A 112,591-nucleotide genomic window follows, 5' to 3' on the forward strand; every position below is an offset into this window, starting at 1 on the left:
CGATGCGGCTCTTCAACGACAACAACCAGGACAAGACCGTCGAGCCGCCGCCGGAAATCGCCGATGCGGACGTATCGGTAGTCAGGCGCGACCTTGCCGCCCTTCCCATCGAGGCGAGCGCCCCGTCCCTCTCGGACGATGATGTGCTTGCGCTTCTCGAGGAGGAGCGGCGGGTGTCGTCCGAAGTCGGCCGACGGGCCTCGTTTCCCATCCCGGCCCAGCAGATGCTGTCGCGGACGCTCCGCCAGCCAGACGTGCTCGGCGAAGCCCTTGGCTACGCACGGATCGTGGACGCTCCCTTCAGCTCCATCGAGGTGCGGGTGGTCCCCGAGAACGTGACGAGCCTGCCCAAAGTCGACCTGCGCGGAACGAGCCCTCTCGTCGAGGAGCGGGAGGTTGCCCTGAAGAAGGGTGAAACACTGGAGACGGTCCTGCGTGCCTACGGCGCCGATCCCGATCAGATCCTTCGGATTACAACCGCTCTCTCGGCCCGCATCAAGACCGCCAACCTGGCGGAGGGCCAACATCTGCGTATTCTGATCGCGCCCGGCCCGCGCCTCGGCGATCCCCGACAGATCGTCCGCGTCATCGTGCTCGGCGAACGCGGCATCGACGCGATTGCGGCCACCAACGACCGAGGCGTCTTCGTCTCGGTGACGCCCGTGAATGAGGACGCCAACGCCCAGACAGCATCCGCAGCGGACGACGAAGAGGAGGAGGACGACGGCCGTGGCGTCCGGCTCTATGACAGCCTCTACGAGACGGCCCTGAAGAATGACCTTCCGCGGAAGACCGTCGACGAACTGGTGCGAATCTTCGGCTACGATGTCGACTTCCAGCGCCGGGTCTCCCCGGGGGATACCTTCGAGGTGTTCTTCGGGACTGACGAGGACGGCGGCGCGCCGGAAGTCCTTTACGCATCCCTGTCCGTCGGCGGCGAGGCGCGGCGGGTTTATCGCTATCAGGGAGACGACGGGGTCATCGACTTCTTCGACGAGAGCGGACGCTCCTTGAAGAAGTTCCTGCTTCGCAAGCCGATCGCGGAAGGCATTCTCCGCTCCGGCTTCGGCTCTCGCTACCATCCGATCCTCGGCTATACGCGGCCGCATACGGGCATCGACTGGGCGAACCGGATCGGAACCCCCATCATCGCAGCCGGCAATGGCACGGTCATCAAGGCCGGCTGGGAATCGGGCTATGGCCGCCGGGTCGAGATCCAGCATACGAATGGCTACGTGACCACTTACAACCATATGTCCGGCTTCGGAAAAGGCGTGGCGCCCGGGGTGAAGGTGCAACAGGGACAGGTCATCGGCTATCTCGGCAGCACCGGCCTTTCCACTGGCCCCCATCTCCACTACGAAGTGCTTATCAACGGCAGTTTCGTCGATCCCCTGAAGATCCGCCTGCCCAAGAGCCGGGAACTCGAAGGGCGCACCCTTGCCGAGTTCAAGAGGCAGCGCGAGCAGGTGGACGACCTCATGTCCCACGCCAACGTCTCGGCCAGCGTTGCCCAGCGTGCCGACCTGCGCTGAGGTTTCATGCTCGAGCTCCTCGCGATCGTCCTGCCGGTCTTCGGCCTGATCGGCATCGGCTACGCCGCGCGGCGGGTGAATTTCGTGTCCGAGAGAATGGGGGAAGGTCTCTCGGAGTTCGTCTTCTCCCTCTCCCTGCCCTGCCTGATCTTCCGGACCCTGGTCCGGGCCGAGATTCCGGCGGTTCAGCCTTGGGGATACTGGATTTCGTACTTTGCCGGCGTCGCCGTGGTCTGGGCTCTGGCCATGCTGGTCGGCCGTCGCTTCTTCGCACTCAAGGGGGTCTCTGCGGTGGTTGCCGGCTTTTCGGCGGGCCAGGCGAACACCGTGTTCGTTGGGGTCCCCATGATCCTGAAGGCGTATGGCGACGCCGGTGCCGTACCGCTCTTTCTATTGATCGCCGTTCATCTTCCGGTGACCATGACGCTGGCCACCATCATGGCCGAGGGTCGCCAGGCGTCGCCCTTTGTGATTGTCCGCCGGCTTCTGACCCATCCCATCGTCGTCGGGATCCTCGCCGGCTCCGCCTGCCGGCCACTGGCGCCATATCTGCCCGGACCCTTCTGGCAGGTGGTCGAACTTCTCGGCAGCGCCGCCGTCCCCTGCGCGCTGATCTCCATGGGCATCGCCCTGCGCCGCTACGGGCTCGACATGGGATGGAAGCTTCCGACCCTGATTTCCGCCCTCAAGCTTCTGCTGCACCCTTTGATCGTGCTGCTTCTCGCGACCTACGTTTTCGAGATTCCGCCCGTTTGGGCCGGCGTGGCGGTCCTCTTCGCCTCCTGCCCATCCGGAATTAACGCCTACCTCTTCGCCGAACGCTACGGGGAAGGCGTCGCCCTGGCCTCCAGCGCCGTGACCTTGTCAACGGTACTGGCGCTCGGGTCGACCCTTCTCTGGCTTTATGTGCTGGGAGTCGGTTGAGGGTCCGGAGCTGTTTCCAACCATGGAATAAGCCCTGAGCATCGCTGGCCGCAGTGTCGACGGTGAGCCGGGTCCACCTCGCCCAAATTGCTCTAGAATCCGAGCCGCTCCCTCACCTCGGCGGCTGTGACGCCCCGCGCCCGCAACTCCGCGAGCGTCTCCGATTGCCGGCTTTTGGACAGCTTCTCGCCGGCACCGTCCCGGATGAGGTCGTGATGATGGTAGAGAGGTGTCGGCATGCCGAGAAGCCGCTGGATCAGGACGTGAAGGTCGGTCGCCGCCTCGAGGTCCTTGCCGCGCACCACATGGGAGATCCCCTGAAGCGCATCGTCGACCACCACGGACAGGTGATAGCTCGTCGGGACATCCTTGCGAACGATCACCGCATCTCCCCAGCGCCCGGGCCGTGCCTCGACCCACTCGCCGGATCCGGTCCTGTCGATGCGCCGATAGGCGAACGACCCGCCCGCGAGCGCTTCGGCCTTCGGCATGTCGATTCGCCAGGCATGGGCCTCACCGGCCTCGATCCGGCGATGGGCTTCTGCAGCATTGAGAGTCTTGCAGGTCCCCGGATAAAGGAGGGCCCCGTCGGGATCACGCCGAGGGTTCCCGGTGGCCCCCTCCTGTCTGGCAACCGCCTCGGCGATGTCCTTGCGGGAGCAGAAGCAGGGATAGAGGATGCCCTTGTCCTTCAGGTCCAGCCCGGCGGCGCGGTAAAGATCGAAATGCTCCGATTGCCGGCGGACAGGCTCCTCCCACCGCAGGCCGAGCCAAGCCAGATCGTCATAGATCCCCTGCTCGAAGACAGGACGGCAGCGGGCGAGGTCGATATCCTCGATGCGAAGCAGCAGGCGGCCCGCGAAACGCTTGGCGAAATCCGCATTCAGGAGAGCCGAACAGGCATGCCCGAGATGCAGCCGCCCGTTCGGGCTCGGCGCGAAACGAAACACGGGCGCGCTCATGGGCGGATCCCTTCCCTCCACGGCGGAGGCGCACCTCCTTGCATCGTCCGCCCAGGATTCCTCGGCGTGGTCTCAGCCGCGTGCAGCCTGCAAAGCGTTCTGGGCTCCCGCCCGCAGCAGGGCCGTGTCGCTTGCGATGGAGACGAGCTGAAAGCCTTTGCGCGCCAAGTCGAAGGCCCGCTCGCCCGAAACGGCGTAGATTCCGGCAATCTTGCCGGCGGACCTGGCCGAGGCGAGCGCATGACCCAGGGCGGCCTCGACCGCCGCGCTTGCCGGATTCAATTCCTGGCCCTTCGATAGGCCGATGGAGAGATCGGACGGGCCGATAAAGATGCCATCGATGCCGGGCACAGCCAGGATATCGTCGATGATATCGAGGGCCTCTCGGGTTTCGATCATGGCAAGCGCGACGGACAGACCGTTGCCGGTCTTGAAATACTCGCCCGGCGGCAGACCTGTAAGGCTCAACGCGCCGTGAGGACCCCAGCTTCGTTCGCCGACCGGTGGGAACTTCATCACCGCAGCAAAGCGCCGAGCGTCGGCGACGGTGTTGATCATCGGCGCGATGATGCCGGCAGCCCCTGCATCGAGCAGGCGTGAGGCCGTGGCAAACTCCCCGACGGGAATCCGGACCATGGCCGGCTTGCCGGCGGCGGCGATCAGCGGGATCGCCCTCACCGTGGCCGCGAAATCGATCGCCCCGTGCTGCATGTCGATGACGACCGTATCGAAGGCTTCTCGTGCCAGAACGCCCGAAACGGTCGGATCGGGCAATCCGCACCAGGCGGCCAGGGCCGGAGTTGCGGCCTTGAGCCGGTCGGGCAGCGACGGTGGGATCGGCATGGGAATTTCTTTTCGGATAAGGAGAGATGGGAAGCCCCGGGCCCCTTCCGGACCCGAGGTTCAAGTTTAAAGGCCGGCTTGGATTTCGTCGACGGCGCGCGCCATCTGCGACTGCAGGACGCCGTTGAGCTCGCTTTCCTGGACCAGCTTGCCCGCCGCCTCGAGATCGGCGCGGACCTTTCGGATCACATCCGCGTCTCCCGCCTCCTGAAAATCGGCCAGGATGACACTCTTGGCATATTCCTCCGCCTCCGCCCCGGCCTTCCCGAGCTGGGCCGCGGCCCAGAGGCCAAACAGCTTGTTGCGGCGAGCGGTCGCCTTGAATCGAAGCTCCTCGTCGTGTGCAAACTTCTTCTCGAATGCGTTCTTGCGCTCGTCGAAAGCGGTCATAAGGCTCTTCTCCCGGTTTTTGCTTCCTGCGATATAAAGGCGCACAGTCGCCGCCGCCAGGGGTAATCCCATCCGAAAAGCATCATCGGAGGCGGCTCATATCAGCCGAACTCCTTCCGTTGTGCTTGGCAGATGGATCGGATAGGTTGCGCCCAAGCCGGGGACGGTCCCGATCGGACCCGCGCCAGCCGCGGATCTACATACTATATAAGGAGCCACGGCCTTGGATTTCCTCAAACCACGGTACACGCCTATGAATCGCCGCCGTCGCATCTATGAGGGCAAGGCGAAGGTCCTGTATGAAGGACCGGAGCCCGGAACGCTCATCCAGCACTTCAAGGATGATGCCACCGCCTTCAATGCCAAGAAGCATGAAGTCATCGACGGCAAGGGCGTCCTCAACAACCGGATCTCGGAATACATCTTCCAGAATCTGAACGATATCGGGGTGCCGACCCATTTCATCCGCCGCCTGAACATGCGCGAGCAGCTGATTCGCGAAGTGGAGATCATCCCGCTCGAGGTGGTGGTCCGAAACGTCGCCGCCGGTTCCCTTGCCCAGCGCCTGGGCTTGGAAGAGGGCACTCAGCTGCCTCGCTCGATCATCGAATTCTATTACAAGAACGACAAGCTCAACGACCCGATGGTGTCGGAGGAGCACATCACGGCCTTCGGCTGGGCGACGCCCCAGGAGATCGACGACATCATGGCGCTCGCCATTCGGGTCAATGATTTCCTCTCCGGGCTCTTCCTGGGAGTCGGCATTCGTCTGGTGGACTTCAAGATGGAAACCGGCCGCCTTTGGGAAGGCGAGATGATGCGCATCGTCGTCGCGGACGAGATTTCCCCGGATTCGTGCCGTCTCTGGGACATCAAGTCCAAGGACAAGCTGGACAAGGATCGGTTCCGCCGTGACATGGGCGGCCTCGTCGAGGCCTATTCGGAGGTCGCTCGCCGTCTCGGCATCATGTCCGAGAACGAAAACCCGACCATGAGCGGCCCGCGCCTCGTACAGTGAAGTCAGGCTATCTCGGCACCAAACCCGGCCCAGCGCCGGGTTTTTCTTTGTTCTCTGTCACCCCTGGGCGAGCGAAAGCGAGAGCCTGGAACACATGATCACGACGCGGCAGGATCAAAATCGACTGCGGCCGCCGCGCTTCCTCGTGAAGACCACCGTTTATGGGTTCCGACCCCGCGCCGAAGGCGCATCCCGGGATGACAACATTGGAGGCGCGACGCTCTTCCCGGCCCTTGTGGGAGGAAGCCGCGCCTGTCTCGACCGCCTCGCCGTTTCGTGCATAGAACAGGCCATGCGGCTCCGCTTCATCCTTCCACTCGTTCTTGGTCTCTGCCTTGGCTCCTGCGGGTATATCCCCCGTCCCGTCGAGGGCGTGCCACCCGGCGCGCCCTGGGAGGCTCTGCCCTTGCGGAAATGGCTTGCCGAGGATCGCGCCGAGCCTGTAGCCCTGTCCTTCTGTGCGCCACCCGAATGTGCCCCCGGCCTCGTTGTCGGTGTCGTCAGACTGACCGGCAAGGATGCCGCGGAGGCCGAGGCGGTCCTGAACGACCCTTCCGCTCTGGAACGCGCCCTGCGGATGCCTCGAAAGGCGGCTCCCGGCAGGACCAAGCCGGCCGGCGCCGTCGTGGCGGCCCGGCCGCTCCGGGAGGGCCCCCTGCGTGGATTCGCAATCAGCATTGCCCCGGCGGACGGCGGGAAGCACCCGGCTTACGGGGCCGCGCTTGGCCGAAGGTCGGAGGGGATTCTCCAGGCCGTGCTTGTGATCGGCGAGGACGAAGCGTCGGTTCTCGGCACGGTGCTGAATGTCGCGAGGCGTGAATTGCGGCAGTGAAGCCGTTGTTTCTTGGTCCCGTTCGCTTTATGGCGTTGGCTATCTTCATGAAACAGCCGAGGATTCCATGAAAGCCCGCGTCACCGTGACCCTCAAGAACGGCGTTCTCGATCCTCAAGGCAAGGCCATCGAAGGCGCCCTGAAGTCCCTCGGGGTCGACGGCATCGCCAGCGTGCGCCAGGGCAAGGTGTTCGAGATCGAGCTCGACACGGCGGACAAGGGGAAGGCCGAGGCTTCCCTCAAGGCCGCCTGCGAGAAGCTTCTGGCGAACACCGTGATCGAAAACTACCGCGTCGAGATCGCGTGAGGCTGCCATGAAATCCGCTGTTCTCGTCTTTCCCGGATCCAATCGCGAAGGCGACGTGATGCGGGCGCTCAAATCCGCCGGCTCCCAGGTGGTTAAGGTCTGGCACGCCGAAACGGAGCTGCCCGCCGGCACGGACCTCGTCGTCCTGCCGGGCGGCTTTTCTTATGGCGATTATCTCCGCTGCGGTGCCATCGCAGGCCGCGCGGCCATCATGGACGCAGTCCAGGCCCATGCGGCGCGGGGAGGCCTTGTGCTGGGTATCTGCAACGGCTTCCAGATCCTGTGCGAGTCAGGGCTCCTGCCGGGCATCCTGATGCGCAATGCCAACCTGAAATTCATCTGCCACCGCCAATTCCTGCGGGTGGAGCGCAACGACACCGCCTTCACACGGGCCTACGCCAAGGGCCAGGCGATCGATGTCTGCGTCGCCCATGGTGAGGGCAATTACACCGCCGATGGCGAGACCCTGAAGCGCCTCGAAGGCGAGGGCCTCGTCGCCTTCCGCTATTGCGATGCGAACGGGCACGTCACACCGGACGCCAACCGCAATGGCTCCATGAACTCCATCGCGGGCATCTATTCCGACAAGCTCAACGTGCTCGGCATGATGCCCCATCCGGAAAACCTGATCGAAGATCTGGTCGGCGGGACGGATGGGCGCGGTCTCTTCGAGAGTCTCGTGTCGTCCTTCGCCAAAGCTGCATAACTCCTTTCCCTGCCGGGACCGGTCAAGAAGCGAGACCCCGATGATCCGCAACGACGTCGCCATCACTCCGGAGCTGGTCAAGGAGCACGGGCTCAAGCCCGACGAATACGAGCGCTTCGTGAAGCTCATCGGCCGGACGCCGACGATTACGGAGCTCGGCATCGTCTCGGCCATGTGGAACGAGCACTGCTCCTACAAGTCCTCCCGCCTCCATCTGCGCGGCCTCCCCACGAAGGAGCCCTGGGTGATCCAGGGACCGGGCGAGAATGCCGGCGTGATCGATATCGGCGACGGGCTCGCGTGCATCTTCAAGATGGAAAGCCACAATCACCCGTCCTTCATAGAGCCCTATCAGGGCGCGGCGACCGGCGTGGGCGGAATCCTGCGCGATGTCTTCACCATGGGTGCGCGGCCCATCGCAGCCTTGAACTTCCTTCGCTTCGGCGAGCCGGACCATCCCAAGACACCCCATCTCGTCTCGGGTGTGGTGGCCGGTATCGGCGGCTACGGCAACTCCTTCGGCGTGCCGACGGTCGGCGGCAGCGTCGGCTTCGACCGGCGCTACAACGGCAACATTCTCGTAAACGCCATGGCGGTGGGCCTCGCCCGGACGGACGAGATCTTCTATGCGAAGGCGACCGGTGTCGGAAACCCGATCGTCTATCTCGGTTCGAAGACCGGACGCGACGGAATCCACGGCGCGACCATGGCTTCCGCCGAGTTCGACGATGCCTCGGAAGAGAAGCGCCCGACGGTCCAGGTCGGCGATCCCTTCTCGGAAAAACTGCTGCTGGAGGCCTGCCTCGAACTCATGAAGTCGGGAGCGGTCATCGCGATCCAGGACATGGGTGCGGCGGGGCTCACCAGTTCCGCGGTGGAGATGGGCGCGAAGGGCAATCTCGGCGTCGAGCTCGATCTCGACAAGGTCCCCTGCCGCGAAGAGGGCATGACGGCCTATGAGATGATGCTCTCCGAGAGCCAGGAGCGCATGCTCATGGTCCTCAAGCCCGGAATGGAGAAGCAGGCCGAGGCGATATTCCACAAATGGGGACTGGACTTCGCCATCATCGGCAAGACCACCGATACCCTGCGCTTCGTGATCAAGCACCAGGGCGAGGTGAAGGCCGATCTTCCGATCAAGGAGCTCGGCGATGAGGCCCCGGTTTATGATCGTCCCTACGTGGAGAGCCCCCGCCAGCCGGTGATTGCACCGGACAGCGTGAAGGCGCCGATGACGACGACGGAGGCTCTCCTGAAGCTCGTCGGCTCGCCCGACCAATGCTCGAAGCGCTGGGTCTGGGAGCAGTACGACCACCTGATCCTGGGCAACACGGTGCAGACGCCAGGTGGCGACGCCGCCATCGTGCGCATCGAGGACGGGCCGAAGGGCCTTGCACTCACCACCGATGTGACGCCGCGCTATTGCGAGGCCGATCCCTTCGAGGGCGGCAAGCAGGCGGTGGCGGAAGCCTGGCGCAACATTACCGCCGTCGGGGGCCTGCCCCTGGCGATCACCGACAACCTCAACTTCGCCAGCCCCGAGCGGCCGGATGCCATGGGCCAGTTCGTCGGCTGCCTGAAGGGCATTGCCGACGCCTGCCGGACGCTCGAATTTCCCGTCGTGTCCGGCAACGTCTCCCTCTACAACGAGACGAACGGCGAGGGTATCCTGCCGACCCCGGCGATCGGCGGTGTCGGGCTGCTCGACGACGTGACGGTGAATGCCTCTATCGCCATCAAGCGCGAGGAGGACGCTCTCATCCTGATCGGGCACACCGCGGGCTGGCTTGGTCAATCGATCTACCTGCGCGATGTCTGCGGCCGGGAGGAAGGTGCGCCGCCACCGGTCGACCTCGAGGTGGAAAAGCGCAATGGCGACTTCGTACGCCAGCTCATCCGCTCGGGTCAGGTCGACACGGTCCATGATCTCTCCGATGGCGGGCTCGCCCTCGCCTTGGCGGAAATGGTCATGGCCGGCAGGATCGGAGCCATGGTTGCCAGTGCGCCGGAAGACCTGCCGCTCCAGGCCTTCCTCTTCGGCGAAGATCAGGGCCGCTATGTGCTCGCGGTCAGCCCCGACGAGGCGGCCGATATTCTCTACGAAGCGTCCGAGCTCGGCATTCCGGCCATGGTGCTGGGCGTCACCGGCGGCGATTCGTTGATTCTCCCCGGCGGGGAGGCCATATCGGTGGACGAATTGAGGACCGCGCACGAATCCTGGCTGCCCAGCTACATGGCCGGCAAGGCCTGAGGAGCATGACACAATGGCGATGAATGCCCATGAGATTGAGACCATGATCAAGGCAGCGCTCCCTGACGCTCAGGTGGAGATCAGGGACCTTGCCGGCGATGGCGATCACTATGCCGCCACGGTCACGTCCCAGGCCTTCAAGGGCAAAACCCGGGTCCAGCAGCACCAGATGGTCTATGCAGCGCTGCAAGGCCGCATGGGCGGCGCGTTGCATGCTCTTGCGCTCACAACCCAGGCGCCCGACAATTGAAACGAATCCCGGCGCCTTGACCGCCGTGGAACAAGGAGACCTCCATGACTGACGCCCGCCAGGTGATCGACACCGAAGTGAAGTCCAACGACGTCGTGCTCTTCATGAAAGGCACGCCCCAATTTCCCATGTGCGGGTTCTCCGGCCAGGTGGTCCAGATCCTGAACTATCTCGGCGTCCCCTATAAGGGCGTCAACGTCCTCGAGGACGAGACCATCCGCCAGGGCATCAAGGATTATTCCAACTGGCCGACCATTCCGCAGCTCTACGTGAAGGGTGAGTTCGTCGGCGGCTGCGACATCACCCGGGAGATGTTCCAGGCCGGAGAGCTTCAGCAACTCTTCGCCGACAAGGGCATCGCGCTCCAGCAGAGCGCCTGAGGGCTTTCTTCCGATCGAAGCAGAAGCGGGGTGCATGGCTGCATCCCGCTTTTTGCTGCCTGTCAGCGACAATCTGCACCTTTGTCGCATATCGCATCCACCCCCATTTTCGGCACAGTAAGTATGCTCCTCACGGGAGCAGCAGCCGCCAGAACAAAACCAAGCGGCACCGCAATGGGGGTTTCCATGATCGATACAGCGACAAACGTGGTCGCGTTCAAGCCACGCACCTCACCCGTCCAGGCCCATCCCAGAAGCTTGCTCGAGCGGATCTACACGGCAGGGTCTCTCGCGCTCCCTGCAGACGACATCGCAACCAAGACCGCGGCCGTGATGCTTCAGGCCCTCGGCTTCGTCGTGATCGAAGAGGTCCTGGCGGACGGGACTTTGCGCCGGCTCGTCCGTGGACAGGCCCGAAAAGCGATGGATCGTCCATGGCGGCTATCGAAACCCGCCTATTCGGGCGAGATCGGCCTCCCGGATGGACAGGGCAGTTTTCAGCGGAAGGTCTGAGGCTCCGACGCCGCCTTCACGAAGGCCAGCGCCTGAGGGGAAGCCCACTCGGCAGGGCCCTTAAGGAGGGCGACCTCGCAACCGGATCCGTCGACGATCAGGGTCGTCGGCAACCCGACGACATGGCCGGATTTCTGAAGGACCTGCAGGACCTTGCCGGCCGGATCGGCATAGTAGGCAAGGTTGTGGATGCCATTCTCCTGGAGCCAGGCCTTGGGCTTTTCGGCGTTGCGCGTATCCACATTGACGGCCACGACCTCGAAGTCCCTGCCTCCGCGCTCGGCCTGGAGCTTGTCGAGCGCTGGCATCTCCTCGCGACACGGCACGCACCAGGTCGCCCAGAGATTGACCAGGATCGTCTTGCCCTGGAAATCCTTCAGGGTCTTCGTTTGACCGTCGGGGCCATTGAAGACGATCTCCGGCGGCGGCTTCGGTGCGTTGCTCACGCCAACCGCCGCCAGTTCGCCCTTCGCCAGGGGCCTCAGGCGCTCGGCGACGCTGCGGGACGCCTGGCACTCGGCGGTCGCTCCGCCGCCGCCGGAATCGCCGGCAGAGCGATACCAGACAGTCCCCGCCCCGATGAGTGCGAGCAGGGCCAAGCCGGCGAGCCAGGGCGGGAAACGGATGGAGCGGGTATCGGGCAACTTCGTCATACCGCCCGATGTGGCGCTTTTTTCATGCGCGCTCAAGCCCTTGATGATCGAGGGCGTGCCGACCTCCCATCACGATCCTGTGGCGTTCCGGGACTTCCCTGTGAACGGGAAACCTCTCCCGGCATTTCATGGGCGTCGGGATTCCAACTCCCTCTCGCATCCGGTCATGGTTCCCGTTATGGTGCGGCCACGTTTCGGAGCATCTGATGTCGTCTAGCCTTACCTTGTCCCGGATTGCGTTGATCGCCGGCCTTCTGGCCCTCGGCCTCTCGGCCTGTGGCCGTCGTGGCGCGCTGGAGCCGCCGCCGGACCCATCCGCGCCCCAGCAGCAGACTACGAGCCAGGCGGCCCCGGGTGGCGTCCTGCCTTCTCCGGTCGGCACGCAGTCCAAGAACACCAATCGCGGATTCACGATCCCGAAGGATCGCTTCATCCTCGATCCGATCCTCTGAGACGGGCAGCGATTCCACCGTCCCTCGACGATCCGGGTTTCCGCTCGATGGCGGGCCGGGTCGAGTCATGTTCCTTGAAACCATCTGGGCCGCCTCATGCATCATTTCAGCTACCGCCAGGGGAGCCTCCACGCTGAGGACATCGACCTGCGCCAACTGGCGGACGAGGTCGGGACCCCGTTCTATTGTTATTCATCGGCAACGCTGGAGCGGCACTACCATGTATTGGCCGAGGCGTTCGCCGATACGGATGCCCTCGTCTGCTATGCGATGAAGGCGAATTCCAACCAGGCGGTGCTGCGGACGTTGGGCCGCCTCGGCGCCGGAATGGACATCGTCTCGGAGGGCGAGCTACGCCGCGCCCTTGCCGCCGGCGTGCCGGGCCACCGCATCGTTTTTTCCGGCGTCGGCAAGACCCGCCAGGAAATGGCGTTCGCGCTCGATAGCGACATCCTGTGCTTCAACGTCGAATCGGAGCCGGAGCTCGAGGCCTTGTCCGAGGTCGCGGTCTCGAAGGGGATGCGCGCCCCCATCTCCATTCGCGTCAATCCGGACGTCGATGCGAGGACGCACAAGAAGATCTCGACCGGCAAATCCGAGAACAAGTTCGGCATCCCCATCGCCAGGGCCCGGGAGGTCTATGCCCGCGCGGCACAGTTGAAAGGCATCGACGTCAGGGGCGTCGACATGCACATCGGCAGCCAGATCACGGATCTGGAACCGTTCGACAATGCCAGCACGCTCCTCGCGGAACTCGCGCGCGATCTGATGGCCGACGGCCACAAGCTGCATCACATCGATCTCGGCGGCGGTCTCGGCGTTCCCTATCGCAGCGACAATGAGCCGCCGCCCGATCCGCGGGCCTATGCGCAGGTCATCAAGCGCCACACGAAGGATCTCGGTCTGAAGCTCGTCTTCGAGATGGGGCGCCTGATCGCCGGCAACGCGGGCGTCCTGGTGACGCGGGTGATCTATGTGAAGGAAGGCGCCGGCAAGACCTTCGTAATCGTCGATGCGGCCATGAACGACCTGATTCGCCCGACGCTCTACGATGCGCATCATGAGATCAGGCCCGTGGCCGAGCCGGGCCCGGACGCCGACCACGTCGTCGTCGATGTGGTCGGCCCGGTCTGTGAGACGGGTGATTATCTTGCCCTCTCCCGGGATATGCCGGCCGTGAAGGCGGGAGACCTGCTGGCCCTGATGACCGCGGGCGCCTACGGCGCAGTCACATCGAACACCTACAACACGCGCCTGCTCGTTCCCGAGGTGCTCGTACGTGGCGCGGATCACGCGGTGGTGCGGCCCCGGCCGAGCTACGAAGAGCTGATCGGGATGGATCGCGTGCCGGGCTGGCTGGAATAGGAGCCCTTCCGTCGCCCCGCAACGCTGTCATTCCGGGACATCGCGGAGCCCCGGGCCCGGCCTTGCAGGCCGTCCCGGAATGACAGGAACACCCAACGACGGACTCCGCGACATCCCATAGGTCAATCTTCCATGATCGCGAGCCTCACGACTCTGTGCCCATATGACCGCTGGTCAGGACGCGAAGCCGTGCTAGCTTGATGAAGGGGGCTTTGGCGCGGACACTGCGTAACGGGAGATCTATGGGATGAGCGGCGGCCCGAACCCATTGCCCGCCCAGGATCACATGAACCGGCGGTTTGGACGCCTCGTCGAGCGCGCCCGCTGGGTGATCTGGTCGGAGAGGGCTTGGCCCCGCCTCTGGCTCCCGCTGGCCATCGTTCTCGTTTTTCTGAGCCTGTCGTGGCTCGGCCTCTGGCTCGAGACGCCGCCTTTCTGGCGCAGCGGAGGTCTGCTGTTCTTCGCGTTGGCTTTCCTAATCTCCCTGTGGCCGCTTATCCGCCTGCCTTTACCAGGCCGGGGTTCGGCCCTCGACCGCCTCGACCGGGATACAGGCCTGCGGCACGGCCCGGCCCGGACCCTGGACGACACCCTCGCCCTTGGTGTCGAGGATCCCGGCTCCCGCGCTTTGTGGACGCTGCATCGCCGGCGTGCCGAGGACGCAATCTCGCATATGCGGGTGGCCGCGCCCGATCCCGACATGCCTCGCCACGATCGCTTCGCCCTGCGGGCCGCCGCCGTCCTCTCGATGATCGCGAGCGCCTTTGTCGCCGGACCCGAGATCGGCTCGCGCCTGGCTGCCGCCTTTGACCGCAATGCACCGGGAGCCACGGCGCCGGACTTTCGCATCGACGGATGGATCGATCCGCCGCTTTATACCCGCGCTCCTCCGCTCATGATCGATCTCGCCAGGGATCAGCACCTGAAGGCGCCCGCCCGCTCGACAGTTGTGATCCGCATCGCCGGCGAAGGAACTGCGGATGTCACCCCCGGGCAGGGTCTCACGCCGCTGCCGCCGAAGGGCGGGCAGCGCGGCGACCTTCGCGAGGAGCGATTCACGTTGGAGAGCACCGCGGATCTGACCGTCCGGACCGGCTTTGCCCGCAGCGTCACGCTGTCGCTCGAGGCCGTTCCCGACCGTCCTCCGGAGGTCGCCTTCTCGGCTCCGCCCGAAGTCAATGCGCGCGGCGTTTTCACACTGATCTACAAGGCCAAGGACGATTACGGCATCGCCGCTGCCGAGGGCCTCGTGGAGAAGAGCAAGGGCCCCAGGGACAGGTCCCTGGTTCCGGCTCCCCCCATCACCCTTGCGATTCCCGGCCACGAGGAGAACGCGCCCGAAACCCGCTCGCCCGTCGATCTGACCAACCACCCCTGGGCGGGCGCAACTGTGAAGCTGAAACTGCGCGTCAAGGATGAAGCCGGCCAGGAAGGCTCGAGCGAAGCCATCGACTTCACCCTTCCGCAGCGGCCTTTCAGCAACCCTCTGGCGAAGGCCCTGGTGGAGCAACGGCGAAACCTGGTGCTGGCGCCGGACGACCGCAAGCGGGTCCAGACGGCCCTCGACGCACTCCTGATCGCGCCCGAGAGCTTCACGCCGCAATGGGGCGTGTTCATGGGGCTGCGCCTCGCCGCGGATCGTCTCCGCCAGGCACGCAGCGACCAGGATCTCCTCGACGTTGCGGACTGGCTCTGGACCATGGCGCTCCAGATCGAGGACGGCAACCTGTCCGATGCTGAACGGGAGTTGCGGGCGGCTCAGGACCGCCTCAAGGAGGCCATGGACAGGGGAGCAACGGATGAGGAAATTCGGCGCCTGACGGAGGAACTGCGCCAGGCCATGGACAGGTTCCTGCGGGAATTTGCCGAGCGGATGCAGCAAAACCCGCAGAGCCAGGATCAGAACCAGCGCCAGGCCGACCGGACGATTACCCAGGACGACCTCAACCGCATGCTCCGCCAGATGGAGGACGCCATGCGCCGCGGCGACATGGCCGAAGCGCAGCGTCTCCTGGAAGAGTTGCGCAACATTCTCGACAACCTCCAGATGGCGCGGCCCAACAACCGGATGACGGATCCGCTCGGGCGCGAAATGAACCAGGCCATGCGCGACCTCGAGGACATGGCACGGGAGCAGCAGAGGCTGCGCGACGAGACTTTCCGCGACGGGCAGAACCGACGCATGCAGCAGGGCGAACGCGGCCAGCAGGGCCAGAGGCAAGGGCAGCGCCAGCGCCAGCGCGGTCAGAGAGGCCAACAAGGTCAGCAGGGCCAGCAGGGACAGCAGAACCAAGGCGACGAGGAAGCGGAGAACGGACAGGACGGAAGCGATCAGCAGGATCCCCTCGGCCAGCGGCAGCAGGCCCTTCGCGAGCGGTTGCAGGAATTGCAAAGGCGCATGCAGGGCATGGGCATGGAGAACGAACAGGGCCTCGGAGATGCCGAGCAGGCCATGCGCGAGGCGGAGAATTCCCTTGGGCAGGGCCAGAACGGGGATGCGGTCGACGCCCAGGGCCGCGCCCTCGAGGGCCTGCGCCGCGGCATGCAGGGCATGGCCCAGCAGATGCAGCAGGGTAACGGCAACGAGCAGGCCGGAGAGCAGGGGAGCCCTGGAGATCCACAGGGGCGTGGACAGGCCAACCAGCGCAACAACGATCCTCTCGGCCGGCCAACGCGCAGCCGCGACTTTTCCGATGGCAATGTACGCGTTCCCGGCATCGATGAATCGGCAGCAGCGCGAGCGGCGCGAATCTTGGAGGAATTGCGTCGAAAACTCGGCGATCCCAGCCGCTCCCAGGAGGAGCTCGATTATTTCGATCGCCTTTTGCGACGCAACTGAGTTGCCTCTCTAGGCCCTTGCCTTGGTGCAGGGTTCGGGCCACACCGTTCAGGCCCTGCCCGATGGAATCAGAATGAGCGATCTCTCCAACGTCATCGTTTTTGCGGCTGTTCTCGCGGTTGCGTTCGTCCTGCTGCTCGGCCTTGTGAACATGTTGCGGGGCGGCAGCGCCAATCGCTCGCAACAGCTCATGCGTCTGCGCGTCCTGCTGCAATTCGTAGCCATCGTCATCATCATGGGCATTATCTGGTGGAGGGCGGCCTAGCTTGCTCCATATTGACACTTTCTCGCCATCGTTCTTTATAAGACACCGTTAGGCATGACTGCTTCGGCCTGCCCCTCTTGATTGAACGATGGAATTCTTGATGCGAACCGGCATAGCTCTGGGCATTGGCCTTCTGGTCGTTTCTGCTCTCGGAGCGTCAGAGGCTGTTGCTGCTGATGCGAGGCGATCCGCCTCGGCACCCTACCCTGCCAGCAGCCAGCCCAGTCTTCTATCGGAGTTCCGAATCGGATTTTCCGCACAGGACCCTTGGGGTCCCGAGGGGCGTGATGGATCCGCGAACCTGACGGGCGAGATCCTCTTTGCAAAGCCGTTTACGGCGTCCGACCTCTTCACCAGCTATTTCATTCCCCGCCCCCATATCGGCGGCAGCGTGAATTTCGACGGACGCACGAGCTTCGCCTATGCCGGTCTGACCTGGACGGTCGATATCACTCCAAGTCTGTTCGTCGAAGGGTCGTTCGGCGGCGCGATTCACAATGGCGAGAAGGATCCCTTCGGCGTCTCCACCCACCATCAGGCCCTTGGATGCTCGCCCCTATTCCGCGAATCGGGCTCGGTCGGCGTGCGCCTCTCTGCCAATTGGAGCGTCATGGCGACCATCGAGCACCTGTCGAATGCCGGTGCCTGCTCCGAAAACCGCGGCTTGACCAATATCGGCGCCCGCGTCGGCTATACGTTCTGACTCTCACCCCCGAACCCTGGGGCGCGCCATGGTCGTCCTGAACCGCATCTATACCCGTACCGGGGATAAGGGCACGACCGCTCTCGCCGCCGGCGGCCGTCGGCCGAAATACGACCTTCGGGTCGAAGCCTATGGGACAGTGGACGAGACCAATGCCTGCATCGGTCTGGCGCGTCTTCATACGTCCGGGCATGAGATCGACCCGATGCTGGGACGCATCCAGAACGACCTGTTCGATCTCGGTTCAGATCTCGCCACCGTGGAGACCGGAAAGCCTCTGCCCTACGAGCCCCTCCGCATCACCCAAGGGCAGGTAGACCGCCTCGAAGGCGAGATCGATCAACTCAACGAGCATCTTTCCACGCTGCGCTCCTTCGTTCTGCCAGGCGGGTCGGCGGCGGCGGCCGCCCTGCATCTCGCGCGCACGGTCTGCCGGCGCGCCGAGCGCCGCGTCGTGGAACTGATGGACAGGCCGGACGAGGTCGTCTCCGCGGAAAGCGTGAAGTATCTCAACCGGCTGTCCGATTTTCTTTTCGTAGCGTCCCGCTACGTAAACGACAAGGGCGCCATAGACGTTCTCTGGGTTCCGGGTCAGAACCGCTGAGGGCGGACCATGTTTCTCCCGCTGCATGACGGCGTACCTCTGAAGAACATGAAGACGCCGGCGGGAACCCGAATCCTTCTCGTGGCCTGCATTGCCGCCTATCTCTTCACCTTCTACGGACCACTCGGCCCCGATGCCATGATCGCCGGCTTCGGCCTGATCCCGTCGGTTCTCTTCGGCACCGAGATCCTGCCGGAGGGCTATCCCTTCGTGCCTGCGCCGCTGACGCTGGTCACCAATATCCTTCTCCACGCGTCCCTGTTCCACCTTCTCGGGAACATGATTTTCCTCTGGGTCTTCGGAGACAACGTCGAAGATGCCATGGGGCACGGGCGATTTCTCGCATTCTTCCTCCTGTGCGGCGGCTTCGCGAGCCTCGTCCATGCCCTGATCGACGCCGGTTCCCACAGGCCTCTCATCGGGGCCTCGGGCGGGGTCTCGGGAGTCGTGGCGGCCTATCTCATTCTCTATCCGCGCGTCCGGATCTGGGGTCTTTTCCTGAAAGGCATTCCGCTGCGGCTGCCGGCTTATTGGGCGATCGGGTTCTGGTTCGTGCTGCAATTCGCCTCCGCCTTCCTGGGCACCGACGACGGCGTCGGCTGGTTCGCCCATCTCGGAGGCTTCGTGGCAGGAGCCCTGCTCATCCCTCTCATGCGCCATCGCTACGATCCGCTGCTGGCGCGTATCGAGACGCAGGAAATGAAAGCGCCGCGTTGACAATCGGATAGCGCCCGCTACGGTCCCGATCATCTTTCCTACCCGTCCGGAGAGCTGGCCCATGACCGCCTCCGGATCTGACCCTTCGATGAGGACAGGCGAATGAAGCTTCTGGTGTGTGTGAAGCGGGTTGTGGACTACAACGTGAAGATCCGGGTGAAGGGTGACGGCTCGGGGGTGGAGCTTGCCAACGTCAAGATGGCGATGAACCCGTTCGACGAGATCGCGGTCGAGGAGGCGATCCGGCTGAAGGAAGCCGGCCAGGCGAGCGAGATCGTCGCGGTCTCGATCGGCCCGGCCCAGGCTGCCGAGACCATCCGCACGGCGCTGGCGATGGGGGCGGATCGCGGCCTCCTGGTCAAGACCGAGGCGAGCGTCGAGCCGCTGTCCGTGGCCAAGCTGCTCAAGGCGGTGATCGCCCAGGAGAAGCCCGACCTCGTCATCCTCGGCAAGCAGGCCATCGACGACGATTGCAACCAGACCGGCCAGATGCTGGCGGCGCTGCTGGGCTGGCCGCAGGGCACGTTTGCCTTCAAGGTGAAGGTCGGCGAGGGCGCGATTGCCGTCACCCGCGAGGTCGATGGCGGCCTGCAGACGCTCAACCTCACCCTGCCGGCGATCGTGACCACGGACCTGCGCCTCAACGAGCCGCGCTATGCCTCCCTGCCCAACATCATGAAGGCCAAGAAGAAGCCCCTCGACGAGACCTCGCCCGAGGCGCTCGGCATCGATGTCAGCCCGCGCCTGAAGGTGCTCAAGACCGCCGAGCCCGGCGGCCGCAAGGCCGGGGTCAAGGTGGCGTCGGTGGCCGAACTGGTCGCCAAGCTCAAGACCGAAGCCGGCGTGCTCTAAGGGAGAACCAGAACCATGACCACGTTGCTGATTGCCGAGCACGACAACGCTCAGCTCAAGGACGCCACCGCCAAGGCGCTGACCGCCGCCGCGGCGCTGGGCGGTCCCGTCCATGTCCTGGTCGCCGGCGCGAATGCCCGCGCCGCGGCCGAAGCGGCGTCCAGGCTGGCGGGGGTGGAGAAGGTGCTGCTCGCCGATGCGGCGGCCTACGAGCACCGGCTGGCCGAGCCGCTGGCGGCGCTGATCGTGGCGCTGGCCGGCCCCTATGCGGCGCTGGTGGCGCCGGCGACCAGCACCGGCAAGAACGTGATGCCGCGCGTCGCGGCGCTGCTGGATGTGATGCAGGTCTCCGACATCACCCGGGTGGTGGCGCCCGACACCTTCGAGCGGCCGATCTACGCCGGCAACGCCATCCAGACGGTGCAGGCGACCGATGCCAAGACGGTGCTCACCGTGCGCACCGCCGCCTTTGCGGCGGCCGGTGAGGGCGGCGCGGCCGCCATCGAGACGGTCCCTGCCGCCGCGGATCCGGGAGTGTCGTCGTTCCAGGGCGAGGAGATCGCACAAAGCGACCGGCCGGAGCTGACCTCGGCCAGGATCATCATCTCGGGCGGGCGTTCGCTCGGCTCGGCGGAGAACTTCAAGACCTATATCGAGCCGATTGCCGACCGGCTCGGGGCGGCGATGGGGGCGAGCCGGGCGGCGGTGGATGCCGGCTATGCGCCGAACGACTGGCAGGTCGGGCAGACCGGCAAGGTGGTGGCGCCGGATCTCTACATTGCGGTGGGGATTTCCGGGGCGATCCAGCATCTGGCCGGGATGAAGGATTCCAAGGTGATCGTGGCGATCAACAAGGACGAGGAGGCGCCGATCTTCCAGGTCGCCGATTACGGCCTCGTCGGCGACCTCTTCACAATCCTCCCGCAACTCAAGGAAGAGTTGACCAAGGCCGGTCACTGAGTTCAGGAATGAGATGGAGCCGGGCGGCAACCCGCCCGGTCCCTTTTGAAGGCACGACAGGTGTCCGGGGCAGCAGGCAAATGGGTATCGAGATTAAAACCGTAGGCGTGATCGGCGCTGGTCAGATGGGCAATGGCATTGCCCATGTATGTTCGCTGGCGGGTTTCGCAGTCCGACTCCACGACATCTCCGAGGAGCGGATCAATGCGGGTCTCGCGACGATCAACGGCAACATGGCGCGCCAGGTCTCGAAGGACGCCATTACCGATAGCGAACGCCAGGCGGCGCTTTCGCGCATCGTTCCCGCCCGGACCTATGACGACCTGAGGGTCTGCGATCTCGTGATCGAAGCCGCGACGGAGAACGAGGAAGTCAAGCGCAAGATCTTCACCAATCTGTGCCCCTCCCTGCGTCCCGAGACCATGATCGCGACGAACACCTCGTCGATCTCGATCACGCGCCTCGCCGCCGCGACGGACAGGCCCGAGCGCTTCATCGGCATTCATTTCATGAACCCGGTCCCCGTCATGCAGCTCGTCGAGCTGATCCGGGGCATCGCCACCGAGGACCCGACCTACGAATCGGCCAAGGAATTCATCGGCAAGCTCGGGAAGACCGTGACGGTTTCGGAGGATTTCCCGGCCTTCATCGTCAATCGCATCCTTCTGCCGATGATCAACGAGGCGATTTACACGCTCTACGAAGGGGTCGGTTCCGTCGACGCCATCGACACCGCCATGCGGCTCGGCGCCAACCATCCGATGGGGCCTCTCCAGCTCGCTGATTTCATCGGCCTCGACACCTGCCTGTCCGTCATGCAGGTGCTCCATGAGGGCCTGGCCGATTCGAAATACCGCCCCTGCCCCCTTCTCGTGAAATATGTGGAGGCCGGCTGGCTCGGGCGGAAGGCCAAGCGCGGCTTCTACGATTACCGTGGCGAGAAGCCCGTCCCGACCCGCTGAATTCACTTCCTTTTCCGCTTTTCCCTTCCGTGCGGCCAAGCTTTCGTCTGGCGTGATGGGACGACCGCTGGCATCATGCGCCCGAAACTCAGGCGTGGCGGTCAGATGCAGGGCGGAACGAGGTCGATCATGAGGGTGGCGGTATGCGTCGCAACCCTGTTTTGCGGAGCGTCCACCCTCCAGGCGCAAACGCCGGCACCGGTGCCCGATCCGTTCTGGAACGTTCCCGACATCGGCTCGCTTCCCGATGACGACCACGGCAGGCTGGTGCGGCGGGGGCGTGACCTGATCACCGCGACCTATGCCCATCTCGGCCCCGAGGTTCCGGATCCCTCGAAGCGCTATGCGGGAAACAATCTCGCCTGCCGCAATTGCCATCTCGACGCCGGAACCAAGAAATTCGGGAATCCGCTCTGGGGATTGAAGGATCTCTTTCCGCAATACGATGCGGAGGCCGGGCATGCGATTTCGCTGGAGCAGCGGATCAATGCCTGCATGACGCGGAGCATGAATGGACGGCCCCTGCCCCTCGATGCTCCGGACATGCGAGCCATGGTGGCCTATGTCGATTTCCTGTCGCGCGGGGTGAAGCCCGGCGAGGAACTGACCGGGTACGGCAGCGATCGAATCGCGGAGCTCGACCGGCCGGGAGATCCGCGGCGCGGCGCGACCATTTTCCAGCAGACCTGCGCCATGTGCCACGGCACCGACGGGAGAGGGCTTCGCCGCAGCCTGCCGACGACCGATCTCGGCTATATGGTGCCGCCGCTCTGGGGGCCGGACAGCTTCAACGACGCCGCCGGCATGAACCGGCTTTCAACCCTCGCCGGGTTCGTCCACGCGAACATGCCGAACGGGACCACCTATCTGTATCCTCGCCTGTCGCCCGAGGACGCCTGGGATGTGGCCGCCTTCGTCGTGTCGCAGCCGCGCCCGCACAAGGCCGATTCGGACAGGGACTATCCCGACCTGCTCCAGAAGCCGGCGGACACCCCCTATGGCCCCTACGCCGACAGCTTCAGCCGCGAGCAGCATATTTATGGACCCTTCGCACCGATCCGGGCGGAGATCGCACGCCTGACGTCCGAGCGGGCCGGCAAGGGGCCATTGCCTAGAGGAAACGCCGGAACCAGTCCGTAAACAGGAACGGACCGAAGCTCCACAAGCCTGCCCACAGCGCCGCGCCGATGGCATTGGCCGTGACGAAATGCGGCCAGGGCATTCCGACCGATCCGGCGACGATGCCGTTGAGCTGCCGCAGGACGACAACGAAGCGCGCCGAGAGCACCACCATGAAGCCTTTCTCACGCGCGGTCTTTTCCAGCTGCGCCAGACGGTCGGGCGTCAGCTTCAGGAGCCCGCCGAACCGGTTCAGGACATAGCGGCCGCCCCATCGCCCGATGAGGTAGCCGGTGCTGTCGCCGAGCACCGCTCCCATCCAGGCGGCCAGGAATACGCCTGAAATCGAAAGATCGCCTCGAGCGGCCAGGAGCGAGGCCGCGATGAGGGCGCTTTCGCCGGGCAGCGGCAGACCGAAGGATTCTCCATAGAGAATGGCGAAGAGAGCCAGCGCGCCATAGGCGGCGATGGCCGGCTCGATCCAGGTCAGGGCCTGCTGAAGCATGGTCATTCGCTCCGTTTCGGGGCCGATGAGGCAAGAGCCGGCGAGGCGGGAACCTGCCGGATCGTTCCGTCGGCTCCATCTGCGTAACGGTGCAAGCTTTCCTGTGGGTGCGTCACAGACGCTCCCGCCGCATGCTTCACAACAGCGTCACACCCTCTATAGTCATAATGGAACGGGATGCGGCTTCTTCTTCATGAGGAGGTGATGTGACGATACACGTCCAACCTGTTGTACGACCTGAGGCCTGCCCGGCCTTGGTGCTCAACGCCGATTACCGGCCCTTGAGTTACTACCCCTTGTCCATCTGGTGTTGGCAGGATGCCATCAAGGCTGTCTTTCTCGACCGGGTGAACATCGTCTCCGAATATGACAAGGTCGTCCGAAGTCCGAGTTTCGAAATCCGCCTTCCCTCGGTGATCTCGCTCAAGACCTACGTCAAGCCTTCCCGAAATCCCGCCTTCACCCGCTTCAACGTCTTCCTCCGCGATCGTTTCACCTGCCAGTATTGCGGCACGCACGAGGACCTGACCTTCGATCACGTCATTCCCCGCTCGAAAGGGGGCCAGACGACCTGGGAGAACGTGGTCGCCGCCTGCGCCCCCTGTAATCTGCGAAAAGGCGACCGGATGCCACGCGACGTCGAGATGTGGCCGCGTCAGAGCCCCTTCGCCCCGACCCTGCACGACCTTCATTCCAACGGCCGCCTCTTCCCGCCCAACTATCTCCACGACAGCTGGCTCGATTATCTCTACTGGGACAGCGAACTCGAACCCTGATCCTGCGCGGGCTCTCAGGTCCTGCCCTTCCAGGCCGCGAAGCCCGCGAAAGCCGCGAGCGCCACCGAGATCAGCGCATTCCAACCCGCCAGCGACAGCCCCAGGAAACGCCAGGCCGCCTCCGTGCAGCTGACGACGCGGATATTGGAGAGCTGGCCGAGCAGGTCACCGACATTGCCCGAACTGGCGCCGGGACCGCCGCCGCAATCGCTCGGGCCGAGCCACAGGCCCCATTCCACACCGGAATGATAGGCACCCATGCCGGCGCTGACGACGAAGACCAGGGCGAGACACCAAAGGCCGATGCGCCCCCAGCGCGGGGGGAGGAGCGCCGTGACCAGGGCCAGCGGAATGCCGAGGTAATAGGGGTTGCGCTGCTCCAGGCAGAGCTTGCAGGGCTGGTAGCCCCACACATGCTGGAATACGAGCGCGCCGCCCACGGTCGCCGCTGCCGCAAGGGCGATCACAAGGGCTGCCTGCCGTATCGCAAAACGGGGCCGCATCGACATCTCCTTCAGAACAGGTAGCGGAATGCCACGAATCCGCCGACGACGGCGACAATGGCCAGGATGGCGACGAGATTGAAATGGCGGTCGATCACGGACTTGATCGCCGGTCCGAAGCGACTCATCAGAAGCGCGATCGCGAAGAAGCGCGCACCGCGGGTGAGGACGGACAGCAGGATGAACCAGCCGAGGCTGTAGCCGGCAAAGCCCGAGGTGATGGTGACGAGCTTGTAGGGGATGGGCGTGAGGCCCTTGAGCAGGATGACCCAGTGGCCGTATTGCGCGTAGCCGTGCCGGAATGCTTCCGCCCCATCCGCGAGCCCGTAGAACTGGAACAGCCAGGCGCCGACGGAATCATACAGCAGCAGGCCGATGAAATAGCCGAGGATGCCGCCGAGTACGGAGGCGACGGTGCAGATCAGGGCATAGGACCAGGCCCGGTCCGGCCGCGCCAGCATCATGGGCACCAGCATGATGTCCGGCGGGACGGGAAAGAACGAGCTCTCCGCGAACGAGACCGCCGCCAGGGCATAGGGGGCCGAAGGCTTGGCCGAAAGGGAAAGGGTCCATTCGTAGAGGCGTCTGAGCATGATGGTCCGCCGGCAGAAGAAATCGTGCCCGTGTTGAGGCCCGCCCCTTTGAGCACAAGCCGCGCCCGGTGGCGAGAGGCCCGCGATGCCGCGGGACCTTCCGCCAGCCGATTGACCGGCCTTCCCGGCCCGTGTTACTCGGCTGTCCGCGTTGCCCCTGTGGCGGAATTGGTAGACGCGCTCGACTCAAAATCGAGTTCCGCAAGGAGTGCTGGTTCGATCCCGGCCAGGGGCACCATTCTGATCTTGCAGCTTCCGTTTCGAACGCTACCAGCAGCATCGCGACTGATGGCTGGTCTGCGTTCCGAATCCGGGTGGTTCCGGATCCGACATGAAGACTCGGAGCTTAGTTGCTTTCGCCGAAGCGCCAGCTTTCCGACCCACTGAAAGTATAGTGCGTGCGAGCGGGACGTTCGTAGGCGGCCCGTTTGAACCAATACTCGCGGCGCTGAGCGGTTGATCGGCTGAAAACCCGTGCTCCTTCGCTGGACCTGAGCCACCAGCCTGCTATCTGTCCACCTTCCCTTACGTAAGGTGTGGTGACGGCAGTTGCGGCTTTCCCTGATTCTCGGTGTTCTCGGATTTCTTTTCGTCTCTTTCCCAGCCCGTGCGGAGGAAATCGCAGGCCAAGCCAGTGTGATCGATGGCGACACCATCGAGATCGTCGGAACCCGGATTCGCCTGCACGGAATCGATGCTCCAGAGAGCCGGCAGACCTGCCGGGATCAGGCAGGCAGGGATTACCGCTGCGGGCAGCGGGCCGCTTTCGCGCTGTCCGACTGGATCGGCAGGGCGACCGTTTCCTGCCGCCCAACCGACACCGACCGATATGGGCGCGTCGTCGCCATCTGCCGCGCCAGGGCGACGGACGTGAACCGATGGATGGTCCGCCAGGGGTGGGCCATTGCCTACCGGCAGTATGCGCTGGACTATGTCCCCGACGAGCAGGCCGCCCGGCAGGCCGGCGTCGGGATGTGGGCCGGGACCTTCGCTTCGCCTTCCGACTGGCGCAAGGGTCGGCGGTAGCTCCCAGGAGGGGCCTGTCGGAGCTTCAGCGCCACCCGACCGCGGACTGAAGGCCCAGCTCGGCCCTGCGCTCCGACGGGAGCCGGACACTGGGATCAGAATAGGGGCCCCTGGTGCGAAACCCGCTGAAGCCTGGCCGATGCGGCCCATTCCCACGTAGCCGATGTCTTTGCCTGCCAGTTCCACCGAGACCGGCCGCGGGCTGTTCGCATGCCAATGCCTACGCCGCAGTTCCGGATCGGCGAAGGCCAGCCGTCGTGCCGCAGCCAGGGCCAACATGACCGCATGGTCGGCCACCCGATCGTGCCGGCAGTGCTGACCGCAATCCTGATGCGGCGCTCGATGATGGCCCGCACATCGACGGTATCGTGGTAGCCGACGCCCCGGTGCTGGACCAGGCGCAGGCGGCGGGCCGCCTCGATGGTCCTCCGCGTCAGGGGCCCCGCGCCTGTGGCGCGTTGACAGCCGCCGCCACCGGCACGTGAAGGGCTTGCTTCATCGCATGGCGAAGAGTTCCTGGTGAAAGCGCTTGGCCACCTTCAGGCCATGCCGGGCGAAATCCTCCCGGAGCGCCGCGCCGAACCCGACCGGGCCGCAGAACCAGATGCTGGCTTCGCGCCAGCCGGGGACGGCGGCGCGGATGCGGTCGCCCGTCAATCGGCCATCACGGGCATCGTGGAGGACATGCAGGCGGACATTGGCCGCCTCCGCGTCCGCGCGCAACTTGGCGATGGCCTCCTCGCTATAATCGGCCGTTGTGTGAAACAGGTGAACGTCCTGAGGCGCGCCCTGCGGCCCCTGGGCGAGCTGTTTCATGCGTGCGATGAATGGGGTGACGCCGATCCCGCCCCCGATCCAGATCTGGCGCGGAGCGTCGTCCTCGAATGTGAGACAGCCATATGGCCCCTCGACCACCACAGGCTCGCCGACATACCGCGAGTCGCGAAGGGTGCGAGTGAAATCGCCCAGCTCTTTGGCGATGAACGTGAGCCGGTGCTCGGCCGGGTTCCAGCCCGAAGCGATGGTGTAGGGGTGCGGCCCCTCGGCGGGAGCTCCACTCAGGAATGCGAACTGTCCCGCCTTGTGCCCCGGCCAGCCTTCAGGGATATCGATCTCGCCCTCGAGGACACGGAGTTCTGGATAGTAGTGGAGGCTGGCGATCCGACCCGTAACCTTGCGACCGGCCCCGACGCGACGGAGAAGAACCAGCACGGCCGCGACGGTCCCCCAGGCCAGCAGCACGGCCATGAGCACGCCGAGTGGCGTCGTCCAAGTGCTGAACTGCACCAGCACGACGGTATGGAAGACCAGGGCCAGGTAGGCGATCGCAATCAAGCGGTGGGTCTTGTAGAAGATCCGGTAGGGAATCCAGCGGACGAGCGCCACGACGATAAGCAATACGGTGGCGTAGAAGGCCCATTCGCCAACGCCCTCCGCGAGGCCGCGCTGCGTCAGCAGGAGCTGTTCCAGCGCGTTGTCGACGGCTGGCCGCGCGCCTCGGGCCGGCCGCTCGAGCCAGCCGAACCCGACCGCCCATTTCGGCCCCTGCGCCCAGAGCCAATGTGCAATAGCAAGGACGAGCCCGCCGATGCCGAGCCACTTGTGCAGGCGGTACATCTTGTCGAGGCCGCCGAGCCACTGCTCCGGCCAGCGTGGGCGCAGGGCAAGGATCATCGCCAGGCTCATGCAGCCCATGGCGAGAACGCCGCTGAGCTGCACCATCGATCCGCGCAGGGCGAAGAAGCTGGCAGGCCGCAAGGCAAGAGGGTCCGCGAGCAGCCACAAGCCAGCCAGCAGGGCCAGCCCGCCCCAGAATGCGGTTTTGATATGCCCCATCGGTGCTCCTCCAGCTGCCTGTAGCAGCCGCTGTCTCAACATACATGCTTCCAAGCGGCGGGCATTCTCTAAGCCCCGCCGCTTCATGTCGTTGATTAGAGTCAACCTGGGGCGGTCGGCCTGATCGCCAACCGCCAACCCTTCGGTGGCCAATCAGCCTTCCAGGCGCAACCGCTGCCGCATGCTCCGGCCCGGCATCAATGCCCGAGCGGTTTCCACCCCGGGTGGTCGAAGTGCTCGCCATAGGCGTTCAGGGCCTGCACGATGGCAACGGCACCCTTGTCCTGGCCAGTGCTCTCCTGCATGGCGTTGACACCGTCCAGCACCTGCGTCAGCGCCACATGGAGCTGAAGGTCGGCCTCCTCCGGCAGCTTGCAGTTCGCCACCACGTAATCGACCTGCTCCTGGACCGTGCCGGCGAGCGCAGCGTAGTCCGCAGCAGAGTAGCGCCCTTCGTGGATCTGCGGCAGGGCGACGTCGAATGCCGCGCGGATCCGGCTCATCCCGCTTCGCAGGGCCTCGTCCGTCTGCCATTTCTGGCCGTTGTTGAGCCGCAGCTCCACGGCGGGAGCGGTGTGACCGTCGTGCCCGTGCGGCGCGGCCGCGAACACCGCCCCGGACAATCCCGCCGAGAGGCCCAGCACGACCATCGTGCCGGCAAGAAATCTGTTCATCGCCATCATCTCTTCTCCTGTCCTATGCTGAATAGCTCAACGATGGTTCGTCCCCGGTGGAAGCTCTTTGGCCGGGATCAACGAGCTGCCGGCCTTCTGCGGGAAATGCGCAGCCCTGTTCAGCGGAGCTTCGCCTGGAGGAGCTCGCCGGTCGTCCGGGCATAGACAGCCTTGATCGGAAAGCCGCTGTCATTCACCGCCTGGACCTCGTAGCAGCCGCGCCCGGCCTTGATCCGGTCCACCCGGTAGCCGAGGCTCTCGAGACCTCTGCTCACTTCGCTCACGGCGATGGTCCGGCCGTCCGGGCCGGCAGCGCAGCGGTTGTCCGATCCGCCGGCCATCGCAGGCCCGGCAAGACCTGTCATCACAAGGGCGGAAGCCATGATGATCGTACGCATGTCGATCTCCTGTCATTCTGAACCGAACGGCATGTCCGGCTCGATGAGGAGACATTAGCGAAAGACCGCTTCCGCGATGCTGTTGATCCGTGTCAGCGAATTGTCAGGCGCGCCGGGGCATCTTGGGCTCATGAGAAAGACCCGTTGCGATAGGATCGCCCTCGGCCCCGCCGCAGCCCGCAAGGCTGCAGCCGTCCTGTCGGAGACGGGCTACGCCGTCATCAATCGTGGTCGCTGTCATTCTCACCCTTGCGCCGGACGAGCTCCAGGCTTCCCGGATCGAACTTCGCCGCGAGGCGCTCGCCGCGCATGTTTGTGGCCTTCACCTTGTAGCAGCCGTCGTCGGAGCGGATCGACCGGACGATCCAGCCTTCCGCCGCGAGCTTCTTTTCGAGGGCCTCGCGGGGCTGCCAGTCGGCGAGTGGCACATTGCATCTCTCGCCAGCGAGGGCTGGCGCTGCGCTCATGCAAATCGACAGGATCGCCACACCCACCCAGCTTCTCACTGCAGACACTCCGATTTCGGCACGCGGATGTAAAAGATAACACCCTGACCTGACATCAGCCTGAACGCCAGTCGGATTTCTCTGGCTCCTTTCCACCGGCGGACGCGCTAACGTGGCGCTGGTTCAAAAGAGGTTCCTATGCGCATCTTGCTGGTCGAAGACGACCCCGTCCTGGGCATGGCGGTTCGCGACCAGATCGTGGCCGACGGGCACTCGGTCGATTGGATGAAGCGCCTTGACGAGGCCGGCGAGGCGATCCGTGCCGCGGTCTACGATCTGATCCTGCTCGACCTGATGTTGCCCGATGGGCGTGGACTCGACTTCCTGAAAGCGCGTCGCGCGGCCGGAGAGGTCACACCGGTTATCATCCTGACTGCCCGCGACCAGATTTCCGATCGCATCGCCGGGCTCAACGCCGGAGCAGACGACTATCTGGTGAAGCCCTTCGACCTGTCCGAACTCACGGCCCGCATCGGCGCGGTCGGCCGGCGCTATTCCGGCAATCCCAACCCGCTCGTGACCGTTGGCGACATCGAGGTCGACCTCGCAGCGCGTTCTGCCCGGCGGGGCGGCAAGGCAGTGCAACTGACGGCGCGGGAATGGGCGTTGTTCGAGGCTTTCGTCCAGCGGCCCAACATGCTCCTGTCGAAGGCACAACTCGAGGAGCGGCTCTACTCCTTCGACGCGCAGATTGAGAGCAACACGATCGAGGTCTACATCGCCCGGCTGCGCAAGAAGCTCGGCGCGGATGCCATCGAAACCGTGCGCGGCATGGGCTACCGTCTCGGCACTCAGGGAAGCCGGACATGAGGCTCCCGGCCGGCTTTGCGCGATCGAGCCTGCGTCGCCGCCTCGGCGTCGGTCTGGCGGCCGGTGTAGCCGTTTTGTGGCTCGCTGCATCGACGGTGGCAGGCCTCGTTCTGCGCCGCGAGGTCGACGAGGTCTTCGACAGTGCGCTGCAAGAGGTCGCTCAACGCATCCTGCCCCTCGCCTATGCCGAGGTGCTAGCGCGCGATACCGAGGACACGACGCAGCGCATGCCGCAGGTCGGCCCGCACCGGGAATACATCACCTATGTGGTCCGCGACGACCAAGGCAGAGAACTTCTCCAGTCCAGCGATGCCGATCCCTTGAAAATCCCGCGCGATCTGCCCCTGGGTTTTCACACGACCGATCGTCTCCGCACCTACACCGAGGCTGCGGTCCAGGGCACGATCGTCGTGACGACCGCGGAGGATCTTTCGCACCGCCGCGCAGCGGTCATGCGCGCCGTGAGCGCGCTGATCTGGCCTCTGGCGGCCCTCGTGCCGATTGCGCTGCTTGGCGTGTGGATGACGGTCCGGTTGTCGCTGAAACCCGTGGTCACGTTCCGGACCGCGATCGAGTCCCGGGGACGCGGGAATCTGAACCCCGTCGCCACCGAAGGATTGCCCGACGAAATCGCGCCGGTGGCCGCCGCGGTCAACGCGCTGATGGGCCGGCTGCGCGGCACGCTTGAGGCCGAACGCAGCTTCACCGCGAACAGCGCACACGAGTTGCGCACTCCGATCGCTGCCGCGCTGGCACAGACGCAGCGCCTGCTGGCCGAACTGCCTGACGACCCCCGGCGTGATCGCGCCCGCTCCATCGAGGCGGCGCTGCGCCGCCTGTCCCGCCTTTCGGAAAAGCTCATGCAGCTTGCCAAGGCAGAGGGCGGCGGGCTCCTCGCCCAGAATCCGGCACCTCTCGGGCCCGTGCTCGGCCACGTGATCGAAGACATCGATCGCCAGATCGTATGCCGTGACCGGCTCGACCTTTCGATCCCGCTCGATGGCGGCCCTCCGTCCGATGTCGACCCTGATGCCTTCGCGATCCTGGCACGCAATCTGATCGAGAACGCCCTCAAGCACGGAGATCCCGATCAGCCGATCACGGTGAGGCTCACCGACGGATTGCTCGAGGTCTGCAACCACGGCGAAGTGGTACCGGCCGAGCAACTGGCACGGCTGACACGCCCCTTCGAGCGCGGCCAGACTTCTGCGGAAGGGTCCGGCCTCGGGCTTGCGATTGCCGCCGCCATCTGCCGCGGCGCGGGCTTGGCTCTTGAGCTGGCCTCGCCGATCCCCGGGGATACCGACGGCTTTCGCGCGCTGGTTCGCTTAGGCATCGACGCGGCCGAGCAGGACGCCATTCCGGGGCGCTCAACATGAGGGCAGCTATGCTGACCGCACAGTTCTGACCCTGGCATTCCGCCTTGCGACCGCCACAAACCTGACGGGAAGCTGAAAGCAAATCGACAAACGGTTCAGGTCGCTGTCAGCCTTGGATGCGACGGTCGTCTCCGGGAAACAATCAACCCGGAGACAGCACCATGTACAAGCATTTCCTAGTGGGAGCAGCCCTGCTCCTCTCCGCTACGACAGCTGGTCTCGCGATCGCGGCCGCGGCCGGCGAAAGCGGATTCCTGACGAGCGACCGGCATGGGCGGAGCGTCGCTCAGCTGACGGTCGGCCAGGGTGTCCGGCCCATCCTCCTCGCAAGCGAAACCCGCGAGCACGGCCGCCACGCGGACCGCCTCGCCAAACGTGAGCGACATCACCACCACGACGACGACGATGACGACGAGGATGGTGGCCGCAGAATGATTCCGCAGAACGGCTCGACCAATCCTGGCACGCCGGTCCCCGGCAACGGCCTCTTCAACGGCAACAGCCGTCCCAAGGTTCAGGTTCAGTAACCGCCGGATCCTCGCTCATCCCGCAATTTCCAGGAGCAGAATGATGAAAGTGCTCATACCTACGCTCGCGACCGCGACCGCGCTCGTTGTTCCGACCCTCGCCGATGCCCGTCCTGTCACCTTCGAGGCCACGCTCAAGAACTACGGAGGCAACGGAGCCTATGTCGCCCTCTATGTCACCGATGCCTCCGGGAAGTACCGCGGCACGCTGTGGATGGCCGGAGGCAAGGCGAAGTACTACCGCCACCTTTCCGACTGGCAGCGCCTGTCGGGCGGCGCGGCCGCCGAGATCGACGGCATCACCGGCGCAAGCATCGGCTCGGGCAAGACGCTCAGGATAACGGCCGACATCGCCGATGCCATGATCGATGCGGGCTATCAGGTCCATGTCGATACCGCCGTCGAGGACGGGATGGACAACCCGTCAGAGGTCGTGGCGCCGCTGTCGACCGGCTCTCCCGCCAAGCCCACTGCCGGCAAGGGCTACGTCAAGTCTTTCCTGGTGTCGTTCTGAAGGGGCCCGGGTGCAACGCCATGCTTCGCCGCATTCATTCCTTGCCGGGCCTCTTGCTCGCGCTCGTGCTCACCGTCATCGCCGGCACCGGCACGGTGCTGTCGATCGATCCGGCATTTGACCGGGCAACGCTGCCGTCCATCGAACGGGGCACCAGCGTCGCGGCGCTGGCTGAAGCCGTCGTCGCACGCCACGGGAGCGTCGACAGGATTGTCCGTCGTCCAACCGGCGCCGTGACCGTCACCTATTCCGACGGCACCGCCAATGGCGTCGAGCTGGTGGATCCTGCTACGGGCGCCGGCCTCGGAGCGTACCGGCCCTCGGACTTCACCCGCATCATGACCAACCTGCACCGTTCGTTTCTGGCGGGTGATGCCGGCCGGGCAGCGGGCGGAGCCGGCGCGGCAGCAATGCTTGTGCTCACAGTCTCGGGTCTCCTGCTGCTCGTGCGCCGCCTCGGCGGCTGGCGAGCGTTGCTCGGGCCGATCCGCGGCACGGCAGCCCAGTGCTGGCATGGTGAACTCGGCCGTCTCGCAGCCGTCGGGCTGATGCTCTCATCGCTCACCGGCCTGTGGATGTCGGCCGGCACCTTCGGGTTCATCCCGCAGAGTGACGCACCCGAGCCCGCAATCACCGTGAGCGGCAGCACTCCTGCGCCGGTCGGGACCCTTGCGGCGCTCCGCGCCGTCGATGTCGCGGACCTGCGAGAACTGACCCTTCCCGCGCCGGATGACCGCACCGACACATACAACCTTCGGACAGCCACTGGCGAGGCCTGGATCGACGCGGCAACAGGCGAGACGGTCGCCTTCAGGCAGGCAGATGCCTTTGAGCGCATCCAGAATGTCGTCGTCATGCTCCACACCGGCCGTGGAGCATGGATGCTCGGGCTCCTGCTCGGCTTCTCTGCCGCCTCCGTTCCGGCGTTCGCCATCACCGGGGCCGCGATCTGGTGGCGCCGTCGCGCCGGCCGGCCGCGCATCGCCAACAACGTTCCGGCCCGCTCGGCCGACACGGTGGTTCTGGTCGGCAGCGAGGGCAACACGACCTGGGGCTTCGCGACGACGTTGCATGCCGCCCTGACGGCGGCCGGCCACCGTGTCCATATCGCAGCCATGAACGAGCTCGCGCCCGTCCATACGAGCGCTGAGCGAATGCTGATCCTGACCTCGACCTACGGCGATGGCGCCGCGCCGGCGTCGGCAAAGCACTTCCTGGCCCGGCTCGCGGCCCTCGACACCGCCGCGCCGGTCATGGTGCTCGGCTTCGGCGACCGTACCTTCCCGCATTTCTGCGGTTATGCCCAGGACGTGTCGGCCGCACTCGACCGGAAGGGCTGGCCGCGGCTCCTGCCGATGAAGCGGGTCGACCGGCAATCCGCCCAGGAGTTCGCCCAGTGGGGACGCGACCTTGGCGTCGTCCTCGGCCACGACCTCGTGCTCGAACACATCGCCGCGTATCCGAAGACGACGGAACTCGAACTCCTCGAGCGCGAGGATTACGGCGCCGCGGTCGGCGCGCCGATCGCCATCCTGCGGTTCCGCGCGCCCGTCGTCGGAGGCGCGGGCAGCTCCGGCCGGTTGCCGTCATTCGAACCTGGCGATCTCGTCGGCATCGTGCCGCCGGGGAGCGCAACGCCTCGGTTCTACTCGCTCGCATCGTCGTCGCGCGACGACGTGCTCGAGATCTGCGTCCGGCTCCGGGAGGACGGGCTCTGCTCGACATTCCTGCATGGCCTTGTGCCCGGCTGCCGCATTGACGCCTTCATCCGCGAGAACCCGAGCTTCCGCCCGGTCGTGGGCGGAACGCCGCTCATCCTGATCGGCGCCGGGGCCGGCATCGGCCCGCTCGCCGGCTTCGTTCGGGCGAACGCCGCCGGCCGGCCGGTGCATCTCTACTGGGGCGGCCGGAGTCCGTCCTCGGACTTCCTCTACGAACACGAACTCGCCATGCACCTCGCGGAGAAGCGGCTGACCACGCTGAACACGGCTTTCTCCCGCACGCCGGACGGAGGCGCGTATGTCCAGGATCGCATCGCGGCCGATGCGCCGCGTCTGCGTGAGCTGATCCGGCATGGAGCACAGGTGCTGGTCTGCGGCGGGCGCGACATGGCGCAGGCCGTGACCCATACCCTCGACGCGATCGTGCGCCCGCTCGGCCTCGATCTCGCAGCCCTCAAGTCCAGCGGGAGATATGTCGAAGATGTCTACTGAAGCTCTCCAACGGCCCCAGGCCCTCGACCGCCGCGTCCTGAACGGACCAACGATGGGCTCGCGCTGGTCGGCCGTATCCTACGGAGCGGATGACCTCGATATCGTAGCGCTCAATGCGGCACTCCAGGAGGCGGTCGACCGCGTCGACCGGCAAATGTCGACATGGAAGCCGGATTCAGACCTCAACCGCCTGAATGCAGCCCCGATCGGTGCATGGATCGCGATTCCCCGCGAGCTCACGGCGGTGCTCGCCGCGGCTCTCGAGATCGGCCGTGACTCCGGCGGAACGTTCAACATCGGCGTTGGGGATCTGGTCCAGGCCTGGGGCTTTGGCGGCGGATCACGGTCGCCGGATCCGAGGCGAATCGCGACGGGCGCTCTTCGGGCGTCGTTCGACCCGCCGAAGACGCTCCAGCTCGATCGGTTGGGGTCCCGCGCCCGGAAGCTTGCCCCCCTGGCGCTCGATCTGTCGGGCATCGCCAAAGGCTTCGGCGTCGACGAGCTGGCCCGGGTCATGAGCGCTTTCGGCATCCGATCATGGCTCGTTGGCATCGACGGCGAGATGCGTGCCCGCGGTTCCAAGCCCGACGGGCGTCCTTGGATTGTCGCCCGGGAAAAACCGGGGTTCGGAGTGCGGGAGATCGATGGCGTACTCGAACTGCAGGACATGGCCGTCGCGACCTCCGGCAACTATCGGCACGTGACGCAGGTCGACGGTCGCCCCGTCTCGCATACCATGGACCCCCGGACCGGCTTGCCGCTCGCGAACGATCTTGCCGCGGTTACGGTCCTGGCGGACAGGTGCATGGCCGCAGACGCCTGGGCCACCGCATTGATGGTCTCCGGGGCAGAGGCCGGACTGGAGCTCGCCCGACGGATCGGCTTGGCGGCACTGCTCGTTCGATCCGACGGCGAAGTCCTGTCGACCTTGTGACGAACGGCGCGGCAGGGACTTGCCGGAGCGCCGAAGGCCAGCGCGGCCATGATTCAGGAGGAGTTTGGGTGAGCGGCACCGGTTTGCATCGGCGCCGCTTCCTCCCCGTTCCCAGTTTAGATTGATTCCAATCAATGCTTTGGGGATGTCTCCAAAGTTACCTGTCCCACAATCCGAGGAGCCTTCGATGCCATCGCTTTCCGCCACGAACGAGGATTGTCGTGCATCGTCCACGGAGGCTGCGCTTCCTCCCGAAGCGAGGATCCACAACCATGTCCCTTTCGAGCCGTGGGCGCTGGTGCGTATTGCTGTAGCGGCCCTGGGAGCGGCTGCACTCTGGTTTCGCGTCTACGAGCCCTTTGCCCCGGTGAGTGCCATCGGGATCGCCGCCCTGGGCTTCGCTGGTTGGCCGATCTTCCGCGAGGCCGCCGAGAACCTGCTCGCCCGACGCATGACCATGGAGCTCTCCATGACCATCGCCATCGTCGCCGCGGCAGCGATATCCGAGTTCTTCACCGCGCTCGTGGTCACGCTCTTCGTCCTGGTCGCCGAAGAGCTTGAGCATCTGACCGTCGCACGGGGCCGCCTGGCAATCCGCGACCTCGTCGAGTTCGTGCCTCGGGAGGCGCGGGTTCGCCGCGACGGCCGCATCCTGACAGTGCCGGTCGATTCCGTCGCGGCGGGCGACCTGGTGCTCGTCAGCCCTGGGGAAAAGGTGCCGGTCGACGGCAAGGTCGCGAACGGCCACTCCTACGTCGACCAGTCGCGCATCACGGGCGAGTCCATGCCAGCCGAGAAATCGGATGGTGCGGCCGTCTATGCTGGCTCCATCAACCAGATGGGCGCCTTGGAAGTCAGGGTCGAGCGTGTCGGCCGCGACACCAGCTACGGACGAATCATCGAGGCGGTCGAGGCCGCCGAGCAGACCCGCGCGCCGGTGCAGAAGCTCGCCGACCGTCTCGCCGGATACCTCGTCTACCTTGCCATCGCCGCAGCGCTCGTCACCTATCTTCTCACTCGCGACATGCGGGATACGATCTCGGTCATCATTGTCGCCGGCGCCTGTGGCATCGCCGCCGGGACGCCGTTGGCGATTCTCGGCGGCATCGGCCGCGCCGCGCGGCTCGGCGCCATCATCAAGGGTGGCATCCACCTCGAAACGCTCGGGCGTGTGGACACAGTGGTGCTGGACAAGACCGGCACCCTGACCGTCGGCGAGCCCGCCGTCCAGGCGGTCATTCCCGCCCAGGATACCGACCCACTGGTCCTTCTGCGGCTCGCCGCGGCGGCCGAACTCCATTCGGAACATCCCCTTGCCCGCGCCGTCGTGGCTGAGGCGGTCCGGCACAATATCGCGGTTCCGGAGCCCGCCAATTTTCACTACACCATTGGCCGGGGCATCACGGCCACCGTCGACACGCTCAGCATCCGCGTAGGCAACAGGAAGCTCCTGACGGAGGCGGGCATCGACACACCGAGCCGGGCGGACGGCAGGATCGGCTCCGACATCGTCGTGGCAGCCGACGGACGCTATCTCGGCGAAATCGTCGTCGCGGACACGATCCGTCCCGAGGCCCATGCCGCCATCGAGGCCCTGCATGGTCTCGGCGTACGGACCCTCCTCCTCACCGGCGACACGGCGGCGGTCGCCCGAAGCGTGGCGCGCGAGCTCGGCATCGACGATGTCGTGGCGGAGATGCTGCCCGAGGATAAGCTTGCGAAGGTCCGCAAGCTCGTGGCCGGAGGGCATGCCGTCGCCATGGTGGGACGGCGTCAACGACGCACCTGCCCTTACCGCCGCAAATCTTGGTATCGCCATGGGCTCGGGGACCGACATCGCCAAGGAGAGCGCGGACATTGTGCTGATCGGCAATGACCTGTTCAAGCTTGTGGAAACCCTGCGGATCGCCCGCCGGACGCGCTCCATCATCTGGCAGAATTTCGTCGGTACTGTTGGGATTGACGTCCTTGGCATCGCGCTTGCCGCCTTCGGCTTCCTCAATCCGCTCCTCGCAGCGCTCATCCATGTCGGCTCGGAGCTTGCATTCATCCTCAACTCGGCGCGGCTCTTGCCGGTTGGAAGGAAATCAGCCACGCCGGATCACCCATGACTTTGCGTATTTCAAGGAGGACCCCATGCATCCGCTTCACCGCGAGACCCATCTGATCCAACGGATCGGCTGGCTGAGGGCGGCCGTCCTGGGCGCGAACGACGGCATCATCTCGACCGCGAGCCTGATCGTCGGGGTTGCTGCCGCCTCGACCTCTGCCAGCGAGGTATTCGTCGCCGGGGTCGCCGGGCTCGTGGCCGGAGCCATGTCGATGGCGGCGGGCGAGTATGTATCGGTGAGTTCCCAGGCTGATACGGAGAATGCCGACCTTGCCCGCGAGCGGCGGGAACTCGCGGAGCAGCCCGAGGCTGAGCTGGACGAACTGACGCGGATTTATGTCGAGCGTGGCGTCGAGCCCGCCCTCGCGCGGCAGATCGCCGGGCAGATGATGGCCAAAGATGCATTCGCCGCCCATGCGCGAGATGAGCTCGGGCTCTCGGAACACGTGGTCGCCCGCCCGATCCAGGCGGCGTTGACATCGGCTGCGACCTTCGCCGTGGGCGCGGCTCTGCCCCTTATGATGGCCGTTGCCGTTCCGGCAAACCAGATTGCATTCGCTGTCTCCGGCGGCTCGCTTGTGGGGCTGGCTGTTCTGGGCGCTCTCGGCGCTCGGGCGGGCGGCGCGTCCATTCTCAAGCCGACGGTTCGCGTCACGTTCTGGGGCGCATTCGCGATGGCTGCTACAGCCGTCATCGGCTCCCTGGTCGGACACGCGGTGTAGGAGCGAAGCCGCACTCGGCATGGAGAGAGACCTGACGGGTCACGTGGCCCGCTTCCAAGCCGTCGCATGGCCCGCAGCGGCAATATACGCGCGCAGATCCCCGCCTGGCACGGATCCGAGCATCGTTACAGCCTGGGGTAAGTCGGCGGCGCAAGACTTCTTGCAAACCAATCAATGAAACCGATGATATCGTAAACTGGCAGCCTCGTCGCCTTGGCGATGGCCGCGGAATGGGGCGGCAGGTTCGTGCATTCGCACAGGATGGCCCCGACAGTTGGATTGCGTGCCACAAGCCGCTGGGCCGCCGCGACCACTTCCTGCTCCAATATGTAGTCGTCGGATACACATCGATCTCCGCCATAGACTCTCCGGAACAGGCTGTCGGGCGGCAAGCCCTCGATCGGTGTGTCAGGTCTCACGCCGACTGCCGACAGGTGGCGGGCGGTCAATGCCTCCGCCGCATAGGTCAGGATGCCGACCTGCTTTCCGGCCGGAAGCATGGCTTCGATGATCGGAGCCTGGAGGAGGCTGCTCGTAGCCACAGGGACAGGCAGGGCAGATGCAAGCTCCCTCTGAAGCAAGGCGAGAAAGCCGCAGCTTGTCGTGATGCCGCGCACACCCGTTGCAACCATGTCCAGGGCGGCGTCGATGAAGGGCTGGAGAAGTCCCTCCGCCTGACCATGCACGACGCGTGCCGGATCAGCCCCCCGGACGACCCGGAATTGGACCGGAAACGACCAGGTCTTTCCATTCCCGATGTCACCTGGAAGCCGGGAGAAGCGCGTATCGAGCATAAGGACTCCGATACGAAGGTCGGCCACCACGCCCGCAAGAGGAAAGTGCTGGTTGTCAGTCATGATAGGTGTCTCTCGGTCGGTCATGAAGCTGTCGCATCGTCGGCGAAGAACCAACTCAGGAAGCGATTGTCGCGAAGGTTCGCGAGCGGGATATCTTCCTGGGCGACAAGGCCTTCCCTTGGCAGCTCCTCCTTGCGCAGCAGATCGAGAATGGCCGCCACATGGGATGCGGCCGTGCGTCGGATCGCGCTGATGGAGCAGCCCTCCCTGCTGTCCGGGAAGATCCGTCGCAACCAATTCAGCTCTGTGCCTCGACCATCGTGCACACCCCTGGCCGATACGAAGATCAGGAGTTGATCGTCGTCGATTTCGGGCAGAGCATTCAGAAGCAGATTTCTCAGGAGGTCGGGCCTGCGGCGGAGGCGAAGGTCATCGAGCAGGAAACTGATATGCTCCAAGTGTCCCGGATAGCGGATCGTCTTCGACACAACGGTCTCGATGCGGCCTTCCAGGCGCCTGCAGAGGCTTGCCGGCACGCTACCCGACACGAAGGCCTCATATGTGCATCCATCGATGCGCAGAATTTCCCGGTCGGACAAGGGTGGCAGCTTTACCGGCCGTCCGTCGAGCAGAGCCGTCGAAGGGCTTGTGTATTCCGCTATGAGCGCATTGACGTCCCAGGTGAGCCCATAGCCGAGCCGGTTGGTGGAATGTCGGGGAAGGATACCGACGCGGATCTGGATATCGTTGGGAGACGTGACCTTTGACATCAGGTCGAGCGTAACGGTCGAGACGAGGCCAGGTGAAATGCCGCATTGGGGCACGAAGCTGCGCGGTGCATCCCTCGCCAGCGCAGCAATCTCCGCAACGCTCGCTGAATCCTCGTTGAGATCAAGATAGTGGATGGCAGCACGTTTGGCGGCTGCAGCAATCGGTGGACATGCAGCCGCCGGCAATGCAGCCACGACCGCATCGTTCTCCCTCAAGAGTCGGTCCAGCTTTGCCTTGTCCGAAGGGTCCAGATCGACAAGCGGCAGTTTCAGAGTACGGGCCCGCTCGCGGGCAGGCTCTGTCGGATCGACAAGCGTCACTCTGAAGTCCGGCAGCCGGCACAACATCAGCGCAAGGGCGGAACCGATTCGGCCTCCGCCGATGATCACAACGCGAAACGGACTCACATCGCTACCTGAGGTCATAGTCGTTAGAACCTCAGGCGTTGAAACGCGCCAGAAACGCCTTCAGGCGTTCATGGGTCGGCTCGCGACAGATCTCCGTCGGGGTCCCCTCCGCAACGACCACGCCTCCTTCCATGAAGATCACGCGGTCGGACACTTCCGCCGCAAAGGAGATCTCATGTGTGACGATGGCCATGGTCATGCCCTGATCGGCCAGGCCGCGTACTACGCCGAGTACCTCGCCCACCAATTCGGGATCGAGCGCGCTCGTGACTTCGTCCAGCAGCAATGCATCAGGCTGCATTGCCAGCGCCCGAGCGATTGCGACGCGCTGCTTCTGGCCGCCCGACAACTGATTGGGCCAGGCATCACGTTTATCCGCAAGGCCGACCTTGCCGAGATAATCCATCGCGACACCTTCCGCTTCCTCTCCCGACTTACCAAGAACCACGGTCGGGCCCTCGGTCACGTTCTGAAGCACGGTCTTGTGAGGAAAGAGATTGAAGTGCTGGAATACCATGCCGACATGGCGCCTCAGGGTGCCCTGGCCGATTTCACTTCCGTTGTCTGCGAACCGACTTCCGACACGATGGCCCTTGAAACGGACCTCGCCGCTATTGGGCCGTTCCAACATGTTCAAGCAGCGGATGAAGGTCGACTTGCCGGAGCCGGACGGACCTATGATCGAAACCACCTCGCCCGGTTTGAGAGCGAGATCGATTCCTTTCAGGACCTGCAAGGCCCCGTAGCTCTTGGTGATGCCGCGTGCCTCGAGGATCGTTTCCCCAGACGCGACCAACGAAGAAGAGGACATAGGCGAACCCCGTTTAGTCGCTCACGCGCATTCTGCGCTCGATGTAGTCGGCAAGACGCGTCAGTGGGAACAAGATGATGAAGTACAATACTGCGACGACCGTGAATGATTCCAACGGGCGGTAGGTTTGGCCGTTCACGATGGACGCCATATACGCAAGGTCGGCAACCGAAATGACCGAGATGAGCGAGGTATTCTTGAATTGGGTGACGGATTGGTTGATGAAAGCAGGCATCATCCGTCGCATCGCCTGCGGCAGGATGATGCGGCGCATGATTTGCGCATTCGACATGCCGATGGCCGCACCTGCCTCGCTTTGCCCGCGATCAATGGACAGGATGCCGCCGCGGAAGATCTCTGCGTAGAAAGCGGCAGCATAGAGTGACAGAGTCGCCAGGGCAGCGACATAGTTCTGGATATCGATCCCCAGCAGCAGCGGCAGTGCGTAATAAAACCAGAGAAGCTGCACCAGAAGAGGTGTGCAGCGGAACAGTTCCTGGAACCCTTGCGCGGCCCAGTCGAGAACACGATGACCCGACAGCCGGGCAAAGCAGACGGCAAGTCCGAGGATGAGGCCCAGGACGATCGATCCGACGGTATAGGCGACCGTGATCCACAACCCCCACAGAAAGAGGTCGCTCGCCTGGAAGACGGGAAAGAAGCTCCAGGAATACATTCAACTGTCCTTTAAGAAGGACGGCCCTTATAGGGCCGCCCTTGGTCAGCCACCAAACCCGAAGCCTTCGGGCATATCGTCAAGCGTGATGCCGAACGGCTCAAGGCTCTTGACGATCCAGGTCTGATTATTGCCGATGCGCCGGTTGTACTCGGCCCAGGCCGAAATGAAGGCTTTCCACTTGTCATCGGTGGCGTAGCTCAGGGCGACAACGGAGGGCGTGGAGAGAACGGGTTGTGGGACGAGGACTTTGCCGATCGCGGCGGCCTTCTTCGACATGACGAGGCCGTTGAGCATCGTATTGACCAGCCCGTCTGCCTTGCCGCTGACGACAGCGACAATGGCCTCGTCCCGGGACTTGAAACGTAGCATCTTGGCCTTGGGCAAGTATTGCTGGGCGATCAGATCCTGCGACGAGCCGAGATCGACGGCAAAGGTGTATTTCGGATCGTTGAGCTCTGCCCAGCTGAGTTTCGACAGTTCGGGCTTCGGTGAGACGATGACGAAGCTGTTGAAGTAGGTCGGTTGGGAGAAGGCGACCGACAGAGCCCGCTGCGGCGTGGCCGTAATGCCGAAGGCCAGGTCGGCCTTTCCACTCTGGACGTCGAGAATCGAGTTCGGCCATGTGGATTCGACCACTTCGAGTTTGACGCCTATCGTCTTCGCAATGTCACGCGCCATCTCGATCGCGAAGCCGCGCCATTCCCCTGTCCTGGGATCCTTGTTGAAGTACGGGTCCTCGTTGAGGATTCCCGGGATACGCAGAACGCCTCTGGCCCGCACCGCATCGACCATTTCCTCGGCCTTCGCGGGTGCACTCGTCAGCGCGAGCGCAACGGCAAGCACGCTACCGATCTTTCCAAGCACAGTTTTCATTGTTTACTCCGCAGTTCCCCTGGCTAGTTTGTGATTAGCCTTGCGTCCAGCTATCTGGACAGTTTGAGCGTAGGCGAGTGACCTATTTGAACAATGCTAGAGAACTCTCGTCTCCTATGAGCTTTTTTATAGGTTGGCTCTTTCGAAACGCATCAGGCTCTGCTCGAGCGCGCGAAGACTTTCCGGCTGGAGCGAGGCGAGAGGCGCGCGCACATCGGCGTGCATCGATCCACGGCGCGCCAATGCCGCCTTCACGGGAACCGGGTTACTCTCGATGAACAGGTGCCCTACCACGTCGTAAAGTTTCTGGTGAAGCCGCCGGGCGGCCTGGACGTCGCCGGCAGCCCAAGCTTTATAAAGGGCGACGACATCTCCGGGCAGTAGGTTGGAGGCCACGCTCGTCACACCATCGGCACCTGATGCCATGAATGGCAAGGTCAGCGCATCATCGCCGGAATGAATCACGAAATCATCGCCGCAGGCGATTCTAAGCTCTGTAACCCGTTCGACCCGACCTCCAGCTTCCTTTATGCCGACGATATTCCCATGGTTTTTCGCGAGCCGGGAGCAGGTTCCGGCTCCGAGCTCAACCCCTGTGCGTCCAGGCACACTATAGAGCATGATCGGCAAATCTACGGCTTTGGCGATGGCCGAAAAATGATCGAACAGGCCCGCCTGCGAGGGCTTGTTGTAATACGGCGTGACGATCAGAAGGCCATCGACCCCTAAAGCAGCGGCACGCTGGGCCTTGGCGACAGCGACGCTGGTGGAGTTGGAGCCCGCGCCGGCCATCACGAAAGCGCGGCCACGTCCAGCGTTGACGGTCAGGCGAATGACCTCGTCCGTCTCATCATCCGTCAGGGTTGCGGCCTCTCCTGTCGTGCCAACCGGGACGAGGCCCGCGATGCCGGCCCCAAGCTGCTCGTCAATATGCTTTTCAAGCGCAGACAGATCGATCCGGCCATCCCGCATGGGCGTGACGAGAGCGGTGAACACGCCTGAAAGGCGCTGGCATAGAGCGGAGTTGCTCATATCGAAACCTCTTGGTTGGGGAGTCAAGCTCAATCGATCACAACTTTCAATTCACTCATTTCGCGCAGCGTGACGTGGATGCCTTCGCGTCCGAGCCCGCTGGATTTAATGCCGCCGAACGGCACGTTCTCGGCCCGGAAGTCAGGACCCTCGTTCACCATGACGCCGCCGACGCGCAACTCACGGGCGAAGCGCCGAACCAGCGCGTGATCATTGGTGAAGACGCCGGCTTGGAGCCCATAGGGACTGTCATCCACCTCGGCGATGACGGTTGCGGGAGACGTGAAGCGGCGCACGGCCAGCACTGGGCCGAACGTCTCAGAACGGATCAGGTCGGCACGATCCGAAACATTGTCCAGAAGGGTCGGCGCCACGAGAGTGCCTTTACGGGTGCCGCCCGCAACCACGCGCGCTCCATCCGCGACCGCGGCCTTGATGCGCCGCTCGACCTCGGCCGCAGCCGGCTCGTCGATCACGGGCCCCATTACGGTTGTTGGATCAGCCGGATCGGCAGTGCGGACGTTTGCGATCCGTAAAACGAGACGTTCCAGCATCGCCTCACGAATCTCGTCATGGAGATAGAGCTTCTTGACTGCAGCGCAACTTTGTCCAGCGATCTCGAACCGATGCCCGACTGCGGTGTCGGCAGCGCGGTCCAGATCGGCATCCGGCATCACGATGAGCGGATCATTGCCCCCAAGCTCCATGAGGCACCGCACGAGACCAGACGCATTCTTCAGGGCCAGTCCTGCCGCAGGACCACCGGTGAAGCTGAGGATATCGATGTCTCCGCTGGCGAGGCTTGCGGCGGCTTCCGCCCCACCATGGACAATCGTGAACAATCCTTCCGGGAATCCCGCATCCCGGGCGATCTCCGCAAGTCGCGCTGCGGCAAGTGGCGCTTTTGGCGAGGGCTTCGCAACCACGGCGTTGCCTGCTGCAATAGCCGGGCCGAGCTTGTGGCACAGGAGATTGAGCGGATAATTGAATGGCGTGATCGCCCCGACGACGCCGGCAGGCTGATATGTGACATAGGCGAGCCTGTCAGGCGCGCCGGGCACGATGGCGCAGGGGAGCACTTCGCCGTGCAGAACAGTAATCGCATCGGCTGACAGACGCAGCGTATTCTGTGCACGACGAACTTCATTGCGGGCTTCGGTAATTGTCTTGCCTACTTCCGCACAAATCACATCAGCCAATTCGGAGGCTTCCGCCGCAATGTGATCTGCAAGCTTTATGAGCAGGGCCTTGCGTTCAGCCGGAGTGGAATAGCGAAACTCACGCCACGCCGTTCTTGCGGCCCGTAAAGCTGCCGCGATCTGCACCTCGTCGGCGACCGCAACCTGCCCAACCTTGTCCCCGGAGTAGGGACTGAACACGTCAATCGAAGGTCGCACTCTGGCTGCCCTGTTGAACTCGGCAAAATGTGTTGTCATTTTTCCTATAGCTCCGAAGGATCGGATGAGACGTCGTGCAGCCGCGCAAGGGCAGCTACGGAAACAGGCCGCAAGGGCCACCGGAGAGGAGGAGGAGCGGACGGCGAGGTCAGGCCGCCGATGGTGAGATCGGAAACGCTCGCATTGCAGAACCGCCCCTGGCAGGCCCCCATGCCGAAGCGGCCGACGAGGCGAATTTCTCGCGATGAGGAGCCAGCAGAGAGTGCTTTCAGGTCACTGAGTCGGAGTGTTTCGCATCGGCACAGGATCGTTTCATCCGGCGGGACCGATCGCGATGCGCGGTAGAGTTGGGCGAGCGCGGACTGGAAGCGCCGGGCGCCATCGAGTGCTTCCTTCGCAATGGTAATCCTCCGGCCCAGATTGAGTTGCTCGGCCATTTCGGCAGCCGCGCGTCGTCCATCGACGATGGCCGCATCCGCGCCGAGAACTTCCCGAGCGTCGCCCGCGACTAGAACTGGCATGTTGCCGCTCGCACTTTCAGTGGGCACGCCGACATTATTCGGCAGCAATCCATCGTGAACGATCACATGCCGCACATGATAGACACGCTCGCCGTGCCGTTGCCGCACGCGGGCAGCAAGTCCTCCGTCCTTTTCCTGGACGGAAACGATTTCGGAGCTGGTAACATAAGGAATACGACTAGCCGCAAAGCGCATGCCGTAGGTCATTCCTTCCCATAGATGGGATGGAAATAAAGACGCCGCCATCAAGGCGCGTAACTCATGCCAAGGCTGGCCACGCTCGAGGACTGCGACCGGAGCATTTCCTGCCGATGCAAGTTGGGCAGCGAGGGCGAACGGCAGAGGCCCGCTTCCCGCGACGAGGATTGCGCCATCCGGCGGGCTGCCGGTTTCCTTGAGCAGGACTTGTGCACCGCCCGCTGTGACTACGCCAGGCAGTTCCCACCCGGGGAACGGATGCACGCGCTCGACAGCACCGAGGGCAATGATTGCTCCTCGTGGGCGAAGAGAAACGACGCGCCTCTTACGCCTCTCGTCAAGGAGGACGTTACCCGCGCCATCGATTCCTAAGAAAATCGTCGAGCCCTGGAACTCAATGCGGTCGCCAGCGGCCTCAAGGCGTTTCATGAGGCCGTTCCAATTGCGGACGTGACGAGCCAACCGAGGAAGGTTCGGGCCGCCAGAAGTCGCTGGTTGGCGATGAATGGCTCCGCCCAGCTTATCGCGCTGCTCGACGAGAAGGACCTGCTGGCCGATTTCAGCCAGCGCCAGAGCCGCGCTGACGCCGGCTGGGCCGCCGCCGACGACAAGGACAGGGGCATCACTCATGCTGGCCCCCGAACAATTTACCTTGTATCGGCCCTGCCCGCATGCCTTCCTCCGCCAATGTCAGACAGGCCTCGACCGGGACACCGCCCTCGATCGAAACGAGACACGCCTGGCATGCGCCGATTCCACAAAAGACCCTGCTGCGCACCGCTGCTCTGGCGGGTCCGAGGTCGATGATTGCGGACCGCCGCAAAGCCGCTGCGAGCGTTTCGCCCTGCTCGAACGGAATCGGCAGCTCCTGCCAGAAAATCACGCCGCTCATCCTGCAACCTCTGTCAAAGCAAAGCGTGAGGGCGTCAGCTTCGACAGATCGATCGGCGGCATTCTTCCCAGCGCGAACTGCGCCGCGGCAGCACCCATGAAGGGTCCGAGACAGATACCGTCGCCTTCGAAACCGGCAGCGATGACGACCCCATCGATATTCGGATGCGGGCCGATGATCGGGAGCCCGTCCCTGCATGCGGTCCGTATTCCCGCAAAGGTACGGATGACCCGCTGGCGTGTGAGCAACGGGTACACATCGAGGGCCTCGCGCAGAATGGCCGCGATGATGGGGGCTTCCGTTTCTCGATCGGCTCGATCCTCCTCGCGGCTTCCTCCGATAAGAAACTGTCCTGTGACAAGCGGATCGATGACAAGGCCGATATGCGGCTTGCAGAGCTGAACCCCACGCTTCGCCGCAAGATAAGTCGCAGCCATCAGGTGACCGGGGATGGCCGGGCCAGCGGCAACGGCGCGGTCCGTCACGATCATCTGGCCCTTGCGAGGGACGAGGACATCACCAAGCCCCAGAAGTCGCGCGGAGCCAATCCCGGCCGCGACGATCACGGCGTCGGCGGCAAGCATTTCCCGCTCCAGTACGACGCCGACAGCGCGACCATGCCGAACGGCCAGTGATCGCACCGGAGTCTGACGACGGACCTTGATCCCGCCTCGCTCGAGAAGCCGTGCCGTAATCTGGTAGCCGATGGCGTGGCCATCGTCCGGCACCTCCAGGCCCGCCTCGACGCTTGACCCAAGACCAGGAACAAGGCGCAGCAGGTCGGCCCGATCGCGCTCAATGACCCGCTCACCCGAGCGGGCAAGATCGGAACCATGTTGCAGAAGAAGTTCGGATTCAAGAGTATTGCGGGCCAGAAGGAATGTTGGACGGGGGTGGAACAGGCCATTGAGAGTCCCCTCATCCGCGAGCCTTCGGTAGAAGGCTCGCGCCTGCCGTGCCAGATCCATCATCGGCCCGGGACGCTTACTGGCGACCGAGACTGCACCATCGGAGGCGCCCGTCGCTCCGGCCGCAGGGGATTCCGCTTCGAGCAATGTTACGCGAGCGCCCGCCGCACTCAGAAAATATGCCGCGGCCGCACCGACGATACCGGCGCCGATAACGGCAATATGGACTGAGGAATTGCTGGGCATTGAGACCATGGCGGGGCGAAATCAGAGGCCCGGATCATCGTCGTGGCCCCATTGTTCGGTCGATACAAATGATGGGCCGCCACTTCCCTGTTTTCTTGAAACTGGCAAAGTGTCCCGGCTCGTGCAAAGGTTCGCCGCATCGAAATGACCCGAAAGCTGGGAACTTCAGAGGATGCGTGACGCCAACCTGACGCTCATCCAGACATTTTTTATTGTCGCGAGGGACGGATCCTACTCAGCCGCATCCCGCAAGCTGAACATGAGCTATCAGTCGGCTGCCAATCACGTTCGTCGGCTCGAGCAGATTCTTGGAGAGCGCTTGGTCGTCTCCGAGCAGGGCGCGAAAACCATTACACTGACCGCTCGCGGCAGAAGTCTCTACAAGCTCCTGCAGCCCGAGCTGGATACGATGCTGACCCGTCTCGGACGTATTCTCGACAAGGAGCGCCCGATCCTGCGGGTCGGTCTTCCACAGGCCATCTTCTATTATCTCCTGCCGCCGGTGCTTGCCGAGTTTCGCGAGAAGCATCCGACTGTAGAGATCATGGCCTATGAGCGCGATACCGTGCTGTCGGAAATGATCAAGGATGGCAGCTTGGACGTCTGCATCACCGAACGTTACTTCGGCGACCAAAGCGTTCCGCAGCACCTGATAGGAACATACCGTCTCTCGCTCATTTACCCGCGCGTCTGGGGTCCCCCACCCTCCCCGCAGAGCGTCCCGGATTGGGCCATCGGGAAGCCCTTTGTAACATATGAACCGGGGCAGCTCTTAAGGAATCTGGCGCTTGACTATTTGAGGCGCGACGAGCGCGAGATCGAGGTCGCCGTTTCGACGTCTGGCAGTTCAAGTGTAAAGCGATGCGTAGAAGCTGGCCTCGGCTTCGCAATTATTCCAAGCTGGTGTTGCACTTCGGAGGATAGCCATCTCAACTTGGTCGAGATCGATTTGCTTCCCGAAATTCCCGTTTACTTTGGTGAGGCTCGATTCCTGATTGATAACCCATACGTTGCAACGCTCAGGCATTTGTGCGGCGGGATCATCAGTTCACAACGGCAGGCGCCGAGATTTGTCCATTCAGCTGGCCCGGCTGCATCGTAATGAGGTTCGAAAATTAGGCGCCGAACACCATGTGGCGCAGGCCATCTTCCTGTCGTCCGCCTATGGCCCGCCTGAGTGAATGAGCGAGCGTGGAACACGACGTTCAAAGGCCGTCGTTTCGATGGTCAGGCAATGTCTCGTCTACGATATCGGCCTGTGGAGCCCCGAGGGGCCGACGTTTCACGGGCAGCGGCATGAGTCGCCCGAAACTCTCATGATTCTCAACACAAACCTTGCCTTGTGCGACGGAGATTGATTTTCTGCAAAGAGGATCAGGCAGCGCTGTGCCATAGGTTGCGTCATCGAATACGTGATTGGCAACTGTTAGGTGCAACCTATGCGCCGGGCATCACAGCAGACCATGGTCTCCCGCCGGGCAATCCCCGCACTCCTGGCCTGCTGTATCGTCATGCAAGCCCTTCTTGGGAGCCTTGTCCTGGCGATCCGGACAGCGGCGGTCGGAGAAGCGGAGCCTTCACTTCACGCCCATTGCCTGTCCCCGGCGGAAGGAGACGATGCATCCAGCAATGCGGATGACGACGGAGGCCAGTGCTGCATCCTAGCCTGCGCCGCGCCGGTCGCGACTCTCCCTCATACCTCCGTCTTGACCGCTGTCCTCTCCTGCGCCGGTAAACCAGTTTCCGCTTGGGGTGTCGCGCAACAGCTTCCAAGAGTCGCTCTGACCGGCAGCCACAGGCCACGTGCTCCCCCTATCCGGAATACCTGACCGTCAGGCTCCCGCCGCTGTGGCGGAAGGAGACGGTTGCTTGCATTACGGATGCGATCAGCGCCGCTGAAATCCGTTCAATTACCTGTTTCCCATGCGCCGTATCCTGCCTCGGCTGAGGTGCGGCGCCGCTTCGGATGGGGTTGCCCATGTCCTACCGCTTTGCGGCCGTCGCCGCCACACTCTTCCTGCTGCTTACTGCACGGGCCATGGCCGAGATCCGGGTCACGGATCTGGCAGGCCGCACTGTCACCCTCCAGAAGCCCGCCGCGCGCGTACTTCTGGGCTTCAACTACGAGGACTTTCTTGCCATCGTTGGGCCGGGCGCCCTTGACCGGGTCGTTGCGATCTCCCGCTTGCCCTGGCGCGATTGGCGGCCAGGCCAGTGGAAGGCCTATGCTGATGCTCTGCCCCGCCTCGAGACCCTGCCGGATGTAGGGGACGTCGAGACCGGGACCTTCTCAGTCGAAGCTGCCGTGGCCGCTCGTCCGGATCTTGCTATCCTGGCGGCCTGGCAATACCAGGCGCTCGGCCCGCTTGCAGCCAAGCTGGAGCAAGCTGGCGTCCCGATCGTCGTTATCGACTACAATGCTCAGACGGTCGAGAACCATGTCGCCTCGACGAAGCTGATCGGCGCTGTGATGGGCGCGGAGGAACGCGCGAAGCGGCTCGCCGATGCCTACGCGGCTGCCGTGAACGATGTGGTCGAGCGCCTCGCCAAGGCAGGTCCCGCCACGCGCAAGGTTTATGTCGAGCTCGGGCAGAAGGGCCCGGCAGAGTACGGAAACAGCTATGGCAAGGGCATGTGGGCGGGCGTCATCGCCACTGCCAGGGGGGTCAATATCGCGACGGGCCAGATCGGCAACTGGGGTCCGCTCAATCCGGAATACGTGCTGTCGGCCAAGCCGGATGTGGTCCTGATCGCCGGATCGGAATGGATGAAATCGCCCAATGCCGTCCTGATGGGCTTCGGCATCGACCCCATGCTGACCCGGACGCGCCTCAGCGCTTATGCCGGACGGCCGGGATGGGCTGACTTGCCGGCCGTAAGGAGCGGCCAAGTTCACGCGATCTATCACGGCGGCGCCCGGACCCTCTATGACACCGTCTTCCTGCGCTACATCGCCAAGGTCCTGCACCCAGAAGCCTTCGTTGACATAGACCCGCAGGCGGAACTGGAGCGGTACTACGCCGAGTATCTTCCCGTCAGGCCGGAGGGTGTGTTCGTCCTCGGTCTCGGATCGGTGAAGCCATGACCACGATCGCAACCTATGCCACTCTCCGCGTCGCTTATCGCCGCGGAGAAGTGCGCCGCCGGCTCTGCGTCCGCCTGGCGGCTATCACGCTCGGGCTTCTCGCCCTGGCTGACCTGTCCCTTGGCCCGTCGCAGCTCACCCTGCAGGAGGTCATCGATGGCCTGCTCGCCGGCCCGAACGGTGTCGACCGGATGGCTGCAACGATCATCTGGAGCTTCCGGCTGCCGATGACACTCATGGCGATTCTCGTTGGCGCTGCCCTCGGGATGGCAGGCCTCCAGATGCAGACCATCCTGGCCAATCCGTTGGCCAGTCCTTTCACCCTCGGCTTCTCCGCCGCCGCCGGCTTCGGTGCGGCACTTGCGATCCTGTTCGGAGGTGCCCTGCCCGTCGCCCTGTGGGTCCTGACACCGCTCTCAGCGTTCGCCGCGACCCTCCTCGCCTGTGCCCTCGTTTATCTCGTGGCGCGTCTGCGTGGGGCGAGCGCGGATATCCTCGTCCTGGCCGGCATCGCCGTCCTGTTTCTCTTTCAGTCGCTGCAATCGCTGCTTCAGTTCCTGGCCGCGCCGGAGGTGCTCCAGCAGATCGTGTTCTGGCTTTTCGGCAGCCTACTCAAGGCCACTTGGACATCGGTTGGCGTCATCCTGGTCATCCTCACAGCCTGCATCCCCTTCCTGCTTGTCGACACGTGGCGCCTCACGGCGCTGCGCCTGGGCGAGGCGCAGGCTGCCAGTCTCGGCGTCAACGTCCCCGCCCTGCGCCGGCGGACCTTCGTGCTCGTCGCTCTCATGACAGCCGGTGCCGTCGCCTTCGTGGGCACGATCGGGTTCATCGGTCTGATCGCGCCGCACGTGGCCCGCGCGGTAGCGGGCGAGGACCAGCGCGGGACGCTACCGCTGTCCGCCCTGGCTGGCGCACTCCTGCTCGTGTCCGCCTCGCTGGTCGCCAAGATCATTTCGCCCGGCGCAGCCCTGCCTGTCGGAATCGTGACGGCGGTGACGGGCGTCCCCCTTCTCTTCCTCTTGATCCTGCGCCGTGGCGCTGGGAGGCGTGCATGATCGACGAACTGTGCTTCAGCAATATCGTCCTGTCTCGCGGCGGTCACCCCATCATTATGGATTTCAACGCCACCATCGCGGCCGGGTCCGTCGCGGTTCTCGTCGGACCGAATGGCGCGGGAAAATCGACCCTGTTGAGCGCCATTGCGGGCCTGTTGCCGTGTGAGGGGCAGATCAGACGGCCGCCCCGGCGCGGCAGCGGCGCCGCCATCAGCTTTCTTCCGCAATCGGTCGGTGCTGAAACCAGCCTGACGGTGTTCGAGACCGTTCTCTTGGGCCGTCTTGATCGACTGCGCTGGTGTCCGACGGATGAGGATATCGCTGCGGCGGCTCGAGCGCTCAGGATTCTTGATCTCGTTCCCCTGGCTGAGCGCCGTCTCGACCACCTCTCAGGCGGACAGCAGCAGATGGTGTTCCTGGCCCAGCGCTTGGTGTGCGAACCGCGCCTGCTGCTGCTCGACGAACCGACCAGCGCCCTCGACCTGCGGCGCCAGCTCGTCGTGCTCGAGCGGGTGAAGGCGCATGCCCGGAATAATGATGCCATCGTGGTGGCAGCCCTGCACGACCTGACTCTTGCGGCCCGCATTGCCGATGTCGTTCTGCTCGTCGCGGACAGGCGCCTCCTGGCGTCTGGCACGCCGGAGGAGGTATTCACCGAGGACAATCTCCGGCGCGCCTATGGAATCGAGGCCGAGATCCTGCACAGCCGCGACGGGCGCCTCATCATCGCGCCGATGGAAGCGACGACGCTCTCCCTGCTGCACTAGGACCTGAGAAGAAAGAGACGTTGGTGCGCGCACCACGGCACGCCGCCTGTGACTGTGTCGGAAATCGGTTGTGATGTCCGGTCTCCGATACCGCTATGTTGGAGGAGACAAAATGACCCGGCGCTCGCGGACGTCAACTCCCGGGCCGATCTCGACAGGCGAAGCGACACCGGCCTGCCTTTGGCCGGTGTGCTTCCGTTAGACGACCTCTTCGGCGCCACCCTTCAGCTTCACCGGGATCATCAGGTACCGCACGCCATTGGCTTCGGCGGGCGGAAACTTGCCGGCGCGGATGTTGGTCTGGATCGAGGGCAGAAGGAGTCGGGGCGCAGCCAGCTTGGCGTCGCGCGCCTGGCGCATGGCCACGAACTCATCCTCCGTTACGCCGCCCTTCACGTGCACGTTCCTCGCACGCTGGTCTGCCACCGTGGTCTCCCAGGCATAGGTATCGCGCCCTGGAGCCTTGTAGTCGTGGCACATGAACAGCCGCGTCTCCGGCGGCAAGGCCAGCAGTCGCTGGATGGAACGATAGAGCCTGTGCGCATCCCCACCGGGGAAGTCGGCACGCGCAGTTCCGTAGTCGGGCATGAATATGGTGTCCCCCACGAACACCGCATCCTCGACCCTGTAGGATATGTCGGCCGGGGTGTGCCCAGGGGTGTGCAGGACCTCCACGTCGAGCTCACCGATCCTGAAGCGCTCGCCGTCCCTGAACAGGTGGTCGAAGTCGCTGCCGTCCGGATTGAGGTCGGTGGCATTGAAAATCGGGCGGAAGATTTTTTGCACGTCCTTGATGTGCTCGCCGATCCCGATCTTCGCTCCCGTCCTGGCCTTGATGTAGGGCGCACCTGAGAGGTGGTCGGCGTGGGCGTGTGTCTCCAGCGCCCACTCGACGGTGTAGCCCCCCTCCCGAGCCGCTTTCAACATCGCCTCGACAGACCGGGTGTCGACCGTCCCCGAATGGTGATCGTAGTCGAAGACAGGGTCGATGATGGCTGCCTTCTTGGTAGCCGGATCCGCGACCAGATAGCTCACTGTATTGGTGGGCTCATCGAAGAATGGCCGGATCATTGGTTGGCCTGACATGATTTGAACCTCCTGGTGGCTTGGTTCGATGGGTATTGACAATATATAAGAAATATCTAAATAAGCAATATCTAATTTACTGGCCTGCCCGAGACCTGACCCTACATTTGGAGACGATCATGACGCTTCCTACCCTCACCCCTGTTGAAGCCAAGCGCCTGGTCGACCAGGGCGCCGTCCTCATCGATGTCCGCGAGGCCGACGAGCATGCCCGGGAACGGATCCCCGGCGCCAAGCTGATGTCCCTGTCGAAGCTCGATCAGACCACTCTCGCCCTGCAGGAGGGGAAGCCAGTGATTTTTCACTGCAGGAGTGGCGCCCGCACCAGGAGCAATGCGCACCGCCTCGCCAGCAAGGTTGGCGGCTCCTGCGAGGCCTTCATCGTCGAGGGCGGCCTCGATGCCTGGAAGAAAGCTGGTCTGCCAGTCGCGGTTGACCGCCGCCAGCCGCTCGAACTGCAGCGCCAGGTCCAGATCGGGGCTGGCGGCATGGCTCTCTTCGGCACTCTGCTGGGCTTGCTAGCTTCGCCCTTGTTCTTCGTGGTCCCGGCTTTCGTAGGCGCCGGCCTGCTGGTCGCGGGCCTCACCGGCTTCTGCGGCATGGCGCGTATCCTAGTGAGGGCTCCCTGGAACCGGGCCGCCTACGCGCAGCCCAGGCAGGCCTGAAGTCGACCTTGCCTTCTCTGGATCCCGGTGCGCTCAATACGGCGTTGACCGGCCTGATCTTCGACGGAGTGATCGATATGCTGGTCAAAAGCCTTCGCATCTTCTGAAGTGGAGACATCCCATGAAAGCCGTCAGCCTAACACCCAACCTTTCGGTCGCTCATCAATTGACGGAGCGGGATCTCGAGGAGGCCGCAGCAGCAGGTTTCAAGACCGTCATCAACAACCGCCCCGACGGCGAGGCCCCGGACCAGCCCCGAAGCGACGATCTCGCGGCCGTTGCCGAGCGTCTGGGATTGGACTACCGGCACATACCGGTCGTATCGGGACAACTGTCAGGCGAACAGGTCGAGGCGTTCAGGGCGGCGATCACGGAGGGACGGAAGCCTTCCCTCGCCTTCTGTCGCACCGGCACACGCTCAGCCACCCTGTGGGCGCTTGCCGCCAGCGACCGCCTTTCGCCGAACGAGATTCTGCAGACCACTTCGGAGGCAGGCTACAATCTCGAGGCCCTGCGGCCCCGGCTGGAGATCTCTGCGAACGAGCGACCGGCTACTCCCTGACGGTCTCCGCCGGACCGAGTGAACCTTCTGTCGTCGGCGGCTCCCTCGCGCCGCCGCTGGCGGGCCGTGCTCTCCAAGAGCATTTCATGAGCCGTCCGACCGATGATGTTCGCGTCCGCTTCCCGGCTTTGCCCCGGCGTCCTTGAGATTGCAACCCGGCGCACCATTTGCCTTTTGAATCCAGAGACTCACTTCGTAACCTTGCGGAGTCAGCCAATGTCAAAAGCATCGAAGGGCGATACGGAACGAGACGCTCTCGACAGAGAGCTTGATCGAGAACTTGCAGGAACATTTCCCGCGAGCGATCCGCCCAAGATCACCCGTTCATCGCCAAGTTCTCAAATCACTCCCAAAAGGCATCCTGGTGATGAGCCGGTCGGCAACATCACGGCCGAGAAACAAAGGGATGAACCCCACCCTAGGCAAAGGCCAGCACGAGGCCCGCGAGGGTAAGGGCGGCTCCGAGCGAGCGAGCGGCAACCCTATGGCGCAATACCATGCGGCTGAGAGCGATACCGAGAGAATGCAAGGCCGCACTCGCCAGAGCGAAGCCTACACCGTATGGAAGGGCGGTGGCCTCGGACGGCATTTCGGCGCCGTGTGCATAGCCATGAAAGAGAGCAAAGAAGCCGACAAGCATCGCAGCAGCGCTCATGGGCCAAGTCCGGCCTAATGCCACCACGCCTCCCACGGCAACAACCGAAGCAGCAATTGCAGTTTCGGCAGCGGGAACGGCAAATCCCCGCCATGCCGATGGCTCCGCCCAACACCATCATGAGTACAAAGCTACCGGGCACCACGACAAGGGCGCCCCCGCCAAGCAATGTGGCGAGCAGACCGACGCCAACCATGGCAAGCGCGTGGTCGGGCCCGCCGAAAGGATGTAGGAACCCGGCAGCGAAGCCGGAACCCAGGTGCATTCCGGTGTGCGCCAGTGCCGGCGTTGCGACCGTTGCCAATACCGCGGCAAGGATGGAATATTTGATTCGCATGGATTTCCTCCTCAGGCGGCTGTGGTCAATCCACCAGCCTGCTCAATAAACTTCGCGATGGAATCCACGCCCAAACCAGCTCGGATATTACTAAAGACGTATGGGCGCTGGCTTCGCATGCGCTTCGTATCCTCTTCCATGATGGCGAGGCTGGCGCCCACAAAGGGCGCGAGGTCGATCTTGTTGATCACCAAGAGGTCCGAGCGAGTGATGCCTGGGCCACCCTTGCGTGGAATCTTCTCGCCCCCTGCGACATCGATGACGTAGATCGTCAGATCCGCAAGTTCGGGCGAGAAGGTGGCGGACAGGTTGTCGCCGCCGGACTCCACCAGCACGATGTCGAGCGCCGGGAAGCGTTTGCGCATGGTGGCAATGGCCGCCAGGTTGATCGACGCATCCTCGCGAATGGCCGTGTGCGGGCATCCGCCGGTCTCGACTCCCATGATGCGCTCCACCGGCAGGGCTCCGGCTACGGTGAGGAGGCGGGCGTCCTCCTTCGTGTAGATGTCGTTGGTGATGGCGCAGATGTCATAGCGGTCGCGGAAGACCTTGCAGAGTGCCTCCATCAGAGCGGTTTTGCCTGAGCCGACCGGCCCGCCGATGCCGACACGAAGAGGTCCAGCCTGGGTGATCATGAACGGAAAAGCCTCGTATATTGGTTTTCATGTTGGAAGGAGCCGAGGTCGGCACGGAAGGTCGCGCTGCCGAGATCATCCAGGGATAAGCCGATGGCTTCACACGCGACTTTCTGCACGGTCGCAGCCAGGGCAGCACAGACACGGATACCAGCCGTCTGCCCGATGGGAGCCAGCCTGATCGCCGACGAGACGAGCGTTTGCACAAGTCCGAAGAGATAGGCGCTCGAGGTGAGTGGCAGAGGAAGCCGGTGCGCCGCAGCCGCCATGCCGACGGCGACCGGGAAGGCCACCTCTCCTTCCCATGCGGGCAGATTTGGCGCGGGCCACGCGGCAAGCGTCGCATCGAGGAAGCTGCGCCCCTGCTGGCTCGTCTCAAGATACAATTCGGTGGATGGGGAGAGCGCGAGGGTCAATTCGTTGATCGCTGCCAGAGCGGCCTCATCGCCAATCTCCACCGCCTTGTAGGCTTGGCTCAATGAGATCGCATCGTTGCGGCCGAACCCGACCAACATCTGATCAGTCAACCAAGCCATGAGCGTTTCCGCGCTTGTTACGTCCCCTGCGTCGACTGCCCATTCCAGGGTATGGGAATAGGCATAGCAACCGACAGGATAGGAGGGAGACAACCAAGCGAAGAGCGGCAGGATATTCTGCCCCCGCTCTGCGGCCCGCAACGGGATTGCGTCATCCATGGCCGTGTCCAGGGCGGTCAGAATGCTCGCCAACCGCGTGATGGTGATAGGCGCCCCGCACCGGACGGAACGGACGCCCGACGATCTCTACCCTGGCTCCAAGCCCCTGCAGCATGCCCAGCAGCACATGATCATAGGCGATATAGATCGCATTCTTCGTGATCTCTGCGGGAATGTGCCGGTTCCCGATGTGCCAGACAACGGTCAGGAGATTGAGCGCATCCTGCGCGGAGACTTCGATCAGCGTTTCGGAGGCTGCCCTCACCTCTACGAGCCAACCGCCATCGAGGCGAATGGCGTCCCCGTCCTCCAGCACCTCGGCCCTGTCGAGATCGAGCAGGAAGGCGGTGCCGCCGTCGGCGCTCAACATGATCCGGCGACGGTAACGGTCACCATGGTCGAGGGTGATGATGTCGACGATGCGGTCGGCATCGACTGCGTCGCGGCGGATGATGGATGTGGCGCGGATCATGTTCAGAACAGAAAGTAACGTTGAGCCATGGGGAGGACCTGGGCCGGTTCGCAGACCAGCAGCTCGCCGTCGGCGCGCACGTCATAGGTCTCAGGGTCAACCTCGATGACGGGCGTAGCGCCGTTCAGCACCATATCCTTCTTGCTGATGCCGCCACGAACGTTCTCGACGGCGACGAGCTGCTTCTGGACTCCAAGTCTGCGTGCTAGCCCGTTGTCGGCTGCGGCCTTGGACACGAAGGTGAGCGAGGTTGTCGCCAACGCCCGGCCATAGGCCGCAAACATCGGGCGGTAATGCACGGGCTGCGGTGTCGGGATCGAGGCATTCGGGTCGCCCATACGCGCCGCCGCGATCGCTCCTCCCTTCATGACAAGGTCGGGCTTCACGCCAAAGAAAGCAGGCGTCCAAACCACGAGGTCCGCGAGCTTTCCAGGCTCGACAGAGCCAATATGTCGGGATATCCCATGCGCGATGGCAGGGTTGATCGTGTACTTCGCCACGTAACGCCGGACACGCAGGTTGTCGTTGTCGCCGGTCTCGCCGGGCAGTGGCCCACGCTGCACCTTCATCTTATGCGCAGTCTGCCAGGTGCGGATAATGACCTCGCCGACCCGGCCCATTGCCTGACTGTCGGAAGACATCATCGAGAGTGCGCCGATATCGTGTAGAATATCCTCCGCTGCGATGGTCTCCTTGCGAATGCGACTCTCGGCGAAGGCCAGATCCTCGGGGATAGACGGATCAAGGTGGTGACAGACCATGAGCATGTCGAGGTGCTCGTCAATGGTGTTCACCGTATAAGGTCGCGTCGGATTCGTGGAGGATGGCAGCACATTGGGCAACCCTGCCACCTTGATGATGTCCGGTGCATGTCCACCACCGGCTCCTTCCGTATGGAAGGCATGGATCGCTCGGCCCTTGAAGGCCGCAATCGTGTCCTCGACGAAACCCGATTCGTTCAGCGTGTCGGTATGGATCATCACCTGTACGTCATAGGTATCGGCAACCGAGAGGCAGCAATCGATGGCGGCAGGCGTCGTGCCCCAGTCTTCGTGGAGCTTGAGAGCGCAGGCGCCCGCCTCGATCATCTCCTCCAGCGCGCCGGGTTGTGAGGCGTTGCCTTTGCCGGCGAAGGCGAGATTCATGGGAAAGGCGTCTGCTGCTTCGATCATGCGGGCGATATGCCACGGCCCGGGCGTGCAGGTGGTGGCAAAGGTGCCCGTGGCAGGCCCTGTGCCACCGCCTAGCATTGTCGTGATGCCCGACATCAGGGCCTCTTCAATCTGCTGCGGGCAGATGAAGTGGATGTGAGAATCGAAGCCACCGGCCGTGACGATCTTGCCTTCGCCCGCGATGATCTCCGTACCTGGGCCGATGATGATGTCGACATTGGGTTGCACGTCCGGATTTCCGGCCTTGCCGATCCTGGTGATTCTTCCGCCCCTGACGCCGATATCACCCTTCACGATGCCCCAATGATCGAGAATGACCGCGTTGGTGATGACTGTATCCACGGCACCCGCGGCTCGGCTTGCCTGTCCCTGCCCCATTCCGTCGCGGATAACCTTGCCGCCGCCGAACTTTACTTCCTCGCCATAGGTCGTGAAGTCCTTTTCGACCTCGATCACGATCGAAGTATCGGCGAGCCTGATCCTGTCCCCCGTCGTGGGGCCGAACATGTCGACATAGGCTGCGCGCGGGAGAGAGGCCGGCTGTCGTGCATCCGTCATCACAGTGCCCCCATCACGCATTGGCGGAAACCGTAGACCTCGCGCTTGCCCGACAGGGCCACCAGAACGACCTCACGCGTGGATCCGGGCTCGAAGCGCACCGCCGTCCCCGGCGCGATGTCGAGGCGCATGCCGCGTGCCTTCTCGCGATCGAAAGACAGAGCCGGGTTGGCTTCGAAGAAGTGGTAGTGGCTGCCGACCTGGATAGGCCGGTCGCCTGTGTTCGCCACGGTCAGAACGTATCGCTCCGCGCCTTCGTTGAAGGCGATATCGCCATCCCGGGTCATGATCTCGCCGGGCGCATCCTTGGAAGTGGCGCCCCGGATCGGGTGGTGCACGGTCACGAGCTTTGTGCCATCGGGGAACGTAGCTTCCACCTGGACGTCGTGAACCATCTCGGCCACACCATCCATCACCTGATCGGCGGTGATGACATGCGCGCCTGCCTCCATCAGCTCGGAGACGGATCGCCCGTCGCGCGCACCCTCCACGACCGTGTCAGTGATGAGAGCAATGGCCTCCGGGTGATTGAGTTTCAACCCGCGCTCGAGGCGACGGCGGGCCACGGTGGCGGCCATGGCGATGAGGAGTTTGTCTTTTTCACGAGGTGTGAGCTGCATTGTTCAACCCTAGCTGAGCCAGACACGAGGCAGGGGCTCGCCACGAAACGTGAGAAGAAACGGACAGATGGCCGCACGCAATGCCTCGACAGTGATGGCGCAGAAGCGTACGGCGAGGAGACCGTTCCAAGCGCTCGCCGCCGCATCGCAGCCATTTCCGCAACGCAGCCGGGCACGCACGGATTCCAGGCGAGCCTCGACATCGGGAGCGACATGAATGAAGGTTGCGAGGGCGCGCGCGCCGTTGCCGACACTCGGCTTCTGCAGCAGGTCGGCGATGGCCCCACCAAGCCGCAGCGTGTCCGCGTAGATGAGGCGCGATCCACGACGAATGCGCCATCGGTCGACGAAGAGACCATCCAGGACGCGTTCCCCCATCGCCTCCCTCCCGAACACAACCGCTTCGAGAACGGTGAGGCGCGCATCCTCGGCGATGGTCGCCTCAAGGCTCCTACTGAGCCTCGCCCCGTCGAACAGGATTGTCTCCTGAGGGAGCCAATCGATTCGGGCCCTTGCCTCCGCGGCAAGCGTCACCGTCAGTTCGGACACCGGCCCATCCGAGCGATAGACCTTCTCCGCGGCCGGCGTCACGACTGTCACAGAGGCATCGGCCTGAGCCTCAATTCCCACCGCGAATCGATCTCCGCAGGCGATGCCGCCTGCTGTATTGACGAGAGCCGCGTCGAGTCCTGCGCCCTCTCCCTTCGGGAGACGAATTCGCAAGGAGCCGCTTTCCTCGATGCGCATCGGCCGGGTCTGTCCGCTGAAAGCGGCTGCAGCAAAAGAGATACGGCCGACGGCCCTTTGGCGTAGGGCTGGAGCGCCGTCAAATGGCAAGGCGCTGACGAACATCATCACCCTCCAGCGCTGCGCGGTCGCCATGCTGGACAATCTCGCCGCGCTCCATGACCACGAAGTGGTCTGCCAGATCGCGAGCGAAGTCGAAGTACTGCTCAACCAGCAGGATCGCCATGTTCCCATGCCTGCGCAGATGGGAAATGGCGCGGCCGATGTCCTTGATGATCGAGGGCTGGATGCCTTCGGTCGGCTCATCGAGCACGAGGAGGCGGGGACGCATCACCAGCGCTCGGCCGATCGCCAGCTGCTGTTGCTGGCCGCCGGAGAGATCCCCGCCACGACGCCCCAGCATGGATTCGAGGACCGGAAACAGCTCGAACACCTCCCCGGGAATGTGCCGCAGGCCGCGCTTCAAGGGAGCGAAGCCGGTCTCGAGGTTCTCCTTCACTGTCAGGAGCGGAAAGATCTCGCGCCCTTGGGGCACATAGGCGATGCCGCGCGCTGCGCGCTCAAAGGGCTTTAAGCGCGCGATGTGCTGTCCGTCGAACACGATGCTGCCGCCCGAGATCGGCCGTTGGCCCGCGATGGCGCGGAGCAGAGATGTCTTGCCCACGCCATTGCGCCCGAGGACGCATGTGATCTCACCAATGGCGGCTGCGACGGAAACGCCGCGCAAAGCCTGAGCGGCGCCGTAGTGGAGAGACAGGTTCTCGACTGCAAGCATCCTTATCGACCCAAATAAACTTCAATGACACGCTCGCTCGCGCTCACGGCGTCGATCGATCCCTCGGCCAGCACAGAGCCCTCATGCAGGCACGTGACCTTCACGTCGAGATCGCGCACGAAGGTCATGTCGTGCTCCACCACAATCACAGCCCTGCTTCTGGCAATATCACGAAGAAGTTTGGCGGTATCGGCGGTCTCCTGGTCGGTCATGCCTGCGGCAGGTTCGTCGATCAGCAGGAGCTTTGGCTCCTGCGCCAGCAGCATCCCGATTTCGAGCCATTGCTTCTGCCCATGAGACAGCTCCCCTGCCTTGCGGTGGCGCTGAGCCGTCAGGCGCACGCGTTCCAGGAGAGCGTCAATTCTCTCCCGCTCTCGAACTGTGCGACGCGAGAACAAAGCTGCGAGAGGCCCGCGCTCGTTCTTCAGCGCAAGAAGCAGGTTGTCTTCGACCGTATGCATCTCGAACACGGTCGGAGTCTGGAATTTTCGGCCAATGCCAAGCTCCGCGATGGCCGTCTCATCAAGAGCCGTCAGATCGTGGGCGCCTTCGAAAAGGACTGTGCCCTCGCTGGCTCGTGTCTTGCCGGTAATGACGTCCATCATGGTCGTCTTGCCTGCCCCGTTAGGGCCGATGATGGCGCGCATCTCCGCGTGATCGATGGCAAGCGAGAGAGCGTTCAACGCGCGGAAGCCGTCGAATGAAACGGTGACGTTGTCGAGGTATAGCAGTGTCGGCGTAACTGGCGCTGTCATGAGCTACTCCGCCGCATGAGTGACGGGTTCGGGCGAGCGGCCCGCCCGCAGCCGTTGGATGGAGCGTCCCCACATGTCCCCGGCTGCGCCGAGGATGCCGCGGGGCGTGAAGAGCGTGACGAAGACGAACAGGCCGCCCAGGGCGAACAGCCAGAACTCCGGCAGAGCAGCGGTGAACCAGGTCTTACCGGCATTGACCAGCAACGCGCCGAGGATGGCCCCGGCCAGAGTTCCGCGCCCGCCAACCGCGACCCAGATCACGACCTCGATGGAATTCGCAGGAGCGAACTCGCCCGGGTTAATGATGCCGATCTGCGGCACGTAAAGAGCGCCCGCGACGCCCGCCAGCATGGCGGAAAGCGTGAATACCGCGAGCTTGTAGTGCTCGACGCGGTACCCGAGAAAGCGCGTTCGGCTTTCCGCATCGCGCACGGCCACGAGCACCTTGCCGAAGGTGGACCACGTGACCCAACGGCACAGCAGATAGCCGCCGGCGAGCGCCAGGATCGAGAGCACGAACAGGATGATCCGCGTCGAGCCGGACTGGATTGGGAAGCCGACGACTTCCTTGAAGTCGGTCAGCCCATTGTTACCGCCCAATCCCATATCATTGCGAAAGAACGCCAACATCAACGCGAAGGTCATGGCTTGGCTGATGATGGAAAAATAGACGCCCGTAACGCGCGAGCGAAATGCAAACCAGCCGAATACGAAGGCAAGCGCTCCCGGTACCAGCAACACCATCAGCGCGGCAAAGGGGAACCAGTCGAAGCCGTTCCAGAACCACGGCAGCTCCTTCCAGTTCAGGAACACCATGAAATCGGGAAGGATCGGATCCGCATAGACACCTCGCGGCCCGATCTGCCGCATGAGGTACATTCCCATGGCGTAGCCGCCCAGCGCGAAGAAGGCCCCGTGCCCGAGGGAGAGTATGCCACAGAAGCCCCAGACCAGATCGACTGAGAGCGCCAGCAGGGCAAAGCAGACATACTTGCCGAACAACGGCACCAAATGGTCCGAGAGGTGCAACGCCGATCCGGGCGTGGCCAGTCCATTCGCGGCTGTCACCAGAACGGCGGCGCCTGCCAGGAACGACAGAACGAGGATGGTGCGCCCGTCGAACAAGGATTCGGTTCTCATGCCTCGATTGCCCTGCCTTTGAGTGCAAAGAGCCCGCGCGGGCGCCTTTGGATGAAGAGGATGATTGCGATGAGTAGAGCAATCTTACCGAGGACCGCCCCCGCATAAGGTTCGAGCAGCTTGTTGGCGATGCCGAGCGTCATCGCGCCCACCAGTGTGCCCCACAGGTTCCCGACCCCGCCGAACACGACCACCATGAAGCTGTCGATGATGTAGCCTTGCCCAAGATTGGGGCCGACATTGTCGATTTGGGAGAGCGCTACGCCGGCGACGCCCGCCACCCCCGATCCGAGTCCGAATGCCAACGCGTCGATGCGGCTGGTCCGGATGCCCATGGATCCCGCCATACGGCGATTCTGGGTCACGGCCCGGACGTAGAGCCCGAGAGACGTGTATCGCAGCACGAGTAGAAGGATTGCAAAGACCGAGAAGGCGAAGACCACGATGGCGATGCGATTGCACGTCAGGCTCATCGCTCCGAGGTCCAGCGCGCCACTCATCCAGGCCGGTGTTCCGACCTCGCGGTTGGTGGGGCCAAAGATTGTGCGCACCCCCTGCTGCAGGATCAGAGAGATTCCCCACGTTGCGAGCAGGGTTTCCAGAGGACGCCCATACAGGAAGCGGATGATCGTCCTCTCAAGGAGAACCCCGATCGAGCCTGCGACCAGAAAGGCAAGCGGCAGGGCGATCAGAAGCGAGGCCTCGAGCAGGCCGGGCGCATAGGAGCGGATGAGTTCCTGCACCATGAATGTGGTATAGGCCCCCAGCATCACCATCTCGCCATGGGCCATGTTGATGACCCCCATCGTTCCGAAGGTGATGGCGAGTCCGATGGCAGCCAGCAGCAGGACGGACCCAAGGGAGATGCCGTACCAGACGTTCTGGAGCGCCTCCCAGAAAGCAAGGCGCGTCCTGATGCTATCGGATGCCTTTCCCGCGGCGGCTTTCAGGTCAGGCGATGCGTTGGACGGAAGGTTGGACAGGAGGGCAAGTGCCTCCTGATCACCACGAACCTTCAGGGTTTCGATGGCAGCGAGCCTCTGCATGGGCAGGGCATCCGACTTGATCAAGAGGATGGCGGCACGCGCGCTCTCCAGCGCAGTCCTGACCTGGATCTGATCCTCCTGCGCAATGGCTGCCTCCAGGGTCGGCAGGGCTCCCACGTCCCGAGAGCGAAATACGGCGCGTGCAGCCTCCAGGCGCTTTCCAGCGTCGGGGCTGAGCAATGTCAGGTTGCCGAGCGCTGCCTCGATAGCGCGGCGCACGCGATTGTTGATCCGGACCGGCTTCAGCTCGCCGGTCGCATTGCCCCATGCCTGGCCTGTAGCTGCATTGATCAGCTCTCCGGAGGTCACGCGAATGAAGACCTGGCCGGACCCAACCAGAAGCCGCCCGTCGCGCAGGGCTTCGATCACATCTGCCGACAGGCGACTTCCACTGCCCGCAATGGCGCCGATTGCGGCCTCCGTATCCGCATAGCTGTCATGGGTGATTTTAGGCAGCGCCTCTTCGTAAGGCCCTGCCAAGGCAGCGGAGACCATGCCAAGCAGCAGGACGAAGACCCACAGGATGTTGCGCGAGCAAGACATGGAGCGAACTTTGAACGAGAGGGGATGTGAGGGCGCTGTGACCGCCGCCCTCATCTTGAGACGGCTAGGAACCGCACTTCTTCGTGACGGTGTTGTAATTGCCGCACTTGAGGGTCTTCCAGTCGGCAATCAGGTCTTTCGACCCTTCCAGGTGTTTCGACCAGGCATCGCCCGGCACGAGACCATCGGTCTGCCATACGGTATCGAACTGGCCGTTGTCCTTGATCTCGCCGATCAGCACCGGCTTGGTGATGTGGTGGTTCGGGAGCATCTCCGAGACACCGCCTGTGAGGTTCGGGACCTGAACGCCGACGATAGCGTCGATGACCTTGTCCGGATCCGTCGTCCCCGCCTTTTCGACGGCCTTCACCCACATGTTGAAGCCGATCACGTGGGCTTCCATCGGATCATTGGAGACGCGCTTTTCGTTCTTGGTAAAAGCCTTCCATTTCTCGATGAAGGCCTTGTTCTCGGGCGTTTCAACCGATTGGAAATAGTTCCAGGCCGCAAGATGTCCGACGAGAGGCTTCGTATCGATGCCTGCAAGTTCCTCTTCTCCGACCGAGAAGGCCACGACGGGAATGTCCGTCGCCTTGATGCCCTGGTTTGCGAGTTCCTTGTAGAACGGCACGTTGGCATCGCCGTTGATGGTGGAGACGACCGCAGTCTTCTTGCCGGAGGAGCCGAACTTCTTGATATCGGCGACGATCGTCTGCCAGTCGGAATGCCCGAAGGGCGTGTAGCTGATCATGATGTCCTCGGCCTTCACGCCCTTGGACTTCAAGTACGATTCGAGAATCTTGTTCGTCGTGCGCGGATAGACATAGTCGGTGCCAGCCAGAACCCAGCGCTCCACGCCCTCTTCCTTGGCGAGATAGTCGACAGCCGGGATTGCCTGCTGATTGGGGGCCGCGCCCGTGTAGAACACGTTCCGCTCGCTTTCCTCTCCCTCATACTGGACCGGGTAGAACAGTATGTTGTTGAGCTCCTTGAAGACCGGCAGCACGGACTTGCGCGAAACGGAGGTCCAGGCACCAAAAACGGCGGAAACCTTGTCCTTGCTGATGAGCTCACGGGCCTTCTCGGCAAAGAGCGGCCAGTTGGACGCTGGATCGACGACGACTGCCTCGAGCTTCTTGCCGAGCAGTCCGCCCTTTTTGTTCTGCTCTTCGACAAGCATCAGCATGACGTCCTTCAGCGTCGTCTCGCTGATTGCCATCGTGCCCGACAACGAGTGGAGAACCCCTACCTTGATCGTTTCCTCTGCGTTTGCGGCTTCCGCCGTGGCGCTCGAGACCAGAGCCGCTGCCGTCAGCGCGATCAGGTTTCTCCGCGTCATGTTGAATATCGACATAGGTTCTTCTCCCCTGTCTGCCCTGCTTCAGGTGCAGCATGGGGAGGTAAGCAAGAACCGTGCCAGCGCCCTCGACAAGGCTGCTGCCAAGCGACAGGACAAGCGTGGTGCCGAACGCACGGTCTGGATCTCGGCTCAGAAAAGCGGCGAAAGCTCAAATCTGAGGCGGAGGAGCAGCGATGGGTGAGCACTTCGCGTGCCATCGGGCCCCGAGGATTCCTCCCCTTCACGAAGGTCCTGGCCCGGCCGAACAGATCAACGCGTTTCTTCAGCGCCGCGGCATGGGCGATGGCCATGGTGCGTTCGAATCGACCATCGCCTATTGAGGCCAGGCCAGAGCAGCGGGAAGACCGGAAGCGAGATTGTTGCCGGCCCGCCCACTCTTGCTGCCCCTGACCAGTGACGCCACGATGCTGCGCTTCAATACGGTCATACGATCGAGGAAAGGGCGCTGGGGCCGTGCGACAGAACCGTCGCCAGCAGACTGAGCCCCCGCTCCAGCACGGCCCGGTTCTGTGCCGCACCGAGGGAAACCCGAATGGCGTCCGGCGCTGCGCCGACCGCAAAAGCCTCGCTTGGAACCAAGGCAAGTCCCAACTGTCGCGCATGGATATTGAGGTCGACCCGCCGCCATCGCTCCGGCAGGGTCAGCCACAGGTGATGTCCCTGCGGATGGGCCTGGAATTCCAGGCCCTGCAAAGCCCGACATGCAATGGCCTGCCGGGCAGCGCTCTCCGTGCGGATTGCCGCCGTGATGGAGTCCAGCGAGCCGTCGAGAATCCATTTTGAGGCCAGTGCCGCCATGAGAGGCGGCGTCATCAGCACCATGGCGCGGATCTCTGCTGCGAGCCGCAGGGTGTCGCTCAGTCCCGGCGTGACCACGTAGGCCGTCCGCAAGGCGGGCGTTGCGCATTTCGATAGGGTGGCAATGTGCCAAGTGATCTCCGGCGCCAGTGCCGCGATCGGCACAGGGGGCTGAAGCGGCAACGCCCCATAGGCATCGTCCTCGATGATCGCGATGCCGTGGCGACGCGCCACGTCGGCGATCGCTTCGCGCCGCTCGGCGGACATGGTCGCAGTCGTAGGATTGTGAATGGTCGGAACGCAGTAGACCGCTTTCGGCCGTTCCCGCCGGCAGACCTCCTCGAGCGCGGCCGGATCAAGACCCTCCCAGTCCATGGGGATTGGGACCAGCCGTACCTTGAGCTGCTCGGCGATCGCTCGCAGCCCCGGATAGGTGAGATCAGGAACGCAGATGGTATCTCCTGGAAGGGCCAAAATCCGCACGACGGCATAGAGCGCCGTCTGAGCTCCCCCGGTCACCACCACGCGGTCTGTTGAAACCGGACCCAGGCGCGGCTCAAGCCAACGGGCACCCGCCGCGCGGTCCGGCCCGGCACCAGCACTCTCCTGATAGTGCAGGTGCATCAGGCCCTGGGGGGATGCGAGAACCCCTGCGATCCCTTCCTGGATGCGCTCCCGCAGCTTCGCGTCCGGTGGCTGGGGGGGCATGTTCATGCTCAGGTCGATGACCGGCGGTCCGCCTAGCGCGGCACTGTCGCGCTCCGTTGCCCTGCCGCGAACGAAGCTTCCCCGGCCCGTATTGGCCGCGATCAACCCCATCTGGCGGGCCTCGTTGAAGGCTCGGGTCACTGTGGTCAGATCAATCCCGAGCTCTTTCGCGAGCTGCCGCTGCGGCGGCAGGCGATGCCCCGGCTTGAGCCGACCGGACTCGATGTCAGCCAAGAGAGCCCCGGCGATGGCCAGGTATTTCGGCCCGCTTACGTTCTCAATCCGCGGCAACCAGGACAACACGCTTCCTTGACCTTCATATCTTGCAAATGTATGGCTCTGTCGTGACATACATAATGAGCCCGAGGCAGGAAAAATCCCGAAATTCTTGGATTTTCTGCTGCATTTGAGAGATTAGTCTATCGCTATTTGTATGGAAAATCAATCCATACACATGTCGTCCCCAGGAGTCCGGGGCGCCATCGGAAGGATCCGACATGAACACAAGTCTCTCCGCGAAGGATGCCATTCTTAAGCACGGCCTGATGTGCCGCTGCCCCCGATGTGGGAAGGGCCGTCTATTCGACGGCTTCCTGACCCTCGCCCCCCGTTGCGAAGCCTGTGGTCTCGACTTCTCCTTCGCCAACCCGGCTGACGGGCCCGCCTTCTTCGTCATGATCATCATGGGCATTCCAGCAGCGGCGTTCGGCGTATGGGTCGAAATCACCTGGGAGCCTTCCTTCTGGGTACACGTGCTCACGTCTCTGCCGTTCCTGCTACTGACCTGCATTCCGCCGATCCGTCCCACCAAGGGCATGCTGGTTGCGAGCCAGTACTTCTACAAGGCAGAGGAGAGTCGCTTCGTGAACCCGCGACAGGCAGAGAGCGGAACCGGTTCATCCGGATCCGCCGCGTCCGGCTGAGCCTGCAGTCCCCTTCTCTTTCCCAAGGTCGCCATGGCCGACATCCACGAGACCACGCCACAACCCATCGCGCGGCAATCGGCACATCTCCTGTCTTTGCCCGTCGTGCCGGCCACCTACTTCGGAATGGTTCTCGGCCTTGGTGGGCTCGGCAGCGGATGGCGTGTCGCCGCCCGAGCCTGGGGAGCGTCCGCGCTGGTTGGCGAGGCCCTGTCCCTCGCCGCGGCGCTCGTCTGGCTCGTCTGGCTGGTGCTGTACGTCCTGAAATGGACAACCGCCCGCGGGGAGGCCCTTGCCGAGCTCCGGCACCCGGTCCAGGCCTTTTTCATCGCGCTGGTTCCAGTGGCGACCCTCATCGCCGCCATCGCGGTCGCTCCCTACCTGCCTGCCGCCGCACGGGCAATGTTCCTGACGGGCGTTGCAAGCCAGGTCATCTTCAGTGCTTGGGTTGTCGGCGAATTGTGGCAGGGCGGCCGCCACATCGGCGCGACCACCCCGACCCTATACATGCCCACGGTCGGCGGATGCTTCGTCAGCGCCATCGCCTGCGGGTCCTTCGGCTATCCCGAAGCCGGATTGCTTTTCTTCGGGGCGGGGTTGCTATCGCTCGTCGTTCTGGAATCGATCGTGCTGCACCGCCTGATGACCCATGCGCTCCCCGTTGCATGGCGCTCGACGATGGGCCTTCACCTTGCGACCCCTGCCGTCGGATCCGTTGCATACCTAGCCATTACCGATGGCCCTCCGGACCGATTTGTCCAGATGCTGTACGGATACGCCCTGCTCCAGGCGCTCACCATGCTGCGTCTCGTGCCCTGGCTGCGACAGCAGCCGTTCTCGCCGGCGGCGTGGGCCTATACGTTCGGCGTTTCCGCCCTACCGCTCGCGGCCCTTGGCTTTGTCGAGCGGGGTCAGACGGGGCCGATCGGCTTCCTGGCCCTTCCGCTCTTCGCCGGCGCCAACCTCGTCATCGGCTGGATCGCTCTGCGAACCGCGCTGCTCATGATCAGGGGACAGCTCCTGCCCCGGAGATGATCTCGCCCGGCTCGAGGCTTGCAGGATGGGTCGAGAAAAGTTCGCCGCGAGGCGAGCCCGGACACCTTCCATCCCTTCAGAAACGTCCGACGCTTCCACTCGGATCGGACAGGCGGCCTGGCTCCGGGCTGTAAGAGGAAGAGGCGTTTGCGACAGATCCCGCATGCACCACGCGGCTCAGCGCACGGGCATAATCGAGCACCAGGCCCGGCGTCCAGGTCATGGCCTCCGCCCGTTCCCGCAGGATCGCCGCGAGCCAGAGGTCGGGATTGACCAGGAGCCGCAGGAAGCGGCGCCAGACCTTCTCGGTGCTGAGGACTCCTTCCAGAGCCGTCTCGAGGGCCACCGCGACAGCGACCGAGCAGTTGCGGTTGGTCAGGTTATAGGTGTCGTCGGAGCGATAGGCCGCCCAGAGCGCGCGCAGCTTCGCCTCATTGAAGCGCCGGAATTTCACCAGCGCATCGGCTTCGACCCAGTGGGAGACCTCGTGGTCGTAAGAAGGCTGGAACAGGCCGGGCACATCGTTCGCCGCATCCGCGCGGACGATCCGGGAGAACTCGTTCAGGCGGCGGTCCATCTCCACGCCGGGGTAATGGCTGATATAGACGTCCGTCCCGCATTCCAGCGCCGCATGCCCGGTCGAGACGACGCCGTTGCGATCGATGGCTGCGATATAGCGATCGAACATCGGCCGATGCCGAACCGAGCCGGCAGCGCCGACAGGCGTCCAGACGCGCACGAGAAGCAGTCCCTTCCCGTGCCCGCCGAACGATACGGGGCCATGAGGCGGTGGAAGCCATCGGGAGCGGGCGAAGAGCGGCCAGGACCCCGGCTCGGGCGGCAGCGCTCTCAGGCTGAGGGCCAGCCTGACAAAGGTGAAGCCGGAGAGGAACAGGGCGACGCCGATGCAGAAAGGCACCGTCTTGGTGTAGGAAATCGGCCAGCTCGAGAAGGCAAGTCCCGCCAGACCGATTTCGACCACGGCAAGAGCGGCGATGCCCCGCCAGCGCGGATAGCGCACGAAGAAGGCCGCCACCAGACGGATCGCGCCGTCGAGCAGAAACGCGATACCGAAGAGAAGACTGTTGGCAATGTCGTTGCGCCACGGAAGATCGATGATGAGCAGGCCGAGCGCCATCATCACGAGGGCACGCGCCAGGAAGAACCGCCCGCGCCTTCGGCCCAGTCCTACGGTCACGATCAGCGCGACGAATCCTTCCGCGACGAGGAGATAGCCGAAGGTCTCGGTGATGACGACAGTGACGCCGTCCGCAGCGTCCGCCATGACGGCAAGGCCGAGCGCGAACCACAGGCAGCCCAGGATGGCGAGAGAGCGCCACTGACGCCTCATGGTCTCGAACCCCATGAGCAGGATGGCGAGCCGGATCATGCAAGCCCTTCACAGCAAAGCTTGGAATGGGCCAGGGATACCATTCAAGCCTGAGAGGCAACAAGCGGTCCCTTGAATTTGTTCTCTCGTCTTGGGATTGAAACCCGGAAGAAGAGTTCATTCAGGGTTGTGGGCCGCTCGCCTGCAGATGGCCGAACACACCGACGACGCTTTCATAGACCGGTCTCTTGAACGGGATGATCAGCTCGGGCAGCCGGCGCATCTCCTCCCAGCGCCATTCGTCGAATTCCGGCCTGTGGTGTCCCCCGCCGGGCCGGAGGATATTGATCTCGCTCTCGTCACCCTCGAAACGGAAGGCGAACCATTTTTGAGTCTGACCACGATAGCGCCCGCGCCAGGCACGGCCGGCGACCATCGAGGGGAGATCATAGGAATACCAGTCCGGAGCCTCGGCCAGCAACTTCACTGAACGGACGCTCGTCTCCTCGTAAAGCTCGCGCAGAGCCGCCTGGTAGGGCTCCTCGCCAGGATCGATGCCGCCCTGCGGCATCTGCCAGGCATAACCGTCGGAGACCTGATCTCCGCCGCCTTCCGACCGGCGACGGCCGATGAAGACCTGGTTCTGCGTGTTCAGGAGCATGACGCCGACGCAGGCTCTGTAGGGAAGATCGCTTCTGGCCTGCTGTCCCTTGGCGCCTCTCATCCGACCTGTCCCTCCCGTTCGCGCTGCCGATGCCTCATGCGCCCGGCCATCCTTTGAAGATCGCTCGACGCAGGCTCTTGGTTCCGAAGCAGGTGACAAGAGTGCCGTGGCGTATCGCCATGCACAAGCCTTTCCGCATCGCGTTGCGCGAACCAAATGCAAAAAGGCCCGGCGGTCGGAGCCGCCGGGCCTGGACTGACGAAATTCAGGAGGTTGAATTTCAGTTCGGTACGTTGGTGGTATTGGCCGCGCCCTTGCGCACGCCGTGAAGGAAATCGTAGGCCGCGATGAGCTGCTTGTCCTTTGCCGGGTCCGGCGGAACATAGGCGGAGGAACCACCGCGCTCTTCCTTATCGGCGCCGTTGACGAGATGTCCGCGCAGGCCGGCTTCGCCCTTGGTCTCGTCCTTGCCCTTCAGCTCGTCCGGCACGTCCTGCAGGACTTCCTGGTCCGGATCGATGCCCTTGGCCTGAATCGAGCGTCCCGACGGCGTATAGTAGCGCGCCGTCGTCAGACGCACGGCACCATTGCCGCCAAGCGGGATGATGGTCTGGACGGAGCCCTTGCCGAAGGAGCGGGTTCCGAGCACAGTCGCGCGCTTGTGATCCTGAAGTGCGCCGGCGACGATCTCCGAGGCGGAGGCGGAGCCACCGTTCACGAGAACCACGAGGGGCTTACCTTTGGTCAGGTCGCCACCCTTGGCGGTGAAGCGCTGCGTGTCCTCCGGATTGCGGCTGCGGGTCGAGACGATCTCGCCGCGGTCGAGGAACGCATCGGAGACCATGATGGCCTGATCGAGCAGACCGCCGGGGTTATTGCGCAGGTCGATCACGAAGCCGGCGACTTTGTCAGCCCCGATTTCGCTCGTCAGCTTGTCAATGCCGCTTCGCAGGCCCTCATAGGTCTGCTCGTTGAACTGCGTGATGCGCAGGACGCCGATGTCGCCCTCGGCACGCGCCCGCACGGGACGGACCTTGATGGTCTCACGGGTGAGCTTCACCTCGATCGGGTCCTTGGCTTCCTTGCGCTGGATCTTGAGCGTGACCGAGGAGTTGATCGGCCCGCGCATCTTGTCCACGGCCTGGTTCAGGTTGAGGCCTTGGACCTGCTCGCCATTGATCTGGGTGATGATGTCGTTGGCAAGAATGCCGGCCCGGGAGGCGGGAGTATCGTCGATGGGGGCAACGACCTTGACCAGGCCATCCTCCATCGTGACCTCGATGCCGAGACCGCCGAACTCGCCACGGGTCTGGACCTGCATGTCGCGGAAGCTCTTCGCGTCCATGTAGCTCGAATGCGGATCGAGCGAGGTCAGCATGCCATTGATGGCGGACTCGACCAGCTTCGACTCGTCCGGCTTCTCGACATAGTCGGTCCGGATCTTCTCGAAGACGTCACCGAAGAGACTCAGCTGCCGATACGTGTCCGCGGAGGCGGCAATCGCGCTCGTCGAGGACAGCAAACTGGTCTGCGACACCACTGACATGCCGCCGGCGCCAATGACCGCGCCAAGAATTAAAAGGGACACCTTGCGCATTATCCGCGAACCTTTTCGCCTTGCGATTTCGCCCACCATGGACCTGGATCGATCGAACCGCCGTCTTTCCTGAACTCTACATAGAGAATCGGATTGTTCTTTTCTATGGCATCGCCGGCCAAAGAAATGAGAGACGTATCTCCCATCGTGGCAACCGGTTCTCCGGCGAGCACGAATTGCCCGACGTCGACATTGATTTGGTCCATTCCGGCCAGGAGCAAATAATACCCCCCGCCGGCATTGATGATCAAGAGTCGGCCATAAGACCGGAACGGGCCGGCAAAGGCAACCCAGCCATCGGCCGGGGATACGATGGACGCCTTCGGTCGGGTGGTGATCGAAATGCCGCGCGTCGTTCCGCCATAGCCATCGGACGATCCGAATTCCTGGACGATCTCGCCACTGACGGGCTTTGGAAGCAGGCCTTTCGCCTCGACAAACGGGATTTTCGGAGCAAGGCGCGCCGGATCCTGGAAAGCGGCCTGGGCGAAGCGGGCGCGTGCCTCCTTCTCCTGGGCCTCCGCGGCCTTTCGCGCCTCCTCGGCGGCCTTCTGAGCGCCGGCAATCTCCTTCTCCATGCGGTCGATCAACTCTTTGAGAGTGCCGGCCTGACGGGCGAGATTGGCGGCCTTTTCCTTCTCGGCCCCCATGGTCCGCTCTGCCTCGGCAATTCGTTTCTGCCGGGCGTCGATAAGGGCGGTGAGGCGCTGCTGCTCGCCATTGAGAGCCGTAAGTTCCCCGCCAAGGGTCGAGCGATCGGCGGCAATGGCGGTCTTGAGCCGCACCAGTTCGGCAAGGTCGGTTGCCAGAGTCTCGGCCTCCGCGCGCAGTTCCGGGAGCACCGCCCCCAGCAGAATCGATGCCCGGACGGCCTCGAGCATGTCCTCCGGACGGACCAGGACAGCCGGGGGCGGCCGACGGCCCATCCGTTGTAGGGCGGCAAAGACCTCGACAATGACGCCGCGACGGCCCTCCAGGGACCGCCTGATCGCCGTTTCGCTCGCGGTCAGGGTTTGCAGGCGCTGTTCGAGGTCCCGAATGCGGTCTTCGGTCGATCGGACCCGGCCTGCAGTCTCGATCAGGGCGGCATTGAGCTTTGCCCGGTCGGCACCGATCTCGGTGACCTCGGCCTCCAGCCTCCTCCGGGCCTCGGCACTCGCCGCCATGGCCTCTTCGAGAACCCTGAGGTCCTTCTCCCGCTGGGCTTTCTGCTCGACCGTCTCCGGCGGCACGGCTGGTGCGGTCGCGGCAGGCGCCTGTACCTGCTGGGCCTGCACCGCCCCCAGGCTCAGAATCGCCAAGCATGCGCCAAGGCTCAAAGCCTCGCGGGAGAGAAAGGACGGAATGGGCACACCCTCAGGAATCGTCGTGACCGGCCCGATGATAAGGGTGACCGGCGATGATTGTCAGCGCCCTATAGAGCTGTTCGGCGACGAGGGCCCGTACGATCTGGTGCGGCATGGTCAAAGCACCGAATGAAATCACGGCCTTTGCCTTCTTGAGAATCTGGGGATCGAGCCCGTCGGGCCCGCCGATGACGCAGGCGATTCCCTGGCTGCCCTCGTCCCGCCACTGCCGGATTCGACCGGCAAAGGCCTCGCTCGAGGGACTCTTGCCGCGCTCGTCGAAGGCGATCAGGAGGGCAGAACCGGCCTTCTCGAGGAGGGCGGCAGCCTCCTCGGCCCGGCGGTCGTCGTCCCGGCGCGCTCGGCTCTCCGGCAGCTCGACCATGTCGAGCCCAGCCATGCCGAGGCTGCGGCCGATTGCCTCGATCCGCTGCCTGTAGCGTTCGACCAGCTCCCGTTCGGGACCGTTCTTGAGACGGCCCACGGCCAGCAAGCTCAATCGCAACGCTCGTGCTTCCCGTCAGCTCGCCCGGTCTTGCGGGCGGTCGGCGCCCCACATCTTCTCGAGGTTATAGAAGCCACGGACCTCGGGACGGAAAATGTGCACCAGGATGTCGCCGGCGTCGATCAGCACCCAGTCGCAGGCAGGTAGGCCTTCGACGCGGGCGTTTCCGAAGCCCTTGTCCTTGAGATCCTTGATCAGGCGATCGGCGATGGCACCCACGTGACGGTGGGAGCGGCCCGATGTGATGATCATGGTGTCTGCAAGCGAGGTTTTGCCGGCAAGGTCGATCTCGACCGTATTCTCGGCTTTCATATCCTCGAGGCTAGCCAGAGCGGCGGCCCGGATGTCCTCATCGTGCGGAGCCTCCGCTCCGGAGAGAGGGGGAAGCGGATTCCGTTCCGCTTCAATCGAAGATAGTCGGTTCAGGTTCAGTCCCTTTCCACCAGCGCCCCATATTGCGCCGTGACCCTAAGATAAGGTCGAACGGCACTATATTTCAACGCCCGCCAACAAGAGAAGTTCGTCGCAAACGGCGTAGGTCCGTGGAGGAGAGGAATGAGCGCGGGCCGTGCAGGAAGACCCAGGCCGGGGGCGAAAGCCCCGCCAGCCCCGAAGCCGCGCTCTCAGGGAGCCGTGCGTTGGCCAGGGCGATGGCGGCCCGGGAATTCATCGCCCTCAAGGTCCAGCAGGGCCGGTCGATGACGGCAATCGGCATCAGCGCGGCGATCCGTCGCCAGCCCCGCCAGCGATGGAAGCCCGCCAGATTGTCCGCCCCCATGATCCAGACGAAGTGGACTCCCGGATGCCGTCGCTTGAGATAGGCCAGGGTGTCGATCGTGTAGCGGGCCCCGATCGCTTCCTCGAAGACCGTGACGTCGATCCGAGGATGGGCTGCGACTTTCCTGGCCTCGCACGCGCGCTGGGCCGTCGAGGTGAGTTCCCCAGGATCCTTCAGCGGATTGCCGGGCGTGACGATCCACCAGATCCGGTCGAGCCCCAAGCGCTTGAGGGCGAGCAGGCTCACCAGCCGATGCCCGCCGTGGGCCGGATTGAAGGAGCCGCCATAAAGGCCGATCCGCATGCCGGGCGCAGCATAGGGCAGGCGGGCAAGCCCGGAAGGCCTCAGGCGGAACTTCGATGGCGGCAATATCACGGACGTGTCTGACCTGAGCCCCGGATGCGGTATTTGAACGAGGTCAGTTGCTCGACTCCCACGGGGCCGCGCGCATGCATGCGGCCGGTGGCAATGCCGATCTCGGCGCCGAAGCCGAATTCCCCGCCATCGGCGAATTGAGTGGAGGCATTATGAAGCACGATGGCAGAATCGACCTCCGCCAGGAAGCGCTCCGCGGCGGCCGCATCATCCGTGACGATCGCCTCCGTATGATGCGAACCGTAGCTCTCGATATGGTCGATCGCCGCCTCGAGGCCGTCGACGACACGCACGGAAATCACCGCATCGAGGTATTCCGTGCGCCAATCCTCTTCGGTGGCGGGAGTCACCCGCCTGTCCACGGCCTGGACGGACATATCGCCGCGAACGGCGCAGCCAGCGTCGAGAAGCATGGTCACGAGCGGCTTCAGGTGGGTCCCGGCGCAGGCCCTATCCACGAGCAATGTTTCGGCGGAACCACAAATGCCCGTGCGGCGCATCTTGGCGTTCAGCACGATCTGCTTCGCCATGGCGAGATCCGCCTTGGCATGGACGAAGACATGGCAGATGCCCTCGAGATGGGCGAAGACAGGGACTCGTGCCTCGCTTTGCACCCGGGCGACGAGGCTCTTGCCTCCGCGTGGCACGATGACGTCGAGATTGCCATCAAGGCCGGCCAGCATGGCACCGACCGCGGCGCGGTCCCTGGTCGGGACGAGACGAATGGCATCGGCGGGCAGCCCGGCCTCTTCGAGGCCCGCGCCCATGGCGTCGGCGATCGCAAGCGCTGTCCGGAAGCTGTCCGATCCCGTACGCAGGATCGCGGCATTCCCGGCCTTGAGGCAGAGCGCCCCGGCATCGGCAGTCACATTCGGACGGCTTTCGAAGATCACGCCGATGACGCCGAGGGGGGTCGCGACACGCTCGATCAGAAGACCGTTCGGCCGCTCGAACGACGCCAGGACCCTCCCGACCGGGTCAGGCAGGGCGGCGATGCTCTCGACCGCCGACGCGATGTCCTCGAGCCGCTTCCCATCGAGGACGAGGCGGTCGAGGAAGGCCGGCGCCTGCCCCTTGGCGCGGGCGTCCGCGACATCCTGCGCATTGGCAGCGAGAATGACCTCCGCGCGGGCCCGAATCCGGCCCGCCATGGATTTCAGGGCCGTTTCCTTTTCCAGGGCGGTTGCGGTCGCAAGCCGTCGCGCCGCTTGCCGCGCCCGGCGCCCGAGGTCGTTCATGAGAGCCGGGATGTTCTGGACTCCAACCGAATCCGCATCGGCGGCGTTGAGTCGGTCGGCGGGACCGATCCCGCTCACGGTCAGAGTGTCATCCATGTCAAAGCCTCGCGGACGATCCGCATCCCACACCAAGTCTGTCGCTCGCTCGGCAAGCCGAGGTCCCAGCCCTACCCTGTCGTCCCGGAGGATCGATCGCGCCGGCTGGCCCGAACACCGCATCGGCACATCCGGATGGCATTACAGGAGCTGGAGCGGCCCCTTCTACCCACCCGACCTGAAGCCGAAGGATTTCCTGTCCTTTTACGTTGAACATTTCAATACCACCGAAATCAACAATTCCTTTTACCGGCTGCCGACGGAAAAGGCCGTCGCGGCCTGGCGGGACGGCGTTCCGCAAGATTTTCTCTTCGCCTGGAAGGTGTCCCGCTTCATCACCCATCTCAAGCGGCTGAACGATGTGGAGGACAGCATCGATCTGGTTTTCGGCCGTATGGCAGGGCTTGGGCCCACGTTTGGGCCGGTGCTCTTCCAGTTGCCGCCAACCTTCAGGGCCGAGCCTGAGAACCTCGTCAGGCTCGTTCACTGTCTGAAGCATATCCCGGCACGGCGCAGATGCGCCTTCGAGTTCCGCCACCCGACCTGGTACGAGGATCCCGTGCTCGACCTGCTGCGCGACCACAATGCGGCACTCTGCATCTCGGACCATGAGGCGGCGCCTGCACCGTGGGTCGCAACGGCCGATTTCGTCTATGTCCGCGCCCACGGAACCGAGGGCCGCTATGCTGGACATTATAGTCCCGATATCTTGAGCACTTGGGCAAAAAAGCTCGATCACTGGCGCCTCGAGAGCCGCGACGTCTATGTCTATTTCGACAACGACGTGAAGAGTGCGGCGCCCAAGGATGCGCGAAAGCTCACAGAGCTCATGCGGACATGACTACTCGGCGTGCAGCGCCATGTCGTCCCTGTGGACCATCTCGGTACGCCCTGGATAGCCGAGGATCGCTTCGATCTCGCGGCTCGGACGTCCGATGATGCGGGAGGCATCCTCCGCGTCATAGGCGACGAGGCCACGCCCCAGAATTCGCTGCTCATCCCGGATGGTCACGGCGTCGCCCCGGGCGAAGACCCCTTCGATGCGCCGCACGCCCACGGGGAGCAGACTGGCGCCGCTTTGGAGCGCCCGCACCGCTCCTTCGTCCACATAAAGGGTGCCGCGCGGCTCGAGCGCTCCCGCAATCCACGTCTTCCGTGCAGTCGCAGGGTTGGACGGCGTCAGGAACCAGGTGCAGCGGCCGCCCTCGGCCACCCGCTTCAGAGGGTTCTTGGCTCGCCCGTCGGCGATGATCATATGGGTCCCGCCGGCCGTGGCGATCTTGCCGGCTTCAATCTTGGTCCGCATGCCGCCGCGGGACAACTCCGATGCCGCGCCACCGGCCATAGCCTCGATGGCCGGCGTGATGCGGTCGACGAGGGCGATATGTTGAGCGTCCGGGTCGGATGCCGGGGGAGCGGTGTAGAGGCCATCGATGTCGGAGAACAGAACCAGCAGATCGGCACCGATCATCGTGGCGACGCGGGCCGCGAGGCGGTCGTTGTCTCCGTAACGGATTTCGCTCGTCGCCACGGTATCATTCTCATTGACGACAGGCACGGCCCGCATTTCGAGCAGTTTTAGGGTCGTCGCCCGGGCATTGAGATAGCGGCGGCGCTGCTCCGTGTCCGCAAGCGTCACCAGGATCTGTCCGGCCGTGAGGCCGTGATGGGCGAGCATTTCGGCCCAGGTCCGTGCCAGGGCGATCTGCCCGACGGCAGCCGCAGCCTGGCTCTCCTCGAGCCGCAGGGGCCCCGGAGGAAGCCCCAGCACCGTGCGTCCCATGGCAATGGCGCCGGACGACACGACCAGAACGTCCGCCCCCAGGGCGTGGAGATCGGCGATATCCTCGGCCAGGGCCGCGAGCCAGGCATGGTTGAGGCGTCCCCGCGCCCGATCGACCAGGAGCGCTGAGCCGACTTTCAGGACGACACGGCGAAACTGACGCAGGTCGGGAGTCACGGGTGCCATTCCTCCCCGGCCTCGACGACCTTCTCCTCGGCCCGGGCATCGTCGATGATCCGCAGGAGCGCCTGAAGCACCTCCTGCACGCCCTGACCGGAGGCAGCGGAGACCACGTGGGGTGTCCGTCCGACCGCCCGTTTCAGGCGAGCCAACTGCTCCTTCAGCGTCCCCTCGTCGAGAGCATCGGTCTTGGAAAGAGCCACGATCTCGGGCTTATCGGCCAGTCCATGGCCATAGGCCTCGATCTCGTGTCGGACCGTCTTGTAGGCCTTGCCAGCATGCTCGCTCGTCCCATCGACGAGATGGAGAAGCACGCGGCAGCGCTCAACATGGCTCAGGAACCGGTCTCCCAGGCCAATGCCCTCCGACGCTCCTTCGATCAGGCCTGGAATATCGGCGAGCACGAATTCACGATTATAGGCGCGAACGACGCCCAGGCCCGGATGCAGCGTAGTGAAGGGATAGTCGGCAATCTTCGGCTTTGCCGCAGTAACCGTAGCGAGAAAGGTCGACTTCCCCGCATTGGGCAATCCCACGAGGCCCGCGTCGGCGATCAGCTTGAGGCGCAGGATGATCCAGCGTTCCTCCCCCTCGAGGCCCGGATTCGCCCGGCGCGGAGCCCGATTGGTCGACGTGGTGAAATAGGCGTTGCCGAAGCCGCCATTGCCGCCCTTGGCCAGAAGGATCTTCTGCCCGACCTCCGTCATGTCGGCGATCACCGTCTCCCCGTCCTCGTCCAGGATTTCCGTCCCGGCCGGAACCTTGAGGACAATATCGGCACCCTTGCCGCCGGCACGGTTCTTACCCATGCCGTGCTCGCCCTTCTTGGCCTTGAAGTGCTGCTGGTAGCGATAATCGATGAGGGTGTTCAGGCCGTCGACGCATTCGGCCCAGACGTCACCGCCGCGTCCGCCGTCGCCCCCGTCGGGTCCGCCGAACTCGATGAACTTTTCGCGGCGGAACGAGACGCACCCGGCACCCCCGTCACCGGAGCGAATGTAAATTTTGGCTTGGTCGAGAAATTTCATAACCCGCTTCCTTTACGGGACAAGGAGTGCGGGAGCAACGCGGACGATACGTCAGGGGCTCCCGAATCTCCGGGAGTCCCTGACAAGCCTCAGCATGCGAGGGAGAACTCAGGCCCTGCCACGCTCTCGGCCGGCTCTCTGACGAGACCCGTCTGTCCCCAGGTCTTCAGGCTCTCCCAGGCCCGCCGGTCGAGGCGGAACTGGTCGGCCGGATAGAATCCCCCGCGGGCTGGCAGTTCCGTGAGGCCCGAGCCCTGATAGGCAAAGCCGCACTTCTCCAGGACCCGGCGGGAGGCCGGATTGATGACCCTTGCCGAGGAGGTGAGTGCCTCCCCGTCGCCATAGGCGAAGAATGCATCGATCAGGGCCCGCGCCGCTTCGGTGGCATAGCCCTGTCCCCAGAAGGGGATGCCGAGCCAATAGCCGAGATGCGGATGCCCATCCTCTGGACTTGGACTGATGCCCACAATTCCGATCAGGCTGTTCGGCTTTCCCTTCGGCGTGATGGCGAGCTGGAGGCTCCGGCCATCCGCATTGGACTGCCGGGCTTGGAAGATGAACCGCTCCCCGACTTCCGGTGGATACGGATGTGGAATGAAGGCCGTCATCTCCGCGACAGCTTTCTCACCGGCGAGGCGTACGATGGCCTGGGCGTCCGCAAGGCGGGGCCAGCGCAGCCACAGGCGGCGGGTTTCCAGGCGGAAAACGTCGTCACGGGTGAGGTCGGGAAACATAGTCCTGCTCCGATCCGGTCGGGCCTGTTCGCGGGCCCTGAAATGACGAAGGGGAGGTGGACATCCCACCTCCCCTGTCGATCTCGGATCTTGAGCTCGGCCTTTTTGGGGCCATTTTCAGGAGCTGCCTGATCCGCCGGGTCGGTGTGATGCCGGCGGGAGCTCCTTCGTTTTGCTCTCGCCGTTTACTCTGCGGCCTCTTGGGCCGGTACGACCGATACAAAAGCTCGGCCTTGTTTCGTAAGGAATCGGACTCGGCCATTGGCCGTGGCAAAGAGGGTATGATCCTTGCCCATGCCGACATTCGCGCCGGCATGCCACTTCGTGCCGCGCTGACGAATAATGATGTTGCCCGACACGACCTGTTGATCGCCGAACTTCTTGACGCCCAGACGACGACCGTCGGAGTCGCGACCGTTGCGAGACGAGCCGCCTGCTTTTTTGTGAGCCATGGGTTACTCCCGTGTTCCTGTCAGTTGGCCTGAGCGCTTACTCAGCGGTGGCCGGCACAGCCTCTTCAGCCGCAGCCTTGGTGGTCTTCTTCTTTGCCGCAGCCTTCTTGGGCTTCTCGCCTTGACCGAGGATCTCGGTGATCCGGATCACGGTATAGTCCTGGCGATGCCCGCGCTTGCGGCGCGAATTCTGGCGGCGGCGCTTCTTGAAGGCGATAACCTTCTCGCCGCGGGTCTGCTCGACGACCTCACCCGCCACAGTGGCGCCCTCGATCAGGGGCGCGCCGACCTGGGTGCCGTTGTCGTTCGTGACCATGAGAACCTGGTCGAACGTGACGGCGGCGCCCGGCTCGCCTGCGAGCTTGGCGACGGTAATGACGTCATTGGCGGCAACGCGATACTGCTTGCCGCCGGTCTTGATCACTGCGAACATCTTTCGATCCTTGTGTTCAAACCCAGCTCTCCGCAGGGGGAACCCGCAGGGCCGGCTTTTTGGCAGTTCCGGCTTCAAACCACGGCAGGCGCAAGCCCGCCGCAACGAAAAAGCGCGGGCAGAGACCCCCACGCTCAAGAATGCCTTTCCCTACGGGACGAAGACGTCCCTGTCAACCAAATCCCCCGATTTAAGTGCTTGTGAAGACAAAAAACGCATGATATCCACCCCGCCTCAACCAGAGGGCCCAAAGGCCTTCGCGACCCGGAGAGGTGGCAGAGTGGTTGAATGCACCGCACTCGAAATGCGGCATACGGGCAACCGTATCGGGAGTTCGAATCTCCCCCTCTCCGCCATTCTTCCTCGCTAAGTCTCGGGAATATAAAGGCAATTTACGCCAGAGATGGCGTTACCCTACATTACAGCCCACATTTCCGCGTCTGTACTGAAGCAACCCGACTCAGCGAACACCGCACCGACAGGTCGGACGCGCCCGGGAATCCGCACCCATTACGTAGTAGGACCAATACCCTATTCCGCTGTGTAGGAAAGGGGCTTAGAGCCTTGGCTACCTAAAGGCATTCTTTATGTTCTGTTAATGTTCAACGAATTCTGAAGCTGCCAAAGTTAACCCAGATACGAAGGCACTACGCTGCTCGATGCTGGCCTATGGGAGAGATTCGAGATTGGACGCTCCTCGCGTCCAAGTGGTTGGGAGTGAGACGATGGCATCTGCCAAACAATTTGAAGCGCTCCTGGCCAGCCACATCGAGGGTGACGAGGAGCAGCTCCTCTCGGTTGCCCTTCCACCCATCGACGGACGCACCGACGCCGCTTCGCCGAACCCGCATCAGCGCTCCTCCGGCGGCTTGATCGCCGAGAACTGCCGCAGCAGCATGAGGTCATAGATCACCTTCAGGGCTCCCGCGAGGACAAGCGGCCAGCCGAACATCGAGACGGTCAGGAGCCATCCGGACAGCAGCGGCGCGACGGCCGATGCGAGACTGCGGGGCACGGCGGTGACGCTCGCGGCGGCAGGCCTCTCATCCGGCGTGACTATTGCCATGACGTAGGACGACCGGGTCGGTACATCCATCTGCGAGAGAAGGCTCCGCAGGATCAGCAGCCCGAACGCAGTCCAGACGGTCGGGGCGAAGGCGGTCAGAATGAGGAAAAGGCTCGACGGCATGTGTGTGAACACCATGGTGTTGATCAGCCCGAACCGCTTGGCCAGAGGCACCGCCGCAAAGTACGAAGCCGCCGAGCACAGACTGGTCACGAAGAAGATCGCCCCGATGGTGGCAACGCCGATGCCGAACCGCTCGCCGAGCCAGATCGTGAGCAGGGCGTTGATGACCAGCCCGCCGCCGAAGGCGTCAACAGAGAACAGGGCGGCCAGACGGTAGACGATCCCGCGCGACGGCCCGAGCGGAACCGGCGTGGCATCCGTGCCTGCTTCCACCCGGAGCGATAGATGCCGGTAGAGGAGAAACGTGAGCAGCCCGAGCACACCGTAGAGGCCGAACAGAACGGCCGTCGTGGTCGATGGCGACACGACCGGTGCAAGCCAGTCGATCACGCCGACGGAAAGCGCCCCGAGGGCACCGAAGAAGGCGCCGACGAAGCTGTACCGGGCGAACGCCGCCGTCCGATCCTCGTCGGCGACGACATGCGAGAGGACGGTGTGCTCGAGGGGTAGGAAGACGCTGACGTCGCCGCCGGACGGATTGAGCGTGCCGACGAAGGCGATCACGAGCAGCGGCCAGAAACCGTCGACCCCGGCGAAACCCAGCCCGGTTGCCGACATGAGAAGGGCTGCGGCGAGCAGGGCCGGGCGTCGCGGGATCCGGTACGCGAGGAGCCCGAGGACAAGCGTCAGCAGAGCCGAGCCGAGCAATGACGCGGTCGAGATGAGGCCGACGCCGAAGGCATCGTAGCCGAGGTGCGCGAGATGCACGGGCAACAGGATCGCCACATAGCCGTCACCGAAGGCGCGCAGCGACCGCGCCACGAGAACCCGCCGGACGTCCCGGGAAAAACGCACGCTGGCGCTGGGCCCATCGACCCTGTCCTGACGCTCTGTGCCGTGGACTACGCTGGTCATGTGCTCCTGACCTCCCAGGGATCCGGCCGATGGAGTCAGCTCCTCCTAATCCTTCGCGGTCTTCACCTGATCGAGGGCGGTATACAGTCCTCGGGCAACTTTCGCGGCGTCGTCGTTAGTCCAGAAGTGCATTCGGCAGGCCTCCCCGCTCACGTCGCCGCGAACGCCTGGATGCAGCCGTCCCAGTGGAACTCAGGTGGATGCGAGGGACAAGCTGGCCGATGGAAATAGTTCTGGTTGATGACATGACGCGTCCTCGCTGGAGTGAGCTGGACGCGATGCTTGGGCATGTCGCCTCATGAGGGGATCGCAGCCCCCATGGGCCAAAATAAGTGCCAGCGAACGTCTTTTGTCAACGGCTTCAAACCGGGTCGCAGAGCAAGCGGATTGCCCGGACGTACAGGTTCCTGAACGTCAGGAATGAGTCGATGTCCATCTCGGAAGCACCGGCCAGTCACGAGATAAATTCTCTCCGCCGCTGCGATCCGTCAGTCCGTCCTCGAACAGACCTGGCGGCGTTACTGCCTTCCTCCACCGCCGCCGTTGCCGCCGCCGTTTCCGTTGCCACCTCCGGCGTTTCCGCCGCCATTTCCTCCCGCGTTGCCGCCCCCGTTTCCATTGCCGCCACCACCATGTCCGCCACCGGCCCCTCCAGCATTGCCACTTCCGCCCGCGCCGGAACCGCCACGCGAGTTGCCCGGATTGCCCGATGGATCATTGCCATCATTGCGCCGCCCGCGGGCCATCCCGGAGTTCGAGCCGTCTTGCGGGGACTGAGCAGGGCCGAGGTTCTGGCCACTCGGCGAAGCCTTGCCGCTCTGCGCGCCCGCAGGTGGGCTGGCTGAGTTGCCGGAATCGGAACGCTGACGGGCTCCCCCTGCCCGAACCGGCGGACCCTGGATCGCGACACCCTCAATGCCCAGACGCCCGCTTCGGTCGGAGAAGGCCGTCACCACAGCCGGGGCATAAGAGCCAGCCGGCAATGACACGGCGATTTGTCCGGCCACCTCAAGCCCTGAACCGAGGCGCAGCCCAGACTTTGTCCGCTCAACATAAGCCTCGATGGACACCTGCCGGACCGGACCCAGAAGATCGCGCTCTCGGGCGGCCCTGGTGACCTCCAGAGCGCCTCTGATGTACGCCCCCTCGAGAACAGCCCGGGTGCCGACGATGGCTCGATCCGCCCCGACGAGCCGCAACGATCCGATCCTGAGGCTTCCGTCCCGCAGCTTGTTCACTCTGCCGGCGACCCTCTCGGGACCTACGGCCCTGCGCTCGATCAGACTCGCAACGATGGTTCCGTCCGGCCGTCGCAGGCCAAACACCGCAACATGCTCGCCTGGACGCCACTGTTGCGCTCCATCAAGCTTCTCGGTCGAGACCGCTTGGCCAAGCACTCTAAGCGTCTTCTTTCCTGTCGCCTCAATGGTACCGACAACCTCACTGGTTACATTGATCTGTCGTGTCATCAGAACACCATCGCGGTTCGCAGCTACAACCCGCACCACATGGCCAATCTTGAGGTCGGAGACTGTCCGGGGCTGCCCGTCGATCCATACGGGCACATCCGGTGCATAGGTCACGTGCAAGCCGTTCACGATGATGCTGCCGAACCCTCGAATAGTGCCCATCACACCCGTGCCGCCGATGCCACGATCGCCATCCAGATCGCTCATAATCACGCCGGTGCCGCCGATGCCGCGGTCCTGTGGATCCTGGCTCCACGCCATCTGCAACGGGACCAGGAGCAGGGCCAGCGCGGCCAGCCCAAACGCGGCGGTTCGCACGATTGAAGCTGCGCAGTCCTTCACGTCCTACTTTCCTTGATGTTGGCCCCGGTGTGCTCGTCGGTCGCGGGCAGTGCGACCTCTTCGGCATAGACGTAGACGCCGAAGTTCCACCGCCACTGTCCGGGCGGTGCTCCGTCACTGGCGGTATGGGCCTCGAGATTGAGCTTCTGGAGCGCCTGCATCGCGACCTCCCGGGACCGATGCTGAAGCTGCTCAGCCAGTTCCCTTGTCAGGCCATCGTAATGGACGGCCCGCTCTAGGAATTGCGGCGACGGCGCCTCAACATTGGCCACCGCAGCGGCGATATGGTCATGCAGGTTGCGCCCGAGATAGTAGAGCTGCTGGTCGTCGCCGCCGCGCGGTACGTACGCCGCCTCGACCAGAACGGCCCGGTCCTGATCATCGATGATGACGAGCCTGCGGTCGAGCCACTCATCAAGCACCGCGCGGGGCCGCACGTCGCGCGTGACCGAGGCCACGAGCCGTTCGAACGACGGCTGAGCCGGCTCCGCCATGCGAGGCAGCGGCAGGGGCTGTCCGTTGCCATTGCTGAACTCTGGATCCGCAAGCCAGCGGGCCAGGATGCGGCTCGTCTGCGAGATGGTCGCCGGAACGGCGTTCACCGGCGCCCCTGCCCCGCGCAGTCGGCGAATCTCTTTGCGGTGAATGCCGGTCAGGAGACTAACGCGGCTGTCCGTCTGCTCCTTGCCGGGCAGCTCAAAGTCGTATTCGGCAACGTTTACATAAAGCTCGCGCAAGAGCTCCGTGAGCATAGGAAACGTAATCCCACTCCGGATTAACAGGCGCACGAGCGGCCGCAGCAGGCGCGCCAGGGGCGCGTGCAACTTGGCTGGTTCAAGGGTCCGGGGGACGTCGCCGAGCATGCCACCACCTAGCAGATTTCGCGTGGGAAGCAATCCCACGTCTGAGTTGACGTGGGAAAATTTCTCACATACGTCATATGCACGAGGCTTACTGGATCTCTCAGTTCACCGGAAGGAAACCTTATGACGCGACGTTTTTCTCTCACAGTTTCGGCTTTGACTTTGGGCCTCGCGATCAGCCTGCAACCGCTGTCGCTCGATCTCACATCGCTCAAGCTCGAGCAGTCTCAGGCCAAGGCCAAAGGTGGTGACGGCGGCGGGAATGGCGGTGGAAACGGTGGTGGAAACGGCGGTGGAAACGGCGGCAACGGCGGCGGCAATTCCGGCGGCAGCAATGGAGGCGGCAACTCCGGTGGGAACTCCGCTGGCGGGAACGGCGGTGGCAGCTCCAGCCATGGGGGTAATGGGGGGAGTCCCGGCGGCGGAAACGGGGGCAGCGGGTCTCGCGGCGGCAGCGAGAATGCCCGCAGTGGCTCCAGTGAGCGCAGCGGCCGCGGCTCCGACGTTGGCAAAGGCTCTGCACATGGCCAGGCCCTGGCCGGGCAGACGCGAAGCAGCACCAGCAATGCCGCAGCAAGAGGAGAGCAGGTCTCCTCTGAAGCAAGAAGGGCTGCATCTAACGCGAAGAGCATCGGCCTGGACACGGCCAAGCTCGGGCGCATGAACGCAGTCAATGCCTCCGCGACGGCCCGGCAGCACGCCGCGCCGAACTCTACGGTTGGCCTGATCTCCGCCTATGAGAAAGCCCTGAGCGTCGGTGAGAACACCGAGGACCAGATTACCGATGCGGAGATCACCGAAGCCGCCAAGGCTCTGGCCGCGCTGTCGAAGACGGGGGTGCCGGAGCAGCCCGTGAAGGCGCTCAATGAGAGGCTCGGGCTCGACATCGATCCTGAGTCCGACCTGTTCGACCGTGTCATCGACGAGGCCCGGGACCTCCAAACCTCACGTCGGTAATCCCAGGGAGGTCCTGCCGCTTACCGGCGGCAGGATCCTTTCCGACCGAGCAGACGATCCGCAGCGAGGATCCCTTGAGCTTAGCGAGAGAAGCGGCGTCCGTTCGGGACATGAGGGCGCACATGCAGAGATCCGTTCAGAAGCTCCGGGCCCATCGGGAGAGCGTCCATGCAGAGTGACCGTAAGCCTCGCGTCCTTGTCGTCGAAGACGAGACCATGATCTCGATGCTGATCGAAGACATGGTGTGCGATCTCGGAGGCCATGTGGTTGGCCCGGCCGCCAAATTCGAGCGGGCCATGATGTTGGCACTCGAGGCAGACCTCGACCTTGCGGTTCTCGACGTCAATCTGGCTGGAGCGGCGGTCTATCCCATTGCGGACGTTCTGCATTGTCGCGGCATCCCGTTCATCTTCATGACAGGATACGATTCCAGTGTCGTTCCCCAGCGCTACGAGCACAATCGCGTGCTCTCAAAGCCGTTCTCACTCCAGACCTTTGGCGAGGCCCTGGAGGAGGAATTTGCTGGAGCGCATGTCGCCCAGCCGCAAGTCAGGTCCCGGGGTGGAACCTGAGCTACCGCCCCTCCCAACCGATGAAAGCCCGATCTGAATGCCCTCTGCGGGCCAGGGACCGGGATTCCCTACGCTTTCGGGACGTCCGCTTCGATGAGGATTGCTGCCTTCGAGCGCAGGTCTCAGGCGTGCCAAAAGCGGCCCTTTAGAAATGACCAGATGGCTGTGGCCCGCAGGCGTGGGTCGCCCTTGATCACGATACGAGATGATCCATACAGTGCGGCCTCAACGGAACGCAACTCGGGCGGATAAGATTGCGACTCGACATGCGTAGAGATGTTATGGCTCGATAAACTCGGCCGTCGACGGACGCCTAACGGGCTTTTTCTCGGGCGCCCGTGCCAGGGGAGGCAGTTCCAAGATCGCTTCGGCCGCTGAAACATCCGTTATCAGGACGGAAGCCTTCGTTGCAGCCACACCCGCACGGATAATTCGGGCCTTACTTCGCCCTCCGGACGATATGATGACTTTAGCGACATCTCTGATAGCCGTCGGAGGGATAGCCATCAGTCTTTGGTTCACCGGATGGTCTACGATTTCCCCATCGTCATCGACGAAGTGGCATAAGACGTCGCCAACCGCCCCAGCTTTCCGGAGGCTTGACATGTCGGAAAACTCAAGGATGCCGCGGCGAAAGATCGATGCCTCTTCGCTCACGTTGCCGACACTCAACAAGGCAATATCAACGTCCCGAGCGCGTACGCTCAATTCCCGGAAATCCTTCAATTGCCAGAGGGCGCGCGCCATCTCCGGCTCAGGCACAAAAACCGGTGCGGTGATCTGGTAGAGATCTGTTCCATAGAAATCCGCCAGCCGCCAGGCCACAGCAGATGGATTATCCATTGTTGCATGGGTCAACCCACCCAAAAGCGACACAACCGTAAGCTTCTCGATATCCAGTCGCGCGAGGGACTGCATGCAAACTTTGAGCGTGGCACCCCAGCCGACGCCAACGGACATCCCGTTCGATAATTCGCCTGAGAGATACCGGCCAGTCGCATGCCCGACCACGGCTGCGACGCTGGCCTCCGTCTGATCGCTCGTTGGGACGACGATTGCGTCCGAGAGACCCAGGTGGCTCACCAGAGCCCTTTGGAGACGAATGATCGAATCGACCTCCGTATCGATGGAGATCTGCACGGTTCCGTCCTCCCGAGCCGCCGCAAGCAGCCGAAGGACCTTGAGCCGGCTGACGCCGATTTGCTGTGCTACCTGCTCCTGGGTCAGGCCTTCGATGAAGTAATGCCACGCAGCCCGTACCTTGAGCTCTTGCTGGTCGGCCTGGAACTTGCTCAGCTTTGCACGCCTGCTGTTATCTGCCATTCTTCTGGTTACAGCCACTTGCTTCGTGATCCTTATTAGAGCGACTGAGGAGTGCCCGCAAATTTCGCTTCATCCGAAGGCAGGCTCCATATCTTCCATAATGAACATTATTATCATTTCTGCCATGAATGTTCAATAACGACACTTGTTCTAGCCGCGTGAGGCCCACCAGCACTCTGGCAAGGCCTTAAGAAAATCAACGAAGGAGTTGCAATGCAGATTCCTATATCGAATGACGATGGCGTCGATACGTATGGCATTGCAGCATTCACGAAGGTAATCACGCTCATCTCCGTTTTACCTGCCTGACGAGGACGTTTCGCTGTCGCCTCTCTGCTACCCGAAACCTTCTCGCTTTAATTTGCAGTGATAGGAATTACCACTGAATGCTTGTTAAGCTGTAGGGTTGGACCAGAGCTAAAGCGGATCTCCAGTCGCTAGCAATAAGCGCTCCATTGAAGTCTATTTATCCATGTTCATCAGTCATTTATGTGGGTCTCTTCGACTTTTCGACGATCCGCATTTGAAGCTTGACAAACCGCCATTTTTGAACAAATTTTCTATTAGAAATATAAAAGTTACATAAATGGGAGAGATATAACATGGCGATATTCACACGTCGGCAGTTTGTGGGCGGTCTTGTTGGGGCATCTCTCCTGCCTTCGTTTGGTGCCTTGGCGCAGTCCAAGAAGCTCACTCTGTATATGGGCCCTCCGGATCCCACCTGTGCGGCACTGACGAGTGCTTTCGAAAAGCAGTCAGGCATCACGCCGACCTTCTTGCGCCTCTCGGCTGGTGAAGCTATCAATCGCATCCGCGCAGAGAAAAACAGGCCTCAAGCAAGCGTCCTGTATGGCATCGGCCTTCCCTCGATGATGACGCTTAAAGCGGATGGCTTGTTGCAGCCCTATAAGCCTAAAGGGGCTGAAGACATTCCAGCCAAATACGTCGATCCGGAAGGATACTGGACTGGGATCGACGTCGACTTCATCGGTTTTGCTTCGAACAAGAAGTTTCTGGAAGAGAAAGGGCTCAAGGCGCCGACAAGTTGGGAAGACCTGACGCGTCCGGAATATGCAGGCCAGATCTGCATCGGAAGCCCGGCCACCTCAGGTACCGGCTACACCTTTCTCACAACTGTTCTGCAGGTGATGGGCGAGGAGAAGGGCTGGGATTACCTGAAGCGCTTCAATGCCAACGTCTCGCAATATACCCGCTCTGGCATCGGCCCGACGCAGCTTGTGGGGCGCGGAGAGGTCGGGATCGGCATTCTCTTCGCCCATGACATCCTCGGCAGCATCCACAAGGGCTTCCCACTTGAGATGACCCTGCCCGAAGAAGGTACGGGATATGATTTGTTCTGCGCAGTTATGCTGAAAGACGCTCCCGAACCGGACGCCGCGAAGAGCTTCCTCGACTGGGCCGTCACGCCGCAATCCCAAGAGATCTTGGCGGCTTCTGAGTACTTCGACGTTCCGACGAATAAGAATGCGAAGATTCACGATCTTGTGAAGCCGTTCCAGAACGCAAAGCTCATCGACTTTGACTTCGCGTGGGCAGGAAGCTCCGCCACTCGCCAGGCGATCATCGCCCGGTTCCAAAACGAGATCCTGGCAGGAAGGAAATAAGCGGAATGACTTCGATCACGCTCACGAGCGTGACGAAAAGCGGCCACGGCCGGGATTGGACACTCTATGTGATCTATCCCGTCGTGGCTCTGTTCGTCTTGATTTTCACAGCTTATCCCATGGTCGACTTGCTCACACGGGCATTCATCGTCGACGGCCGTTTGTCATTGGCCACCATTGGGGCGATTGTAGCCGACCCCTTCAATCGCACAATTTTCTGGAACACTCTTTTGCTCGGCGCGACCGTGGCGGTGCTCGGGACGATTCTGGCAACGTTGTATGCCTATGCCATCGCGCGGGTCGCAATCCCGGGTAAATCAATCTGGCACTTCTTTGCTCTCCTGCCTACAATCTCGCCGCCAATTCTCATGGCGTTGGGCCTGATCCTGCTCTACGGGCGCAGAGGACTGATTACGCACGAGCTGTTCGGCATTCAGAGCACCGGTCTATACGGGTTCAAAGGGCTCGTCATCGCTCAGCTCATCTCCTACTTCCCGTTCGCCTATCTCCTCATGCTCAATCTTTTTCGAGGCCTCGACGCTTCCCTTGAGGAGGCTGCGGCCACGATGGGAGCGAATGGATGGCGGGTTCTTAAGACCGTAAGCCTGCCGCTTCTGGTGCCCGGCCTTGCTGGCTCGGCGCTTCTGATGTTCAGCTACTCGTTCGCGGATCTCGGAAATCCGCTTCTGCTGGGCGGAGACTTTCCCGTCTTGTCCTCGCAGATCTACCAGATGATCATCGGCATGTACGACATTCCCCGGGGAGCAGCACTTGCCGTGCTGCTGTTGATTCCCGCAGTGCTTATGTTCTTTGCCCATAAGATGCTGACGGCACGCATGTCCTTTGCGTCGGTGGGCGCGAAGGGTTCAAGCCGTCACCGGGAGGTCCGCCATCGTGGGGTTCAGGCTGCGGCGCTTCTGCTCGTCGGCTCGATCACCTTCATCATTTGCCTTCAGTACGGAACGGTCATAGCCGGCGCGACGACCCAATTGTTCGGGATTGACTATACGTTCACGTCCAAACACTTCGTCGCTGCACTGACCAAATCAGGCGGGACGCTTCTCGATACCCTCACATTGGGCGTCATTGCATCGTTTATCTCTGTGGTGCTGGGCCTGCTGATTGCCTGGATTGTGGCACGGAGCAAGGCATCGGGGCGTTCCGTCCTAGATTTCGTCGCGAATCTTCCGCTCGCAATTCCGGGAACCGTTATTGGCCTCGCCTTCGGCTTGGCATTCAATGGTCCGCCGCTGATGCTGACCGGAACTGCGGTCATCATCGTCGCCGCATTTGCGGTACGTTCCCTGCCCTATGGCATCCGCTCCGGTGTCGCAGCGCTCAACCAGGTCAATCGTACGCTTGATGAAGCCTCAACGACCATGGGGGCGACGTCAGGACAGACGTTGTGGCGGGTCCTGCTGCCACTCGTGCGGCCTGCCTTGCTCGCCGGCATGGTGTTCTCATTTACCCGAAGCGTGACGACGCTAAGCGCGGTCATCTTCGTCGTTTCACCGCATTGGTCCCTCGTCACGCCAACCATCCTGTCGCAGATGGATCGTGGAGATGTCGGAGAAGCTGCCGCCCTAAGCGTTATCGTCGTGCTCATGGTTCTGCTCATCATCCACGGCGTGCCGCGGCTCTTCGGTCGCGATTGGCGCGAGGCCCACTAGGAAGAGCATTCATGGATATGCAAATCGCACCGCCTAAGTCCCTCTCGATTCAGGGGCTCAACAAGTCGTATCCTATCGGACGCGGCCGCCGTCTCCCCGTTGTCACGGACTTCAACCTTTCCCTTGCACCGAGCGAGTTCGTCACGCTGCTCGGACCGTCTGGTTGCGGCAAGACAACCGTTCTGCGAACGCTCGCGGGGCTTGAAGAGTTCGAAGAAGGCGAAATCCTTCTTGATGCCCGCTCGATTGCACGCCTTCCACCTCATCACCGGCGCATTGGACTGGTCTTCCAGAACTACGCGCTCTTCCCGCATATGAGCGTCTTCGAGAACGTAGCTTATTCACTGCGCCTACGCCGTATTCCCGAGCCGCAGATCAAGACGAATGTTGCGACGGCCTTGGCAGCGGTAGGGCTTGAGGATTACGGTCTTCGTCTTCCCGGCCAGTTGTCGGGAGGCCAGCAGCAGCGCGTCGCCGTGGCCCGCGCACTGGTCATGAACCCGGACCTTCTCCTGTTTGATGAGCCCTTATCGAATCTCGACGCAAAGCTGCGTGTTCAGGTCCGGTCCGAACTTCGTCGCCTGCAGCGGCGTTTGGGAACGACGGCGCTGTTCGTGACGCACGATCAGGATGAGGCCATGAGCCTTTCGGACCGGATCGCTGTCATGAGAGCCGGGAAGATCGAGCAGATCGGACCTCCGGAAGAGATCTATGCGCGACCGGCCACGCTGTTCGTTGCCCAATTTGTCGGCAAAGTGAATGCTCTTCAGGGGCTAGTGACCGGCCACGAGGGCGGCACCGCTTACGTAGATGTTCATGGCCAGACGCTGCGCGTTCAGGCTCCGGCCACTCTGGACAGTTCCGATGTGCTGGCACTCATCCGTCCCGAGGCCGTCATCCTTCAACCACCCGGCGATGGTCATGCCGGCCTCGTGGAAGAGGTAGAGTATCTTGGCGACCAGACGGAATATCGCGTCCGCATCGGCACTACGCTTGTAACGACGGTCCGCTCCACACTCGGCCAATCCTGGAAGATCAGGGAAGGCGACCGCGTTGGTGTCACGTTCCATGAAGATGCGATTCATCTTCTGCCACGTGAAGGCAACTCGCCGACCTAATCTGTCCTGGCAAGCACAAGGCGCTACGAAGTATGCATTCTCCTCAACCGCAGTTTGATCGTGTGATCATTCTTGTTCTTGACGCACTGGGTCTGGGTGCAATGCCGGATGTCCATCTGGTAAGGCCGAGCGATGTAGGATCGAACACTCTAAAGCACGTCGTACAGGCAGTGGGCGGGTTGTCGCTTCCGAATCTGGAGCGTCTTGGCCTTGGAACCGTCGCTCCCACCTCCGGATTGCGCGTTGAGGCCGATCCGATTGGCGTCCATGGTGTCTTTTCGCTGGGATATAAGGGAGCAGACACTTACCTGGGCCATCAGGTGATCATGGGATCTCGTGTTCCTGACGTACCTGAGGAACTGTTTGAGGTTGTCAGGGACGATGTCGCGGCAGCTCTGCGTCGCCATGGGCACCACGTGGAGCCTGCCGGAGATGGGCTTGCCGCCCTGTTCGTTGATGGGCGCATGATCTGCGGCGACAATCTGGAGAGCGATCCTCTGCAAACCTATCATTGCGTCGGTTCGATTGAGGACCAACCTTACGAGGAGATTGTTGCTGTCGGTGAGATCCTGAGATCTGTGGCTCGTGTCCGCCGTGTTGTCGCGATGGGCGGATATGGTTTCCACGCGGCGGATATCCGCCGCTGCACCGAACGCAGAAGTACGGGGCAGTGCGGCGTCAACAACGTCGCTCTTGGCCTCTATACCAGCAATTATGTCGTCCGGCACCTGACGAGCGGCACCAAGCCCCATGTGCAAGTCCCCACCATTCTGAAGAAGGCAGGCTTTGAGGTCGAACTTATCGGCAAGGTTGCAGACGTAATCACCTGCGAAGGGGCGCATAAGGAGCCCCATGTTTTGACCCAGCCCGTCCTGGACGCAACCTATCAATCGCTTGCCCGGGTTAAGCGCGGCCTCATCGCGATCAATATCCAGGAGACAGACCTTGCAGGACACGACGAAAGTGCGGAACGCTATGCTGCCTGTCTACGGCTGTCAGACGAGGGCATCGGCAGGATCATGGGTATGCTTGGCCCGCGTGATCTCCTGATCATTACGGGGGATCACGGGAACGACCCCACCATTGGTCATGACAAGCATACACGCGAATTTACGCCGCTTTTAGTCTGGAACCCGCGCATCAAGCCGCGAGGAATCTTCTTGCGTGAGACGTTGGCAGATATTGCGGCAACAGTTGCCAATGTCTTCAATGTCGATGATCCTGAAATTGGAACAAGCTTTCTGGATGAAATTCAATTGCAGTAGCGAAATTCCACGAATCTAATCCAATGCGCGTTTAAATAGAATTGTTTGCTGTGCCTTGCTCGACGCGATGCTTGAAGTCGCTGCTCTGCCTAACTCGGATTAGCTTGGAATTTTCATCATAATTGGACCAACGGTCGCCTTGTCATCACACTCGTTACCATAGTTTCTTTTCATCATCTGACAGACAGTGCCCTAGGAAGACCCATGCTCCCAATGCCATAACGCCGGACGCAAGCTACGTTGCCTCAGAGAAGGTCCGCTCAGGGTGAATTCAGGACGGTCTTAAATGGACACGCTTCTAAGGTCAGCTTGGGGTCAAAGTGTAATGTTCAGCGCACCAAATGAAGGTCCGGTTGCGTCACCGATCCAGAAATCCGAGTAAGGTCAGCCTGGTGCCATTAGAAGACATTCTGAATTGCCAGAAGAGTGTAACCTGTATGGATTCCCTAAGAAGTCATGTGACGGCAAGCCTCGCACTGCTGCATCGTGTTTCTCGGTTGATCCATCAGCGGCCAGGACATGCTGCTGATGAATGAACCGTTCGAGTTCGGTCCGATGTAGGCAGCCAGGAGCGGGACTGCCGCTCCTGGCCGTGCGGATTTAGGCCTTAGCAGCTGGCTTCAGGCGAAAGCTGATGCCCATCCGGTTGAATGCGTTCATAGCGGCAATGGTGATCGTGAGATCGACCAAGTCCCTTGGCTCAAAGGCCGCCGCTGCCGCGGCATAGGCCTCGTCGGAAGCGTGCGTTTCGCTGACCCGGGTGACTTCCTCGGCCCAAGCCAGAGCAGCGCGCTCCTGATCGGAGAACAGGTACACGGCCTCGTGCCACGCGGGTACCAGCATCACCTTATCGACCGACATCGTCTTGAGGAGATCGCGGGCATGCAGGTCGATGCAGTGGGCACAGCCGTTGATCTGCGAGACCCGGAGGAACACGAGGTGGATGAGTTCCGCCGGCAGGTTCGTGCCAGTCGTGACGTAGTGGTGGATGCCGCCCAGCGCCTTAGCGCCGTCGGGGGCAGTCCCAAACCAGTTCAAGCGGTTCATAGCAGTTACCTTTCTTCGCGTTAAGTGGCCGCAGCTCTCCCGTCACCGGCACCCGGCCGATGTTGGGAATTCCTGGGTTGTCGATGCGCGCCTCAGCGCGGCGGGCGCCGCCTGTCCTTCAGGGCCGAGAGGCGCGCCGCCTCGCGGGCCGTCGTCCGATCACGGAACCAGTCCGTGACCAAGGCCTCGAATTCGGCGGGTCTTCCGCCGCGCGCGAGATCCGCCAGGCTCGTTTTGGCCAATTCCGCTCGCATGCGCCTTTCCGCACGAAGCATGACGGCGTGGATGCGGCAAACACCAGCGATCGACCAAGCGGGCGGTGTTCCTCCGAACAGGACGCATCCCCGACGCACTTCCTTGCAGTCGAACAGCTTACGGTCGCCCTCGATCGCATCGATGACGTTGAGGACAGATACCTCCGCCGCCGGCTTCGCCAGTTCGTATCCACCACTGATGCCATCGCTCGAGTTGACGATTCCGGCCTTCTCGAGCTTCGGCATGATCTTCGCCAACATCGCTGCCGGCACGCCCTGGATCTCGGCAAGATCGCGGCTGCTGGCGCGCTTGGGATGTTTGGAGAGCAGCCATAGCAGCGTGTGCAGTCCGTACTCGACGGAGGCCCCATACAGGCTCATGGCCCCCTTCGGTCGGCCGGGTGGAGCGTGGCCGCCCATCGCCTCCGGGGCCTCCTGCTCGACATGGTCGGTTTTGCTTGTCATAACGCTACCATTACTGCTCCGCGTTAAAGCGCGAAAGGCCCAAGAGGTTGCAGCATGACTGGTCCAAGGACAGCCCCTACCCTCCTCCTCAATTTCGACCGGACGGTCGCGGCACCTATCGGTGAACAGATTTACGCGAGCCTCCGGCGTGCGATCCTCGATGGTGTCCTGGAGCCTGGAGGGCGCTTGCCCTCGGGGCGGGATCTGGCCGCACAGTTGGGCGTTGCGCGCGGGACAATCCGTGCCGCCTATGACAGGCTGGCTGACGAGAACCTGATCTTCGGCGCCGGGTCCGCCGGCACCCGCGTCCGCTCACAGCTCCCGCCACATCCATCGGAGCGCGAGCTCCGGTCCGATCGGCCTCTGCTGCCTTTCGGGCAGCCGATTTCAGGCAAGCCGCTTCCGTTCAAGATGGGGGTACCTGCGCACGATGCATTTCCGGCCAAGGTTTGGGCGCGGATGCGAACGAACGCCGTCCGGGCGGACGCATTTGATTACACGGGCTATTCGGATCCTTGCGGTGAGCCCGAGTTGCGTGCTCAGATCGCAGGCCACTTGGCCATCTGCCGACAAATCCAGTGTCACCCGGATCAGATCATCGTCACCGGCGGATATCGGCAGGGCTTGGCGCTGACCCTCACCGCGCTTGAGGCGCATGGGCGTTCTGCTTGGATGGAGAACCCGGGTTATCCTCTAGGCCGGCGGGCGTTGGAACTCGCCGGGGTCAAGGTTGAAGCAATCACCGTCGATCAGGAGGGGCTCTGCGTCCACGACGGACTGACCAAGGCCCCGGATGCCACTCTGGCCTTGGTCACACCGGGGCAGCAAGCTCCGCTCGGGATCACCATGTCTTCAGCGAGGAGGCGAGCCCTTCTCGGCTGGGCTGACGCGAACGACGCGTGGGTCATCGAAGATGACTATCTCAGCGAGTTGCAGATCGACGGTCGGGCGGCTCCCGCCCTTGGCTCAGGGGAAGGGGCCAAGAGGGTGATTCATCTGGGCAGCTTCAGCAAGACGATGAGCCCAGCGCTCGGCCTAGGATTCGTTGTTGCGCCGCGAAACATAGCGGACCGGCTCGTTGAGGTCGCTTCCGTGATGGCACCTGCTCCCAACAGAACCACCCAACTGGCGATTGCGGAGTTTCTCGCCGAGGGGCATTACCTACGCCACCTACGTCGCATGAAAGCTCTCTACTCCGAACGGCGGGCCATCGCCTTCGAAAATCTGTGTGAGGTGATCGGCAATATAGGAATGTCGGGCCTAGCCCTCATTGCCTACCTTCCCGAAGATGTCGATGACATTGCGATGGCGCAAAGCGCGCTGGATTGCGGGATCGCTCCCACTCCGCTTTCCCCTTGGTATGCCTGCCGCGGCTCCGCACCGCGCGGTCTCCTTCTGAGCGTCACGAACCTCCGGCCCGACATTGTTCAAACTGCATGCAGTACGCTTGCTGGCTTGGCCACATCGCAAGAGTAAGACCCGCCCGTAACGAGCACGTCTTTAACGTCATGACCGACGAGAGCAGACAATCGGCGCGGACGGAAGCTCCACCTGTTCCCTAGGTCCGAAATGTGTCACGAGCAGGAGATCGGCGCAAAGTAAGGGACGTCTCGTTTACCCTGGCAAGCTGACGAAAGCTTGGGACGAATGCTCGGCCGGGTTCTGCTATCGGAAGAGACGGCCAAGGTTCATTGCCGGGGCTTCGCTTCGGGAGAACTGCAACGCAAGACAGTACCTCTGACCATACTTGCCGAACCACCAAACCTTAACTGGGGCAAGCTGATTGGCCCCAAGCCGCCTCTCAAGGCGAAGGAGATCTGGTGCATTCGGGTCAGTCTCCAGGTTGCCCATCGCATCTGGGATCCGGCCCTGTTCAACTTGGCTCTCGACAGCAAGTTACGAGCTTGTGACCTGGTTGCGCTCCGGGTCGACGATGTGGCCCTCAATGGGCGGGTGCGATCCCGAGCCAGCATCATGCAGCGGAAGGCCGGCCGGTTCAGTTCGAAATTACGAAGCAAACCCGGGAGGCTGTGGGACGCTGGCTGGAGAAGAAGGACCTGCACAAAGGCGAGCCGCTGTTCCCGAGCAGAATCAACCGAATGAGACCCATGACCACGCGCCAGTACGCTCGCCTGCTGGCATCCTGGCTTCGCTCAATCGGGCTCGATCCCTCGGCATACGGCACCCACTCACTCCGGCGCACCAAGGCCTCGATGATCTACCGAAGGACAGGCAATCTCCGGGCTGTCCAACTCCTGCTCGGCCACTCTATGATCGAGAGCACGGTTCGGTATCTTGGGATCGACGTCGACGGCGCCCTTCTGATTGCAGAACAGGTTGAAATCTAAACGCAGAGGCGGCTCATCGACGAGCCGCCTCAGAGCTCACCAAGCATACCGGAGCAACGTCCGGACTCGAGGCTTAAGCAGCCACGATACACCGGGCGTGCCAGATCCGGACCTTCCGATCCGGTGCCCGGCATGGTTCTCAATCCTTACTGACATCAACATGTCGGAGATTGATCAGCCGATCCAGGCTCATTTCTCCTAGTGAGTTGATGCCGAGAAGACCCATGTTGCGATTGATTTCCATGGAAAGGATGCTGATCGCATGGCTGACACCCGCTGCGCCTGCAATGGCGGCCGCATACAAGAAAGGGCGGCCGACGAAGACGAACTTCGCTCCAAGGGCGATGGCCTTCAGCACGTCCGAACCTCGCCGGACACCGCCGTCCATCATGACGGGGATCGTCGCTCCGACGGCATCCGCAATGGCAGGCAGAACACGTAACGGTGAGACCGTTCCATCGAGTTGCCGGCCGCCGTGGTTCGAGACGACGATGCCATCGACGCCACTATCTCGGGCAATGCAGGCATCCTCCCTGGCCATGATGCCCTTCAGGACTAAATGCCCCTTCCACCGTTCCCGGATCAACTCCAGATGACGCCAGTTGAGGTGATCCTTGGCGCCGAAGTCCCGCATCACGCTCTTGGCGAGGATCGGCGCGCCACGTGTCGCATACGAATTCTCGAAGTGGGGCATGCCATGCTTCAGGAGCGTCCGAAGAAATGTGTTCACCGTCCAGTTCGGTCGTATCATTCCGTCCCAGGCTAAGCGCAGACTCGGGCGAAGCGGCGTCGAGAAGCCGCTGCGGACGTTGTTCTCGCGGTTGGCCAGCACTGCCGTGTCCACGGTCAACACGAGTGTCTGGAACCCCGCCCGCTCCACTCGCTCCAGCAGTCCGAGGATCCGATCAGGCTCGCCCGGCAGATAGGCCTGAAACCAAGCCGCCGGATTCGCCTTGGCGACGTCTTCCAGGGGAATGAGGGAAGACCCGCTCATCACCATTGGAACGTTCGCCTCCCCGGCCGCCTGCGCAAGCACCAGATCGCCACGATAGGCGGACAGGGCACTGATCCCCATCGGAGCGATACCAAACGGGGCGGCATACGTACGCCCGAGCAGTTCGACCTGCTGCGTTCGTTGGGACACACCGGCGAGCACCCGGGGAACGAAGCCGAACTCCGCGAAAGCCGATCGATTGTCGCGAAGTGTGGCATTGGTCTCGGCAGCCCCCGACACGTACCCGAAGATCGGCCGTGGCAGGTGGCGGCGGGCCGCGATCTCGAAATCATCGAGAGCCAGGATCCGACGAAGACGCCGTGGAAGGGCAGCGGGCGGCGTTGGCACGATGCTCTTGGCAGGTGCCGATTCCAGATCCGTCGAGGAACGCTCCAGGCCAAGCGGCGTGTCAGAAGTTTCCATACGAGTGTTCCTCTCTCCTACCATCGCCCGCTCAGAGTTCGCTTTTCATAGTTCGAGGCTCTTCAGGATGACCTTGCGCCGAGTGTAGACGACTGCGCTGAAGGCGAACGTCACGATCGCTCCCACTGTCAGGGGACCTCTCAGGCCCATCACGTCCGACAGCGCTCCGACGACCAGGGCACCAAGGGCCGGCGCGCCACGAAAGATCATGCTGTGCAGCGCGAGAAGCCTGCCACGCAGGTGATCGGGCCCGGCAAGCTGGATCACGGTCTGACTGGCGATCCCGCTCACGACCATGCCGAAGCCCACGATGAACAAGGCAACGACGCCCAGCCATTCCAGTTGTGCGACCGCCGCGATGAATAAGGCTGCGCCCATGAGGAGGCCGTTAGACAGGGCCATCGTGGCCACGGATGCAGGATCGGTTCGACGACTGAGCCAGACTGCGCCGACCAGGGCGCCGAGGCCGATCACCGAGGTCATGAAGGCAAACCTTGCAGCGTCCGATCCGAACAGCGCCGCGTAGCTCGGCATGAGCTCCAGGATGGGACGAATGCAGAGCGAGACGACCGTCAGCGTCAGGAACATGGCGCCGAGGCCGACGTGGCAGGCAGCGAAGCGCCAGCCTTCTATGATCGACGTGATCAGCCCCGTCCCCTTCGAGGAGCCGACCTCGGGGCTCACAAGGCGGATGCGGGCGAGCGTCCACGAGAAGACCGCGAAGGTAATGAAGGTGATGGCGAATGCGAGCGTGAGACTGCCTTTCGTGATGACGAGACCGGCAACGGCAGGGCCAATGAAACGGGCGACGTTGAACACGACGGAGTTGACCGCAACCGCGCTCACCAGGTTCGGACGCTCGACGAGACTCGGAAGGAGTGCCATGCGGAAGGGCTGGTTGAAGGCCGTGACGATGCCGCCGACCAATGCCATCAATAGGATAGGCATCGGGGTGAGCAGGCCGAGAGCACTGAGAACGATGAGCAGTCCCGCATGCACCATGAGCAGGGCTTGGCTGATGCGCGTGACCCGCAACCGATCGGATCGGTCGGCCATGGCACCTGCCAGAGGGGTCACGAGGACCATCGGGAACAGGTCTGCGAATGCGACCGCACCCAACCATGCCCCTGAGCCTGTCAGCTCCCAGATCAGCCAGCCGAGCGCGACCCGCTGAACCCAGGTCCCGACGAGCGAGAACACGTTTCCGATGGTGAAGATGCGATAGTTAGCCTCGCGCAACGCCGCGCGGACTCCATGCCACCCGTTCCTCATCGCATCACGCATGCCACCTGGACTCGTCAGGCAGCCTATCGCGACCGGGCACGATGATGCGCGCAGGGTTCTTGAGGCTGTCGGACATGGACAATGGACTTGTTCGTGGATGAGGGACAGGGTGCGCGAGGTGCAACACCCTGCCCCGTTGTTCGCATTCCTGGTGCTATGCCTCTTCCTCCTGGAAGGCTTCCTCGCGGGTCTTGCGGAAGGACGGCAGGACCATGAGGACGAGCATCGCGGCGGTCGCCAGCAGCAGGACGAGACTGATCGGCCGCTCGACGAATACGCTCGGGCTTCCCTGCGAGATCACCAAGGCACGACGGATGTTCGTCTCGAGCAAGGGACCGAGCACGAAGCCGAGCAGCAGGGGCCCCGGTTCGCACTTCGCCTTCCGGAAGAGGTATCCGAGAAGGCCGAAGCCTGCGGCGAGCACCACGTCGAAGATCCGGTTGTTGATGCTGTAGACGCCGACGCAGCAGAACAACAGGATGGCCGGGTAAAGCAGTCGATATGGAACGGTCAGCAGCTTCACCCAGACACCGATCAGCGGCAGGTTGATGACGACCAGCATCAGGTTGCCTACCCACATGCTCGCCACGAGGCCCCAGAAGATCTCCGGCTGGGTTTGCAGGACGGTCGGACCGGGGGTAATCCCGTGGATGATGAAGGCGCTCAGCATCATCGCCATCATGTTGTTGGACGGAATGCCGAGCGTGAGCAGGGGAATGAACGACGACTGCGCGCCGGCATTGTTGGCAGCCTCGGGCCCTGCCACGCCCTGGACAGCCCCGTTCCCGAATTCCCCGGGAGTTTTCGAGACCTTCTTTTCCAGGGAGTAGGCGCAGAATGACGCGAGCGTAGCGCCACCACCCGGCAGGATTCCGAGAAACGTTCCGACGCCTGTCCCGCGCAGGACGGCCGGCCAGGCCTTGTGGAAGTCCTCCCGCGTCGGCCAGAGCCGGCTGAGCTTGCGGACCAGGACGCCGCGCGCTTCCACGTTCTCGAGGTTCTCGATGATCTCCGTGAACCCGAAAACACCGATGGCGATCACGACGAAGTCGATGCCGTCGAAGAGTTCGATCGCACTGAAGGTCAAGCGCTCCTCGCCGGATGCCGCATCGATGCCGACCATGCCCAGGACTAGGCCGAACAGGATCATGCCGATCGCCTTCAGGACGGACCCTCGGGCCAGGACGGTGGCGGCCAGAAGGCCGAACAGCATCAGCGCCACATATTCGGCGGGACCGAACGAGAGTGCGAAGGACGACAGCGTCGGGCCCGCGATGGCAATGCCGAACGTCGCGACGGTTCCGGCAAAGAACGATCCGAGCGCCGCAACTGCCAAGGCTGACCCGGCCTTCCCGTTCTGGGCCATCTTGTAGCCGTCGATCGCCGTCACAACGGACGACGCTTCGCCCGGCAAGTTGACCAGGATGGCGGTGGTCGATCCACCGTATTGCGCCCCATAATAGATGCCGGAGAGCATGATGATGCCCGCCAGAGGGGGGAGATAGAAGGTGATCGGGAGGAGAACGGCGATCGTGGCGGTAGGGCCGATGCCCGGCAGCACGCCGATCAGCGTTCCGAGTAGCGCTCCTAATAGGCAAAAGGCGAGATTGGTCGGGTTCAGCGCTTCACCGAACCCGAGCATGAGAAGGTCAAGGAATTCCATGTTCCGCTCCTCAGAAGGGCCAGATCGGCATCTGGACGCCAAGACCGACGATGAAGACCAGGGCGCCGAAGGCGGTCAGTCCGACCGTAAGCAGAATCACCTCGCGCCATCTGGACTCGCGGTCCGCGAGGCTCCCGACCAGGAGCAGCCAGACCGAGGCGGCTACGAAGCCGAAGTACTCGGCAATAAACGCAAAGCCCACGACCGAGAGCAGGATGATGGCAAGAGGACGGAGGTTTGGGATCGTGATGTCCTCGCGGGCCCGGAAGAGTCCCATCCCGCCGACGGTCAGCCCCACGACGATCAGGAGCCAGCAGACGATCCTCGGCAGGTAGCCCGGCCCCATCGCGGCGGCAGTGCCCATGGTCAGGTCGCGCCCGGCCCAGAGGCCGAGCGCGCCAAAACCCACGAACAGGATGGCCGTCAGGAGGTCCGGCCGATCGCCGGTGCTGCCAGCCCTGCGTGGACCTGCCATTATTTCTGTTCCTTGACCAACTTCCAGATTTCGCCGAGACGCTCCGCCCTTGCCGGGAGTTCCTTGCCCCACTCTTCCGACGACCGATAGGAGAGTGCAAGAGACTGCTGTTTGGCCTGGGCCTGGAACTCAGGATTGTCGAGAGCCTTCCTGACGGCATCCGAGTACTTCGTCCTGATCGCCTCGGGAACCTCGCATCCCATGGCGATGCCGCGCTCCGAACTCATGATGACGTCAAAGCCCTGCTCCTTGGCCGTCGGCAGGTCGGGTGCGATGACGGCGCGCTGATCGGCGAACTGGCCGAGGGCCTTGAACGCGGCCTTCTCACCACCTTGGAATTCACCGACGTTGATTCCCGTTGCCATGATGTGCCCACCGAGCAGCGCCGTCCTCGCCTCATTCGCACCGTTGAAGGTGACCGGGGTCAGATCGATGCCAGCGGATTTTTCCAGTTGCAGCAGGGCGAGGTGCTCGTCCGTTCCGAGGCCGGTCGTGCCAATGGTCACTTTACCGGGGTTGGCCTTGGCGTAGGCGACCAAGTCTTTGAGCGAGTTGAACGGGGAGTTCGCCTGCACGATGAACGCGCCGGGATCCTCGACGATGCGGGCGACCAGGCAGACTTTCTTGGGGTCGAAACGGACCTTCCGGTCCATCTGCATCGTCAGGTAGCCCGGCGTGTTGAGAGAGGACAACGTATAGCCATCAGGCTTGGCTTGCGTAAGTGCAGTATACGCGATCTCACCGGATGCACCGGGCCGGTTCAGGATGGTGATCTTCGCACCGAGTTCCTTCTCGATGTAAGGCGCAAGCGTCCGGTTCATCACGTCCGTGCCGCCCCCCGGCGCGAAGGCGACGATCATTTCGATCGGCCGGTCGTTCGGCCATTCGGCATGAGCGGTTCCGATGCCGATCAGCATCGACGTGACAAGTGCGGTAGTCGAGATCAGTTGCTTCATTCGTTCCTCCCATGGACAACGGTCACCGTGACCGCTCAAGCGTTTCGGAGTTCACCTCCGAAATCATTTGGATTCCATCGCGTGAGCGACGGTGACTTGACCTTCCCCGGCGCTCGCCCGTGCATAGCGAGTGCCGGGACAGCCTTATGCCGGCAATTCGCAGCCCAGTTTGACGAGCGTTTCGTTGAACCAGGTCGGCTTGTGCGTCCCTGCGTTGATGGCGTCCATCTGCTTGTTCTCGGCGGCATGCTTGGCCACGGTCTTCTCATAGACGTCCGCGACGTCATCGATTGGCACGACGACCACGCCGTCGGCATCCCCGAGGACCAGGTCGCCCGGCATGACGACCATGCTGCCGATGGCGATCGGGCAATTCACCTCGCCGGGACCGTTCTTGTACGGGCCGCGGTGCGTCACCCCAACCGCGTACGCCGGAACATTCATTTCCAGGAAGGCATCGGCGTCGCGAATGGCACCGTTCAGGACAAAGCCGACAACCCCGCGCCTGCGGGCGTAGTCGAGCATCATCTCACCCATGAGGGAATTGGTGACGTCCCCACCCGCATCCACGACGATGACATCGCCCTGCTCGGCCATATCGATGGCCTTGTGCAGCATCAGGTTATCGCCAGGCGGCGCCTTCACGGTCAGTGCGCGGCCGGCGAGCTTGCCCTCGCGGTGCATCGGGCGGAGTTGCGCTCCCGCGGCGCTCATCCGGTGCATGCTGTCGCTGACGTTGGCAACGGGCAATTCCTTGAACTTCTCGACCCATTCCAGGTCGACCGCGCGTTCCCGGTTCCGGACCCTAAATCCTATGCTCAATACCTTCTCCTCTCAGATTTCCGCCACTGCAAGTCCGATGCACCGATGGCTCAGGTCGATGCCTTCGCGAGAGCGCGATAGTTCACGATCCTCTCCCGACCCGGGTCGCGGCCCTGGATGACGGCCAGGATCCCCTCGACTGCATCAACCCCGACCCGGGCGTTGGCCTGCTTGGTCACGCCGCCGATGTGCGGGGTCACGACGATCTGCTGCCGGCCCCAGAAGGGGTGATCCTGGGCGGGAGGCTCGGTCGCGAAGGTGTCGAGGCCGGCACCCGCGATGTGTCCGCTGTCGATGGCCATGACCAAGGCGTCCTCGTCGATCAGGCCGCCGCGGGCGGTGTTGACGACATAGGATCCGGGTTTCATCAGGCCGATCGCCCTGTCGTCGAGGAGGTTGCGCGTCTGCGGGGTCAGGGGGCAGTGCAGACTGACGATGTCGGACGCGGCGAGAAGATCCTCGATGGCAACGTCCCGGGTGACGCCGGCTTCGGCGAAGACGGCGCCATCGGCAAAGGGGTCGAAGGCGCGGACATGGATTCCAAGGGCTTTCGCATACACTGCCGTATGCCTCGCGATGGCGCCGAAGCCGACCAGGCCCATTGTCATGCCATTGACCTCGATGCCCGCAAATCCGGCCTTCTCCCATCGGCCGGCGCGCAGGCTGTCGTCGAGTGGCACGATGCGCTTGACTGTCGTCAGCATGAGGGCAATGGCGTGCTCAGCGACCGAGCGGGCGTTGGCACCTGCTGCTACGACAACAGGGATTTCACGACGGGTCGCGGCATCGACGTCGATGTTGTCGACTCCGACACCGTGCTTGGAGAGGACGCGCAACGAAGGGGCCGCATCGATCGCGGACGCACCAAAGCGCCCCATCCGGACAACGACCCCGACCGGGTCGACATCGGCGACAATCCGGACCAGATCGTCCTCGTTCGTATAGGGAGGGACATAAGCGACGCTGTAGCCGTTGTCGGCTATGAGCTTGACGGCCTGCTCATTGATGGCGGGGCCAGTGACCAGGATGTTGCGGCTGACCATGCGCTCCTCTCGATCGGGACGAGCGAGGACGCGGAGCGAGGCTATCGCACCTTGGGTCACATCCTCCCCAGCCCCGAAGCTTTTCCTTCGGTGTTTTGTTGGCGAAGATTCGTAGCATGAGACCTCCTTGAAAAAAGCAAATAATTCTGACAATCATATCCAGATTTTCTGAAGATGTTTTAGGTCGGCCAAGTGGATATCCGTCAATTGAAGACATTCATCGCAATTGCGGAGCATGGAACGCTTGCCAAGGCAGCCCATGCCATCGGACTGACTCCATCTGCTGTCAGCCAGCAGATCCAGGCCTTGGAGAGTGAGGTTCGGGCTGAACTGTTCGATCGCTCCACTAGGCCCATGACGCTCAACAGTCATGGCCTCCAAATGCTGGAAGCCGCGCACAACCTTGTGCGATCCGCTGACGACGTAATCGACGCCATCTCCGGCAAGGCGATCACCGGAACGTTCACGATCGGATCCGTCCGGTCCAGTGCATTGTCACTACTGCCTCGGGCGCTCGTCGCATTGAAGGCGGACTACCCCGAACTCAAGAGCAAGCTCCATGTCGCCAACAGCGACGAACTCCTGAACGACGTCGTGTCGGGACGGCTTGATTTGGCAATGGTGGCCGAGCACTCCGGGGTTCCCCCGGCGCTGAGATGGAGTCCCTTCATCAATGAACCCTTGTTCGTGATCGCCCCACCGGGCACGCTGCAGATGCCTGCGGCGGAAATGCTCTCGGCGCTCCCGTACGTGAGGTTCAACAGCAGGTTCCGCCTTGCCCAGTTGATCGATACCGAGATGGCAAGAAGCGGCATCGCTACGAACCCAATCGCGGAGATCGACACCATGACCGCGGTCGTCGCCTGCGTGGTCCACGGCCTCGGTGTCTCGGTCGCACCTTACAGCGCCCTGAAGGAGGCCCTTGGGGAGGTCGTATCCGCCCCGTTCGGAAACCCGCAGGTCTATCGGCGGATCGGGCTGATCGAGCGCCGCACGAGCACGCGGACGATCGTGATCGACCGACTGCACCAGCATCTCGTTGGCTTCAGCGGGGAGTATGGGGTAGCGCGCTAATGCCCATCCTGGGAATGGTTGCGGCGGTTCCGAGCCCAGGGAACATTGGGCTTGGTAACGAAGGTCCGGTTAGGGTCAAACTGAGCCGGTGGGCGTGGCCTTATGAAGGTCAGCTTACCCTATGGCTACGGAAGTTCGGCTTTCGTCTGCCTTGTGCCATAACGCCACGTTCGCCCTTTGGCATTGGTATGAGTTCCATTGCTCCAAGGACTACTCAGCGATAGCGGCCTCAACCGACGTCGGCGCCGTCATGTTTGTAATCCGCCGGACCGTACTCGTCGGCGTCAGGATATGCACTGGACGCTTGGCCCCAAGCAGAACAGGCCCGACCGCGACTCCCTGCCCCGTAACGGCCTTGAGAAAGTTGAAGGTGATGTTGGCTGCATCCAGGTTCGGCATCACCAGCAGGTTTTCTGCCCCGGTCAGGCGCGAGTTGGGGAACATGTGATCAAGAACACCCTTGTTGAGGGCCGCATCCCCGTGCATTTCACCCTCGACCCCAAGATCCGGGGCTTGGCCCTGGATCGGCTTCAGGGCTTCCCGCATCGTCACGGCCGAGGCCGTCTGGGGCGCTGCCGAGGCTCGAATGCGACAGCAGAGCGACCCGCGGCGTGACGCCGGCCATCGTCGCGGCTGCTGGCAATGGTCGGCGACCTCTGGCAACCAACCCTTGGTGATGCTGTGCCCGCCGAACTGTCCCGACCCCGGACAAGTGCGAACATTTCGTGACAGCCACCCACCTAAGTGAGGACACCGACAGCGGCGGCCCAAGCGTGCCCCCTTATTTCCCCAAGAAGAGGTATTGCGGCCAAACGGCTATGCGCGGGGTCACAATGATGCCCCCGGTCTGGATGATCAGCGACTGACAGTCCTTTGTCGTGCAGAAGTTGCTTGTGGCCACCATGATCCTTGGCAAAGCCATTCCTGGGAAGAGCTGGTTCAGGATATTGGCCACGTAGAGCGTGGTCCGTTCGGCATGCGCTCCAGGCAGTTTTGCGGCCACTTCGAGTTCGTTCGACAGCATGGCATTGCGTATGGCGGGAGAGATATCCCTCGTGCCACCTCCGATGATGTCGAACCGTGTGGTCCGGAGATTGGCGAGAGTCTGCCCACCATAAGCCTGAGCGCGGTGAAGCATGCTTTGGAAGAAACTCAGGCGCGAAGCCATCGCTTGTGCTTCGGCGGCCAACTGTGGCCCGATCTCCTCAGTTTCCTCTTTCAGCGCCTCGATCGCGCCGGGGTTTTGCGAAAGAACTGCCGCGCCCAGTGACGCTGCCGCAGGGCCCGACCTGGCAAACAATGCCCCCCCCTGGGGCATTGCCCTGAGGATCGCGCCGCGCGTGCCCAGGATCACCGCCGTGGTGGCGGCAATGGCCGTAACGGCCGTGTAGTAGTTCTGAACTCCCTTCAAAACCCGATCGGACGTTACGACGTCGTGGAATGTCCCGGACCCGCCCCAAACCCAGTGTTGGAGAACGCCCATGTCGGAGCCAGGGTTATAAGGCGCAACTCCCTCAGTGTACGAGCCCGGCGGAGCCGCCTGCGGCGGTGGAGGTGGAGGTTGGAAGGGTGGCGCAAGGCCGCTCCAGACACTGCCTCCACCTCCACCTCCACCGCCGCCGCGGTCGTCGCCGCCAATGTCGATCGGGATCTGGATGATGTCCCCACCACCCGCGCCATCGGGGCCGGAGGGGGCAGGACAAAGCTCGGGCCCGAGGCATCCGCCGTCGAGACCGAGAGGATCGACCCTGTCGACGACTCGCCCGCCGACATAGGCATAAGGGTTCGCGTCGCCGCCCCAGCCGTGGACCGTCAGCGGATCGGCGCTGACAAAGCGCTGGAGGTGGGGGCTGTAGTGCCGTGCGCCGAAGTAGATCAGCCCAGTCGCGACATCCTCCTCCTTTCCGGTGAAGTGGATGTCCTCGCGATGGGACTGCCATCGCGCTGGGCGGTAGTCGTAGTCGGTCGCGCCATAGGGCTGGTAGCCACGGTACTCGACGAGTTCGCTGGTATCCTTGTCGACCACGGCGCTCGTGGATCCGAGATGATCGTTGAACAGGAAGAAGACGTGGCGGTCGGATGAAGCCTGGGGCAGTCCCGCGGCATGCACGACCTTGCCGAAGCCTGCCAGGTACACATGCTGATGTTCGGCCGAGCCATCGTAATCGTTCGTGACCGCGTCATACGTGGTTCGGTCGAGCCGCAACGAGCCGAAGACGTCAACCACGTGGCGGTCGCCCGCCGCCGAACTCACGGTCCTGATAACGCGTTCGCCCCGTGAGTAGGCATTGCGCGTCCCGGCCGCCATGGATCCGGCGGGCGGGTTGGGATATCGCGGCATGCCCAGGAGGGACGCATAGTCCCAGCGCTGCACGCGCGCGAGCTGGTTCACCTCGTCCCAGTCGTAGAGGAACCGCTGCGAGCACCCCTGACCTGGCCCGAGGCATGGTGCCGTCCGTTCGAGATCGAGGGCGACGAGGTTGCCGGCGGCGTCGTGGAAGGCCGCGATCTCGCCCCCTCCGTTGGCCGCCGTGACGAGCTGGTTGGGCTTGCCCGAGGCATGCCCGACCGTCACGTTGCTCAGTCCCCGGTCGTAGATCGCCTGCGGCAGCTCGCTGTTCCCGAGGAGGTTGCCGAAGCCGTCGTAGGTATAGCTCAGGGTACCGGGGCGAGATGGCAGCGCTAGCTGCGGAACCGGAAGGGTGCTTCCGACCGCGATCTCGGAGTTGAAGGGGGAGACGAACGCATCGTTGCCATGGGACGCGATCGTCTGCGTGACGCGGTACTGTGCGTCACGCTTGATGTCGCCCAACTCCGTCGGCTTAGCGCCCGCCGGCCAGAACTGCGGATCGCGCAGGTCCTCGACCTGGGTGATGTTGCCGGCAAGGTCGTAATGGAACTTCTGGTTCACGAGCTCCGCCTGGAGCGTCGAGCCATCGCCCGGCGGAACGTAGCTACCCCCGGCTGCCCAGGGTCCCGCCGTCCGGGAGAGCTTGTAGGTCTCGAGGCGGCGGTACACGTCCGGGGTCATCTCGGCCAGCGTGCCGGCGACATCACCGAAGCGCAGGCGCGTGACGAATCCGTCCGCGTCCGCGCGGGCCTCGGTCAGCAGCGGCCCGTACGAGCTCTCGATCTTCGTGACCAAGCCGCGGGCCGAGTAGTGGGGCTGGAACTCGCTGACGCCGTTCACCAGCAGCTCGGGGGCGTCCGCGCCCGTGGATTGCTTCGTGCTCCGATCGAAGCCGTCGAAAGCCGTCCGGATCGCATATAGGTGGGCGGCGTAGCGGCTCGCCAGCAACGGCGAGGACGCACCGGGCTTCGCCATGCGGCGGGTCGCGGCAGCCGCGCGGCCGCGGCCGTCGAAGGCGAACCGCATCTCGCTGCCGCGATCCTGCACGGCGACCAGACGTCCCTTGGAAGCGAGGTCATAGGGCTGGTCGGGCAACTGCTTCGCATCGTAGATGTTGAAGACTTCCGTGCCGTCGCCGGTGGCGGGGTTTGGGGCGGTGTAGGACTCATGGGAGGTTTGGCAGGGGCTGTAATCCTCGTAGAGCAGCCGGCCCGCACGATCGTAGACCAGGTTCTTGCCGCACCCCCGCGCGTCCCGCGTTCCGACCAGGCGGCCGCTCTTATCGTAGGCATAGCGCCATGCCCGCATGGTCCCGACGGCGACCGTGTCGGCCGGGTCGTCCGTAAAAGCTGACGTCGTGTTCGGCTCCGCGTTCTCGACCATCC

The 112,591-nt window shown here is 63.3% G+C and carries 113 protein-coding genes, 2 tRNA genes and 3 pseudogenes (2 of these 118 only partly in view); 53 read left to right on the plus strand and 65 right to left on the minus strand.

Translation table 11 applies throughout. The features are described from left to right. Together AC522E_RS17425 and AC522E_RS17430 are read left to right on the plus strand one after the other, a co-directional pair. On the plus strand, window positions 1-1,535 hold the 3' portion of the coding sequence (locus tag AC522E_RS17425; RefSeq protein WP_500747497.1) for a peptidoglycan DD-metalloendopeptidase family protein. The gene continues 496 nt to the left of window position 1, outside the view; the window shows 1,535 of its 2,031 coding nt (coding positions 497-2,031); its start codon lies off the left edge, out of view; it ends in the stop codon at window positions 1,533-1,535. A gap of 6 nt (window positions 1,536-1,541) precedes the next feature. Beyond that, a complete protein-coding gene (locus AC522E_RS17430) occupies window positions 1,542-2,459 on the plus strand; it encodes an AEC family transporter (RefSeq protein ID WP_500747498.1) in 918 nt (305 codons plus the stop codon). A gap of 92 nt (window positions 2,460-2,551) precedes the next feature. Here AC522E_RS17430 and gluQRS read toward each other — a convergent pair whose 3' ends face one another. The 3 genes from gluQRS to AC522E_RS17445 all read right to left on the minus strand — a co-directional run bounded on the left by gluQRS (window position 2,552) and on the right by AC522E_RS17445 (window position 4,654). Continuing rightward, window positions 2,552-3,421: a tRNA glutamyl-Q(34) synthetase GluQRS gene (gene gluQRS, locus AC522E_RS17435; protein WP_500747499.1), complete on the minus strand. Its 870-nt coding sequence runs from the start codon at window positions 3,419-3,421 to the stop codon at window positions 2,552-2,554. 72 nt (window positions 3,422-3,493) lie between these two features. Then, the gene (locus AC522E_RS17440) at window positions 3,494-4,264 is read right to left on the minus strand and encodes an HpcH/HpaI aldolase family protein (RefSeq protein ID WP_500747500.1); all 771 of its coding nucleotides are present in this window, start codon (window positions 4,262-4,264) and stop codon (window positions 3,494-3,496) included. Window positions 4,265-4,330: 66 nt separating this feature from the next. Further along, window positions 4,331-4,654 (minus strand): DUF1476 domain-containing protein, encoded by a 324-nt coding sequence (locus AC522E_RS17445; RefSeq protein ID WP_500747501.1) that lies wholly within the window; start codon window positions 4,652-4,654, stop codon window positions 4,331-4,333. Window positions 4,655-4,877: 223 nt separating this feature from the next. Between AC522E_RS17445 and purC the strand changes: the two genes are divergently transcribed. The 8 genes from purC (at window position 4,878) to AC522E_RS17485 (ending at window position 10,911) form a co-directional block, all read left to right on the plus strand. After that, window positions 4,878-5,672, plus strand: a complete 795-nt coding sequence (gene purC, locus AC522E_RS17450) for a phosphoribosylaminoimidazolesuccinocarboxamide synthase (RefSeq protein ID WP_500747502.1) — start codon at window positions 4,878-4,880, stop codon at window positions 5,670-5,672. Between the two features lie 94 nt (window positions 5,673-5,766). After that, entirely contained in the window at window positions 5,767-6,504 is a 738-nt protein-coding gene (locus tag AC522E_RS17455; protein WP_500747503.1) for a hypothetical protein, read from the plus strand. A gap of 67 nt (window positions 6,505-6,571) precedes the next feature. After that, the gene (gene purS, locus AC522E_RS17460) at window positions 6,572-6,811 is read left to right on the plus strand and encodes a phosphoribosylformylglycinamidine synthase subunit PurS (RefSeq protein ID WP_500747504.1); all 240 of its coding nucleotides are present in this window, start codon (window positions 6,572-6,574) and stop codon (window positions 6,809-6,811) included. A gap of 7 nt (window positions 6,812-6,818) precedes the next feature. Further along, entirely contained in the window at window positions 6,819-7,517 is a 699-nt protein-coding gene (gene purQ / locus AC522E_RS17465; protein WP_500747505.1) for a phosphoribosylformylglycinamidine synthase subunit PurQ, read from the plus strand. Window positions 7,518-7,557: 40 nt separating this feature from the next. Next, window positions 7,558-9,768 carry a phosphoribosylformylglycinamidine synthase subunit PurL gene (purL, locus tag AC522E_RS17470; RefSeq protein WP_500747506.1) on the plus strand — a complete coding sequence of 737 codons (2,211 nt, stop codon included), beginning with the start codon at window positions 7,558-7,560 and terminating at the stop codon, window positions 9,766-9,768. Window positions 9,769-9,781: 13 nt separating this feature from the next. Next, entirely contained in the window at window positions 9,782-10,018 is a 237-nt protein-coding gene (locus tag AC522E_RS17475) for a BolA family protein (protein WP_500747507.1), read from the plus strand. 44 nt (window positions 10,019-10,062) lie between these two features. Next, window positions 10,063-10,398, plus strand: coding sequence for a Grx4 family monothiol glutaredoxin (gene grxD, locus AC522E_RS17480; RefSeq protein ID WP_500747508.1), 336 nt, complete (start codon window positions 10,063-10,065; stop codon window positions 10,396-10,398). A gap of 186 nt (window positions 10,399-10,584) precedes the next feature. Beyond that, window positions 10,585-10,911 (plus strand): hypothetical protein, encoded by a 327-nt coding sequence (locus AC522E_RS17485; RefSeq protein WP_500747509.1) that lies wholly within the window; start codon window positions 10,585-10,587, stop codon window positions 10,909-10,911. Here AC522E_RS17485 and tlpA read toward each other — a convergent pair. Continuing rightward, window positions 10,896-11,564, minus strand: a complete 669-nt coding sequence (gene tlpA, locus AC522E_RS17490) for a thiol:disulfide interchange protein TlpA (protein ID WP_500747510.1) — start codon at window positions 11,562-11,564, stop codon at window positions 10,896-10,898. The genes AC522E_RS17485 and tlpA overlap by 16 nt on opposite strands. Window positions 11,565-11,770: 206 nt before the next feature. Here tlpA and lptM point away from each other — a divergent pair, with 206 nt between their 5' ends. The 11 genes from lptM to AC522E_RS17545 all read left to right on the plus strand — a co-directional run bounded on the left by lptM (window position 11,771) and on the right by AC522E_RS17545 (window position 22,423). Beyond that, complete coding sequence (gene lptM, locus AC522E_RS17495; RefSeq protein ID WP_500747511.1) at window positions 11,771-12,016, plus strand: LPS translocon maturation chaperone LptM; 246 nt, start codon at window positions 11,771-11,773, stop codon at window positions 12,014-12,016. Window positions 12,017-12,112: 96 nt separating this feature from the next. Next, window positions 12,113-13,381, plus strand: coding sequence for a diaminopimelate decarboxylase (lysA, locus tag AC522E_RS17500; RefSeq protein ID WP_500747512.1), 1,269 nt, complete (start codon window positions 12,113-12,115; stop codon window positions 13,379-13,381). Between the two features lie 247 nt (window positions 13,382-13,628). Continuing rightward, window positions 13,629-16,220: a TIGR02302 family protein gene (locus AC522E_RS17505; RefSeq protein ID WP_500747513.1), complete on the plus strand. Its 2,592-nt coding sequence runs from the start codon at window positions 13,629-13,631 to the stop codon at window positions 16,218-16,220. A gap of 73 nt (window positions 16,221-16,293) precedes the next feature. Beyond that, window positions 16,294-16,485, plus strand: a complete 192-nt coding sequence (locus tag AC522E_RS17510) for a twin transmembrane helix small protein (protein WP_500747514.1) — start codon at window positions 16,294-16,296, stop codon at window positions 16,483-16,485. A gap of 100 nt (window positions 16,486-16,585) precedes the next feature. Continuing rightward, window positions 16,586-17,188 carry an acyloxyacyl hydrolase gene (locus AC522E_RS17515; RefSeq protein ID WP_500747515.1) on the plus strand — a complete coding sequence of 201 codons (603 nt, stop codon included), beginning with the start codon at window positions 16,586-16,588 and terminating at the stop codon, window positions 17,186-17,188. A 28-nt stretch (window positions 17,189-17,216) separates the two neighbouring features. Continuing rightward, a complete protein-coding gene (locus tag AC522E_RS17520; protein ID WP_500747516.1) occupies window positions 17,217-17,792 on the plus strand; it encodes a cob(I)yrinic acid a,c-diamide adenosyltransferase in 576 nt (191 codons plus the stop codon). Between the two features lie 9 nt (window positions 17,793-17,801). Continuing rightward, window positions 17,802-18,509 (plus strand): rhomboid family intramembrane serine protease, encoded by a 708-nt coding sequence (locus AC522E_RS17525; RefSeq protein WP_500747517.1) that lies wholly within the window; start codon window positions 17,802-17,804, stop codon window positions 18,507-18,509. Between the two features lie 102 nt (window positions 18,510-18,611). After that, window positions 18,612-19,361: an electron transfer flavoprotein subunit beta/FixA family protein gene (locus AC522E_RS17530; RefSeq protein WP_500747518.1), complete on the plus strand. Its 750-nt coding sequence runs from the start codon at window positions 18,612-18,614 to the stop codon at window positions 19,359-19,361. Window positions 19,362-19,376: 15 nt separating this feature from the next. After that, the gene (locus AC522E_RS17535) at window positions 19,377-20,321 is read left to right on the plus strand and encodes an electron transfer flavoprotein subunit alpha/FixB family protein (protein ID WP_500747519.1); all 945 of its coding nucleotides are present in this window, start codon (window positions 19,377-19,379) and stop codon (window positions 20,319-20,321) included. An 80-nt stretch (window positions 20,322-20,401) separates the two neighbouring features. Beyond that, complete coding sequence (locus AC522E_RS17540; RefSeq protein ID WP_500747520.1) at window positions 20,402-21,283, plus strand: 3-hydroxybutyryl-CoA dehydrogenase; 882 nt, start codon at window positions 20,402-20,404, stop codon at window positions 21,281-21,283. A gap of 129 nt (window positions 21,284-21,412) precedes the next feature. Beyond that, a complete protein-coding gene (locus AC522E_RS17545; RefSeq protein WP_500747521.1) occupies window positions 21,413-22,423 on the plus strand; it encodes a c-type cytochrome in 1,011 nt (336 codons plus the stop codon). Here the strand turns inward: AC522E_RS17545 and AC522E_RS17550 are convergent. After that, on the minus strand, window positions 22,395-22,892 hold the full coding sequence (locus AC522E_RS17550) for a DedA family protein (RefSeq protein ID WP_500750745.1): 498 nt from the start codon (window positions 22,890-22,892) through the stop codon (window positions 22,395-22,397). The two genes, AC522E_RS17545 and AC522E_RS17550, sit on opposite strands and share 29 nt — an antisense overlap. 221 nt (window positions 22,893-23,113) lie before the next feature. Here AC522E_RS17550 and AC522E_RS17555 point away from each other — a divergent pair, with 221 nt between their 5' ends. After that, window positions 23,114-23,683: an HNH endonuclease gene (locus AC522E_RS17555; protein WP_500747522.1), complete on the plus strand. Its 570-nt coding sequence runs from the start codon at window positions 23,114-23,116 to the stop codon at window positions 23,681-23,683. Between the two features lie 14 nt (window positions 23,684-23,697). Here AC522E_RS17555 and AC522E_RS17560 read toward each other — a convergent pair whose 3' ends face one another. Further along, window positions 23,698-24,186, minus strand: coding sequence for a disulfide bond formation protein B (locus AC522E_RS17560; protein WP_500747523.1), 489 nt, complete (start codon window positions 24,184-24,186; stop codon window positions 23,698-23,700). Window positions 24,187-24,197: 11 nt separating this feature from the next. Continuing rightward, a complete protein-coding gene (locus AC522E_RS17565; protein WP_500747524.1) occupies window positions 24,198-24,779 on the minus strand; it encodes a YqaA family protein in 582 nt (193 codons plus the stop codon). A gap of 153 nt (window positions 24,780-24,932) precedes the next feature. Here AC522E_RS17565 and AC522E_RS17570 point away from each other — a divergent pair. Both AC522E_RS17570 and AC522E_RS17575 read left to right on the plus strand, forming a co-directional pair. Further along, window positions 24,933-25,017, plus strand: a tRNA-Leu gene (locus AC522E_RS17570). 311 nt (window positions 25,018-25,328) lie between these two features. Next, a complete protein-coding gene (locus AC522E_RS17575; RefSeq protein WP_500747525.1) occupies window positions 25,329-25,805 on the plus strand; it encodes a thermonuclease family protein in 477 nt (158 codons plus the stop codon). Window positions 25,806-25,979: 174 nt separating this feature from the next. Here AC522E_RS17575 and AC522E_RS17580 read toward each other — a convergent pair. Further along, a pseudogene (locus AC522E_RS17580) lies at window positions 25,980-26,036 on the minus strand (hypothetical protein); the annotation flags it as partial. On the opposite strand from AC522E_RS17580, the gene AC522E_RS17585 reads away from it, so the two are divergent. Further along, the gene (locus tag AC522E_RS17585) at window positions 26,016-26,180 is read left to right on the plus strand and encodes a hypothetical protein (RefSeq protein WP_500747526.1); all 165 of its coding nucleotides are present in this window, start codon (window positions 26,016-26,018) and stop codon (window positions 26,178-26,180) included. The pseudogene AC522E_RS17580 and the gene AC522E_RS17585 overlap by 21 nt on opposite strands. A gap of 120 nt (window positions 26,181-26,300) precedes the next feature. Here AC522E_RS17585 and AC522E_RS17590 read toward each other — a convergent pair whose 3' ends face one another. From AC522E_RS17590 to AC522E_RS17605, 4 genes are all read right to left on the minus strand, one after another. Next, window positions 26,301-27,641, minus strand: coding sequence for a ferredoxin reductase family protein (locus tag AC522E_RS17590; RefSeq protein WP_500747527.1), 1,341 nt, complete (start codon window positions 27,639-27,641; stop codon window positions 26,301-26,303). Window positions 27,642-27,838: 197 nt separating this feature from the next. Then, entirely contained in the window at window positions 27,839-28,315 is a 477-nt protein-coding gene (locus tag AC522E_RS17595; RefSeq protein WP_500747528.1) for a hypothetical protein, read from the minus strand. A gap of 119 nt (window positions 28,316-28,434) precedes the next feature. Continuing rightward, a complete protein-coding gene (locus tag AC522E_RS17600) occupies window positions 28,435-28,713 on the minus strand; it encodes a PepSY domain-containing protein (protein WP_500747529.1) in 279 nt (92 codons plus the stop codon). 221 nt (window positions 28,714-28,934) lie between these two features. Continuing rightward, window positions 28,935-29,219 (minus strand): PepSY domain-containing protein, encoded by a 285-nt coding sequence (locus AC522E_RS17605; protein ID WP_500747530.1) that lies wholly within the window; start codon window positions 29,217-29,219, stop codon window positions 28,935-28,937. Between the two features lie 138 nt (window positions 29,220-29,357). Between AC522E_RS17605 and AC522E_RS17610 the strand changes: the two genes are divergently transcribed. The 9 genes from AC522E_RS17610 (at window position 29,358) to AC522E_RS17650 (ending at window position 38,428) form a co-directional block, all read left to right on the plus strand. Beyond that, window positions 29,358-30,029: a response regulator transcription factor gene (locus tag AC522E_RS17610; protein ID WP_500747531.1), complete on the plus strand. Its 672-nt coding sequence runs from the start codon at window positions 29,358-29,360 to the stop codon at window positions 30,027-30,029. Next, complete coding sequence (locus AC522E_RS17615) at window positions 30,026-31,408, plus strand: sensor histidine kinase (protein WP_500747532.1); 1,383 nt, start codon at window positions 30,026-30,028, stop codon at window positions 31,406-31,408. The genes AC522E_RS17610 and AC522E_RS17615 overlap by 4 nt, the downstream gene beginning before the upstream one ends. A gap of 161 nt (window positions 31,409-31,569) precedes the next feature. After that, window positions 31,570-31,935, plus strand: a complete 366-nt coding sequence (locus tag AC522E_RS17620; RefSeq protein WP_500747533.1) for a hypothetical protein — start codon at window positions 31,570-31,572, stop codon at window positions 31,933-31,935. Window positions 31,936-31,978: 43 nt separating this feature from the next. Next, window positions 31,979-32,449 (plus strand): DUF2271 domain-containing protein, encoded by a 471-nt coding sequence (locus AC522E_RS17625; protein WP_500750747.1) that lies wholly within the window; start codon window positions 31,979-31,981, stop codon window positions 32,447-32,449. Between the two features lie 20 nt (window positions 32,450-32,469). Next, window positions 32,470-34,662, plus strand: a complete 2,193-nt coding sequence (locus AC522E_RS17630) for a PepSY domain-containing protein (RefSeq protein ID WP_500747534.1) — start codon at window positions 32,470-32,472, stop codon at window positions 34,660-34,662. Then, on the plus strand, window positions 34,652-35,596 hold the full coding sequence (locus AC522E_RS17635) for an FAD:protein FMN transferase (protein WP_500747535.1): 945 nt from the start codon (window positions 34,652-34,654) through the stop codon (window positions 35,594-35,596). The genes AC522E_RS17630 and AC522E_RS17635 overlap by 11 nt, the downstream gene beginning before the upstream one ends. 187 nt (window positions 35,597-35,783) lie before the next feature. Further along, window positions 35,784-37,472, plus strand: coding sequence for a heavy metal translocating P-type ATPase (locus tag AC522E_RS17640; RefSeq protein WP_500747536.1), 1,689 nt, complete (start codon window positions 35,784-35,786; stop codon window positions 37,470-37,472). Beyond that, window positions 37,456-37,707 (plus strand): hypothetical protein, encoded by a 252-nt coding sequence (locus tag AC522E_RS17645; protein ID WP_500747537.1) that lies wholly within the window; start codon window positions 37,456-37,458, stop codon window positions 37,705-37,707. Before AC522E_RS17640 ends, AC522E_RS17645 begins: the two co-directional genes overlap by 17 nt. 25 nt (window positions 37,708-37,732) lie before the next feature. Next, window positions 37,733-38,428 (plus strand): VIT1/CCC1 transporter family protein, encoded by a 696-nt coding sequence (locus tag AC522E_RS17650; protein WP_500747538.1) that lies wholly within the window; start codon window positions 37,733-37,735, stop codon window positions 38,426-38,428. Window positions 38,429-38,553: 125 nt separating this feature from the next. Here AC522E_RS17650 and AC522E_RS17655 read toward each other — a convergent pair whose 3' ends face one another. From AC522E_RS17655 to AC522E_RS17700, 10 genes are all read right to left on the minus strand, one after another. After that, on the minus strand, window positions 38,554-39,285 hold the full coding sequence (locus AC522E_RS17655) for an aspartate/glutamate racemase family protein (protein WP_500747539.1): 732 nt from the start codon (window positions 39,283-39,285) through the stop codon (window positions 38,554-38,556). Window positions 39,286-39,305: 20 nt separating this feature from the next. Further along, window positions 39,306-40,421: a saccharopine dehydrogenase family protein gene (locus AC522E_RS17660; RefSeq protein ID WP_500747540.1), complete on the minus strand. Its 1,116-nt coding sequence runs from the start codon at window positions 40,419-40,421 to the stop codon at window positions 39,306-39,308. A 13-nt stretch (window positions 40,422-40,434) separates the two neighbouring features. Then, window positions 40,435-41,214 (minus strand): amino acid ABC transporter ATP-binding protein, encoded by a 780-nt coding sequence (locus tag AC522E_RS17665; protein WP_500747541.1) that lies wholly within the window; start codon window positions 41,212-41,214, stop codon window positions 40,435-40,437. 13 nt (window positions 41,215-41,227) lie between these two features. Beyond that, entirely contained in the window at window positions 41,228-41,890 is a 663-nt protein-coding gene (locus AC522E_RS17670) for an amino acid ABC transporter permease (protein WP_500747542.1), read from the minus strand. A gap of 45 nt (window positions 41,891-41,935) precedes the next feature. Next, window positions 41,936-42,766 (minus strand): transporter substrate-binding domain-containing protein, encoded by an 831-nt coding sequence (locus tag AC522E_RS17675; protein ID WP_500747543.1) that lies wholly within the window; start codon window positions 42,764-42,766, stop codon window positions 41,936-41,938. A 126-nt stretch (window positions 42,767-42,892) separates the two neighbouring features. Next, window positions 42,893-43,798, minus strand: coding sequence for a 4-hydroxy-tetrahydrodipicolinate synthase (gene dapA / locus AC522E_RS17680; protein WP_500747544.1), 906 nt, complete (start codon window positions 43,796-43,798; stop codon window positions 42,893-42,895). A gap of 29 nt (window positions 43,799-43,827) precedes the next feature. Then, window positions 43,828-45,234 (minus strand): aldehyde dehydrogenase family protein, encoded by a 1,407-nt coding sequence (locus tag AC522E_RS17685; protein ID WP_500747545.1) that lies wholly within the window; start codon window positions 45,232-45,234, stop codon window positions 43,828-43,830. Window positions 45,235-45,239: 5 nt separating this feature from the next. Next, window positions 45,240-46,544, minus strand: a complete 1,305-nt coding sequence (locus AC522E_RS17690) for an FAD-dependent oxidoreductase (RefSeq protein ID WP_500747546.1) — start codon at window positions 46,542-46,544, stop codon at window positions 45,240-45,242. Then, window positions 46,537-46,806 carry a 2Fe-2S iron-sulfur cluster-binding protein gene (locus tag AC522E_RS17695; protein ID WP_500747547.1) on the minus strand — a complete coding sequence of 90 codons (270 nt, stop codon included), beginning with the start codon at window positions 46,804-46,806 and terminating at the stop codon, window positions 46,537-46,539. The genes AC522E_RS17690 and AC522E_RS17695 overlap by 8 nt, the downstream gene beginning before the upstream one ends. After that, entirely contained in the window at window positions 46,803-47,969 is a 1,167-nt protein-coding gene (locus tag AC522E_RS17700) for an NAD(P)/FAD-dependent oxidoreductase (RefSeq protein WP_500747548.1), read from the minus strand. Before AC522E_RS17700 ends, AC522E_RS17695 begins: the two co-directional genes overlap by 4 nt. Window positions 47,970-48,132: 163 nt before the next feature. Here AC522E_RS17700 and AC522E_RS17705 point away from each other — a divergent pair, with 163 nt between their 5' ends. The 4 genes from AC522E_RS17705 to AC522E_RS17720 all read left to right on the plus strand — a co-directional run bounded on the left by AC522E_RS17705 (window position 48,133) and on the right by AC522E_RS17720 (window position 52,870). Beyond that, window positions 48,133-49,062, plus strand: a complete 930-nt coding sequence (locus AC522E_RS17705; RefSeq protein WP_500747549.1) for a LysR family transcriptional regulator — start codon at window positions 48,133-48,135, stop codon at window positions 49,060-49,062. An 876-nt stretch (window positions 49,063-49,938) separates the two neighbouring features. Continuing rightward, complete coding sequence (locus AC522E_RS17710) at window positions 49,939-51,045, plus strand: ABC transporter substrate-binding protein (RefSeq protein WP_500747550.1); 1,107 nt, start codon at window positions 49,939-49,941, stop codon at window positions 51,043-51,045. Further along, entirely contained in the window at window positions 51,042-52,103 is a 1,062-nt protein-coding gene (locus tag AC522E_RS17715; protein WP_500747551.1) for a FecCD family ABC transporter permease, read from the plus strand. The genes AC522E_RS17710 and AC522E_RS17715 overlap by 4 nt, the downstream gene beginning before the upstream one ends. Next, entirely contained in the window at window positions 52,100-52,870 is a 771-nt protein-coding gene (locus AC522E_RS17720; protein ID WP_500747552.1) for an ABC transporter ATP-binding protein, read from the plus strand. The genes AC522E_RS17715 and AC522E_RS17720 overlap by 4 nt, the downstream gene beginning before the upstream one ends. Window positions 52,871-53,068: 198 nt before the next feature. On the opposite strand, the gene AC522E_RS17725 is transcribed toward AC522E_RS17720, so the two are convergent. Further along, complete coding sequence (locus AC522E_RS17725) at window positions 53,069-53,956, minus strand: MBL fold metallo-hydrolase (RefSeq protein WP_500747553.1); 888 nt, start codon at window positions 53,954-53,956, stop codon at window positions 53,069-53,071. Between the two features lie 119 nt (window positions 53,957-54,075). Between AC522E_RS17725 and AC522E_RS17730 the strand changes: the two genes are divergently transcribed. Next, on the plus strand, window positions 54,076-54,621 hold the full coding sequence (locus AC522E_RS17730) for a rhodanese family protein (RefSeq protein ID WP_500747554.1): 546 nt from the start codon (window positions 54,076-54,078) through the stop codon (window positions 54,619-54,621). Between the two features lie 121 nt (window positions 54,622-54,742). Continuing rightward, on the plus strand, window positions 54,743-55,183 hold the full coding sequence (locus AC522E_RS17735; RefSeq protein WP_500747555.1) for a protein tyrosine phosphatase family protein: 441 nt from the start codon (window positions 54,743-54,745) through the stop codon (window positions 55,181-55,183). Between the two features lie 418 nt (window positions 55,184-55,601). On the opposite strand, the gene AC522E_RS17740 is transcribed toward AC522E_RS17735, so the two are convergent. The 14 genes and pseudogenes from AC522E_RS17740 to AC522E_RS17805 all read right to left on the minus strand — a co-directional run bounded on the left by AC522E_RS17740 (window position 55,602) and on the right by AC522E_RS17805 (window position 68,502). Beyond that, window positions 55,602-55,874 (minus strand): HupE/UreJ family protein, encoded by a 273-nt coding sequence (locus tag AC522E_RS17740; protein ID WP_500747556.1) that lies wholly within the window; start codon window positions 55,872-55,874, stop codon window positions 55,602-55,604. A 106-nt stretch (window positions 55,875-55,980) separates the two neighbouring features. Then, window positions 55,981-56,175: pseudogene (locus tag AC522E_RS17745) on the minus strand (HupE/UreJ family protein); the annotation flags it as partial. Window positions 56,176-56,186: 11 nt separating this feature from the next. After that, on the minus strand, window positions 56,187-56,810 hold the full coding sequence (ureG, locus tag AC522E_RS17750) for an urease accessory protein UreG (RefSeq protein ID WP_500747557.1): 624 nt from the start codon (window positions 56,808-56,810) through the stop codon (window positions 56,187-56,189). Beyond that, window positions 56,807-57,505 carry an urease accessory protein UreF gene (locus AC522E_RS17755; protein ID WP_500747558.1) on the minus strand — a complete coding sequence of 233 codons (699 nt, stop codon included), beginning with the start codon at window positions 57,503-57,505 and terminating at the stop codon, window positions 56,807-56,809. Before AC522E_RS17755 ends, ureG begins: the two co-directional genes overlap by 4 nt. Further along, complete coding sequence (locus AC522E_RS17760; protein WP_500747559.1) at window positions 57,498-57,977, minus strand: urease accessory protein UreE; 480 nt, start codon at window positions 57,975-57,977, stop codon at window positions 57,498-57,500. The genes AC522E_RS17755 and AC522E_RS17760 overlap by 8 nt, the downstream gene beginning before the upstream one ends. Before the next feature lie 2 nt (window positions 57,978-57,979). Next, window positions 57,980-59,707 (minus strand): urease subunit alpha, encoded by a 1,728-nt coding sequence (gene ureC, locus AC522E_RS17765; RefSeq protein ID WP_500747560.1) that lies wholly within the window; start codon window positions 59,705-59,707, stop codon window positions 57,980-57,982. After that, window positions 59,707-60,327, minus strand: a complete 621-nt coding sequence (locus AC522E_RS17770; protein WP_500747561.1) for an urease subunit gamma — start codon at window positions 60,325-60,327, stop codon at window positions 59,707-59,709. The genes ureC and AC522E_RS17770 overlap by 1 nt, the downstream gene beginning before the upstream one ends. A gap of 9 nt (window positions 60,328-60,336) precedes the next feature. Further along, complete coding sequence (locus tag AC522E_RS17775) at window positions 60,337-61,209, minus strand: urease accessory protein UreD (RefSeq protein ID WP_500747562.1); 873 nt, start codon at window positions 61,207-61,209, stop codon at window positions 60,337-60,339. Next, complete coding sequence (gene urtE / locus AC522E_RS17780) at window positions 61,154-61,849, minus strand: urea ABC transporter ATP-binding subunit UrtE (protein ID WP_500747563.1); 696 nt, start codon at window positions 61,847-61,849, stop codon at window positions 61,154-61,156. Before urtE ends, AC522E_RS17775 begins: the two co-directional genes overlap by 56 nt. Before the next feature lie 2 nt (window positions 61,850-61,851). Further along, the gene (urtD, locus tag AC522E_RS17785; RefSeq protein WP_500747564.1) at window positions 61,852-62,604 is read right to left on the minus strand and encodes an urea ABC transporter ATP-binding protein UrtD; all 753 of its coding nucleotides are present in this window, start codon (window positions 62,602-62,604) and stop codon (window positions 61,852-61,854) included. Window positions 62,605-62,607: 3 nt separating this feature from the next. Then, entirely contained in the window at window positions 62,608-63,744 is a 1,137-nt protein-coding gene (urtC, locus tag AC522E_RS17790) for an urea ABC transporter permease subunit UrtC (protein WP_500747565.1), read from the minus strand. Then, complete coding sequence (gene urtB / locus AC522E_RS17795; protein ID WP_500747566.1) at window positions 63,741-65,333, minus strand: urea ABC transporter permease subunit UrtB; 1,593 nt, start codon at window positions 65,331-65,333, stop codon at window positions 63,741-63,743. Before urtB ends, urtC begins: the two co-directional genes overlap by 4 nt. Window positions 65,334-65,397: 64 nt before the next feature. Then, window positions 65,398-66,672: an urea ABC transporter substrate-binding protein gene (gene urtA / locus AC522E_RS17800; RefSeq protein ID WP_500750749.1), complete on the minus strand. Its 1,275-nt coding sequence runs from the start codon at window positions 66,670-66,672 to the stop codon at window positions 65,398-65,400. A 444-nt stretch (window positions 66,673-67,116) separates the two neighbouring features. After that, window positions 67,117-68,502 (minus strand): aminotransferase-like domain-containing protein, encoded by a 1,386-nt coding sequence (locus AC522E_RS17805; RefSeq protein ID WP_500747567.1) that lies wholly within the window; start codon window positions 68,500-68,502, stop codon window positions 67,117-67,119. A gap of 194 nt (window positions 68,503-68,696) precedes the next feature. Here AC522E_RS17805 and AC522E_RS17810 point away from each other — a divergent pair, with 194 nt between their 5' ends. Both AC522E_RS17810 and tehA read left to right on the plus strand, forming a co-directional pair. Next, window positions 68,697-69,122, plus strand: coding sequence for a DUF983 domain-containing protein (locus AC522E_RS17810; protein WP_500747568.1), 426 nt, complete (start codon window positions 68,697-68,699; stop codon window positions 69,120-69,122). A 33-nt stretch (window positions 69,123-69,155) separates the two neighbouring features. After that, window positions 69,156-70,157, plus strand: coding sequence for a dicarboxylate transporter/tellurite-resistance protein TehA (tehA, locus tag AC522E_RS17815; protein WP_500747569.1), 1,002 nt, complete (start codon window positions 69,156-69,158; stop codon window positions 70,155-70,157). Window positions 70,158-70,233: 76 nt separating this feature from the next. Here tehA and AC522E_RS17820 read toward each other — a convergent pair whose 3' ends face one another. The 8 genes from AC522E_RS17820 to AC522E_RS17855 form a co-directional block, all read right to left on the minus strand. Continuing rightward, a complete protein-coding gene (locus AC522E_RS17820; RefSeq protein WP_500747570.1) occupies window positions 70,234-71,547 on the minus strand; it encodes an HdeD family acid-resistance protein in 1,314 nt (437 codons plus the stop codon). 121 nt (window positions 71,548-71,668) lie between these two features. After that, window positions 71,669-72,211 carry an RNA pyrophosphohydrolase gene (locus AC522E_RS17825; protein WP_500747571.1) on the minus strand — a complete coding sequence of 181 codons (543 nt, stop codon included), beginning with the start codon at window positions 72,209-72,211 and terminating at the stop codon, window positions 71,669-71,671. Between the two features lie 220 nt (window positions 72,212-72,431). After that, window positions 72,432-73,748, minus strand: a complete 1,317-nt coding sequence (locus AC522E_RS17830; protein WP_500747572.1) for a S41 family peptidase — start codon at window positions 73,746-73,748, stop codon at window positions 72,432-72,434. Continuing rightward, complete coding sequence (locus AC522E_RS17835) at window positions 73,748-75,049, minus strand: murein hydrolase activator EnvC family protein (RefSeq protein WP_500747573.1); 1,302 nt, start codon at window positions 75,047-75,049, stop codon at window positions 73,748-73,750. The genes AC522E_RS17830 and AC522E_RS17835 overlap by 1 nt, the downstream gene beginning before the upstream one ends. 55 nt (window positions 75,050-75,104) lie before the next feature. Further along, window positions 75,105-75,599, minus strand: a complete 495-nt coding sequence (rlmH, locus tag AC522E_RS17840) for a 23S rRNA (pseudouridine(1915)-N(3))-methyltransferase RlmH (protein WP_500747574.1) — start codon at window positions 75,597-75,599, stop codon at window positions 75,105-75,107. A 15-nt stretch (window positions 75,600-75,614) separates the two neighbouring features. Continuing rightward, the gene (gene rsfS, locus AC522E_RS17845; RefSeq protein ID WP_500750750.1) at window positions 75,615-75,944 is read right to left on the minus strand and encodes a ribosome silencing factor; all 330 of its coding nucleotides are present in this window, start codon (window positions 75,942-75,944) and stop codon (window positions 75,615-75,617) included. Between the two features lie 151 nt (window positions 75,945-76,095). Beyond that, entirely contained in the window at window positions 76,096-76,752 is a 657-nt protein-coding gene (locus AC522E_RS17850; protein ID WP_500747575.1) for a nicotinate-nucleotide adenylyltransferase, read from the minus strand. Next, window positions 76,749-77,990 carry a glutamate-5-semialdehyde dehydrogenase gene (locus AC522E_RS17855; protein ID WP_500750751.1) on the minus strand — a complete coding sequence of 414 codons (1,242 nt, stop codon included), beginning with the start codon at window positions 77,988-77,990 and terminating at the stop codon, window positions 76,749-76,751. Before AC522E_RS17855 ends, AC522E_RS17850 begins: the two co-directional genes overlap by 4 nt. Window positions 77,991-78,084: 94 nt before the next feature. Here AC522E_RS17855 and AC522E_RS17860 point away from each other — a divergent pair, with 94 nt between their 5' ends. Continuing rightward, window positions 78,085-78,927, plus strand: coding sequence for a DUF72 domain-containing protein (locus AC522E_RS17860; protein WP_500747576.1), 843 nt, complete (start codon window positions 78,085-78,087; stop codon window positions 78,925-78,927). Here the strand turns inward: AC522E_RS17860 and proB are convergent, their stop codons facing one another. From proB to rplU, 5 genes are all read right to left on the minus strand, one after another. Continuing rightward, window positions 78,928-80,055 carry a glutamate 5-kinase gene (gene proB, locus AC522E_RS17865; RefSeq protein ID WP_500747577.1) on the minus strand — a complete coding sequence of 376 codons (1,128 nt, stop codon included), beginning with the start codon at window positions 80,053-80,055 and terminating at the stop codon, window positions 78,928-78,930. It abuts the gene before it with no gap. Then, a complete protein-coding gene (gene obgE, locus AC522E_RS17870; protein WP_500747578.1) occupies window positions 80,043-81,077 on the minus strand; it encodes a GTPase ObgE in 1,035 nt (344 codons plus the stop codon). The genes proB and obgE overlap by 13 nt, the downstream gene beginning before the upstream one ends. Before the next feature lie 89 nt (window positions 81,078-81,166). Further along, a complete protein-coding gene (locus AC522E_RS17875; protein ID WP_500747579.1) occupies window positions 81,167-81,811 on the minus strand; it encodes a GNAT family N-acetyltransferase in 645 nt (214 codons plus the stop codon). A gap of 185 nt (window positions 81,812-81,996) precedes the next feature. Beyond that, window positions 81,997-82,263: a 50S ribosomal protein L27 gene (gene rpmA / locus AC522E_RS17880; protein ID WP_167674133.1), complete on the minus strand. Its 267-nt coding sequence runs from the start codon at window positions 82,261-82,263 to the stop codon at window positions 81,997-81,999. A 37-nt stretch (window positions 82,264-82,300) separates the two neighbouring features. Then, the gene (gene rplU, locus AC522E_RS17885; protein ID WP_500747580.1) at window positions 82,301-82,696 is read right to left on the minus strand and encodes a 50S ribosomal protein L21; all 396 of its coding nucleotides are present in this window, start codon (window positions 82,694-82,696) and stop codon (window positions 82,301-82,303) included. Between the two features lie 266 nt (window positions 82,697-82,962). Between rplU and AC522E_RS17890 the strand changes: the two genes are divergently transcribed. After that, window positions 82,963-83,052 (plus strand) — tRNA-Ser (locus AC522E_RS17890). 494 nt (window positions 83,053-83,546) lie between these two features. Here AC522E_RS17890 and AC522E_RS17895 read toward each other — a convergent pair. The 3 genes from AC522E_RS17895 to AC522E_RS17905 all read right to left on the minus strand — a co-directional run bounded on the left by AC522E_RS17895 (window position 83,547) and on the right by AC522E_RS17905 (window position 87,474). Next, window positions 83,547-84,800: an MFS transporter gene (locus AC522E_RS17895; protein ID WP_500747581.1), complete on the minus strand. Its 1,254-nt coding sequence runs from the start codon at window positions 84,798-84,800 to the stop codon at window positions 83,547-83,549. Between the two features lie 518 nt (window positions 84,801-85,318). Continuing rightward, window positions 85,319-86,611, minus strand: coding sequence for a DUF5666 domain-containing protein (locus AC522E_RS17900; protein WP_500747582.1), 1,293 nt, complete (start codon window positions 86,609-86,611; stop codon window positions 85,319-85,321). Beyond that, window positions 86,608-87,474: a DUF6502 family protein gene (locus tag AC522E_RS17905; RefSeq protein WP_500747583.1), complete on the minus strand. Its 867-nt coding sequence runs from the start codon at window positions 87,472-87,474 to the stop codon at window positions 86,608-86,610. The genes AC522E_RS17900 and AC522E_RS17905 overlap by 4 nt, the downstream gene beginning before the upstream one ends. Window positions 87,475-87,597: 123 nt before the next feature. On the opposite strand from AC522E_RS17905, the gene AC522E_RS17910 reads away from it, so the two are divergent. Then, a complete protein-coding gene (locus tag AC522E_RS17910; protein WP_500747584.1) occupies window positions 87,598-88,431 on the plus strand; it encodes a hypothetical protein in 834 nt (277 codons plus the stop codon). Between the two features lie 168 nt (window positions 88,432-88,599). Next, window positions 88,600-89,004, plus strand: coding sequence for a response regulator (locus AC522E_RS17915; protein ID WP_500747585.1), 405 nt, complete (start codon window positions 88,600-88,602; stop codon window positions 89,002-89,004). A 279-nt stretch (window positions 89,005-89,283) separates the two neighbouring features. On the opposite strand, the gene AC522E_RS17920 is transcribed toward AC522E_RS17915, so the two are convergent. Next, window positions 89,284-90,327 carry a sugar-binding transcriptional regulator gene (locus AC522E_RS17920; protein ID WP_500747586.1) on the minus strand — a complete coding sequence of 348 codons (1,044 nt, stop codon included), beginning with the start codon at window positions 90,325-90,327 and terminating at the stop codon, window positions 89,284-89,286. Window positions 90,328-90,929: 602 nt separating this feature from the next. Here AC522E_RS17920 and AC522E_RS17925 point away from each other — a divergent pair. Genes AC522E_RS17925 through AC522E_RS17940 form a run of 4 tightly spaced genes read left to right on the plus strand, consistent with a single transcriptional unit; the run spans window position 90,930 to window position 96,008 of the window. Continuing rightward, complete coding sequence (locus tag AC522E_RS17925; RefSeq protein ID WP_500747587.1) at window positions 90,930-91,955, plus strand: ABC transporter substrate-binding protein; 1,026 nt, start codon at window positions 90,930-90,932, stop codon at window positions 91,953-91,955. 5 nt (window positions 91,956-91,960) lie between these two features. Next, entirely contained in the window at window positions 91,961-93,625 is a 1,665-nt protein-coding gene (locus AC522E_RS17930; protein ID WP_500747588.1) for an ABC transporter permease, read from the plus strand. 11 nt (window positions 93,626-93,636) lie between these two features. Beyond that, window positions 93,637-94,743 (plus strand): ABC transporter ATP-binding protein, encoded by a 1,107-nt coding sequence (locus AC522E_RS17935; RefSeq protein ID WP_500747589.1) that lies wholly within the window; start codon window positions 93,637-93,639, stop codon window positions 94,741-94,743. Window positions 94,744-94,775: 32 nt separating this feature from the next. After that, on the plus strand, window positions 94,776-96,008 hold the full coding sequence (locus AC522E_RS17940; RefSeq protein ID WP_500747590.1) for a phosphopentomutase: 1,233 nt from the start codon (window positions 94,776-94,778) through the stop codon (window positions 96,006-96,008). Window positions 96,009-96,608: 600 nt separating this feature from the next. Here the strand turns inward: AC522E_RS17940 and AC522E_RS17945 are convergent. Both AC522E_RS17945 and AC522E_RS17950 read right to left on the minus strand, forming a co-directional pair. Then, the gene (locus AC522E_RS17945) at window positions 96,609-97,055 is read right to left on the minus strand and encodes a carboxymuconolactone decarboxylase family protein (protein ID WP_500747591.1); all 447 of its coding nucleotides are present in this window, start codon (window positions 97,053-97,055) and stop codon (window positions 96,609-96,611) included. A gap of 92 nt (window positions 97,056-97,147) precedes the next feature. Beyond that, a complete protein-coding gene (locus AC522E_RS17950) occupies window positions 97,148-97,774 on the minus strand; it encodes an RrF2 family transcriptional regulator (protein ID WP_500747592.1) in 627 nt (208 codons plus the stop codon). Window positions 97,775-97,828: 54 nt separating this feature from the next. Between AC522E_RS17950 and pdxR the strand changes: the two genes are divergently transcribed. Both pdxR and AC522E_RS17960 read left to right on the plus strand, forming a co-directional pair. Beyond that, window positions 97,829-99,250, plus strand: a complete 1,422-nt coding sequence (gene pdxR, locus AC522E_RS17955) for a MocR-like pyridoxine biosynthesis transcription factor PdxR (RefSeq protein ID WP_500747593.1) — start codon at window positions 97,829-97,831, stop codon at window positions 99,248-99,250. A gap of 306 nt (window positions 99,251-99,556) precedes the next feature. Next, window positions 99,557-100,122 (plus strand): annotated as a pseudogene (locus AC522E_RS17960) (tyrosine-type recombinase/integrase). 139 nt (window positions 100,123-100,261) lie between these two features. Here AC522E_RS17960 and AC522E_RS17965 read toward each other — a convergent pair. From AC522E_RS17965 to AC522E_RS17995, 7 genes are all read right to left on the minus strand, one after another. Beyond that, window positions 100,262-101,539 (minus strand): alpha-hydroxy acid oxidase, encoded by a 1,278-nt coding sequence (locus AC522E_RS17965; RefSeq protein WP_500747594.1) that lies wholly within the window; start codon window positions 101,537-101,539, stop codon window positions 100,262-100,264. 45 nt (window positions 101,540-101,584) lie between these two features. After that, on the minus strand, window positions 101,585-102,823 hold the full coding sequence (locus tag AC522E_RS17970) for an MFS transporter (protein WP_500747595.1): 1,239 nt from the start codon (window positions 102,821-102,823) through the stop codon (window positions 101,585-101,587). A gap of 154 nt (window positions 102,824-102,977) precedes the next feature. After that, window positions 102,978-104,486, minus strand: a complete 1,509-nt coding sequence (locus tag AC522E_RS17975; protein ID WP_500747596.1) for a tripartite tricarboxylate transporter permease — start codon at window positions 104,484-104,486, stop codon at window positions 102,978-102,980. Between the two features lie 10 nt (window positions 104,487-104,496). Then, window positions 104,497-104,961, minus strand: coding sequence for a tripartite tricarboxylate transporter TctB family protein (locus tag AC522E_RS17980; RefSeq protein ID WP_500747597.1), 465 nt, complete (start codon window positions 104,959-104,961; stop codon window positions 104,497-104,499). Then, a complete protein-coding gene (locus AC522E_RS17985) occupies window positions 104,961-105,917 on the minus strand; it encodes a tripartite tricarboxylate transporter substrate binding protein (protein ID WP_500747598.1) in 957 nt (318 codons plus the stop codon). Before AC522E_RS17985 ends, AC522E_RS17980 begins: the two co-directional genes overlap by 1 nt. A gap of 144 nt (window positions 105,918-106,061) precedes the next feature. Continuing rightward, window positions 106,062-106,739 (minus strand): RraA family protein, encoded by a 678-nt coding sequence (locus AC522E_RS17990; RefSeq protein WP_500747599.1) that lies wholly within the window; start codon window positions 106,737-106,739, stop codon window positions 106,062-106,064. Window positions 106,740-106,789: 50 nt separating this feature from the next. Continuing rightward, a complete protein-coding gene (locus tag AC522E_RS17995; protein ID WP_500747600.1) occupies window positions 106,790-107,782 on the minus strand; it encodes a hydroxyacid dehydrogenase in 993 nt (330 codons plus the stop codon). Window positions 107,783-107,989: 207 nt separating this feature from the next. Between AC522E_RS17995 and AC522E_RS18000 the strand changes: the two genes are divergently transcribed. Next, window positions 107,990-108,856 (plus strand): LysR family transcriptional regulator, encoded by an 867-nt coding sequence (locus tag AC522E_RS18000; protein ID WP_500747601.1) that lies wholly within the window; start codon window positions 107,990-107,992, stop codon window positions 108,854-108,856. 210 nt (window positions 108,857-109,066) lie between these two features. Here the strand turns inward: AC522E_RS18000 and AC522E_RS18005 are convergent, their stop codons facing one another. Both AC522E_RS18005 and AC522E_RS18010 read right to left on the minus strand, forming a co-directional pair. Beyond that, entirely contained in the window at window positions 109,067-109,408 is a 342-nt protein-coding gene (locus AC522E_RS18005) for a phosphate acyltransferase (protein ID WP_500747602.1), read from the minus strand. Window positions 109,409-109,637: 229 nt separating this feature from the next. Beyond that, on the minus strand, window positions 109,638-112,591 hold the 3' portion of the coding sequence (locus tag AC522E_RS18010) for an RHS repeat-associated core domain-containing protein (RefSeq protein ID WP_500747603.1). 4,483 nt of this gene lie beyond the right edge of the window; only the last 2,954 of its 7,437 coding nucleotides appear in the window; the start codon falls outside the window, past its right edge — the gene reads right to left on this strand; the stop codon is at window positions 109,638-109,640.

The organism is Microvirga sp. BF8 (assembly GCF_059888585.1).

Bases quoted from the DNA above. Each gene is read 5' to 3' on its own strand.
- AC522E_RS17860 (WP_500747576.1), top strand. From the start codon at position 78,085: ATGTCAAAGCCTCGCGGACGATCCGCATCCCACACCAAGTCTGTCGCT.
- rplU (WP_500747580.1), bottom strand. From the start codon at position 82,696: ATGTTCGCAGTGATCAAGACCGGCGGCAAGCAGTATCGCGTTGCCGCC.
- AC522E_RS17710 (WP_500747550.1), top strand. From the start codon at position 49,939: ATGTCCTACCGCTTTGCGGCCGTCGCCGCCACACTCTTCCTGCTGCTT.
- AC522E_RS17695 (WP_500747547.1), bottom strand. From the start codon at position 46,806: ATGAGCGGCGTGATTTTCTGGCAGGAGCTGCCGATTCCGTTCGAGCAG.
- gluQRS (WP_500747499.1), bottom strand. From the start codon at position 3,421: ATGAGCGCGCCCGTGTTTCGTTTCGCGCCGAGCCCGAACGGGCGGCTG.
- grxD (WP_500747508.1), top strand. From the start codon at position 10,063: ATGACTGACGCCCGCCAGGTGATCGACACCGAAGTGAAGTCCAACGAC.
- AC522E_RS17660 (WP_500747540.1), bottom strand. From the start codon at position 40,421: ATGACCTCAGGTAGCGATGTGAGTCCGTTTCGCGTTGTGATCATCGGC.
- obgE (WP_500747578.1), bottom strand. From the start codon at position 81,077: ATGAAATTTCTCGACCAAGCCAAAATTTACATTCGCTCCGGTGACGGG.
- tehA (WP_500747569.1), top strand. From the start codon at position 69,156: ATGGCCGACATCCACGAGACCACGCCACAACCCATCGCGCGGCAATCG.
- AC522E_RS17650 (WP_500747538.1), top strand. From the start codon at position 37,733: ATGCATCCGCTTCACCGCGAGACCCATCTGATCCAACGGATCGGCTGG.
- urtB (WP_500747566.1), bottom strand. From the start codon at position 65,333: ATGTCTTGCTCGCGCAACATCCTGTGGGTCTTCGTCCTGCTGCTTGGC.
- AC522E_RS17445 (WP_500747501.1), bottom strand. From the start codon at position 4,654: ATGACCGCTTTCGACGAGCGCAAGAACGCATTCGAGAAGAAGTTTGCA.
- AC522E_RS17485 (WP_500747509.1), top strand. From the start codon at position 10,585: ATGATCGATACAGCGACAAACGTGGTCGCGTTCAAGCCACGCACCTCA.
- AC522E_RS17690 (WP_500747546.1), bottom strand. From the start codon at position 46,544: ATGAGTGATGCCCCTGTCCTTGTCGTCGGCGGCGGCCCAGCCGGCGTC.
- AC522E_RS17640 (WP_500747536.1), top strand. From the start codon at position 35,784: ATGCCATCGCTTTCCGCCACGAACGAGGATTGTCGTGCATCGTCCACG.
- tlpA (WP_500747510.1), bottom strand. From the start codon at position 11,564: ATGACGAAGTTGCCCGATACCCGCTCCATCCGTTTCCCGCCCTGGCTC.
- AC522E_RS17540 (WP_500747520.1), top strand. From the start codon at position 20,402: ATGGGTATCGAGATTAAAACCGTAGGCGTGATCGGCGCTGGTCAGATG.
- AC522E_RS17925 (WP_500747587.1), top strand. From the start codon at position 90,930: ATGGCGATATTCACACGTCGGCAGTTTGTGGGCGGTCTTGTTGGGGCA.
- AC522E_RS17705 (WP_500747549.1), top strand. From the start codon at position 48,133: ATGCGTGACGCCAACCTGACGCTCATCCAGACATTTTTTATTGTCGCG.
- AC522E_RS17520 (WP_500747516.1), top strand. From the start codon at position 17,217: ATGGTCGTCCTGAACCGCATCTATACCCGTACCGGGGATAAGGGCACG.
- AC522E_RS17635 (WP_500747535.1), top strand. From the start codon at position 34,652: ATGTCTACTGAAGCTCTCCAACGGCCCCAGGCCCTCGACCGCCGCGTC.
- AC522E_RS17730 (WP_500747554.1), top strand. From the start codon at position 54,076: ATGACGCTTCCTACCCTCACCCCTGTTGAAGCCAAGCGCCTGGTCGAC.
- AC522E_RS17455 (WP_500747503.1), top strand. From the start codon at position 5,767: ATGATCACGACGCGGCAGGATCAAAATCGACTGCGGCCGCCGCGCTTC.
- AC522E_RS17895 (WP_500747581.1), bottom strand. From the start codon at position 84,800: ATGACCAGCGTAGTCCACGGCACAGAGCGTCAGGACAGGGTCGATGGG.
- AC522E_RS17910 (WP_500747584.1), top strand. From the start codon at position 87,598: ATGACGCGACGTTTTTCTCTCACAGTTTCGGCTTTGACTTTGGGCCTC.
- AC522E_RS17945 (WP_500747591.1), bottom strand. From the start codon at position 97,055: ATGAACCGCTTGAACTGGTTTGGGACTGCCCCCGACGGCGCTAAGGCG.
- AC522E_RS17590 (WP_500747527.1), bottom strand. From the start codon at position 27,641: ATGGGGCATATCAAAACCGCATTCTGGGGCGGGCTGGCCCTGCTGGCT.
- dapA (WP_500747544.1), bottom strand. From the start codon at position 43,798: ATGAGCAACTCCGCTCTATGCCAGCGCCTTTCAGGCGTGTTCACCGCT.
- rpmA (WP_167674133.1), bottom strand. From the start codon at position 82,263: ATGGCTCACAAAAAAGCAGGCGGCTCGTCTCGCAACGGTCGCGACTCC.
- AC522E_RS17980 (WP_500747597.1), bottom strand. From the start codon at position 104,961: ATGGCAGGTCCACGCAGGGCTGGCAGCACCGGCGATCGGCCGGACCTC.
- ureG (WP_500747557.1), bottom strand. From the start codon at position 56,810: ATGATCACCCAGGCTGGACCTCTTCGTGTCGGCATCGGCGGGCCGGTC.
- AC522E_RS17820 (WP_500747570.1), bottom strand. From the start codon at position 71,547: ATGATCCGGCTCGCCATCCTGCTCATGGGGTTCGAGACCATGAGGCGT.
- AC522E_RS17720 (WP_500747552.1), top strand. From the start codon at position 52,100: ATGATCGACGAACTGTGCTTCAGCAATATCGTCCTGTCTCGCGGCGGT.
- AC522E_RS17755 (WP_500747558.1), bottom strand. From the start codon at position 57,505: ATGGATGACGCAATCCCGTTGCGGGCCGCAGAGCGGGGGCAGAATATC.
- AC522E_RS17595 (WP_500747528.1), bottom strand. From the start codon at position 28,315: ATGAACAGATTTCTTGCCGGCACGATGGTCGTGCTGGGCCTCTCGGCG.
- AC522E_RS17715 (WP_500747551.1), top strand. From the start codon at position 51,042: ATGACCACGATCGCAACCTATGCCACTCTCCGCGTCGCTTATCGCCGC.
- AC522E_RS17985 (WP_500747598.1), bottom strand. From the start codon at position 105,917: ATGAAGCAACTGATCTCGACTACCGCACTTGTCACGTCGATGCTGATC.
- AC522E_RS17560 (WP_500747523.1), bottom strand. From the start codon at position 24,186: ATGCGGCCCCGTTTTGCGATACGGCAGGCAGCCCTTGTGATCGCCCTT.
- AC522E_RS17675 (WP_500747543.1), bottom strand. From the start codon at position 42,766: ATGAAAACTGTGCTTGGAAAGATCGGTAGCGTGCTTGCCGTTGCGCTC.
- ureC (WP_500747560.1), bottom strand. From the start codon at position 59,707: ATGACGGATGCACGACAGCCGGCCTCTCTCCCGCGCGCAGCCTATGTC.
- AC522E_RS17630 (WP_500747534.1), top strand. From the start codon at position 32,470: ATGCTTCGCCGCATTCATTCCTTGCCGGGCCTCTTGCTCGCGCTCGTG.
- purQ (WP_500747505.1), top strand. From the start codon at position 6,819: ATGAAATCCGCTGTTCTCGTCTTTCCCGGATCCAATCGCGAAGGCGAC.
- AC522E_RS17505 (WP_500747513.1), top strand. From the start codon at position 13,629: ATGAGCGGCGGCCCGAACCCATTGCCCGCCCAGGATCACATGAACCGG.
- AC522E_RS17725 (WP_500747553.1), bottom strand. From the start codon at position 53,956: ATGTCAGGCCAACCAATGATCCGGCCATTCTTCGATGAGCCCACCAAT.
- AC522E_RS17935 (WP_500747589.1), top strand. From the start codon at position 93,637: ATGGATATGCAAATCGCACCGCCTAAGTCCCTCTCGATTCAGGGGCTC.
- AC522E_RS17670 (WP_500747542.1), bottom strand. From the start codon at position 41,890: ATGTATTCCTGGAGCTTCTTTCCCGTCTTCCAGGCGAGCGACCTCTTT.
- AC522E_RS17530 (WP_500747518.1), top strand. From the start codon at position 18,612: ATGAAGCTTCTGGTGTGTGTGAAGCGGGTTGTGGACTACAACGTGAAG.
- AC522E_RS17665 (WP_500747541.1), bottom strand. From the start codon at position 41,214: ATGTCCTCTTCTTCGTTGGTCGCGTCTGGGGAAACGATCCTCGAGGCA.
- AC522E_RS17600 (WP_500747529.1), bottom strand. From the start codon at position 28,713: ATGCGTACGATCATCATGGCTTCCGCCCTTGTGATGACAGGTCTTGCC.
- AC522E_RS17615 (WP_500747532.1), top strand. From the start codon at position 30,026: ATGAGGCTCCCGGCCGGCTTTGCGCGATCGAGCCTGCGTCGCCGCCTC.
- AC522E_RS17975 (WP_500747596.1), bottom strand. From the start codon at position 104,486: ATGGAATTCCTTGACCTTCTCATGCTCGGGTTCGGTGAAGCGCTGAAC.
- urtA (WP_500750749.1), bottom strand. From the start codon at position 66,672: ATGACGCGGAGAAACCTGATCGCGCTGACGGCAGCGGCTCTGGTCTCG.
- urtC (WP_500747565.1), bottom strand. From the start codon at position 63,744: ATGAGAACCGAATCCTTGTTCGACGGGCGCACCATCCTCGTTCTGTCG.
- pdxR (WP_500747593.1), top strand. From the start codon at position 97,829: ATGACTGGTCCAAGGACAGCCCCTACCCTCCTCCTCAATTTCGACCGG.
- lysA (WP_500747512.1), top strand. From the start codon at position 12,113: ATGCATCATTTCAGCTACCGCCAGGGGAGCCTCCACGCTGAGGACATC.
- urtD (WP_500747564.1), bottom strand. From the start codon at position 62,604: ATGACAGCGCCAGTTACGCCGACACTGCTATACCTCGACAACGTCACC.
- urtE (WP_500747563.1), bottom strand. From the start codon at position 61,849: ATGCTTGCAGTCGAGAACCTGTCTCTCCACTACGGCGCCGCTCAGGCT.
- AC522E_RS17965 (WP_500747594.1), bottom strand. From the start codon at position 101,539: ATGGAAACTTCTGACACGCCGCTTGGCCTGGAGCGTTCCTCGACGGAT.
- AC522E_RS17620 (WP_500747533.1), top strand. From the start codon at position 31,570: ATGTACAAGCATTTCCTAGTGGGAGCAGCCCTGCTCCTCTCCGCTACG.
- AC522E_RS17515 (WP_500747515.1), top strand. From the start codon at position 16,586: ATGCGAACCGGCATAGCTCTGGGCATTGGCCTTCTGGTCGTTTCTGCT.
- AC522E_RS17930 (WP_500747588.1), top strand. From the start codon at position 91,961: ATGACTTCGATCACGCTCACGAGCGTGACGAAAAGCGGCCACGGCCGG.
- AC522E_RS17950 (WP_500747592.1), bottom strand. From the start codon at position 97,774: ATGACAAGCAAAACCGACCATGTCGAGCAGGAGGCCCCGGAGGCGATG.
- AC522E_RS17810 (WP_500747568.1), top strand. From the start codon at position 68,697: ATGAACACAAGTCTCTCCGCGAAGGATGCCATTCTTAAGCACGGCCTG.
- AC522E_RS17920 (WP_500747586.1), bottom strand. From the start codon at position 90,327: ATGGCAGATAACAGCAGGCGTGCAAAGCTGAGCAAGTTCCAGGCCGAC.
- AC522E_RS17700 (WP_500747548.1), bottom strand. From the start codon at position 47,969: ATGGTCTCAATGCCCAGCAATTCCTCAGTCCATATTGCCGTTATCGGC.
- AC522E_RS17995 (WP_500747600.1), bottom strand. From the start codon at position 107,782: ATGGTCAGCCGCAACATCCTGGTCACTGGCCCCGCCATCAATGAGCAG.
- AC522E_RS17735 (WP_500747555.1), top strand. From the start codon at position 54,743: ATGAAAGCCGTCAGCCTAACACCCAACCTTTCGGTCGCTCATCAATTG.
- AC522E_RS17825 (WP_500747571.1), bottom strand. From the start codon at position 72,211: ATGAGAGGCGCCAAGGGACAGCAGGCCAGAAGCGATCTTCCCTACAGA.
- AC522E_RS17855 (WP_500750751.1), bottom strand. From the start codon at position 77,990: ATGAACGACCTCGGGCGCCGGGCGCGGCAAGCGGCGCGACGGCTTGCG.
- AC522E_RS17875 (WP_500747579.1), bottom strand. From the start codon at position 81,811: ATGTTTCCCGACCTCACCCGTGACGACGTTTTCCGCCTGGAAACCCGC.
- AC522E_RS17760 (WP_500747559.1), bottom strand. From the start codon at position 57,977: ATGATCCGCGCCACATCCATCATCCGCCGCGACGCAGTCGATGCCGAC.
- purS (WP_500747504.1), top strand. From the start codon at position 6,572: ATGAAAGCCCGCGTCACCGTGACCCTCAAGAACGGCGTTCTCGATCCT.
- AC522E_RS17535 (WP_500747519.1), top strand. From the start codon at position 19,377: ATGACCACGTTGCTGATTGCCGAGCACGACAACGCTCAGCTCAAGGAC.
- AC522E_RS17430 (WP_500747498.1), top strand. From the start codon at position 1,542: ATGCTCGAGCTCCTCGCGATCGTCCTGCCGGTCTTCGGCCTGATCGGC.
- AC522E_RS17915 (WP_500747585.1), top strand. From the start codon at position 88,600: ATGCAGAGTGACCGTAAGCCTCGCGTCCTTGTCGTCGAAGACGAGACC.
- AC522E_RS17510 (WP_500747514.1), top strand. From the start codon at position 16,294: ATGAGCGATCTCTCCAACGTCATCGTTTTTGCGGCTGTTCTCGCGGTT.
- proB (WP_500747577.1), bottom strand. From the start codon at position 80,055: ATGGCACCCGTGACTCCCGACCTGCGTCAGTTTCGCCGTGTCGTCCTG.
- AC522E_RS17565 (WP_500747524.1), bottom strand. From the start codon at position 24,779: ATGCTCAGACGCCTCTACGAATGGACCCTTTCCCTTTCGGCCAAGCCT.
- purL (WP_500747506.1), top strand. From the start codon at position 7,558: ATGATCCGCAACGACGTCGCCATCACTCCGGAGCTGGTCAAGGAGCAC.
- AC522E_RS17770 (WP_500747561.1), bottom strand. From the start codon at position 60,327: ATGCAGCTCACACCTCGTGAAAAAGACAAACTCCTCATCGCCATGGCC.
- AC522E_RS17940 (WP_500747590.1), top strand. From the start codon at position 94,776: ATGCATTCTCCTCAACCGCAGTTTGATCGTGTGATCATTCTTGTTCTT.
- lptM (WP_500747511.1), top strand. From the start codon at position 11,771: ATGTCGTCTAGCCTTACCTTGTCCCGGATTGCGTTGATCGCCGGCCTT.
- AC522E_RS17545 (WP_500747521.1), top strand. From the start codon at position 21,413: ATGAGGGTGGCGGTATGCGTCGCAACCCTGTTTTGCGGAGCGTCCACC.
- AC522E_RS17610 (WP_500747531.1), top strand. From the start codon at position 29,358: ATGCGCATCTTGCTGGTCGAAGACGACCCCGTCCTGGGCATGGCGGTT.
- AC522E_RS17685 (WP_500747545.1), bottom strand. From the start codon at position 45,234: ATGACAACACATTTTGCCGAGTTCAACAGGGCAGCCAGAGTGCGACCT.
- AC522E_RS17625 (WP_500750747.1), top strand. From the start codon at position 31,979: ATGAAAGTGCTCATACCTACGCTCGCGACCGCGACCGCGCTCGTTGTT.
- AC522E_RS17585 (WP_500747526.1), top strand. From the start codon at position 26,016: ATGCCAATGCCTACGCCGCAGTTCCGGATCGGCGAAGGCCAGCCGTCG.
- AC522E_RS17775 (WP_500747562.1), bottom strand. From the start codon at position 61,209: ATGGCGACCGCGCAGCGCTGGAGGGTGATGATGTTCGTCAGCGCCTTG.
- AC522E_RS17905 (WP_500747583.1), bottom strand. From the start codon at position 87,474: ATGCTCGGCGACGTCCCCCGGACCCTTGAACCAGCCAAGTTGCACGCG.
- AC522E_RS17525 (WP_500747517.1), top strand. From the start codon at position 17,802: ATGTTTCTCCCGCTGCATGACGGCGTACCTCTGAAGAACATGAAGACG.
- AC522E_RS17655 (WP_500747539.1), bottom strand. From the start codon at position 39,285: ATGACTGACAACCAGCACTTTCCTCTTGCGGGCGTGGTGGCCGACCTT.
- AC522E_RS17970 (WP_500747595.1), bottom strand. From the start codon at position 102,823: ATGCGTGATGCGATGAGGAACGGGTGGCATGGAGTCCGCGCGGCGTTG.
- AC522E_RS17440 (WP_500747500.1), bottom strand. From the start codon at position 4,264: ATGCCGATCCCACCGTCGCTGCCCGACCGGCTCAAGGCCGCAACTCCG.
- AC522E_RS17475 (WP_500747507.1), top strand. From the start codon at position 9,782: ATGGCGATGAATGCCCATGAGATTGAGACCATGATCAAGGCAGCGCTC.
- AC522E_RS17830 (WP_500747572.1), bottom strand. From the start codon at position 73,748: ATGCGCAAGGTGTCCCTTTTAATTCTTGGCGCGGTCATTGGCGCCGGC.